The sequence below is a fragment of the Verrucomicrobiia bacterium genome, from assembly GCA_035629175.1.
Lineage (GTDB): Bacteria > Verrucomicrobiota > Verrucomicrobiia > Limisphaerales > DASXHY01 > DASXHY01.
In genome coordinates this window covers 1-102,273 of sequence record DASPIL010000037.1, presented here as the reverse complement: position 1 = coordinate 102,273, position 102,273 = coordinate 1, and the positions used below count along the sequence as shown (strand labels likewise).

The 102,273-nt window shown below is 58.3% G+C and carries 65 protein-coding genes and 1 tRNA gene; 38 read left to right on the top strand and 28 right to left on the bottom strand.

Annotation, left to right across the window (positions count from 1 at the left end):
* A partial coding sequence (locus tag VEH04_06195) for an MFS transporter (GenBank protein HYG22357.1) occupies positions 1-722 on the bottom strand: 722 nt, incomplete at its 3' end.
* 116 nt (positions 723-838) lie between these two features.
* Between VEH04_06195 and VEH04_06190 the strand changes: the two genes are divergently transcribed.
* The 3 genes from VEH04_06190 to lepB all read left to right on the top strand — a co-directional run bounded on the left by VEH04_06190 (position 839) and on the right by lepB (position 5,963).
* Positions 839-2,584, top strand: a complete 1,746-nt coding sequence (locus VEH04_06190) for a DUF5060 domain-containing protein (GenBank protein HYG22356.1) — start codon at positions 839-841, stop codon at positions 2,582-2,584.
* A gap of 209 nt (positions 2,585-2,793) precedes the next feature.
* Complete coding sequence (gene lepA, locus VEH04_06185) at positions 2,794-4,584, top strand: translation elongation factor 4 (GenBank protein HYG22355.1); 1,791 nt, start codon at positions 2,794-2,796, stop codon at positions 4,582-4,584.
* 2 nt (positions 4,585-4,586) lie between these two features.
* Positions 4,587-5,963: a signal peptidase I gene (gene lepB, locus VEH04_06180; protein ID HYG22354.1), complete on the top strand. Its 1,377-nt coding sequence runs from the start codon at positions 4,587-4,589 to the stop codon at positions 5,961-5,963.
* A 73-nt stretch (positions 5,964-6,036) separates the two neighbouring features.
* On the opposite strand, the gene glgA is transcribed toward lepB, so the two are convergent.
* Positions 6,037-7,488 carry a glycogen synthase GlgA gene (gene glgA, locus VEH04_06175; protein HYG22353.1) on the bottom strand — a complete coding sequence of 484 codons (1,452 nt, stop codon included), beginning with the start codon at positions 7,486-7,488 and terminating at the stop codon, positions 6,037-6,039.
* A 59-nt stretch (positions 7,489-7,547) separates the two neighbouring features.
* Positions 7,548-8,849, bottom strand: a complete 1,302-nt coding sequence (gene serS / locus VEH04_06170; GenBank protein HYG22352.1) for a serine--tRNA ligase — start codon at positions 8,847-8,849, stop codon at positions 7,548-7,550.
* Between the two features lie 234 nt (positions 8,850-9,083).
* On the opposite strand from serS, the gene VEH04_06165 reads away from it, so the two are divergent.
* The 4 genes from VEH04_06165 to VEH04_06150 all read left to right on the top strand — a co-directional run bounded on the left by VEH04_06165 (position 9,084) and on the right by VEH04_06150 (position 13,665).
* Entirely contained in the window at positions 9,084-9,467 is a 384-nt protein-coding gene (locus VEH04_06165; protein ID HYG22351.1) for a prepilin-type N-terminal cleavage/methylation domain-containing protein, read from the top strand.
* A 104-nt stretch (positions 9,468-9,571) separates the two neighbouring features.
* Complete coding sequence (locus VEH04_06160) at positions 9,572-10,540, top strand: MBL fold metallo-hydrolase (protein HYG22350.1); 969 nt, start codon at positions 9,572-9,574, stop codon at positions 10,538-10,540.
* 140 nt (positions 10,541-10,680) lie between these two features.
* Positions 10,681-11,640: a glycoside hydrolase family 43 protein gene (locus tag VEH04_06155; GenBank protein HYG22349.1), complete on the top strand. Its 960-nt coding sequence runs from the start codon at positions 10,681-10,683 to the stop codon at positions 11,638-11,640.
* Between the two features lie 201 nt (positions 11,641-11,841).
* Positions 11,842-13,665: an L-fucose isomerase gene (locus VEH04_06150; GenBank protein HYG22348.1), complete on the top strand. Its 1,824-nt coding sequence runs from the start codon at positions 11,842-11,844 to the stop codon at positions 13,663-13,665.
* A 5-nt stretch (positions 13,666-13,670) separates the two neighbouring features.
* On the opposite strand, the gene VEH04_06145 is transcribed toward VEH04_06150, so the two are convergent.
* Entirely contained in the window at positions 13,671-15,311 is a 1,641-nt protein-coding gene (locus VEH04_06145) for a rhamnogalacturonan acetylesterase (protein ID HYG22347.1), read from the bottom strand.
* 221 nt (positions 15,312-15,532) lie between these two features.
* On the opposite strand from VEH04_06145, the gene VEH04_06140 reads away from it, so the two are divergent.
* The 4 genes from VEH04_06140 (at position 15,533) to VEH04_06125 (ending at position 22,272) form a co-directional block, all read left to right on the top strand.
* Positions 15,533-16,081, top strand: a complete 549-nt coding sequence (locus VEH04_06140) for a 3-isopropylmalate dehydratase (GenBank protein ID HYG22346.1) — start codon at positions 15,533-15,535, stop codon at positions 16,079-16,081.
* 20 nt (positions 16,082-16,101) lie between these two features.
* Positions 16,102-17,970 (top strand): glycoside hydrolase family 20 zincin-like fold domain-containing protein, encoded by a 1,869-nt coding sequence (locus tag VEH04_06135; GenBank protein HYG22345.1) that lies wholly within the window; start codon positions 16,102-16,104, stop codon positions 17,968-17,970.
* A 171-nt stretch (positions 17,971-18,141) separates the two neighbouring features.
* The gene (locus tag VEH04_06130) at positions 18,142-21,582 is read left to right on the top strand and encodes a condensation domain-containing protein (GenBank protein ID HYG22344.1); all 3,441 of its coding nucleotides are present in this window, start codon (positions 18,142-18,144) and stop codon (positions 21,580-21,582) included.
* A gap of 384 nt (positions 21,583-21,966) precedes the next feature.
* On the top strand, positions 21,967-22,272 hold the full coding sequence (locus VEH04_06125) for a zf-TFIIB domain-containing protein (protein HYG22343.1): 306 nt from the start codon (positions 21,967-21,969) through the stop codon (positions 22,270-22,272).
* Here VEH04_06125 and VEH04_06120 read toward each other — a convergent pair whose 3' ends face one another.
* The 3 genes from VEH04_06120 to VEH04_06110 form a co-directional block, all read right to left on the bottom strand.
* Entirely contained in the window at positions 22,273-23,136 is an 864-nt protein-coding gene (locus tag VEH04_06120; GenBank protein ID HYG22342.1) for a hypothetical protein, read from the bottom strand.
* Between the two features lie 137 nt (positions 23,137-23,273).
* A complete protein-coding gene (locus VEH04_06115; protein ID HYG22341.1) occupies positions 23,274-24,941 on the bottom strand; it encodes a putative manganese-dependent inorganic diphosphatase in 1,668 nt (555 codons plus the stop codon).
* A gap of 285 nt (positions 24,942-25,226) precedes the next feature.
* Positions 25,227-28,073, bottom strand: a complete 2,847-nt coding sequence (locus VEH04_06110) for an aconitate hydratase (protein ID HYG22340.1) — start codon at positions 28,071-28,073, stop codon at positions 25,227-25,229.
* Between the two features lie 1,032 nt (positions 28,074-29,105).
* On the opposite strand from VEH04_06110, the gene VEH04_06105 reads away from it, so the two are divergent.
* Together VEH04_06105 and VEH04_06100 are read left to right on the top strand one after the other, a co-directional pair.
* Positions 29,106-31,535: a hypothetical protein gene (locus tag VEH04_06105; GenBank protein ID HYG22339.1), complete on the top strand. Its 2,430-nt coding sequence runs from the start codon at positions 29,106-29,108 to the stop codon at positions 31,533-31,535.
* Between the two features lie 274 nt (positions 31,536-31,809).
* Entirely contained in the window at positions 31,810-33,942 is a 2,133-nt protein-coding gene (locus tag VEH04_06100) for a hypothetical protein (GenBank protein HYG22338.1), read from the top strand.
* Between the two features lie 883 nt (positions 33,943-34,825).
* Here the strand turns inward: VEH04_06100 and VEH04_06095 are convergent.
* Positions 34,826-35,854, bottom strand: coding sequence for a DUF3500 domain-containing protein (locus VEH04_06095; GenBank protein ID HYG22337.1), 1,029 nt, complete (start codon positions 35,852-35,854; stop codon positions 34,826-34,828).
* A gap of 286 nt (positions 35,855-36,140) precedes the next feature.
* On the opposite strand from VEH04_06095, the gene VEH04_06090 reads away from it, so the two are divergent.
* The 6 genes from VEH04_06090 (at position 36,141) to VEH04_06065 (ending at position 43,804) form a co-directional block, all read left to right on the top strand.
* Positions 36,141-36,554 (top strand): Ohr family peroxiredoxin, encoded by a 414-nt coding sequence (locus VEH04_06090; GenBank protein ID HYG22336.1) that lies wholly within the window; start codon positions 36,141-36,143, stop codon positions 36,552-36,554.
* A gap of 2 nt (positions 36,555-36,556) precedes the next feature.
* Entirely contained in the window at positions 36,557-38,416 is a 1,860-nt protein-coding gene (locus VEH04_06085; protein HYG22335.1) for a PQQ-dependent sugar dehydrogenase, read from the top strand.
* A 341-nt stretch (positions 38,417-38,757) separates the two neighbouring features.
* On the top strand, positions 38,758-41,889 hold the full coding sequence (locus VEH04_06080) for a hypothetical protein (protein HYG22334.1): 3,132 nt from the start codon (positions 38,758-38,760) through the stop codon (positions 41,887-41,889).
* Positions 41,890-42,292: 403 nt separating this feature from the next.
* Positions 42,293-42,367, top strand: a tRNA-Glu gene (locus tag VEH04_06075).
* Between the two features lie 138 nt (positions 42,368-42,505).
* Positions 42,506-42,757, top strand: a complete 252-nt coding sequence (locus VEH04_06070) for a hypothetical protein (protein ID HYG22333.1) — start codon at positions 42,506-42,508, stop codon at positions 42,755-42,757.
* A gap of 186 nt (positions 42,758-42,943) precedes the next feature.
* Positions 42,944-43,804, top strand: a complete 861-nt coding sequence (locus VEH04_06065; GenBank protein HYG22332.1) for a transposase — start codon at positions 42,944-42,946, stop codon at positions 43,802-43,804.
* Here VEH04_06065 and VEH04_06060 read toward each other — a convergent pair.
* Both VEH04_06060 and mgtE read right to left on the bottom strand, forming a co-directional pair.
* The gene (locus tag VEH04_06060) at positions 43,760-46,561 is read right to left on the bottom strand and encodes a hypothetical protein (protein ID HYG22331.1); all 2,802 of its coding nucleotides are present in this window, start codon (positions 46,559-46,561) and stop codon (positions 43,760-43,762) included. The two genes, VEH04_06065 and VEH04_06060, sit on opposite strands and share 45 nt — an antisense overlap.
* A 140-nt stretch (positions 46,562-46,701) precedes the next feature.
* Positions 46,702-48,015 carry a magnesium transporter gene (gene mgtE / locus VEH04_06055; protein ID HYG22330.1) on the bottom strand — a complete coding sequence of 438 codons (1,314 nt, stop codon included), beginning with the start codon at positions 48,013-48,015 and terminating at the stop codon, positions 46,702-46,704.
* 197 nt (positions 48,016-48,212) lie between these two features.
* Here mgtE and VEH04_06050 point away from each other — a divergent pair, with 197 nt between their 5' ends.
* Both VEH04_06050 and VEH04_06045 read left to right on the top strand, forming a co-directional pair.
* Positions 48,213-49,535 (top strand): family 1 glycosylhydrolase, encoded by a 1,323-nt coding sequence (locus VEH04_06050; GenBank protein ID HYG22329.1) that lies wholly within the window; start codon positions 48,213-48,215, stop codon positions 49,533-49,535.
* The gene (locus tag VEH04_06045) at positions 49,525-50,934 is read left to right on the top strand and encodes a family 1 glycosylhydrolase (protein HYG22328.1); all 1,410 of its coding nucleotides are present in this window, start codon (positions 49,525-49,527) and stop codon (positions 50,932-50,934) included. Before VEH04_06050 ends, VEH04_06045 begins: the two co-directional genes overlap by 11 nt.
* Before the next feature lie 81 nt (positions 50,935-51,015).
* On the opposite strand, the gene VEH04_06040 is transcribed toward VEH04_06045, so the two are convergent.
* Both VEH04_06040 and VEH04_06035 read right to left on the bottom strand, forming a co-directional pair.
* Positions 51,016-51,300 carry a hypothetical protein gene (locus VEH04_06040; protein ID HYG22327.1) on the bottom strand — a complete coding sequence of 95 codons (285 nt, stop codon included), beginning with the start codon at positions 51,298-51,300 and terminating at the stop codon, positions 51,016-51,018.
* A 134-nt stretch (positions 51,301-51,434) separates the two neighbouring features.
* Positions 51,435-52,037, bottom strand: coding sequence for a hypothetical protein (locus VEH04_06035; protein ID HYG22326.1), 603 nt, complete (start codon positions 52,035-52,037; stop codon positions 51,435-51,437).
* Positions 52,038-52,209: 172 nt separating this feature from the next.
* Here VEH04_06035 and VEH04_06030 point away from each other — a divergent pair, with 172 nt between their 5' ends.
* Genes VEH04_06030 through VEH04_06020 form a run of 3 tightly spaced genes read left to right on the top strand, consistent with a single transcriptional unit; the run spans position 52,210 to position 55,246 of the window.
* The gene (locus VEH04_06030; GenBank protein HYG22325.1) at positions 52,210-53,640 is read left to right on the top strand and encodes an NAD(P)H-hydrate dehydratase; all 1,431 of its coding nucleotides are present in this window, start codon (positions 52,210-52,212) and stop codon (positions 53,638-53,640) included.
* A gap of 15 nt (positions 53,641-53,655) precedes the next feature.
* On the top strand, positions 53,656-54,618 hold the full coding sequence (locus VEH04_06025) for a hypothetical protein (GenBank protein ID HYG22324.1): 963 nt from the start codon (positions 53,656-53,658) through the stop codon (positions 54,616-54,618).
* A 46-nt stretch (positions 54,619-54,664) separates the two neighbouring features.
* Complete coding sequence (locus VEH04_06020) at positions 54,665-55,246, top strand: nucleoside monophosphate kinase (protein HYG22323.1); 582 nt, start codon at positions 54,665-54,667, stop codon at positions 55,244-55,246.
* 36 nt (positions 55,247-55,282) lie between these two features.
* On the opposite strand, the gene VEH04_06015 is transcribed toward VEH04_06020, so the two are convergent.
* The gene (locus VEH04_06015) at positions 55,283-57,847 is read right to left on the bottom strand and encodes an FtsX-like permease family protein (protein HYG22322.1); all 2,565 of its coding nucleotides are present in this window, start codon (positions 57,845-57,847) and stop codon (positions 55,283-55,285) included.
* Positions 57,844-58,560, bottom strand: a complete 717-nt coding sequence (locus tag VEH04_06010; GenBank protein ID HYG22321.1) for an ABC transporter ATP-binding protein — start codon at positions 58,558-58,560, stop codon at positions 57,844-57,846. Before VEH04_06010 ends, VEH04_06015 begins: the two co-directional genes overlap by 4 nt.
* A 1,009-nt stretch (positions 58,561-59,569) precedes the next feature.
* Here VEH04_06010 and VEH04_06005 point away from each other — a divergent pair.
* The 5 genes from VEH04_06005 (at position 59,570) to VEH04_05985 (ending at position 67,112) form a co-directional block, all read left to right on the top strand.
* The gene (locus tag VEH04_06005; protein HYG22320.1) at positions 59,570-60,931 is read left to right on the top strand and encodes an NAD(P)/FAD-dependent oxidoreductase; all 1,362 of its coding nucleotides are present in this window, start codon (positions 59,570-59,572) and stop codon (positions 60,929-60,931) included.
* Between the two features lie 399 nt (positions 60,932-61,330).
* The gene (gene lnt / locus VEH04_06000) at positions 61,331-62,995 is read left to right on the top strand and encodes an apolipoprotein N-acyltransferase (GenBank protein HYG22319.1); all 1,665 of its coding nucleotides are present in this window, start codon (positions 61,331-61,333) and stop codon (positions 62,993-62,995) included.
* Positions 62,996-63,321: 326 nt separating this feature from the next.
* Complete coding sequence (locus tag VEH04_05995; protein ID HYG22318.1) at positions 63,322-64,362, top strand: fatty acid desaturase; 1,041 nt, start codon at positions 63,322-63,324, stop codon at positions 64,360-64,362.
* 348 nt (positions 64,363-64,710) lie between these two features.
* Positions 64,711-65,112, top strand: coding sequence for a BlaI/MecI/CopY family transcriptional regulator (locus VEH04_05990; protein ID HYG22317.1), 402 nt, complete (start codon positions 64,711-64,713; stop codon positions 65,110-65,112).
* Complete coding sequence (locus VEH04_05985; GenBank protein ID HYG22316.1) at positions 65,109-67,112, top strand: M56 family metallopeptidase; 2,004 nt, start codon at positions 65,109-65,111, stop codon at positions 67,110-67,112. The genes VEH04_05990 and VEH04_05985 overlap by 4 nt, the downstream gene beginning before the upstream one ends.
* A gap of 13 nt (positions 67,113-67,125) precedes the next feature.
* On the opposite strand, the gene VEH04_05980 is transcribed toward VEH04_05985, so the two are convergent.
* Positions 67,126-69,642 (bottom strand): glycosyl hydrolase 115 family protein, encoded by a 2,517-nt coding sequence (locus VEH04_05980; protein ID HYG22315.1) that lies wholly within the window; start codon positions 69,640-69,642, stop codon positions 67,126-67,128.
* Positions 69,643-69,823: 181 nt separating this feature from the next.
* Between VEH04_05980 and VEH04_05975 the strand changes: the two genes are divergently transcribed.
* A complete protein-coding gene (locus VEH04_05975; GenBank protein HYG22314.1) occupies positions 69,824-70,156 on the top strand; it encodes a DUF4404 family protein in 333 nt (110 codons plus the stop codon).
* Positions 70,157-70,213: 57 nt separating this feature from the next.
* Here the strand turns inward: VEH04_05975 and VEH04_05970 are convergent, their stop codons facing one another.
* From VEH04_05970 to VEH04_05950, 5 genes are read right to left on the bottom strand one after another with little or no spacing between them, the layout of a single operon-like run.
* Positions 70,214-70,867: a lysophospholipid acyltransferase family protein gene (locus VEH04_05970; protein HYG22313.1), complete on the bottom strand. Its 654-nt coding sequence runs from the start codon at positions 70,865-70,867 to the stop codon at positions 70,214-70,216.
* Entirely contained in the window at positions 70,864-71,529 is a 666-nt protein-coding gene (gene cmk / locus VEH04_05965; GenBank protein HYG22312.1) for a (d)CMP kinase, read from the bottom strand. Before cmk ends, VEH04_05970 begins: the two co-directional genes overlap by 4 nt.
* A gap of 40 nt (positions 71,530-71,569) precedes the next feature.
* Positions 71,570-72,865 (bottom strand): 3-phosphoshikimate 1-carboxyvinyltransferase, encoded by a 1,296-nt coding sequence (locus VEH04_05960; protein HYG22311.1) that lies wholly within the window; start codon positions 72,863-72,865, stop codon positions 71,570-71,572.
* Between the two features lie 44 nt (positions 72,866-72,909).
* Positions 72,910-73,962, bottom strand: a complete 1,053-nt coding sequence (locus tag VEH04_05955; GenBank protein HYG22310.1) for a prephenate dehydrogenase/arogenate dehydrogenase family protein — start codon at positions 73,960-73,962, stop codon at positions 72,910-72,912.
* Positions 73,963-74,009: 47 nt separating this feature from the next.
* Positions 74,010-74,789 (bottom strand): ParA family protein, encoded by a 780-nt coding sequence (locus tag VEH04_05950; GenBank protein ID HYG22309.1) that lies wholly within the window; start codon positions 74,787-74,789, stop codon positions 74,010-74,012.
* Positions 74,790-74,925: 136 nt separating this feature from the next.
* Here VEH04_05950 and raiA point away from each other — a divergent pair, with 136 nt between their 5' ends.
* A complete protein-coding gene (raiA, locus tag VEH04_05945; GenBank protein ID HYG22308.1) occupies positions 74,926-75,279 on the top strand; it encodes a ribosome-associated translation inhibitor RaiA in 354 nt (117 codons plus the stop codon).
* Positions 75,280-75,308: 29 nt separating this feature from the next.
* On the top strand, positions 75,309-76,655 hold the full coding sequence (locus VEH04_05940; protein ID HYG22307.1) for an amidohydrolase family protein: 1,347 nt from the start codon (positions 75,309-75,311) through the stop codon (positions 76,653-76,655).
* Here the strand turns inward: VEH04_05940 and VEH04_05935 are convergent.
* Positions 76,631-80,323 carry a two-component regulator propeller domain-containing protein gene (locus tag VEH04_05935; GenBank protein ID HYG22306.1) on the bottom strand — a complete coding sequence of 1,231 codons (3,693 nt, stop codon included), beginning with the start codon at positions 80,321-80,323 and terminating at the stop codon, positions 76,631-76,633. The two genes, VEH04_05940 and VEH04_05935, sit on opposite strands and share 25 nt — an antisense overlap.
* Before the next feature lie 507 nt (positions 80,324-80,830).
* On the opposite strand from VEH04_05935, the gene VEH04_05930 reads away from it, so the two are divergent.
* Positions 80,831-85,903, top strand: a complete 5,073-nt coding sequence (locus VEH04_05930; protein HYG22305.1) for a S8 family serine peptidase — start codon at positions 80,831-80,833, stop codon at positions 85,901-85,903.
* Between the two features lie 31 nt (positions 85,904-85,934).
* On the opposite strand, the gene VEH04_05925 is transcribed toward VEH04_05930, so the two are convergent.
* From VEH04_05925 to VEH04_05915, 3 genes are read right to left on the bottom strand one after another with little or no spacing between them, the layout of a single operon-like run.
* Entirely contained in the window at positions 85,935-88,121 is a 2,187-nt protein-coding gene (locus VEH04_05925; protein HYG22304.1) for a hypothetical protein, read from the bottom strand.
* A 19-nt stretch (positions 88,122-88,140) separates the two neighbouring features.
* On the bottom strand, positions 88,141-88,995 hold the full coding sequence (locus VEH04_05920) for a cytochrome c3 family protein (protein ID HYG22303.1): 855 nt from the start codon (positions 88,993-88,995) through the stop codon (positions 88,141-88,143).
* A gap of 14 nt (positions 88,996-89,009) precedes the next feature.
* Positions 89,010-90,599 carry a multiheme c-type cytochrome gene (locus VEH04_05915; GenBank protein HYG22302.1) on the bottom strand — a complete coding sequence of 530 codons (1,590 nt, stop codon included), beginning with the start codon at positions 90,597-90,599 and terminating at the stop codon, positions 89,010-89,012.
* Positions 90,600-90,910: 311 nt separating this feature from the next.
* Between VEH04_05915 and VEH04_05910 the strand changes: the two genes are divergently transcribed.
* From VEH04_05910 to VEH04_05900, 3 genes are all read left to right on the top strand, one after another.
* A complete protein-coding gene (locus tag VEH04_05910) occupies positions 90,911-91,813 on the top strand; it encodes a Gldg family protein (protein ID HYG22301.1) in 903 nt (300 codons plus the stop codon).
* A gap of 161 nt (positions 91,814-91,974) precedes the next feature.
* Positions 91,975-92,619 (top strand): glycerol-3-phosphate acyltransferase, encoded by a 645-nt coding sequence (locus VEH04_05905; protein ID HYG22300.1) that lies wholly within the window; start codon positions 91,975-91,977, stop codon positions 92,617-92,619.
* The gene (locus VEH04_05900; GenBank protein ID HYG22299.1) at positions 92,616-94,256 is read left to right on the top strand and encodes an aminotransferase class V-fold PLP-dependent enzyme; all 1,641 of its coding nucleotides are present in this window, start codon (positions 92,616-92,618) and stop codon (positions 94,254-94,256) included. Before VEH04_05905 ends, VEH04_05900 begins: the two co-directional genes overlap by 4 nt.
* Here the strand turns inward: VEH04_05900 and VEH04_05895 are convergent.
* The 4 genes from VEH04_05895 to VEH04_05880 form a co-directional block, all read right to left on the bottom strand.
* A complete protein-coding gene (locus tag VEH04_05895) occupies positions 94,247-94,630 on the bottom strand; it encodes a rhodanese-like domain-containing protein (protein ID HYG22298.1) in 384 nt (127 codons plus the stop codon). The two genes, VEH04_05900 and VEH04_05895, sit on opposite strands and share 10 nt — an antisense overlap.
* 116 nt (positions 94,631-94,746) lie before the next feature.
* On the bottom strand, positions 94,747-97,044 hold the full coding sequence (gene pnp, locus VEH04_05890; GenBank protein HYG22297.1) for a polyribonucleotide nucleotidyltransferase: 2,298 nt from the start codon (positions 97,042-97,044) through the stop codon (positions 94,747-94,749).
* A 185-nt stretch (positions 97,045-97,229) separates the two neighbouring features.
* The gene (rpsO, locus tag VEH04_05885; GenBank protein ID HYG22296.1) at positions 97,230-97,487 is read right to left on the bottom strand and encodes a 30S ribosomal protein S15; all 258 of its coding nucleotides are present in this window, start codon (positions 97,485-97,487) and stop codon (positions 97,230-97,232) included.
* A 321-nt stretch (positions 97,488-97,808) separates the two neighbouring features.
* On the bottom strand, positions 97,809-98,834 hold the full coding sequence (locus VEH04_05880) for a glutamine synthetase beta-grasp domain-containing protein (GenBank protein HYG22295.1): 1,026 nt from the start codon (positions 98,832-98,834) through the stop codon (positions 97,809-97,811).
* Between the two features lie 310 nt (positions 98,835-99,144).
* Here VEH04_05880 and VEH04_05875 point away from each other — a divergent pair, with 310 nt between their 5' ends.
* Both VEH04_05875 and VEH04_05870 read left to right on the top strand, forming a co-directional pair.
* Complete coding sequence (locus VEH04_05875) at positions 99,145-100,872, top strand: SpoIIE family protein phosphatase (protein ID HYG22294.1); 1,728 nt, start codon at positions 99,145-99,147, stop codon at positions 100,870-100,872.
* A gap of 7 nt (positions 100,873-100,879) precedes the next feature.
* Positions 100,880-101,878 carry a pectinesterase family protein gene (locus tag VEH04_05870; protein ID HYG22293.1) on the top strand — a complete coding sequence of 333 codons (999 nt, stop codon included), beginning with the start codon at positions 100,880-100,882 and terminating at the stop codon, positions 101,876-101,878.
* The last annotated feature ends 395 nt before the right edge of the window (positions 101,879-102,273 follow it).

The following is a 102,273-nucleotide window of genomic DNA, read 5'->3' as shown; positions in this document are numbered from 1 at the left end:
CAAAACAGGTAGATGATTCCGGTCCAGGCAAGTGCCCTCAGATTGGCGCCAACGAATAATGCGCGGAGGTTCTGCTTCGCACCCGCTGCCGCTGCCGTCCAGCGCGCGGACTCCGCCAACCCGCGCCGCAACGCCCATGTGACGATTGCGACGACGAACAGATGAAGGAACACGATGCGGATGCCGAGCAGGCCAAGCGGTGCGAGCGCCAGTGCCAGCCAGAGAACGATTGTGGGACCAAGGCACCATGCCACCTGCGTGAAACCGAGGAGCTTGCCGCGCGCCTTGGCTGGGGCGATTTCGCCGACCAGCGCGAGTGAGGTGGGTACATCAGCGCCCACCGCCAGTCCGACAATCACGGTTCCTATGAAGAGCATCTCGCGGTTGAAGGCGAAAGCGATGCACAGGATGCCGGCGGCATAAACCAGCAGATCCCATTTGTAGATCCGCTTGCGCCCGAGCTTGTCACCCAGCCAGCCCCCGGCGAGCGCTCCGATCGCACAGCCGATGGCGTTGGGTCCGATCGCAGCCAGCGCTCCGACCATTCCGTTCGTGAGTTGAAACTCCTTTTGGAAGAGCACCAATCCTGCACCAAGGGCGACAATCGATCCCGCGTCGAGATACGACGCCATGCCTGCGAGGGCAGACCATTTCCATTGCTGGCGGGTGACTGTGGTATCCGATTCAGGAACCTGGGACATTTGAGGAGTGGGGTCTGACATGGGAAGTTATTTTGGTTCAGCAGACTTGGAAGTCTGCGCAGCGGTGGATGAGTGGCCGAGTTATGGCTTGCAGCGACACGCTGGCTGCTTTAGGCGTTTGGGAAAACTCAGGCATCATGTCCAACCACAATTCTTTTAATACCTTCCGGCTGTTCGTTTTTTGGCCGGTGTTGATTGCGGCCGCATTAAACGTGAGCCGCAGCGAAGCGGCAATTCCAGAAGTGGGACGGTATCGTGTTTTCGAGTCTTCTGTCGAAAATCGTAAGTCTTATGGCAACAAATTTAATGACGTGACTTTGCTCTGCACCTACACGGCGCCATCCGGCCGGACAACCGGGTTCCCCGGATTTTTTGATGGCGACGGCGCGGGCGGAGGCAGCGCGACGAACGGCCATGTCTGGAAAATGCGCTTCATGCCCGATGAAGCCGGCGAGTGGAAGTATCAGTGGCGTTGGAGCGACGGAACTGAAGGCGGCTCGGGGAGCTTTTCGTGCGTGACGCGTGGAGCAGGGAAGGGGATGTTGCAGCCTTACAAGGAGAACCCGCGCTGGCTCGCATACAACGGCACGGAACCCGTTTGGATTAAATCTTACTACGAAACGGGGCACGGCGCGATCGCGCAACCGTTCGATTGGGTGAGCGAGAATGTTTACCAGCCGCTGCTCGACCGCGGCTACAATCATCTCCAGGTGAACTGGCTGCTGTCGCTCTGTTGCTTCGAACAGTTCTACAAGGATGGACCTCCGCCTTCCACGACTGACCTTGCGTTGTATCAGGAAGGCCGCGCCTCAAGCACAATGCGGCTCGACGTGTGGCAAATGATGGAACGAAGGCTCGGCTGGCTCAATGACCGGAATGTTGGCGTGCACATGTTCCTAGGGTTTGAAGGACGAAAGAATGGCGGGCCCAAGTGGGAAGCGCTGAGCGAATCGGAAAAGGAGTTTTATGTTCGTTACGTCGTTGCGCGCATTGCTCCGTTTGCGAATCTCGCGGGCTGGAACTTTGTCTGGGAAGACCCGGGCCATCGCGAAACGCATGAGCTGGGATTGGCCCGGCTGCTGCAAAAGCACGACATCTTCAATCACTTGCGCACTTACCAGGACGAACACCCGCGCGACAACGAATACAAACGGCCTGAATACAATTTTGCTGCGATTGAAAATCACCAGATCGCGGCACCTGAGCGCGCTTTGGACATGCTGTATTGGAAAACGCCGTGGACGCATCATCAGGCGTGCCTTATCTCGTATGTTCCCGGCAAGCCTGTGTTCATGTCCGAAGGCAACGCATTGTGGCGGCGCTACTGGGCGGACAAGGCGGGGTCAACGCAGGACGATTTGCGCCGGGCCGCATGGGGATGTGCAACCGCGGCGGCATCGTTCTGTTGGAACGGCCATGCGAAGGAGTATGAACTGTTCGTGCGGGGACCCGAGGGAATGCCGTTTCATGGCGACGACAATCCTTATACGGCGTCGGCGAAGTACATGGACATCCTTTCGGACGTGATGACGCGTGAAGTGGCGTTTCATCGCATGACGCCGCACGATTTCTTTTTGACCGATCATGATCCGTTACGAGTCTGGTGTCTCGCCGAGCCCGGAAAGCAATATCTGACGTTCAGCACGCAGGGCGAACCTTTCACGGTCCACGTCTCCGCAGGCGAGTATGTGCGCAACGTGTGGATCGATACCAAAACCGGCCAGCAGCGTGCGGCGGCGGAGGTGAGGGTCCTGCCCGCGGAAGTGGCAACGACCAAATCAGTCGTCATGCCCGACGAACGCCGGATTGGCGGCAAGGGTATTCCGTTTGTTCCGCCCGATCGAAATACCGACTGGGTTCTGCTGTTGCGAGGCCGGGAGTAGCGCACGCTTTTACGGAGCGCCGACTTGCGGTTGGCTTAACCGTTCTCCTATAAACCCGGTCTGACCACCCGCTTGTTAAGTACGCGCAGTCGGCGCTGCGGCCCCGGGTTTTTTCTTTTCTTAGCGGGCTTTGGCAGTATCTTCCTACGGCTCAAGCTCCCGCTGCGGTTTTTCCGCGGAAGGAGCTTGAAGAAATCCGGTTTTTGCAGATGGACGCAGCACACATTAGAAATTTCAGCATCATCGCCCACATTGATCACGGCAAGACGACCCTGTCCGACCGGCTCTTGCATCGCACGGGCACCATTGCGACGCGCGACATGGAAGACCAGTTGCTGGATTCCATGGACCTTGAGCGCGAACGCGGCATCACGATCAAGGCGCATCCCGTCACGATGCTCTACAAGGCGAAGAACGGCGAGGAATACGAGCTGAACCTGATCGACACTCCGGGACACGTCGACTTTTCCTACGAAGTCTCCCGAAGCCTCTCGGCGTGCGAAGGCGCGCTCCTGATCATTGACGCCGCCCAGGGCGTGGAAGCCCAGACCGTCGCCAACGTTCATCTGGCGATGAAGCAGAATCTCACGATCATACCGGTGATCAACAAGATCGACCTTCCGCATGCAAACGTGCCGCAGGCGAAGCAGCAGCTGGAGGACATCCTGGCAATTCCCGCTGAGACCGCGATCCTGGCGAGCGCCAAGCAGGGAATTGGCATCGAGGACATTCTCGAAGCCATCGTTGCACGCGTGCCCGCACCCAACGCCACGGGCGAAAGTTCGTTGCAGGCGCTTTGTTTTGATTCCTATTTCGACACCTACAAGGGCGTCGTGACACATGTTCGCGTTTTCAACGGCGCGGTGAAAGCGGGGATGCAGGTCAAGTTCCTTGCGAGCGGCAGGGCCTATGAAGTGAAGGAAGTGGGAAGCTTCAATCCAAAGCCTTACATTCGCGAACAATTGAACGTCGGCGAAACGGGCTACATCACGGCGAACATCAAGAGCCCGCAGGAGGTCAAAATGGGCGACACCATCACGGAGTCGCGCAATCCTTCTCCGCTCCTGCCCGGCTTCAAGGAAATTCATCCCATGGTGTTCAGCGGGATTTACCCGATCAACACCTCGGATTACGAGCATCTGAAGGCAAACATGGGCAAGCTGCAGTTGAATGATTCCGCGTTCAACTACCAGTCAGAAACATCGGTTGCCCTCGGTTTTGGATTTCGCTGCGGGTTCCTTGGCCTCCTGCATTTGGAAATTGTGCAGGAACGCCTGCGCCGTGAATACGGGATGGACATCATCGCAACCTATCCAAGCGTGGTGTATCGCGTCACCATGAGCGATGGAACGGTCAAGGAGATCGATAACCCCGCGTTCATGCCTGAGCCTAATTATATTGAGAAGATCGAGGAGCCAATGGTCAAAGCGTTCGTGATCTGTCCGAACGAAAACATTGGCGACATGATGGCGTTGATCGCGGAAAAGCGCGGGCTTGTGGAACACACGGAAACGCTCGATTCCCGCCGCGTGATGCTGACCAGCCAGGTTCCGCTGAACGAAATCCTGATTGATTTTCATGACCGCATCAAGAGCATCACTCGCGGATTCGGCTCGATGGATTATGAGCATGCGGGTTATCAGGAATCCAACATGGTGAAGCTGGACATGCTCGTGAATGCCGAGTCTGTGGACGCGTTTTCGTGCATCGTGCATCGGGACAAGGCAGAGGGCAGGGGACGCGCCCTGGCCGCGAAGTTGAAGGAAGTGATCCCGCACCAGCAATATCAGGTGGCGATTCAGGCTGCGATTGGCGGAAAAGTCGTTGCGCGCGAAACAGTCAGCGCCTTCCGGAAGGACGTCACGGCCAAGTGCTATGGCGGTGACGTGAGCCGCAAACGCAAGTTGCTGGAGAAGCAAAAGGAAGGCAAAAAGCGAATGAAGGCATTCGGCACGGTCAATATTCCGCAGGAAGCGTTCATCGAAGTGCTGAAGGCGTAACCATGGCGAAATCTGTCAAAGGCGGAACTTCTTCGCCGTCCGATCGCCCCAGCGCGGTCTCCCCGACACCCGCGCCCTCCGATTTCGTGCCCGGCAAACGTCCGCGTTCACCCAGTTTCTTTTACCTGCTCACATCAGGGCCGGCGCGGCATACGCGTTCTCTTTGCAAGCATGTCCGCAAGATACTGAATCATCAGCGCGATATTCTTTCGCCGGCTGCGGTTCACGAGGTTGAAGCCGCTCATTACTCCGCATGTGAAGCGTTGGCAAACAAGGCCGGCAAAGAGGCCTTGCGGAAGGAATCTGAGAATCTCGAAGCCGCAGCCAACAAGTGGTTAAGGCCGTATCCCAACGCCGCGTGGCGCGAAAATGTCGAGGTCTTGCTCGTCGCTTTGACGGTTGCCATGGGCGTGCGCACGTTTTTCCTGCAACCATTCAAGATTCCCACGGGCTCGATGCAGCCGACGCTGTTTGGCGTGACCTCGGAAAATCTTTCGCCTGAATTTGACATTCCCGGCGGCGCGAATCGCGTGCTGGAATGGTTCAAGGGAAATTCCTACGTTCACCTGGTGGCGCCGCACGATGGCCAATTCCTCGGGGCCGATCAGCCCGTTGGACTGCCGATCTTCAAGATCTATCAGAAGATTTATTTCACGGGCAAAACCATGACGCTTTGGTTCCCGCCCGATTACGGCAGCGAACTGCTTGCGCCCACGTATTCGGGCGTGGGGCCCGCAATGCAGGTTCGGTCGACCCTTCAGCGGGGACAGTTTTTTCGCAAGGGCGAGACCATGGTGAAACTGCGCGTCAGCGCTGGCGACCATCTGTTCGTCGACCGCCTTAGTTACAATTTCAAGGCGCCTGAGCGCGGCGAAATCATTGTATTCGAGACACACGGGATTGATCGCTTGAATCAGCTGATGCCTACGCAGGGCGATACGTTTTACATCAAGCGCCTGGCTGGCCTTGGGGGCGAAGAATTGGCGATCGAGCCTGATTACCAACTGCAGCTGCCGCGGCGATCGCTGGACGAATTGCACCCAACCGTCGCGATTGGCCATCTGGTCGTGAACGGTGAACCGCTTTCCGCATCGACCCCGCACTTTGCGAATTTGTATTCGTTCAGTGGCGCCACGCGGCACTCGAAGTCCATTGATTACCGCAAGGACCAATACCTGGGCCACGCGGCCATTGGGAATTTGGAACCTGGGAGTCATTTCACGGTTCAGACGAATCATTTGTACGTGCTCGGCGACAACACGATGAACAGTTCCGATTCCCGATTTTGGGGCGATTTCCCGAAAGAGAAGCTGATTGGAAAATCGTTCTTCGTGTATTGGCCGATCACTCGGCGCTTTGGCTGGGGTTCAAGCTACTGAGGAAGCAAACCAAGTTGGGCAAGCCTCTGATTCACCTGCATTATTTAACATTGCACAATGTTTGTTATCTTGATCAAGGCGCCTTACGGTAAAGGCTCAGGTATTGATCCGCTGTTCGGCTCCAGGAAAAATCCGCGGCCATGCCGTTCATCCGATAATGCTCCAGCAATTCGGGTTCGTCGTATATCGCCAGGCCCTTCCGAATCGCTCTGGCGAGCGCCGTGCTTGAATACTCTGAGAACTTGATTCCGTTGGCGGATTCCGGGGATTCAGAAAAGTCGATCACTGTGTCGTCAAGCCCGCCCGTGGCCCGCACAATCGGAACGCTGCCGTAACGCAGGCTGTACATCTGGTTTAATCCGCAAGGTTCAAAGCGCGATGGCAAGAGGAAGAAATCCGTGCCTGCCTCAATGCGATGCGACAATCCGTGGTTGTAACCAATCTGCACCGCAACCTTTGTGGGATGTCGTTTTGCGAGGTCCACGTAGGCTTGTTCAAAGGTCGGATTCCCGCTTCCGAGAAGCACAAACTGCAGATCGGCTCCCAGCATTTCCTCAAGCGCACCCAATTGAATATCCACGCCTTTTTGTTCCACGAGGCGATTGATGCTGCCCAGCAGCGGAACGTTGGCGTCCACAGGCAATTTCATTTCCTCCTGAAGCGCCGCCTTGTTGGCTGCCTTGCCGTTTAAATCGGCGGCCGAGTAGGGTGCCTGGATCGTGTTGTCCGTTTCAGGATTCCATTCCTCGTAATCCACGCCGTTCAGGATTCCCACGAGCTTCGCCTGATGATCCTGCAGAAATCCATCAAGGCCGCAGCCGTATTCTGTTGTGGTGATTTCCTTGGAATAACGCGGACTCACCGTTGTCACGTAATCGGAATACGCAATTCCCGCTTTGAGACAGCTCAGTTGCCCATAAAACTCCAATCCTGCTGCAGTGAAATGGCTCCAGGACAAATTTGTCAGCGCATATCGCGAAATTGGAAACAGTCCCTGGTAGGCGAGATTGTGAATCGTGAAGAACGTTCGCGGCAGCACCCTGCCCTGCCCTGTTTTCCCGAGGCGCGCTTCCTCCTGCATCAACAACGGCACCAAACCCGCCTGCCAATCATGCGCATGCACAACCTCGGGATTCCACGGCAAAGTCAACGCAAGGTGCGCAACGACTTTCGAAAAAAATATAAAGCGTTCGGCATTATCCGGGAAGTCGGCACCGTCGCGCTGGTAAAGCGCCGGACGCTGATAGAAGTCGGGCTGGTCGACGAAGTAAATGGTCAGGCCGTTAATCGGCTCAAGCGCCCAGATCTCCGCCGTTGTGGGCTGATGTCCGAGCATCAATTGTAGCGGATTGCCGAATCGTGCCATCGCGGGAAACTTTTCCCGGATTCCGGCATACAAAGGCGTTACGAGCCCGACCTGGTGACCCGCGCGCGCAAGGTGTTTACCGAGCGCGCCGACCATATCGGCCAGGCCGCCGGTTTTCGAATAGGGATGAACCTCACTGCTCGCGAGCAGGATGCGCATGGGAGAAATTAGCGGCGGAACAGGGTTTCGCCAGTGGGTTTCGCAGCTCCATGAAACCGTTAGGCGGGGATCCGATCCCTGTTCAAATAAGCTTCGAGCGGCCCAGGAATCACGATGGAACCGTCCGCCTGCTGGCAGGTTTCAAGCAATGCCACAAACAGACGGGCCAGCGCCGTGCCGCTGCCATTCAGGATGTGCGGAAATCGATTTTCCCCGGACTCCGATTTGAAACGCGTGTTCATGCGCCTCGCCTGAAAGTCTTCGCAGTTCGAAACGCTCGACACTTCGAGGTAACTCCCCTGCCCTGGCGCCCAGACTTCGATGTCAAACGTCTTTGCGCTGGCGAATCCCATGTCGCCCGTGCAGAGCGTCACGACGCGATAATGCAAGCCAAGCAATTGGAGCACGCGCTCGGCGTTCTCCAGCATTTTCTCGTGCTCGGCATTCCCGTCCTCGGGCTTCACGATTTTGATCAGCTCCACCTTGTCGAATTGATGCACGCGAATCATCCCGCGCGTGCCGACGCCTGCGGCGCCTGCTTCGCCGCGGAAACATGGCGTGTAGGCGCAGTACCGAATTGGCAGCTGGCTTTCCTTCAGGATTTCCTCCCGATGAATATTGGCCACCGGGGTTTCTGCGGTCGGTATCAAATACAACTTTCCGAGTTCGGCAGTATTGTCGCCTTCTGCGAGGCCGTAATATTGGTCTTTGAATTTTGGAAATTGTCCGACGCCCTCAAGACATTGCGGCCCGACAACAAACGGTGGAGACACTTCCGTGTAGCCATGTTCCAGCGTGTGGAGGTCGAGCAGAAATTGGATCAGCGCACGTTCCAAACGGGCGCCCCATCCCGTGTAGAGAAGGAACCCGCTTCCGGACAGCTTGGCGGCGCGCGTGAAATCGACGAGCTTCAACTGCTCGCACAGCTCAACATGCGTTCGCGGTTTGAAATCGAACGTTGGCTTTTCACCGAACGTGCGGAGAACAGGATTATCTTCCGAGCTTTTGCCCAGGGGAACGGAATGATGCGGCAAGTTTGGGACCTGGAGCATAAGGGCATCGCGCTGGCGATCGACAGCATTCACATCAGCCTCCAATTGGCTGATCTTTTCTCCCATCTCGCGCGTCTCCCGCTTTCGATCCTCGGCCTCGGCGGATTTCTTTTGCGCCATCAGCGCACCAATTTCCTTTGAGACGCGATTGCGCTGCGCCTTCAATGTTTCGAGTTCAACGAGCAGTTTGCGCCTTTGTTCGTCCGCCGCCAGGATTTCGCCAACCCGCGCTTCGTCCCCTGCCCCGCGGGCGGCGAGCCGCTCGCGTACATGATCCGGCTTCTCACGAAAAAGTTTTATGTCGAGCACGCGGCGAATTATAGGTGTGACCCCCGACAGGGCAAGTGGGAAGCCCAGTTCCCGAATGAGACATCCGTGTACCGTGTAGAGACACCCGCAATTCCGCCGCGTGCGACAACATCCATCCGCGGATGGCACCCGCATTGCTGAGCCAACAGGGAGCGGTCGGTATTCGGCAATACGTGAACACATTGTAATCATAATAATCCGCCGGGTACCGGGTTCACGCCGCGTGTAAACCGTATGAAGATAAATCCCTGCGGAAAGGGTGGATTCACCCTGACCGAAATCATGATCGTTGTGGGGATCGTCGGATTGCTGGCAGAAATCGCGATTCCACATTATTTGGAAGCGCGACACTCAGCTTCCGCACGACTCTGCATTGGCAACCTGCGCCAGATCGACAACGCAAAACAAATGTGGGCGCTCGAAGACCTCCGCGCACCCACGTCGGTTCCAACGCCAGGCGAAGTAGCGCAATACATGGGTCGTGGTGCGTCCGACGCGCCGCTGCTCTCGTGTCCGCTTGATTCGACGAGGACCTACGAGAACAGCTACGACACGCTCGACCTGACGGCGCCGCCGGAATGCCGTATGCGACCGCTGGCCCACACGCTTCCGTATTAGCGGCCACACACGGGAATTCATCACCGCTTCCCTTGCCCACGCTGGGAAGCGTTCGCCATGTCCGCATTCCTTGACACTGCCGGGAGCTGGTTCATTTTGGACCCGTGCTGCGGAGCCGTAGAAAATTCCTTAAATACGCCACCATTTCTGCCGGACTGACACTGGCCGGCGGTTTTTATTGGCTGAATACGTCGCGGCGGCGTGCAGGGCGGTTGTTTCGGCAGATCCTTGCGGATTCAAAGCGCAGGATTATTCCCGCCCCTGTCGTTCCCGAACCCGCCTCATGGAACGACAACGCAATCACACTCGCCTGGCTTGGACACGCGACAGTGCTGATCAATTTTTACGGGATCCGAATCCTCACCGATCCGATTCTTGGCTCGAGCGCAGGTGTGTCATTGGGGTTCACGACCATCGGCACCAAGCGCTACATCGCCCCAGCCCTCCCGCTGTCAAAGCTTCCCTCCATCGATGTCATCCTTCTATCGCACGCGCACATGGATCACATGGACATCTTCAGCCTTCGACGTTTGCGCCGGGCTCCGCTTGCGATTACGGCGAGGAGGACGTCGGATGTCATTGAAGGAACTGGATTGAAAAAGGTCGTGGAACTCGGTTGGGGGGAACAGACGCGCTTCAAGAACGAGCGGGGCGAATTGGAAGTCCTCGCCTTCGAAGTGAAGCATTGGGGCGAACGCTGGCCAAACGATGAACCTCGTGGTTACAACGGCTATGTGCTGCGGTGCGAAGGGAAGTCGCTGATCTTCGGCGGCGACACCGCATACACGCCGCTTTTCGCCGACTTGAAGGCCAAGGGTCCACATGATCTGGCGATCATGCCCATCGGCGCCTACGACCCGTGGATCTGGAATCATTGCACTCCGGAGGAAGCTGTGCGTCTCGCCGACGATGCAGGAGCGCAGTACATCGTGCCCGTCCATCACCAAACGTTTCGTCTCAGCAACGAACCCATGAACGAACCGATCCAACGATTCACGACGGCGCTTGAAGCCGAAAAGGAACGGATCGCCCTGCGTCAGATCGGAGACACATTCATCCTGCCTGGCGCGTGAAGGGCGGCAAATCTTGACAGGAATCGCGCGATGTTCATTTTCATCAAATGTTGCGCGCGCATCACAGTTTTCCAGGAACCAGCCCAAGAGGCAGGTCGAGAATCCAGCGATTCGAAAATGGCTTCTGTTTATCCGTGGTAATCCTCGCATTCATCTCGTTTGGATGCCGTTCAACGCAGCCAGATCAGCCCAAACGTTTGTCTGGAAATCCAGTGTTCCCTGGTTGGTATGCCGATCCTGAGGGCGTGGTTTTTGGCAAACGCTTCTGGATCTATCCAACGTATTCGGCGCCCTACGGTCAACAGGTCTTCCTGGATGCGTTCTCTTCGCCGGATCTCATCGAGTGGACGCGCCATAGCCGGATTCTCGATACGAACGCAGTGCGCTGGGCGCGTCGTGCAATGTGGGCGCCTGCCATTGTAAAAAATTCAGGGAAATATTTCCTGTTCTTCGCTGCGAACGATATCCAGAACAACAGCGAACTGGGCGGCATTGGCGTGGCGGTGGCCGATCGACCTGAAGGTCCGTTTCGCGATCATCTCGGCAAGCCGCTGATTGATCGTTTTCACAATGGCGCTCAGCCAATCGACCAATACGTTTTCCGCGATCGCGATGGCCAGTTTTACATGTATTACGGCGGCTGGCGGCACTGCAACGTGGCTCGCTTGAACAAGGATTTCACCGGGTTTGAACCGTTTTCCGATGGAACGCTTTTCAAGGAGGTCACGCCGCCAGGATACGTTGAGGGACCGTTCATGTTCATTCGGAACGGAAAATATTACTTCATGTGGTCTGAAGGCGGGTGGACCGGTCCCAATTATTCCGTCGCGTATGCGATCGCCGATTCCCCGCTCGGCCCGTTCAAACGCATCGGCAAGATTCTGCAGCAGGATCCCAGCGTGGCAACCGGTGCGGGACATCACTCCGTGATTCAATTACCGGGCAGGGACGAGTATTACATCGTTTACCATCGCCGTCCGCTGGGCGAAACCGATGGCAATCACCGCGTCGTATGTATCGATCGCATGACCTTCAACGCGAACGGTGAAATCGAACCCGTAAAGATTACCTTCGACGGAGTCGAATCGGCACGCCCCTGAGGCAGGGACGCGCCGTCGTACCGCTTTCTCCCCTCGTGGCGCAGACCTCCGAGTCTGCTGTATCGCCCGTCCTCCGCAGCAGCCTGCTGCGGAGGGCAGAACAGGTTTGGAAACATGGTCTACGATGCCGCTTCGCGATTTTTTCCTGCCGCTCTGGACCTTTTATGGCAATGTGCGCTCTTCAGAGAATCACAACGCATCATGAAAACCAGAATCAGCAACCCCGTTCAGAAAAACAAAGCGCCGCTGAATCGCCTCGTGGGTGACCTCCCCAAAGTCGGAATTCGCCCCACCATCGACGGCCGGCTCATGGGTGTGCGCGAATCCCTTGAAGTCACGACAATGAACATGGCGCGCAATGTCGCACGCCTCGTCGAGTCATCGCTCCGCCATTCGTCCGGAGCTGCCGTTGAATGTGTCATTGCAGACTCCTGCATCGGCGGCGTGGTGGAAGCTGCGCAGGCTGCCGAAAAGTTTCGCCGCGAAGGCGTGGGCGTCTCGCTTACTGTCACGCCTTGCTGGTGCTACGGATCAGAAACAATGGACATGGACGTCACAGTTCCAAAAGCCATCTGGGGCTTTAACGGAACGGAACGTCCCGGTGCTGTTTATCTTGCGGCTGTCAGCGCGGCGCACACGCAAAAGGGATTGCCCGCTTTCACGATTTACGGTCGCGAAGTCCAGGACATCGGAACGACTGAAATTCCAGAAGATGTGCGTGCAAAGATTCTCAGCTTCGTGAAGGCTGGCCTCGCCGTTGCCACGATGCGCGGCAAATCGTATCTGTCAGTCGGCGGCGTTTCGATGGGCATCGCAGGTTCGATTGTGAACCACGATCTGCTCGAAGACGTTTTCGGAATGCGTGTCGAAAGCGTCGACATGACCGAGGTCATCCGCCGCATCGAGGAGAATATTTACGATCCCGCTGAGTTCAACCGCGCGCTTGCCTGGGTGAAGCGGAATTGCCGCGAAGGCAAGGATTACAACCAGACACAAGGCCCGCGCAAACGAAAGGACTGGGAATGGGAGTTCGTTGTTAAAACCACGATGATCGTGCGCGATCTGATGATCGGCAATCCGCGCCTGAAGCGGCTGGGTTTCGGCGAAGAGGCACAGGGACACAACGCGATCCTGGGCGGCTTTCAGGGGCAGCGACAATGGACGGATCGCTACCCGAACGGTGATTTTCTCGAGGCCATCTTGAATTCCTCGTTCGACTGGAACGGCATTCGCGAGCCGATCCTGGTCGCCACAGAAAACGATGCGTTAAACGGCGCGTGCATGCTGCTCGGGCATTTGCTCACCGACAGCGCCCAGATTTTTGCGGATGTCCGCACTTACTGGAGTCCCGATGCCGTGCGGCGCGTCACAGGCGCGCAACTAACAGGGCCGGCTGCTGGCGGATTGTTGCACCTGATCAATTCCGGCGCGGCGGCTCTCGACGGTTGCGGCGCGTTGAAGCGCGGAGGTGAAGCTGTCATGAAGCCGTTCTGGGAAATCACTCCGCAGGAAGCCCAGGCCTGCCTCAAGGCGACGACCTGGCCTCCCGCCATCTATGAATATTTTCGCGGCGGCGGATTTTCCTCGGCGTATGGAACGCGGGCCGCAATGCCCACCACCATGTTTCGACTGAACCTGGTGAAAGGCCTCGGGCCTGCACTGCAGATCTGCGAAGGCCAGTTCGTGGATTTGCCCAAGGAGATCTATTCGATCCTGGAGGAACGAACCAACCCAACCTGGCCCTCGCACTGGTTCGCGCCGAATGTCACCGGACACGGAGTGTTCCGCGATGTGTATTCCGTCATGAATGCGTGGGGGGCCAATCACGGCACGATCAGCTACGGCCACATCGGAGCAGAGTTGATCACGCTCGCGTCAATGCTGCGCATCCCGGTCTACATGCACAATGTTGCGGAGGAACGCGTGTTTCGCCCGAGTGCCTGGACAGCGTTTGGCACCGCGGACTTGGAAGGCGCGGACTTCCGCGCGTGCGCAAACTTCGGTCCGCTGTACGGCAAGACATAACAACCCTACTTCAGAAATGTCGCGAGTGGATTGTGGGGCAGCCCACGCAATCCCTCGACGACACATTGGGCATTGGTTTCTGCTCCGGCAGCGCTCGTGTGGGTTTGTTGATCGGCAAAGAGCGCATCCACTGTCTCACGGCCGAGTTGCTCGTAACGCGTGGCGATGATCTCGTGGAGGTCCACGAACGGCACTTTTTCTTCAGATGCAATCGTCGCAGCCCATCCCGCGTAACCCGGCTTGCTGCGCACGATTTTGCCGTCGCGCCATGCCTTGCGCGGAACCAATGAACAGATGATCGGCGTGGCACCCTGAGCACGGGTCTCGGCAACGAACTGCCGCAGGTACCAGCCGTACGTATGCACCACCTCGGGTTTTCCGGTCATCTCATTGTCGATGGTTTCGGTTTCGCTGCCCGTGCCGCGAATCGTTCCACGCGCTCGCGATGAATCGTTCAAGGGCCCGCCATCGTTGTGGCCGAACTGCATCATCACAAAATCCCCCGGCTTTATGGCCGTTCGCACGCGTGGCCACAGGTTGTTGTAGAAAGTGCGGCTGCTGGTTCCGCCGAGCGCCCTATTCACCACGTTGACTTTATCCGCATCAAAATGTTGTCCTATGAAATCGCCCCATCCCCATTGGCCGCCTGCGCCATCCCCGCGGCCATTTCGGACTGTGGAGTCGCCCACCAGAAACAAAGTCGGAAGCCGCGGATTCCGCGGGCGCGCGAAGTGATGCGAGGCGGACGGATCGGGCCGCACAGCAATGCCAGCGTCGGAAAGCCATCTGTTCACTGGTCTTTTCGACAGCCCTTTAAGTCCCGACACCACGGCAGCAGCGTGATGTTCCGCTCCAACAGAATTGAAATGCGTGTGATCACGCGGATACATTTCGGCAACCGCATTCGATCCCATCTCTTGAAATTGCGTTGCAATCAATTCGGTCAGGTCGATGAACGGGACGTTCGCGGCCCGCGCAATTTCCGACGCCCAACCGCTGTACGAGCCTGAACCGCGCTCGATTCTGCCGTCGCGCCAGATGTTGCGTGCGGTGAGCGACAGCACAACGGGAGTGGCCCCGCGCGATTCTACGTCGGCGATCATCTGCCGCATATAAGATCCAAATGTGCGAACGACTTCGTGCTGCTTCGTTTGAAGATTATCGATTTCCTGGGTTTCCTCACCCAGGCTGCGAATCGAGCCGCGCGCGCGCGAGGCGTCGTTGATTGCGCCGCCATCGTTATGGCCAAATTGAATCAGTACGATGTCCCCTCGCTTCACATCGGACAGCAGCGCATCCCATAATCCTTCCGTGATGAACGTGCGGCTGCTGCGTCCGCCGCGCGCGCGGTTGATGACGTTGACCTTGGCGGGATCGAAGTAGCGCGCAAACGGAACGGCCCAGCCCATCTGTGCATCGCCCGATCCGCGAGCCGCGGTGGAATCGCCGGCGATAAAAATGGAAGGCAGGTTGGAATGCATCGCGGTCACGCCCGGCGGTGGATTTGTTGAAAGATCAGGAGCCGGGGCCGTTGCGAGGGGAGCCGCTGCTGAATGCGGCTGGCCCTGCAGCTGGAGAGCGGCGCTGCCAAACAAAGCCAGTGCAAACCAGACGAGCGGCAGGAAGGTGGAGGCAACGGAGTTCATGGCGCAATGATGTTCCATACCGTGTTCGGCTGCAATAGCGCCTCGTGAACGCCGCGTGCCGGACCGCAGGCTTCAGCCTGCTTCAACGTGACCCACTCGGGGGTCGTGGAACTTGCCCAAACGCATCTCAGTCCCAATGTTCAAGCGGCGTGAACGCCGCGCGCCGCACCCAGGTTCGAATTCTGGTTGAAATGACGTGGTTCTGGCCGCAAGCTTTTGCCATGCAATCAGTTTTTACCGGGCCGGTTTATGTGGTGCGCGACAATATCGACACGGATCAGATCATTCCGGCGCAGTTTCTGAACCTGGTGCCCACCATGCCTGAAGAATACGAGAAGCTCGGTTCCTACGCGCTCTGCGGCCTGCCCGAATCACTTTACAAAACGCGTTTCGTCCAGGAAGGCCAGCTCGATTCCGAGTATCCCATCGTTGTCGCCGGGAAAAATTTCGGCTGCGGCAGCTCCCGTGAACACGCCCCCATCGCAATGGGTTCGGCCGGGTGCAAGGTCGTGCTCGCGGAAACCTTCGCGCGCATCTTCTTCCGCAACTGCGTCTCCACCGGAGAATTGTATCCGTGCGAAATGACCACGCGCCTGGTCGATGAATTGCAAACAGGCGATGTCGTCACCGTCGACCTCGACGCCGCCACGGTCACCGTTCAAAAGAATGGAAAGGTCTTCAACTTCAAGCCGCTCGGCGATGTACGTCCCGTGGTGGATGCCGGGGGCCTGTTCAACTTCGCGCGCAAGAGCGGAATGATCGCGCGTTAACATCGACGCCCCTGCGTCGAATGCATCTTCTCCCCTTCCCCCGCGAGCTCAAAAGAGACGCGGGGGTTTTTTGTCTGCCCAAATCACGGCGAATAGCCGCCGCATCCGATTCCCTCGCGGAGGTTCGCGACCCGTGCGCCCGGCTTGCCGGGTTTCAATTTCGCCTCGCAACGGACAAACCCGGCGCCACGCTGCGGCTCGTCCAACGCAAGTTCGATGAGTCACCCGAGGCGTATGAACTCGCCATCGGAGCTGACATGGAAATCGGATTTTCTACCACGGCTGGACTTCACGCAGCGATCGCCACGCTCCGGCAGCTGTTGCGCGAATACGGCAGGAGACTGCCGCGATTGCGGATTCGCGACTGGCCCGATTTTCCGCGGCGCGGCGTAATGCTCGACATCTCGCGCGGCAGGGTTCCGCGTCTCGCCACCCTGTTCGACCTTGCGGACAAGCTCGCCGATTTCAAAATCAACGAACTGCAACTCTACACCGAGCACACGTTCGCCTACGCCGCCTATCGTGACGTCTGGAAAAAAACATCAGCGCTTACAGCCCCCGAAATCGCGCGGTTGAATGGACATTGTCGTAGACTGGGCATCGACCTTGTGCCCAATCAGAATTCGTTTGGGCATCTGCGTGAATTCCTCGCATTTCCGCCGCTCCGGCATCTCGCTGAAGTGAGCGAACCGTATGAGGCGACAGGGGGCGGGTTCCTGCGATATCCGTCAACGCTCGCTCCGCGGAATCCAGGCACGCTGCCCTTTCTCCGAAGTCTATACGACGAGTTGCTGCCGAATTTTTCCAGCGATCGCTTCAACGTGGGGTGCGACGAAACCTGGGACCTTGGGCTCGGCCAGAGCCGCAGTTCATGTGAGAAAGTCGGCAAAGGCCGCGTTTACCTGGATTTCCTGAAAAGCGTTCATCGGGAGGTTACGAGGCGCGGGCTTGCGATGATGTTCTGGGGCGACATCATCCTCAAGTATCCGAAGCTCATCCGCGAGTTGCCGCGCAACGCCATTGCCCTCAACTGGGGATACGAGGCCGATCATCCATTCCAACGCGAAGCGGCTCAGTTTCGGCGCGCAAAGATTCCGTTCTATGTCTGCCCGGGGACATCGACCTGGATGACATTGATCGGGCGTCACGACAACGCCTTTGCGAACCTTCGCGCCGCCGCGGCTGCCGGAATGCGTCACGGGGCGGGCGGCTATTTGATCACGGACTGGGGCGACGGCGGGCATCCACAACCCCTTGCGGTGAGCTTTGTTCCTTACCTCGCCGGCGCGAGTCTTGCCTGGTGTGGAAAGAAGCATGATCAGCGTCTCATGGTCCCCGTGCTGAGCCGCGATGTGTTCCACGATCCAACACACCTCGCTGCGACGGCCGCAACCGCGTTAGGGCTGGCACACCGGAAACTCGGCTACGTTGAACCGAACGCGACGCCGTTGGGCGCAACGCTCGCAGCACCCCTGCCTGATCAGCGCGAACTTTTTTGCCGCAACGGTTTGAAATACTACGCGCGAATCCCGGGCTCCCGCATCGCAGCCGCCTTGAACGAAATAGAAGTTCAGCGAAAGCTTCTGAACCGTGCGCGACCCTCGACATCCAGCGGCAAGGTTTTGGGAGTTGAACTGGATCTCGCAGCGCGCATGGCAGCTGAATCGTGTCGCTACATGCAGTGGCAACAGGCGCGGGCGCGGGATGACCGTCGAGCAGCGAGTGCGCTGGCGAAGCGGGGCGTGAAAGCTTTGGGCCAACTGGAGACGGAATTTCTGACCTGCTGGCGGAAACGCAACAAGGGTTTGCCTCCTCCGTTCCTGGAATGGCGGCGCGATGATTATCAGCGTGGCATTCTTCATTTTCGCCCAGAGGTCGCTCGGTGCTAAGCATCTCAAGCAGAGCCTCCGGAGCGCCGACTTGCAGTTAGATTGGAAACCGGCGCTGCGTGGCAGATGTCCTCGTGCCAAAACGACCACCACCCGCCCCGTTGGGGTTCACACCTGATTCCCAATCCACCCCGTGGGAGCAAAATGGTTTCGCTGTGTTTCCAGACCCTTATGCAAATTGAAACTGTCGCTCCGAGTTGCTTCCCATCAAGGACAACATCCCGGCTGGCACACGTCGAAGGCACGCCCCTGGTCATTGATCCTCAAGCGCCAACGACCCTTACCAACGCCTTGACTAATACGGCCACCCGCTTTCCCAACAAGGGCATTCATTTTGTCGACGCACAGGGCAAATCGACATTTGTCTCGTATCGCGAAATCCTGCAGCGAGCCCGGCGAATTCTGGCGGGGTTGCAGCGCGAAGGGCTGAAACCCGGATCCCGGGCGCTGCTGCAGGTTGATTCCCTTGAGGACCATTTCCCAACGTTCTGGGGGTGCGTGCTCGGCGGCATTGTCCCGACAACGGTCGCCATCGCGCCGACTTACACGCAGCGCAACGGCGTGGTGGACAAGCTCGCCAACGCCTGGCAATTGCTCGATCAGCCAGTCATCATCACAACAGAACGCTTGAAGCCGGAGGTCCAGGGACTTGCGGCAATAGCATCGATGCCAGGCATGCGAACCTTCAGCGTGCAGCAGTTGGTGCGGTGCGACGCGGAAGCCACGCCCCACGCGGTGAAGCCGGATGACATCGCGTTCATCCAGCTTTCGTCGGGCAGCACAGGCGTTCCGAAATGCATTCAGGAGAAGCACTCGAGCATTATCGCGCACATTCATTCCTCCGCCGCATTCAACCGTTATTCAACGGATGATATCACGGTAAACTGGCTGCCATTCGATCACGTGGTGCCGATCCTGACGTTTCACCTGAAAGACACCTATCTCGGATGCCAGCAGGTTCACGCACCTGCCAGCCTGGTTCTCGGAGAGCCGCTTCGCTGGCTCGATCTGCTCGACCGTTTTCGCGCGACGCATACCTGGGCGCCGAATTTCGGATTTAAACTCATCAGCGATCAATTGGCGCGGGTGACGAATCGTTGCTGGGATCTATCGTCGGTGCGCTTCTTCATGAACGCGGGCGAGCAGGTCACAATGCCTGTGGTGCGCGAATTTCTGAAAGCAACGGCCCCATTCGGTGTGCGTGAATCGGCCATGCAACCGGCTTTCGGAATGGCTGAAGTCTGCACGTGCATGACCTACGCGAACAGTTTCGGCGTAATGAGCGGCGCCCGCCGCTATGCGAAAACTTCATTGAGCGGGGATCTGCAGGAAACGCTGAGCGAATCGGGCGACAGCGTCGAGTTCGTGAGCCTGGGAACCGTCACGCCTGGCATCGCGATGCGCATTGCGAACGAGAAGAATGAAGCGCTCCGTGAAAACCAGATTGGACGCCTTCAAATCAAGGGGCCCGTAGTGACGCCGGGCTACTATCACAATCCCGCAGCGAACGAGGAGGCATTTGTTGGTGATGACTGGTTTAACACCGGCGACCTCGGATTCATTGCGGATCGGGAACTCTTCCTGACAGGCCGCGAGAAGGAAATGATCATCATCCGCGGAGCGAAATATTACTGCTACGAGGTCGAGGATGTGGTGAACAGCATTCCTGGCGTCGAGCCCACTTACGCCGCAACGTGCGGAACAAGCGATCCGGAAACCGGCACGGAAACACTGGCGGTCTTTTTTGTGCCCGCCGCCGCGGCAGACGTCAAGGCACTCGCCCAATCCATTCGCAGGCGCGTCACTGCAACTCTTGGCATTACTCCCGGGTTTGTTGTGCCCTTGACTCGCGAAACCTTTCCAAAAACCACCAGCGGCAAAATTCAACGCACGCACCTCAAGAAGGCTTTGGAGGCGGGAAGCTTTGCCGAGGTCCTGAAGCCGCTGGAGGAAGCAACAACGGTGTCAGCGATCCCTGCCGCCAATTCCGTGCAGGCCGCGGTGGCTCGCATCTGGGAAGAGGTGTTGAACCGAGCCAATCTGCCCGCCACAGCGCATATCTTTGAGGTCGGTGGGGACTCACTGAAGGCCACCCGAATCGCTTCGAGGATTCGCGAGCAGTGGCGGATCGATTTCCCGCTGCACCGATTGTTTGGCGAGGAAGGCACCATTTCCGGCATGGCGGCATGGATAGCCGCGCATCAATCGAAGGAGCCCGATGCGGATGCGCCCCCGCCCATTCACCCCGCGCCACGCACCGCGATTCTTCCGCTTTCGTATTCGCAATTGCGGCTCTGGCTTGCCGATCAGATTGATCCGGGAACGTCGCTTTACAACATCGGGCGCGCATTCAGGCTCAAGGGCAGTCTCGATGTTCCGGCTGTGGAAGCGGCGCTGCGCCAGATTGTTCAACGCCATGAAATTCTGCGGACGGTGTATGCCATGGATTCCATTCCCGTGCAGGCGGTGCTGCCCGAGATGCAGGTTCCATTGCCACGGCACGATCTTTCGCACCTGCCCGAGCCGGAGCAATCGCGTGTTATCTCCAATTTGATGTCGATCGAAATCTCCCGCCCGTTCGATCTCGCAGGCGGGCCGCTGATGCGCGCGAAGCTCGTTCGCCTGGGAGAGGATCATCATCTCCTGCTGCTCGCGTGGCATCAGATTGTGACCGATGCATGGTCGCTCGGCGTCTTCAACCAGGAATTCGCATCCTTGTATTCGGATATCACGGCGGGGCGGGAAAGCACGTTGCCAGAGCTGGGCGTGCAATATGCGGATTACGCAACGTGGCAACAGCGCTGGCTTGCGGATGCTGCCCTCGAATCACAAAGTGCGTTCTGGAAAACGAAGTTCGCCTCCGTCCCGCAGCCTTTGAGTCTCGGCGCTCCCCGATCCGGCCCTGACGACGCGGCCGCCGACAGTGAAGTTTTGGAAATTGTCCTCCAAGGTTCGTTGCTGCAGCAGTTGCGTCGATGCAACGCCAGCAACAACGTAACAAGCTTTATCACGCTCCAGACGATTTATCGCGTGTTGCTGGCGCAGTGCAGTGGCGCTGCGGATTTCGTTGTGGGATCGCCCGAATCCGGACGTCGCCGTTTCGAAACCGAACCGCTCCTGGGCTGTTTCGTAAACATGCTGCCGCTCCGCTCGCGCATCGAGCCGAACGATTCCTGGCGCTCGCTCCTGGACCGCGTTCGAAGCACGACCGCGGATGCGTTCGCGAACGCCGATGTTCCATTTGAAAAGGTGCAGGCGCTCGCTGCCAGGTCTGGCGGCGAACGCGCGCGCCTGTTGCAGGCGTGGTTCGGGCCGATCGATTCCCTTGAGCAGGTCACGATGGGCGGCGTTCAAGTTACCGTTCAGCCGGTGTTTCCACCTGTCGCGCAGTTTGACTTGTCGTGTTTCATTGCGGAACAACCGGAGCGCATTTCGCTGTTCCTCGAATACAAGGTTGCGGTCTTCACGCGCGATGAAGCGCGAGCCCTGGCCGATTGCTTCCAAAAGCTGCTGCGCGAAATGCTCGACAATCCCAACGCGCCCATCGCGCGTCATATCGCTAACCAGGCGTCGGCCGCCCGATGCGGCCTCTCGGCCGAGTGTAACTCGTAGCGCAGTTTCCAAACCTGTCCTGCCCTCCGCAGCAGGCTGCGGCGGAGGACGGGCTGTACCGCCGGCTTCCAAGCCGGCAGGCACGGACCTGCTCCACAAACATCAAAGCTCCGGTCGCTTTAACGTGGAAGTGGATCTGCCCGGCAAAACCCGCGGCTATAATCCAGGCACGGATTTCCAGTCGCGCTTTTGAATGCCCGGGACGAGCATTCGGCCATGAATGCGTCACCAAAAACCCCTCTGCATTCCGTTCACGTGTTATCACGTCCGTCGACGCCCCCGCTGTGTCCCCGCGATGGAGCGCGCCTCGGAGTGATTTCCACAAATAGACATTCATCATTAAAGTGCAGCGGTTGCTCCGGATTATGGCTTCCCGCTGCAGCCGTGAAAAATGCGCTCGGATTGACGAAGACGGCACCCAAACCCGGCGCGACGATGCAATGTCCTGTGGATCGTTCGCCAATGGCCGCGCTGCGTCATCGCGGGGTGGAGATTGATATTTGCGGGGCATGCGGAGGCGTTTGGCTTGATCTCGGCGAATGGGAAAAAATCGTGCAATCGAAAAGCAATCACAGCACCAGCGGATGGGATGCTGTCGCCGACACCGGGTTCGAAATTGCCGGCGAAGTTGTGGGAGAAGCCGTGAGCCTGGCCGTTCAGTTTGTTGCCGAGGCGCTGAGCGGGTTGTAATTATTTGTCGCGATAGGCGGCGGGTGTGTAGAGAAACACCTGCCGCTTTTCCGAAACGGCGAGCAATCCTTCCGGCACAAAACAGCATCCCTCGATCTGCCCCTCGCGAAAACCTGCAAACCGAGGCCGCACCTCCCCTGCCCGCTTCAGATTGCCTGCGACACGGAACAAGTACGAGCCACTGCCCGTCACGAGGCCCAGCGTGGCGCCGTCCGCGGACAAGTCCGCACCTGTCACTGGCGATGTCACAGGCAGCTCAACCACGCGTTCAAGGGTGATCGTGGTGTTGGTGGATTCGAGGGGAAAACGATAGATCACAGCGCGTTGATCATTGAAAACTTTCGACACAAGGTAGCCGTCACCGCGCCAGACGAAGAATGCCTCGCAATCGAATGCCGCCTCAGGAAAGCGCAGGCGCCATGATTTGTCGGCCTTTACGGACCCGTTAGTTTCACCGGCGACGGGTTCCGCAAAGCGATGCACCGCCACTTCCTTGCGGACTGCAAAGTTGTTGCCCACGTCCGCAAGATAAAGATTCCCTTGCTCGTCCCGCGCGATGTCTTCCCAATCACCGACCGATGGTGCAATGACGGTGAACTGGGCGAGCGATTCGCCCGAGGCGTTGATTAGAAAGAGAGTGGAATCTTTGCCGTCGTTATGGGTCCAGAATTGATCAGCCTTGGCGGCGGGCACCACACCCGAGCTTTCATCAATCCGCGGATTGGCGATGCGTCCCACTTGAAAAATTCCCTTGGCCTTTTGCACGCGCTGCGGCGACGGCGGCTGGGCTGAGTGAGCATCCATGCACTGCAGCGCCACGATCCAAATGAAAGCCGCAGCAAATTTCCGGGAACAGTTCTTCACCTGAAGAGAATCGTGACGTCCTGCAGTGGGTGCAATCCGAAAAAACGCGTGCGCGTCACCCTGGTCGTGGCGATGAGTAACGCCCAGCAGGCGAAGACGTCTGCGATACAGTCTCGAATCGTCGGGAGAAACCTGCGCTACTTGACTGGGTTCGCGACCGAGGTCTGTCGCAGGCAATGGGTCAGATAAGGCAGGAGCTGCTTCTTGCGCGAGACCACATCCCTCAATTCGAAAATCGATTCCTCGCGGTGCGGGTAGTTGATCCGATCCACGAACTCTTCGTCGCCCTTGACCAGCAACATCGAATTCTGCGTCGTCACGTCCGTGATCATGAGCGCGGAAAAGTGATAGCCGCGTTGCGCGCGAAAGGCTTCCAACGCGTCGAGAAGTTCCTGCTTGCGCAGCCAGAATTGATCGAAACCCACTTCCTCGATCTGCGCCACGCTGAACGTGACGCCATCCTCGCGGTATTCCTTGCAATCGGTTGTGATTGCCTGCGGCGCGGGCTTGAGCGTCAGCAACGATCCCGACGCGAACAGCTTCTCCGTGAATTCACGCGCGTTCACCTGCGCGAGCTTCTCGAGCTCCTGCAATATTTCACGATCCCGCGGAGTCGTTGTCGGCGAGGTGAGGTTCAGCGTGTCCGACACGACACCCGCCAGCAGCAGTCCCGCTATCGCCCGCGGCATCTCAATGCCCTGCCGAAAAAAACAATCCGCCACGATCGTGCTCGTTGATCCTACAGGTTCGTTGCGGAAAAGAATCGGCTGCTGCGTTGTGAGTGCGCCGATGCGGTGATGATCGATGATCTCGAGAATTTCCACTTCATCGGCCCCCTGGACCGCCTGCGAGAGTTCGTTGTGATCGACAAGGATCAACCGGCGATTCACCGTCTTTAAAAAATCGGTTTTGGAAAGAATGCCAATGGTTCTCCCTTCTTCATCCAGGACAGGGAAAATCTGATGGCCGGACGATGTCGCCTCGTCGCGCACGGATGCCAGCGGCGAGTGTTCCCGGAAACAGACAAATTCCTCATTCAACACGTGCCGAACGGAAACTGCCGCGCGCGACAGGGCCGCTGTGGTTGCCGTGTCATGCGGCGAGAGCACAATGCTCACGCGTTTTCGCCGCGCCGCTTCGATCAGCCGCTTCTCCACCTTGAGGCCGCCCGTCACGATCACGAGCCGCACGCCCTCACGAATCGCAGTTTCCTGGATGTCCAGCCTGTCGCCCACCACCACGATCAGTTTCTCGCGCAGGAAGGATTCTATGCGTTCCTTGAAGGATTCGGCACTCATGGCCCCGATGAACATGATCAGATCCTCTTCCTGTTCCGCATCGAACCCAACCAGCAATTCGCCTTCGAGCGTCGAAGTGAGACTTTTCAATGACGAAAAAACACGGCGCGAATCGACGAGGCGATTTCCGGCGGGGAACAGGAATTTGCTCAGCTTGAAGAGTGAAAGGAGGCCGCGGCAATGTTGCTGCGAATCGAGCACGGGCAGGATGCGGATGCTGCGTTCATCCATGAGCTGCAGTGCCTGCGCCGCGGTTGCTTCCGGGGTCACGCTCAAAACGCGCCTCTGCATGACATCGGAAACCTTCGGCGAAACGTCGGCCACGAAACGCGGGGCCGGCACGCCGAACGTGCTCAGGACGAAGTCGATTCGGTCGTTTGTATCCCCGCATCGCGCGGCCACGGCTTCGGGAGATCCCGTGCGGCGTTTGAATTCCGCGTAGCCGATCGCCGAACAGATTGCGTCGGTGTCCGGATTTCGATGGCCAATAACCAGAATCTCGCTCATGGGAACGCGGCGAAGCTAAACGGGGCTGTGGGTGACAGCAAGTAAAACGGCCCATTTGAAGGCATTTGGGACGTCGGGTAATCTCCCACCCCGGGCTGCGGACCGCAGGCTTCAGCCTGCTTCAACGGCAAACATGCGGGACGGGTGGAACTTGCTGAAGCGCATCTCAGGAGCGCGGACAGCCCTGTCCGCCGGAAGCAACGCCGCTAAAATACGTGCGGACAAGGCTGTCCGCGCTCCCTTCGCCCCAAGTCCCAACGTTCAAGCGGCGTGAACGCCGCGCTTCTAGGCTTTTGCCATCAATTGCCGCAGCACGAACGGCAGAATTCCGCCGTGCTGATAGTAATCAATCTCAATCGGCGTATCGATGCGGCAGCGAACCGGCACGCAATCAATCTGGCCGCTGGCGCGCTTGATCTGCAGCGTGAGGTCCTGTTGCGGTTTTAAGTTTTTGTCCAGCCCAAGCAGGTCGAAGATTTCGGTTCCATCGAGATTCAACGTTTGCGCCGTGGTCCCATCCTTGAACTGCAGCGGCAGGACGCCCATTCCGACCAGGTTGGAGCGATGGATGCGCTCAAAACTCTGCGCAACCACAGCCTTCACGCCCAGCAGCGCCGTGCCCTTCGCAGCCCAATCGCGGGAACTGCCGGTGCCATATTCCTGGCCCGCAATAATGATCAACGGCGTGTTGTGATCCGCATACTTCATCGCTGCATCGAAGATGCTCATCACTTCACCGGTCGGTTGGAACTTCGTCACGCCGCCTTCGGTCCCGGGAACCATCAGGTTCTTGATCCGCACATTCGCAAAGGTGCCGCGCGTCATCACCCGGTCATTGCCCCGGCGCGAGCCGTAACTGTTGAAATCCTCAGCTGAGACGCCGTGCTCCAGGAGGTATTTCCCAGCCGGCGCAGATTTCTTGATCGAACCCGCGGGCGAGATGTGATCCGTGGTCACGCTGTCGCCAAAAATTCCCAATGCGCGCGCAGCCTTGATCTCCTTGATCTCGCCGCATTGCAAACCGAAGCTCGTGAAGAATGGCGGTTCCTGGATGTAGGTGCTCTTGTCATCCCACGCATACACATCTCCAGTGCTCGCGGGAATTTCGTTCCACTTGGGATTCTGCTCGGCAAAGTCGCGATACAACTGGCGGAACACTTCAGGCTTCAGCGCTGCCTGCATTTGATCACGCACTTCCTGCAACGTCGGCCAGATGTCCCTCAGATAAACGGCCGAGCCGTCGCTCCCGTTGCCAATCGCGTCGCGGCTCAGGTCAATGTCAATGCGTCCTGCAAGCGCAAACGCCACCACCAGCGGTGGCGACATCAAAAAGTTCGCCTTGATGTTCTGATGCACGCGCGCCTCGAAGTTGCGGTTTCCCGACAAGACTGACGCTGCCACAATGTCATGCTTGCTGATGGCATCATCGATCGGGGCTGGCAGCGGTCCGGAGTTTCCAATGCACGTCGTGCAGCCATAGCCGACAAGGTTAAATCCGAGCTGGTCGAGATACGGTTGAAGGCCCGTCTTCTCCAGGTAATCCGTAACCACCCGCGATCCGGGCGCGAGCGAAGCCTTCACCATCGGATTCACTTGAAGCCCCCGCTCCACTGCCTTCTTTGCAAGCAATCCCGCCGCAAGCATCACTGAAGGATTACTCGTGTTCGTGCAGCTCGTGATCGCCGCGATCAACACGCTGCCGTGTCGAATCTGTCCTTCCTCGATGGGCAAGCTCGACCGGACTGCGTCGGGTGTCGGACGGTTGTTCGCCATTTCCAGTTCCGTCAGCGGATTCGTGTTTTTCGCCGCGGCCTTCGTGGTCGACACCGGTTCCTGGCTGCCGCCGCCGCCCGGGTTGGATGTGCTGCGGGCCGACACAGGGAAAAACTTGTCGAGGTCGCCCCGAGATTTGCCGAAACCGTTCTCCGTGACGGGCCTGCCGAACGCCGTCACAAACTCGTCCTTTAACTTCGGCAACTCGATTCGATCCTGCGGCCGCTTGGGACCGGCAACGCTCGGGACAACGGTTGCGAGGTCGAGTTCCACTTCCTGCGAGTATTCCACATCACCCTTCTGCGGCATGCCCCACAATCCCTGCGCCCGATAAAAATTCTCGTAAGCGCGGCAGGCTTCCTCGGTGCGGCCCGTCGCGCGCAGGTAGTGAACACATTCTTCATCAATGGGAAAGAAGCCCATCGTTGCGCCGTATTCGGGCGCCATGTTCGCAATCGTGGCGCGATCCACAACGGGCAGCGCGCGCGCGCCGGGTCCGAAGAATTCGACGAACTTGCCCACTACTTTTGTCTTTCGCAGCAGCTGCGTAATGGTGAGCGCGAGATCCGTGGCGGTGACACCTTCGCGAAGAGCGCCTGTCAGGTGCACGCCCACGACATCCGGCGTCAGAAAATAAACCGGCTGGCCCAGCATTCCCGCTTCCGCCTCGATCCCACCCACGCCCCAACCCACGATTCCCAGACCGTTGATCATCGTCGTGTGCGAATCAGTTCCGACGAGCGTGTCAGGGTAGAAAACTCCGTTGGCCTCGAGAATCCCCTTGGCGAGGTATTCCAGGTTCACCTGGTGAACAATGCCAATTCCCGGCGGCACGACCTTGAACGTGTTGAAAGCCTGCATTCCCCATTTCAGGAATTGGTAACGCTCGCGATTCCGCTGGAATTCAAGATCCAGGTTCTTGCGAAGCGCATCAACTGTGCCGGCGAAGTCCACCTGAACGGAATGATCGACGACGAGATCGACGGGAACCAGCGGCTCGATGATTTTGGGATTCTTGCCGAGCCGCGCGACGGCGGATCGCATCGCGGCCAAATCCACCAGGAGCGGAACGCCTGTGAAATCCTGGAGAACGATGCGGGCAACCACAAATGGGATTTCCTCCGTGCGTTCGGCGACAGGCTTCCAATTGGCGAGGGCGCGCACAGCGGGTTCCTGGACGCGTTTGCCATCACAGTTGCGGAGCACGGATTCGAGGACGAGGCGGATTGAAACGGGGAGGCGCGACACGGGTCCAACGCCGGCTTTCTCCAATTGAGGCAGCGAATAAAAGGCGCCTTGTTTTCCCCCGCCCGAGTCAAACTTCTGCAATGTCCCAAAGAGATTGTGTGCTTCGTTCATAAAAAAATTGTCCGGCAGGCACGAGACCGGCCGGTAGTTCGGTTCGAAACAGTAACGGGCTGCGTTTTGGCGTCAAGTCAACGCACGAGCACGTTCACCGAGTGTGCCCGTCTCCCGCGCGGTCCACGTGCGAAATCAGAACGCGTAGGATTATCGCCGGACCAAGTTCAATCACGACCACTTCGCGCAAAGAAGGCTCCTGAGCTTATCCACGAAAGACACAGCGTTCTTAGCTTGACTCCATCTTCCTCCCCTCGCCTGCGACGCAGGAGCGGGAGAGGGGCCGGGGGAGAGGGTGCTCTGATCCATTCTACAGCGTGATGTCTTTTCCGGTTTAAACGCTCCTCCTCTCCCCAGCCCTCTCCTCCGCTCCGAGCGGAAGAGAGGGAGTTGAGAATGAGCCTGCAGTAGTAAGCATCTGGGCTCGTTCAGGCTACACATTCCTCCCCTCGCCTGCGACGCAGGAGCGGGAGAGGGGCCGGGGGAGAGGGTGCTCTGATCCATTCTACAGCGTGATGTCATTTTCCGGTTTAAACGCTCCTCCTCTCCCCAGCCCTCTCCTCCGCTCCGAGCGGAAGAGAGGGAGTTGAGAATGGAGCTGAGCCTGGCGACTCACAGATCTGTCCCGATTACATCAGCGCGGGCTGTGCTCATTCGTGTGAGTTCGTGTCCATACGTAGGTCCATACGTAGTTTTGCGTCCGCGGCTTCAACTGAATCGTTCCGGCTTAGCTGCTCGAGACACTGATGTTGAAGCTTACGAAGATCACAGCCTGAGATGTTGCCAAAAAAACAAAAGTTGTGGGATAGCAGTACGCAGAACACAAAAACCGAATTTAAGCCACAGCAGATCCGACTTACAATCCTTCAGGATTCCCAAACGTCTGATGCGCGGAATCCCACCCCATCTTTAAGCACGCTCGCATCGGGGATTTTCCGGAACAATCCCTTTACATTCCATGGACGCCGGGGTAGAAGCGTTCATCCCACTCGGCTAGGCAACGGACAATTACCAACCAACGTCCAACAGCTTATGAATCCCAATCCCATCACCCTGCCCCTGGTGTGCCGTGTCGCGGTCATATTGATTTTTGCATCGCTGCATGTGTTGTTTCAGTTGCCAGCCCTTGCGCAACCCTCTGATGTACCGCTCACGCGTTTCTGGCGGCTCGATGGACCGGTTCAGGCGATTGTCATCACGAACGCCACAACTTACGTGGGAGGCGCGTTCTCTTACGTCGGTCCCGATTCCGGCGGTGCAGGCGTGATCAGTGTTGCGACAGGCCAGGCGAAACGTGGTTTCCCAAAAATCGAAGGCTCCGTTCTCGCAGCCGTTCCCGATGGCTCGGGAGGCTGGTTTGTCGGAGGTTCGTTTACGAATATTGGCGGGACCGTGCGCACCAACCTCGCCCACGTGCGTGCCGACAACGTCGTGAATCCCTCATGGAGCCCAAACCCAAACGGCCAATGCCGGGTTTTGCTGGTTCATAACGGAGTCTTGTACGTCGGCGGAAATTTCACGCGCCTTGGCGGGATCATCCGCAATCGGATCGGGGCCATCGATCTCGCTACTGGGGAGCCTACAGCGTGGGACCCCAATGCAAGTCAGTTCGTCAATACGTTCGCGCTGAAACCCACCTTGAACACCCTTTACGTCGGCGGCAACTTCACCACGATCGGCAGTTCGAACCGCACGCGCATCGCGGAAGTGGATCTTGAAACAGGCCGCGCCACTGCATGGAATCCGGGTTCCAGCCACGTCGTGGCGACGATCGCGGTCAGCGGCGACACGATTTACGCGGGCGGCGGCTTCACCACAATTGGCGGCCAACCGCGAAATCGGATCGCCGCGCTGAGCGCAAACAGTGACACCGCGCTGCCGTGGAACCCAAACATCCTGGGCGGCGGCGTCAGCAACATCGTTGTCGGCGCAGGCGTGCTTTACGCAGGCGGAAACTTCACGACGGTCAGCGGGTTGGGCCGAGCTTCACTGGCCGCGATTGATCTCACCACAGGACTTCCCACGGCGTGGGATGCCCTCCCTAACACAAACGTGAACACGCTGATCCTTTCCGGGAACGTTCTTTACGCAGGCGGTGGGTTCACCCAGATCGGTGGCGCAAGCCGGCAATATTCCGCCGCGTTGGACGTTACTTCCGGAGCGGCCCTGCCCTGGGCACCCGCCGCGTCGGATCTCGACCAGGGGATCCCCGCAAGCGTTTTTGAGATGCGATTGGCGGGCGATGAGGTGTTCGTTGGCGGATCGTTTGCAAGCATCGGCGGCGCGGTTCGAAACAACATTGCTGCAATCGACAATAATTCCGGTGAAGCCACGGCGTGGAATCCAAACGCAAACGGAAGCGTCTTAGCGCTGATCGCGGCTGGCGAGACCCTTTATGCTGGCGGTTCATTCACCAATATTGGCGGGCAGCCCAGGAATCGCCTGGCAGCGATCTCGACCCAAACCGGCTTGGCCAGCGCATGGAACCCGGACGTTCGCGGGCGGGCTGGCGTGGCCGTGCTCGATATGGCGATCACTGAAGACGTGTTGTTCGTTGGCGGCATCAACACAACGAATGTTGGCGCGCAACCGCGCACAAACCTGTTCGCGGTGCAACTGGCAAATGGCCAGCCAACTTCCTGGAATCCACCGGTTTTCCGAACTTCGACGGCGGGCGCGGTTTCCCGATTGGTCGTCGACGGCGATTCGCTTGTCATAGGCGGCGACTTTTCCACGGTCAATGGCGCGTTCCGCACAAATCTTGCAGCGTTGTCCATGATTGACGCCGCAGTCGAAGCCTGGAGCCCGAATCCAAACGGCGGCGTCTCGAACCTTGTTGTTTCAGGCGATGTTGTTTATGCGGGAGGAGCGTTCTCAAGCATCGGTTCGATCCTGCGCAATCGCATCGCCGCGGTGGAGCGCGGTTCCGGACTGGGCATTCTTTCCTGGAATCCTGACGCAGGTTCTGTCGCTGCGACCCGCGTATACGCATTGCTGCGCGGCACCTCAGCGTTGTATGTCGGCGGAACATTCAATGGCCTGGGCGGCGCGTTTCGAACGAATAGCGGGAGTGTGACGCTGTATGACGGAGGCTTGAGCGGCCAGGCAGGATCATGGAACCCGCGATTCGGAGCCGCGGTTCGCTCGATGGCACTCGGTGACAATCTGCTCGTCACGGGCGGGAACTTCCTTTCCGTGGGCGGAAGCCCGATATCGTATCTGGCCGCGTTCGATGCCGCGCCGGGAATCGTCGTTTCCTCGATGCGAACATCGCCTGGCGCGTTCCAATTCGACGTTCGCGGCGGAGAAGCCACCAACATCGTGGTTCAACGTTCCATCAGCGACCTTTCCCATTGGACATCGATCAGCACAAATTCTGTGACGCCGACCGCGATCCCGATCAACGACGCGGATCCGTCCGAAGTTACGCCGCGGTTTTATCGGGCGTTTGCCGCGCCCTGAAATCGAAGATCGAAAACACCCTGCCGGTTTGTATCTGTCGCCATGCGACGCTCGAAAGGATTGAGCGTTGAGGGACGGGACGCGGACACCGCTCGTTTGCATGATTTTCAATATCCTTCGCAGAATGAGAAGTGGTCAAACAGAGCGGCAGGAAGGATAGTCACCATTCAACCATCAATTTCCATGTCGCAGCGCAGACCGCGACGGCGAATGCGTGCGGCGAGGAAGGTAACCACGACTGGAAGCTCAGACCTGCATTATGAATGCGAACACAATGAGAAGTTTAATTCTTGGCCTCACTGGCCTCGCTGCGGTTTTCGGGAGCCACAACGCGGAAGCCCAATTCCCGCTTCCTTTTTACGAGCCCTTTCCGGCTTCCTATACAAACGCTCCCGTTGATGAAACCGTCGCCGTACCGGCCGGCGGTTCCAATTTCCCGGCGAAGCGGCTGGGCAACGGCGGTTCGGCGTCCGTTTGGACGATTGGCAATTCAGCCGGCGGTGGAAGCGCTGTGATTGTCGGCGGTCCGGCGGCTCTGACATATCCGAATCTTGCCACCAATCCCGTTCCGACCACGGGCTTGTACATCCGCACGAATAACACCAGCGCGACTCGGAGTCGCGGATTTGTATTCACCACCCAAAGCTCGGGAACGCTGTACGCATCGTTCCTGGTCCAGGCATTGGAAATCCCCGCCTCTGGCGAGAATCGCCTCTTCGCCAAACTGGACAACGCCACCACAGGGAATGGCAGCACTTCGATGGCTGGTGTCTGGCTTACCTCGAACAACACTCTGGCGATCAGCAAAAGCTCAAACGCCGGCATCGGGATTGAAAGCGAAACACCGCTCAGTCCCGGGACACACCTCGTCGTGTTGCGATACACCTGGGACCCGGAAGCCGAAGACGAAGTCGCGTTGTGGGTTGATCCCACTGCGTTGAACATCCCTGAAAACGAAATCCCGTCCCCTACCCTGGCCACGACCTCCGGGTTCGACGTAGAGTCGTTGTCATCGTTTTACATTTATCATATCGGAACTGAAGTGGTCGCGAGCTTGTTCCTGGACGAAATTCGCGTCGGAACATCGTGGGCTGACGTGACGCCCACAGGCACGGTGTGCACGGGCGTTGGAATTCTGACCGACGCGGTGAGTGCCGACGTTTCTGAGGGCGTTTCGGCGAGCTTCCGAATTGTTCCAACAGGCACGCTCCCCACAATTCAATGGCAGATCAGCACCAATAGCGGATCGAACTGGGATAACATCGCTGGAGCCACGAACGAGCTCTACACCACGCCGATCCTGACATTGCAGAACAACGGCGCACAATACCGGGCAATCGCCTCAGTGGCCTGCAACAGCTCCTCCATCACGTCAAGCGTGGCGAATCTTACCGTTCAGGCTGCCGTGCCGACGGCGGTCGGCGTTGTTGTTGATGATCGGTTCGCCGACTTCGTGCATCAGGATCCCCCGGTCGCCATCAGCAATTCCGTTTGGTACGGAACATCGGGGCTCGATTCCGGAAGCGGTGCCGGCATGACTGCGACTCCTCCGACTGGCTCTGCGTTGTGGCTTGGTTACTTCACAGAAGACCTCGCGCAGCCCGTGCATCTGGATGTCGGCCGTGCCTTGAAGGCGACGTGGGTTTTCACGCCGAACAATGTCGTGGCCAATGGTGGAAACAGCATGCGATTCGGTGTTTTCGATTACGCGGATGGCGGCACGCGCGTCACAGCCGACGGCTTTGGCGGCAGTGCGGGTAACGGAACTGGCGTTCGCGGATACATGGTCACGGTGAACTTCGGAACCGCATTCAATACCGATACTCCCGTCTCGCTCTACGTGCGCAATAATCTCGGTGCGAGTGATCTGATGGGAACAACGGCGAATTACGTCTCGCTTGGAAGCGGGCCGGCGAACGGCGAATTCAACGGAGATCCCGCCTTCGAAAATGGGGTTGAATATACGATCGAACTCTCCGTCACCCGCAAAGCCGTCAACGCGGTTGACTTTACGGTGCGCATTGTGGGAGGCGCCTTGGATTTCTCCCATACCGTGACGGACACGAACTTTGCTTACACCCGCTTTGATGCGTTTGGGATTCGTCCGAACAACCAGGCGACGACCGCCGACAGTTTCCTTGTCACTCAATTCAAGGTTGAGGTTGAGGAAGCGGCGGTGGTATTGGCGCCATTCCGGATCACGAGCATTCAAGTGCTGGCACCGGGAAATGTTAAACTGACCTGGGAATCGGTTGCCGGCAGAAACTATTCGATCCTCTCGACGGAATCGTTGACGTCGCCGACCTGGACGACAAATGCGACTGTTCCTGGGTTGGCGGGTTCAACCTCTTACACCAATTCACCGGCCACAAGCGGCGAGCGCTTCTACCGAATCGCAACGCCGTAGTCACAGCGCAGCAAACACGATCTACTACGAAGGCGCGGACAATTCGTCCGCGCCTTCTTTGGAATTGGACCAGGCGAGTAAAGGTGCAGCGTCTCGAGCAGCTAAGCCGGAACGACTCAGTTGAAGCCGGTGGGCGCAAAAACACGAATTCACCCGAATCAGCAAAGCCGTTGTTGATGTATCGGAACAGATGTGTGAGTCGCCAGGCTCAGCTCCATTCCCAACTCCCTCTCTTCCGCTCGGAGCGGAGGAGAGGGCTGGGGAGAGGAGGAGCGTTTAAACCTGAAAATGACCTCACGGTGCAGAATGGATCAGAGCACCCTCTCCCCCGGCCCCTCTCCCGCTCCTGCGTCGCAGGCGAGGGGGGGATGTGTAGCCTGAACGAGCCCAGATGCTTACTACTGCAGGCTCATTCCAACTCCCTCTCTTCCGCTCGGAGCGGAGGAGAGGGCTGGGGAGAGGAGGAGCGTTTAAACCTGAAAATGACCTCACGCTGCAGAATGGATCAGAGCGCCCTCTCCCCCGGCCCCTCTCCCGCTCCTGCGTCGCAGGCGAGGGGGGAATGTGTAGCCTGAACGAGCCCAGATGCTTACTACTGCAGGCTCATTCTCAACTCCCTCTCTTCCGCTCGGAGCGGAGGAGAGGGCTGGGGAGAGGAGGAGCGTTTAAGCCGGAAAATGACGTCACGCTGCAGAATGAATCAGAGCACCCTCTCCCCCGGCCCCTCTCCCGCTCCTGCGTCGCAGGCGAGGGGAGGAAGATGCAGTCTAAGCTTAGTCGCGTAATTCGCGTAAACCCGTTCCCCCTTTCCCGCTTTGGTTGCGGCTCTGCGCGCTGTGTCCGATGAGTGGTTTCGCCCCGATGTCCAACTGAATCGTTCCCACTAGTGCGAATGCCCGCCGTGCTCGTAATGCTGGCGCAGAAGGTCGAGGCCGAAATCGTTGTCAAAATCGCGCCATACCGTGTGGATGTGATTCGCCTGGTTTTGCGTGTTGTCGTATTCAACGAGAAAGTCTGTCCCTTGGATTCGATAGTAATGCCCCTGCCCTTTTTCGAACGGGCCTGCCCATGCGAAATGCAGTTTGCTCAAATCTGCAGCCCGAATCCTTGCCCATTCCTTGTCCGCGATTTCCTCCTTGAAGCGATAAACATACTCCCGCAGCAATTTCTCCAGCAGCTGCCGCTGCTCGCTGGTGAGTTCGGCATGGGCAATGCCCAGAGGTTCGAGGGGACTCGCCTTGCGGGAACTTCCCGTCAGGATTTCACGCGGTGCGGTTGCTGAAATGACAGCCCGTTTGCGCTGATCAGGCGTAAACGACATAGCCAGTTCGCGCCCAAGATCCTCCTCTGCGGCGAAGGTTCGGAATCCCTTGTGCGGCCCGTGCGGAACCTCAGCTGGATTTGAGCCAAAAAAGGAAGGGCTGAACGCAAGGACCTGATTGCTCGCAACGGTGAAGTTGAGCGACAGATGATGTCCTTCGACGCGCCACCCCCAGGCTGCGTTCGTTGGCGACCCGAACACGGTGACGCAGTAAAGTCCTGGATCCCGGCGCGCGGATTGATTCTCCATCTCGCGCAACACCTGTTCGATGACCGTGATGATATTGGTGGCCTTGGTGTAACCCTGCTGGCTCAGGCCGCTGCGGAGGAGTGCGCGGCCAAGCTGTTGCTGTTGCGTGTTCATTTCGCGGAACGGTATGCCCTTGCGTCCGCGCGGCACGAAGTCCCAGTTGAAACGCTCCTCGCCTTTGAAGTCGAAGCACGCCTTATCACGCTGCTCCGGCGAAAGCGCGTCGAGGAAGCGGACTGCGGCCCCGGCCATTTCCTGGGGCGCGGCGGCATCGGCCTGCGCGGATGTGCCTGTAAGAACCGCGCAGAGAAGGATTCTGCACGCGACGCTGGAGGGAATCATGGCCATACCCAAGCAGGGCCGCCGCCAAATGCAACCTGGAAATGAATGCAGCGCAGCGCTGGGCGCAATTAAAAGTGTGTGATCGAATTGGTTGATTTTAAACTCGCCCTCTTCCAAGCGAAGCCGGAGGAGGCGGCCGGGGGAGGAGCCACCCACATAAACAGCAGGTTCTTTTCTTCATCGCCGCGCTCCCCGGTTGCTGGGTTCTTTACCTCCTGTATTTTCATATGCTGGAATCCCAGAATCCGGGCTCCGGCTGGCCGTCCGGCCGTTCCCTTATCCTTTTATGAAAACTCTGTTTACTGCTGAAGCCATATCCCGCGGCGGTCGTTCAGGCACGGTCCAAAATCCTGATGGCCTGCTCGATGTCACCCTCGGCAACCCGCTCGAAGCCGGCGCCGAGAAGCGCGGACCCAACCCTGAATTGCTCTTCGCTGCCGCCTATTCCGCCTGCTACCACGGCGCCCTTATCAATGCCGCCAAGAAACTGGGCTCGACCGTCAAGGATTCCGTCGTTCGCGCGCTCGTCAGTCTGCAGGAGGACGATCAGGGCGGATACCGCCTGGGTGTCGAACTGCACGGGCAGCTCCCTGGAATCGACCGCGCGCAGGCCGAACGGATCATGCAGCAGGCGCATCAGACGTGCCCTTACTCAAAGGCACTGCGCGGCGACAACAGCGTCAAACTCGTGGTCGACTGAATATGAAATTCATGCGCGCCGCGCTTTGTCTTGCACTGCTGATTGCCACGCCCGCGCGCGCGGCCATTCTCGACACCAACTTCCAGGACACGGCTTTCGCCGCGATTCCGTCGCAGCTCACCGGGATGGCGTGGGCGCCGGACGGATCCAACCGCCTGTTTCTCACGCACAAGGGCGGAAGCGTTCGCATCATCAAGAACGGAACACTTGCTCCAACACCGTTTGCTACGATCTCCCCGATTTACACAGGCGGCGAATGCGGGCTCATCGGCTTCTGTTTCGATCCAAATTTTGTGGTGAATGGCTACGTCTATTTTTTCGTGACCGTTTCCGCTTCGGAACAGCAGATCATCCGCTATACCGCCGTGGGTGATATCGGCACAAACAAAACCGTCATCGTTCCGAACCTTCCGACCCTCGGTGGCAACCACGATGGAGGTGGCGTCGGGATCGGGGCTGATGGAAAACTTTACTGGTCGATTGGCGACCTCGGAAACGGGTCAGGCGTTGATGCCAATCTTACGTCGCTTGCCGCAAAGGTGGGACGAGCCAATCTGGATGGATCGATTCCCGATGATAATCCGTTTGTTGACGGCCCCGGCGGCAACAACGATTTCATCTGGGCCCGCGGATTTCGCAATCCCTTCACGCTGACATTTCAGCCGGCAACCGGCGACCTTTGGGTCAATTGCGTGGGCACTTCATACGAGCAGATTTTTCAGGTTCACGCAGGCGGCCACGCAGGGTGGAACGATTATGAAAACAACCAGCCTCCGGGCTACATCGTTCCGAAAATAAAATATCGAACCAACGGAACCGATACGCGCAATCTTGTCCCTGGAACGGGCGCCGTGAGGACGAACAACATCGCAACCTTTACGACAGTGGGATCGCACGGTTTTCGGCAGGGAGAACGCCTGAACATTACGGGCGTCGGAAACACCAGCTTAACGGGATTCGTTTACGTTGCATCGACGCCGGCCTCGAATGTATTCACCGCAGAGCAATTCGGATCCGACGTCGCGAGCGGCAGCGGATCGGCACAGACGTTGAGCCAGGGCGGTTGTGTCACGGGCGGCGCTTTTTATGACAGCACCGCAGTGCCGCTCGAATACCGGCAGAATTTCTTTTACGGCGACCTGAATTCGGGCCGCATCATGCGAGCCGTCCTCGATTCCACGAATGGCGTGCGCAGCGTTGACTATTTCATCACGGGTTCGTCGCAGCAGATCGACATTGCGATTGGTCCGGATGGCGCGCTGTATTACGGCAATCATGCGGGAGGGCTGCGCCGCGCCGCCTTCACAAACTTCACAACTCAGCAGCTCATCGTCACGCCCACCATCGTCCGCATGGCCGAAGATGGGATCTCGGCAATTTCCGTGCGGTTAGCGGCGGCGCCCGCCGAAGATGTCGTGGTGTCGATCGCGCGGGCCAGCGGTGATGCTGACGTTGACGTGATGGAGGGAGCGTCGCTCACGTTCTCGCCAACAAACTGGAACGTTCCACAGCCGGTGTACGTGCGGGCGGACGCCGATGCCGATTCGGAATCCGATCTTGCGCAACTGGAAGTTTCCGCGCCTGGTTTGGAAAACCAGAATGTCACGGTCCATGCCCTCGACACGGTCGTGCTTCCTGTTGAGCCGCCGTCGTTGCAGGTGGTTTCTGAACCCGGAATCTTCCCGCTCGAATTGCAACTGCAGGGCCATTTGGGATCGACTTATGTGCTCGAGGCGGCAACGAACCTTCTGGAGAGCTGGAACGCCATCAGCACGAACACGCTTTCCGGCACCACGACGAACCTCGTTGACGACGAGTCAATCGACATTCCGCTCCGATTCTACCGCGCGCGGCAGCAATAAGGGCGCTGCAAATCCGTGGCGCGGACCTCCGAGTCTGCTGTATCGCCCGTCCTCCGTAGCAGCTACTGCGAGGGTGGACAGGTTTGCTTACCTGCCTGCGGTGACGCTTTGCCGGCCTGAAAGCACGGCCATACGGCAGGTCTGAAAACCCGCGCCGCGTTCGCGGGTGATCGCAGGGAATGGGGTCCCTGTAGTCCAAACACCGACATCAGAGTCAGACTGATTCCCATCCCATCTTCTGCACATGAATGCAAGTTGCGGGATTCATGTTTAGACGGAATCAATCGGTCGAAGCAGGGCGCAATCTATACAGCAGACGGAAGCAGCGCGGAATCATTGATGTGGCTGTGATGTGTGTCGTCAGCCTGTTCTCCATCACGCCGCTGCGGGGTGCTGTCCAGGAACTCGCGTCGTTCCAGGCGGGCGATGCGGGCTGGCACATGGGCACGCTTGCGGTCGGACAACTCGATGCAGATGTCGCGCTTGAATTGGTTGTTCCGTATCGGAATTCCAATGGCGCGTGGTATCTGGATGCGTTCAATCCAGACGGAACCCGCCTGGCTGGCTTTCCATTTGCGGGGCCCGATGCCATCAATGTCTCCCCCACGCTTTATAATCTCGAGGGCGATTCACGTGATGAAATCCTTTTCACGAGCGGTGCGAACGTGGTGGCGTTGCGGAGCAATGGATCCGTGCTCTGGTCCGCGCCCGTGAACGCCGGCAACTATGTTCCCGACAGCGGGTTCATGGTGGATACGAACTGCTTCCACCTGGCGAGCGGAATTCAGTCTCCGCGATTGCCGGGATCTGCTGTGTTCTCATCCGAAATCTCCAGCCCGATGGTTGCCGATCTCGCTGGCAACGGACAAAAAGTTGTGGTCACTGGCTGGAAGATTGATCCAGACGGCTACTCGAACGATCAGGATTTCAATCCCTACATCAACGACATCTGGGGTTCTGGTGAATGGGGAACGATGGGCGAGAGCTGGTCTGGCGGAGTCATCCTTTTCAATGCGTTAAATGGGCAGCGCCACTACACGTATCACCTGCATCAACTGGTCGAGTCGGGACTTGCGCTCGGTCGCGGCGAAGCAAACGCACCCCTGAAAACCTATGTGCTGAATGACAGCGACAGCGTGGTGGCGTTTGATGCGACGCGTTCCCACGGTTTGTATGGCGGCGGGAATCTGCATGGCCAGTTTGGCAAGAACCAGCGCCTCATGAGCGGCGCCTACCAGCAGGGAGTCGAAGTTTACACCGCAGATATTGACGGCGACGGATTAAGCGAAGTGCTCGTGCCAACCACGCAGTTGAATCCATTGTGGCAGCCCAACGAAACCATTCTGGATGACAACGGCGCGATACTTTCCCGCATCTGGAAATCCGCGGTGAATTTTCCCTTCAATCAATGGCAGAACAATGCGTCGATGATCCCTTTGAACCCGGATCGGGATAATCGCATCGACGTTCTCAGCTTCACGCACTCGTTCGAGATTCAATTCCGCTATTGGAACGGCATCGAACTCATCAGCCACGCCGGCTGGCCGAAGAATTTTTATCCTCAGCTTCCCACGCCGCCCGTTGTCGGGGACGTCGATGGAGACGGTCACGAGGAAATTGTGATCGGCACGTATGATCCTCATGCACCAGGAGCCACGGGTGCGCTGTACGTGTTTGGATTGAACGGTGTCATCAAAGCGTCCGTGCCCATTCCGGGTGGCATCAAACACATCCCAGCCATCGCGAATGTTTACGGAACGGGCCTGTGCGTTGTGTCGCGGTCCCTTTCCGGCCGGGTCCGCATTCACAATTTTGGCTCAACAACATCGGGACCCGTGTCGTGGGCAACTCACCGCGGCAATGCCCGGCGCGATGGCCAGTTCGATCGGCCGCTGTTCCCGGCCGGAACTCCGATGATCACGAATCGCGTGGGCGGCAATGGAACTGCGACGTTTGGATGGACGCTGCCCGCCACCAACAACGTGAAGAGCTGGCGTGTTTACCGCAGCAGCACCCTTGACGGCCCGGCGGCACATACCGTTACCCTCGCCGCAAATCAGCGCAGCTATACGGACACGGGATTGGAACTCGGACATCAATACATTTATGAGGTCGCTGCCGTCTACGACAACGGCATGGTGCGTTCCGCTCCGTTTCCTGTGCTCTCCTCGTACAACGCCAATCTGATTCGCAACAGCGGTTTTGAAGAGGATGGCGACAGCTATTGGGACAAGTGGTTCACCGGGGACATTGACTGGAGCAACATGCTGGCCGTGCAGGAACCTTGCCGCGGCGGAAAATCGATGAAGGTCACCCTCAACGAATCAATCCAGGGAGGCAGCATATCGCAGTTCGGCCAGTACGGCGTTCCGCACAGTTCGTTCAAGGTCAAGCCGGGGACACTCTACAGTTTCGGCGGATTCTTTCGCAGCAGCGGCCTTTCCCAGAACACAGCGCATTGGTTTGAGTGGAGTTCAACGCCTACCGCCGCGGATCCAAATCCCCGGCCGTGGCGTCCCTATCCCGGATATTTTACACCGCATTTCAAACCCGGAACTGCCGCGACAGAGTGGACTTACGCGAATCGCGTCTTTGTCATGCCTGAAGGATTTCACAACGCCGAGCTCACGCATTGGTACACGGCAGAAGCTCCCGCCACGGGTTCAATAATGATGGACGACCTCTTCTTTCGTCCCCTGCCCGACCTCGCGTCGACAAACTGGACGACTCTGATTCCCTTCGGTTCGGCCTGGCGTTACATGCAGGATCTGCCTGGCCTGAACTGGATGCTGGATAATTTCGTGGACACGCTCTGGCCGGTCGGGTTTGCAAAATTCGGCACAGGTGGCGGAACGTTGAACATCCGCACACCGCTGCTGCCAGGACGGCCCGCTTATTTCTTCCGCAAGACGTTCCAAATGCCGGCTGCGTCATGCGAAGAGCTGCTTCTCTCTGCCACGTGCACCGACGAAGGATTGCCGCTTGAGGTCTACCTGAACGGCACAAAGCTTCCGACGAGCGGAATCGAAGCCACCACGGCCCATGGGAATGCAGTGCAGCATTTCGACCTCGCGCCGTTCATTCCGTTGCTGCGGCCCGGCGCGAATACGATCGCTGTCAGTTTGAAAAATGCCGCACAGGAGAGCTGGGATAACGTGGCGTTCGATATCCGCCTTTCGACGATTCATTCCACCAACACACCCGTTGCCATGAGCGTCACGCAATTGCCTGCCGATCCCGGCGCTGCGGCGAGTCTGATGAACCCCAATCGCATCGGCCTGCATATTCGCATCCCGCAGAACACGAACTGGAAAGTGGAATCCGCGGACACACTCCGCGGCCCGTGGCAATTGATGGATTACGTGAGCAATCCCAACAACGCGCCGTTGATCAGCCTGCCGGACAACGGTCAAAATGGACGCCTGCCACCTACGCAGACACCGACGCGCTTCTATCGATTACAGCCGCAGTGAAGCACCCCAGCCTGCTGGGTGTGATTAACGTGGGTGATCGAGCTGGTTGATTTTAAACTCCCCCTCTTCCGACCGAAGCCGGTGGAGGGGACCGCGGGAGGAGGCACCCACATAAACAGCAGGGGTATTTCTTCATCGCTGCTATCTCTGCGGCCTACTGTTAAACGCCTTTGCGGAGCCGAACTGCACCCGAAACTTTGAACAGGAGCTCGCAGAGGAAGCAGAGGTGCAGATTCAGAGACGATTTCATTCCGCCTCTCGCCCCGCTGGCGCCTTACGGGGCGAGGGTCAAGCGGTTTACAGATCCCAGTGATCTCACCCACTTTAATCCCACCACAGTCCCGCATTGCCAAATGTTGAACTTGAACTTCCCTGTCGCGCGGTTAGGATGCGACGTCTTTCAGGCGCGTTCGTCTATCGGCTAGGACACGGCCCTCTCAAGGCTGAAAGACGGGTTCGATTCCCGTACGCGCTACCAATAATCCCCAATAGAATCAAGGCTTGCCCGGCTTTTTGCTTGGAATACCCTCCCCGCCGGAGTCTGGCATGGCAATGCGTTATTTTATGTTCACGGGCACCTTTTTGGCGGCCTCCCCTCCCGCTCATCTTCACCGGCATGGAGATCTACGACCCCTGCTGCAGCTCCGGCGGCCTCCTCAACAAGAGCGAGATCGCGATGGAGGAAAAGACAGGAGCGCGGACAGCCCTGTCCGCCGGAAGCAACGCCTCGAAAACACGTGCGGACAAGGCTGTCCGCGCTCCCTTCGGCCGAGAGGATCACGCCGACTGCCTCGCCAATTCGGTTGCTCGCCTTTTTCCGAAGGGCACCTTGCTGATGGCTATGTATGGAACCGGCAGCCCCGTATGAAGCACAATCTCCACCGACTCACCCGGACTTGCGGAGTGAATTGTTTCACGACCTTTCCACCCGGTTCTCTCCTCCACCAGACCCGGCACGATATCCGCCAAAGCCAGGCAGCGCGGACAAGGCTGTCCGCGCTCCTGAGATTCAGCTCGCGGACAAGGCTGTCCGCGCTCCGATTCACCGACCAGCATGAAACGCAAGCCCGCCCATCAAGTCGTTGCTGAAAAGCGCCAATGGCATTACCAGCCTACGGAGGAGGACAAGGCGCTTGGGTTCAAAGGCTGGCACTCGCGAGGTTACCTGCCCCACTTCGACGCCCCCGGCATCCGGCAGTTCATTACTTACCGGCTGGCCGACTCCATTCCTGCTGAACTCCGCCACGAGCGGGCCGCGGCAATGCAACTGGAGGACGACCGCGAGCGGTTCCGGCAAATGGAAGTCCTGCTGGATCGCGGGCTTGGGGCGTGTCACCTCCGCGATGCCCGCGTTGCTCGGATGGTTCAGGAGAACCTTTGGTTCCACGACGGAAAGGCGTATCGGCTGCTGGGCTGGTGCCTCATGCCGAATCATGTTCATGTCCTGGCCGAAATGGCGAAGCCGCTGTCGGAGGTGTTGCATGGTTGGAAGTCGTATACCAGCAGCCGGGCCAACAAACTTCTGAATGCGACGGGCGGAACCTTCTGGCAGGCCGATTATTTTGACCGCTACATCCGGGATGAGGAGCATTACCGGCGCGTGGTGCGTTATATCGAAACAATCCGGTCAAAGCGAGGCTGGTGCGCGAACCGTCGGAATGGCCCTGGAGCAGCGCGCCGTATCGTGGCCGTTACGGGTCGGATGAAGCGCCACGAATTCCGAAGGAGCGCGAACAGCCATGTCCGCGCGAAAGCGGTTCAGTGCAGGCCGCGCCAACTGACAACAGTAATCAACGCGCGCGCGCGGCGTTCGATAAAACCTAAAACACTGGAACAGACGGTTCGCTTCCCGTACGCGCTACCATTCCCGCTACGGCAACGACAACCGGTAAAAGCGATTTGTTGCGGGGGTTGACGTATCCAGGAATTCCCACGACCCATCCGAATCCGCAATCACCGGGGCGATCGTGCTGAAGTTGCCGCCCAGGCTTCCAATTGCCTGCAGGCTGTGAGTCGCGCCTGGGGACCCGCTCCCTGTCAGCGCCACCTGCCCGTTGGCCAGCCGAGCGATCGAGAGAATCCTCAGGAACGGATCGCCCTGCAAACGCGCCACTCCCATCAATCCTCCCGCTTCCCCTGCAATCACAACCCGTCCCGAACCATCCAGGGCGATGGCGTATCCTGTGTTATCCGCGTTGTTGGCAAAATCGACCACCGCCTTCCCTCCGAGTCCAAATGAACCGTCAAGTGACCCATCTGCAAGGTAACGAACGGCCGCAAACTCCAGATGCGATCCTATGCTTGCAACACCCGCAGCCACGATCTTTCCGTCGGACTGCAGCGCCGCCGCCGCCGCGTACTCCGCCGCCAGACCTATCGCGGTGGTCACCTTTCCGTCGCCATCGAAGCTGGAATCGAGAATTCCGTTGGTCGTGTAGCGAAGCAACATTACATCAATGTTCGCACCCGTCGCAGAATACCCAGCGACGACGATCCGCTGGTCGGGTTGAATCAACAAGGCAAACCCTGCATCGGTCGTCCCGTTTCCAACATCCGTGGCGACCCGTCCGAAAGAGCCAAACGAATTATCGAGCATGCCGTTCGTATGATAGCGCACCAGAGCCGCGTCGATGTTTCCGTTGATTTCAGCATATCCTGCGACCACGATCCTGCCGTTCGCCTGCACCTGCACTGCATTCACATAATCGCTGCTCGTTGAAATCGCGGTGGTTGTTTTTCCGTCGCCATCAAATGACACATCGGGAAAACCGTTGGTGGTGTATCTGACAACCGCAAAGTCCGTGTTGCTCCCGTTGTCGCTATTTCCCGCAACGACCAGCCTGCCATCCGCCTGGAGGGCGATTGCGTTCGCGACGTCGGATCCACTGCCAATCGATGTGGTGACGATTCCATTTGTACCAAATGAAGGGTCGAGCGCGCCGTTGCCTTGATACCGCACCACGAGAAAATCATCGTTCGCAGTCCCCGCCACCACGATCCCGCCATTCGGTTGCAGGGCAACGGCCGTTCCCGAGGCTGAGCCCGAACCCACAGGTGTGAGCACCTTTCCGCCAGCGCCGAACGTTGCATCCAATGAGCCGTCCACGTTGAAACGGGCAACAGCAACCTGGTCCCTTTCCCCGTCATTTGCGCTTCCCGCGACGATCACGCGCCCATCGGGCTGAACTGCGACGCCGCGGCCGCTCGAACTCACATCTGATATATCCGACACCAGAAATCCTTCTGCGCCGAAAGTGGTGTCCAGGATCCCAGCAGAGTCGAATGCCACCGCCGCAAAGTTATAATTTTGCGCGTTCTGCGCCGCATATCCTGCAACGATAAACCGTCCCGGCTGCACCGCCAGGGCCGTTGCCGCTGCGTCCCGATTCCCCAGGGGCACCGCGGCGATTCCCGTCCCCTCGTTCCCGAATGTCGTATCGAGCCCCCCGGCGCTGTTGTACCGCGCCATGACGAAGTAACGGTTGCTGCCATTGAGACTGTATCCCCCAACAAGGATCCGCCGCGGCTGAGTGAACGTCCCTTGAACCACCAGTCCAATGGCGCTGCTGAGGTTGAACACCATTCCTCCACTCGCCAGCCGATTGGTGACAATCCCATTGTTGCCGAACGTCGTGTCGAGCGCCCCATCCATTTGATAACGAGTCAGTGCGAATTGGGTTTCGCTGGGCGAACCAGAAGTCCGATACGAGCCTGCCACAACAATGCGGTCCGGATTCTGCACGGAATTGTTTCCGAATTGAATCGCCACCGCATTCGCGGAATCAAAATACAAATTGTTGTTCGTGGAAATCTGTGTGAAAACCTTCCCCGTTCCTCCGCCAAACTGCGGATCCAACACCCCGTTCGTCGTGTAGCAGTAGAGCGCAAAGTCGATCCCATTATGTCCCGCGCCAATTCCGATTCCGGCGGCCAGAATTTTTCCGTCCGGCCGGATGGTGACGGCGTGAGCCCCTGTGTATCCTGTCACGCCCGTCGTGATCTGCGTTCCGGCATTTCCAAACGATGGATCGGGCAGGCCATTCGTCGTGTATCGGGCCAGCGCCACCGCTCCTTCTCCTGCATTCGCAGGGTATGTCGTCGATCCGACCGCAACAATCTTTCCGTCGCCTTGGATCGCCAGCGCGCGAAGCCGGGTCGGCTCGCCGAAATCCGTCTGCACGATCCCATTCCCGTTGGTTCCAAAACTGGAATCGAGCGATCCATCGTGGAGGTAACGAACGAGCGTGAATGTCGGATAATTGGTTCCGATGTAGGAATACCCGCCGGCAACAATTCGTCCATCAGCCTGAACCTTGAGCGCAGTAATCCGCGCATCTGTGAAAGGGATCAATGACGCATTCACAGGCGTCAACACCTGGCCACCATCGCCAAACGAGGCGTCGAGCACATGGTTGGTGTCAAAGCGGACAAGACAAAACTCGCTGGAAGTGAAAGCCACGCTCGAACAGTAGCCTCCCATCAGAAGCTTGCCATCGGCCTGGACGGCGGCCGCGTGGGCCTGGTCATTGCCTCCGCCAAAACCGGTGCGGGCGGTTCCCGTACCTGCGAAACTTAAATCCAGATCCCCGGGCGCTGCGTGCGCCCACACATACACCATCAAAAAAGCCCCGCAAGCGCTGCGGCCAAACACCCGAGTGAAGCGGTTCGACATAAACATCTCCATCGCGTTGCTGAATCCGGCGGCGTGAAACGTCTTCGCCGGCGAACATTGAGTGGTGGTCGATCTCCAGTAGCATTGGGCCGCCTGGCTGTCACGCGAAAGTTTCCCGCACCGCGTTGATCACTTCGCGTTCAAATGCCGAGCCATTTCATTCCCAGGGCGGCGAGCCCGAGAAAGAAAAAGAAACCGCCGACATCCGTCACGGTTGTGAGGAGAATGCTGGACGCCAGAGCGGGATCCATTCGCAACGCCTTCAAACCGAGCGGAATAACCACGCCGGAAAACGCGGCAGCCAGGAGATTCAGAACCATCGCGGCAAAGGCAACCACGCCCAATGTTGCACTCCCTTTCCAAAACCAGCCAATCATCCCGACCACCAGGCCAAGGGCGACACCGTTAATCATTCCGAGCGTCACTTCCTTCACAAGGGCTTTGCGTCCATCACCGGGTGCGAGTTCACCAAGCGCGAGATCCCGAATGATGACAGTGAGCGTTTGCATGCCGGCATTGCCGCCCTGCCCCGCCACGATCGGCAGGAAAACGGCGAGAGCGGTCCACTTTGCGATAGTGCTTTCGAAATAGTTCACAACCGCGGCCGCGCCCATGGCTGTCACCAGGTTCACGTACAACCACGGCAGCCGCCGCCGCACGGACACCTTCCAGGGCGTGAGCGCGCGCTCCTCGCCCGAAAGTCCCACCATCAATTGCATGTCCTCCGTCGCCTCGCGCGCCGCGATTCCCAGGGCGTCACTCGCCTTCACGACCCCCGCTAATTTTCCGTCGCCGTCCAGCACTGGCAGGCCGATGTAATGATAATGATCGAACTGCCGCGCCAACTCCTCCTGGTCGGCATCTGCGCGAACAAATTTCACGTCGGGATTCATGATGTCTCCGATGCGCCGTTCAGCCCGGCGAAATACCAGGTCGCGCAAGCTGACGATTCCAACAAGCTTTCGCTCTGCATCGGTCACGTAAAGGTATGCGATGTCTTCCGTGCGCTCCTCCTGCGCGCGTTCGCGCAACAATTCCCGCACTTGCTCCACGGTCATCTCATCCCGCAATGCGATGAACCGGTTCGACATGATCCCGCCAGCCGTGTCTTCGGGATACCGCAAGAGGCTGCGCAAACGTTCGGCAGTGTCGGGTGGAATCGCGGCCATGGTGTCGCGGCGAACGGCTGGCGTGAGCACTTGCAGGAGGTCCGCCGCATCGGCAGGAGCCATCAGCTGCAAATACGCGGCGAGCTGGGGCGGCGTGAATTCGCCCAGCAGTTCAAGCAGTCGCTCTTCCTCAATCTCACTCAATGCCGCAGCAGCGCGCTCAGGTTCCAGCTGCTCAAACACGGCACGCGCTTCCTCCGCCGGCAGCCGCTGCAAATGGTCGGCCAGGTCAGCCGGGTGAAACTTCCGAAGCTCATCGAGGCTGACCACCTGGGTGTTTGGCATGCCGCAACTATATCGTCCCATCAAAAGGTTTCCACCTCGCAACGAAACCTTGCGGCAGAATATTTCGCATCCGTTGGCCGCATGGGGTAAAACACCGATTGTTTGTGGAGGCATCGAGGGTAACCGTTGTTCGGGGCGTCGGCAGGCACCATGGAAGCCAGTTCGACATTGAAGGGGTCTCTGCAAAAAGCATGTCAATGGACAAACATCACGGCGCAGTCCTGAAACGATCCACGCTGTCGCAACTGCGGCAGTCCGATTTTTTCTTCTGGGCCACCGGGATTGAAGACACGTTTATAACCGAGCCGTGGCCCGCGACGGGGCGGATTCTCGACGAGTATGAGTTGACGCAGCACTATGCGCGATGGCGCGAAGACCTGCAGCTCGTTGCAGATCTCGGCGTCAGGCACGTGCGCTACGGCATTCCCTGGCATCGGATCAACCCGCAGCCAAAGGCCTGGGACTGGGGATTTGCTGACGATACCCTTTCGCACCTTCTCGAGCTGGGGATCGAGCCCATCGTTGATCTGGTTCACTACGGCCTTCCGCGGTGGATCGAGCACGCCTACCTCTCGCCGGACTTTTCGAAATACATGGCGGAATACGCCAGCCGCGCAGCCGAGCGCTTCAAAGGCCGCATTCATCTGTGGACTCCCTTGAACGAACCGCGCGTCACGGCATGGTATTGCGGAAAGCTTGGGTGGTGGCCTCCGTTCAAGCGCGGCTGGAAGGGCTTTATGCAGGTGATGCTCGGGGTCTGCCGTGGCATCGTGGAATCGGCGCGGGCGATTCAACAGGTGGATCCCGAAAACGTGGCGGTGCATGTCGACGCAACGGATCTCTACGAATCGCCAGATGCTGCGCTGCAAGACGAGGTGTTTCGACGCCAGGAAATCGTCTTCCTCGCCCTCGACTTCATCAGCGGGAGGGTTGATCCGAAGCATTCGTTATACGGCTGGCTGCGCGCCCAGGGCGTACCGGATGCCACCATGGATTGGTTTCAAAGAAATGCGGTGAAGCTCGACATCGTCGGAATCAATCTCTATCCCCTGTTCTCGCGCAAGCTTGTGGTGCGCGCGCCGCATGTGCGCTTGAAGATGCCTTACGCTGATGCGGACATCATCGACAGGCTGGCCGATATGTATCACGGCCGCTACGACGTGCCGCTGTTCATTTCGGAAACCGCTTCACTCGGTTCGGTGAAACGGCGGGCCGCCTGGCTCGATGATTCCGTGGCCGCAACTCGGCGCGCTCGCGCGCGCGGCATTCCACTTATCGGCTACACCTGGTGGCCGTTGTTCGCGCTGGTGACGTGGGCGTATCGGCAGGGGAAAAATCCACCAGCGTATTACCTCAAGCAAATGGGCCTGTGGGATCTGCACGCGAACGATCGTTCAGAATTGGAAAGGGTCGCCACGCCGCTGGTGCAGCAGTATCAGGAACTGTGCGCATCGGGATCCCAGGCCGTCGGCGAAGTCGCCGCACCGGCAAACACGAGGAGGGTGGCGCATGTTTCGTAGTTTTTTTCTGGCGGGGTTCGAATGCGCTACGGGATACAACGCACAGGGCGAATGGATCGATCAGGTGGCCGCCACGCACCACGACCAGCATGCGGAAAGCGATTACCGGCTGCTGCACGAAGCGGGGATTTATGCTGCCCGTGAAGCCATCCGCTGGCCGATCGTCGACCAGCGCGGACATTATGACTTCAGCTCCGTCGATCCGTTCCTGCACGCCAGCCGGAAGTATGACATCGAGGTGATCTGGGATTTGTTTCATTACGGTTATCCTTCCGAGCTGGATCCGTTCTCGAAAGAGTTCACGGAACGTTTTGCTGACTATTGCCAGGCCGCAGCCCGCCACATCTGCGCCAGCCGGCCGCGAACCTGCTATTTCACCCCTGTCAACGAGCCCTCGTTTTTTTCATGGGCTGGCGGCACCGTCGGACGCTTTGCGCCGCATTGCACTGGCCGCGGCCCGGAACTGAAGCAGGCGCTCATCCGGGCTGCCATTGCGGGAATTAACGCAATCCGTGAGGTCGTCCCGGATGCGAGGATCGTCAATGTGGATCCGCTCTGTCATGTGCTTCCCGAGGCAGACAGTTCCGATGCGCGCGAAGCAGCGGAACATTTCAACGACAACGCAGTCTTCGAATCGTGGGACATGCTCGCGGGACGCCTCATGCCGGAACTCGGCGGCAGCCGCGAACATCTCGATATCGTCGGCGTTAATTATTATTGGACCAATCAATGGATTCTTGGCCGCGATGAGGAGCCTCTGCCGGAGGATCATCCGAAACGGGTTCCGCTCCGCACGCTCATCAAGAAAGTGCACGCGCGTTACGGCGGCGACCTGCTCATCACCGAAACGTCACATGTCGGCGACATGCGACCGCGCTGGCTGAACGCATTGGTTCGCGAAGTTGACTCCCTGCTCGCTGAGGGCGTGCCCCTGCGGGGAGTGTGTCTCTATCCCATCCTGGGCATGCCCGAATGGCATGACCAGAGTCGCTGGGCGCAGATGGGGCTTTGGGAACTGCATTCGTCCAATGCGAAACTCGAACGGCGTCTTTGCCAGCCGATGTACGACGAACTGATTCGGGCGCAACGCCAGGTGAATCGGCGCGTTGCGAAACCCGAGATTCGGCCCGTGCTCCCGGAATTCAGTGGCTACAACGTCGTTGGGGAACACGGCTTCTCTTACGGCGCCGCGTTAACGGTTCGGATGGTGGACTCCTGCAGACTGCGGGTCAGCGTCGGCGAAGGGCGGGAATTCGGGATTGATTGGTACGACATCAATCCGGCAACACGCACGATCAAGGTCAACTCGGCAGACCTGGTCATCGTTAGAGCCGAACAATCTTTCGCCGGACCGCCCCTGCGACCCTACGACACGCGTCTATTGTTCGAGGAAAGTTGAGCCGTCGCCATTCGTCCGCGGTTTCGAGCGGGTGACTCCCACCCAATACAGCCCGCCTTCATTCGATTCAAACGAACCAAACTACGTTTTTTCGGGGGAAATGTTTTCCTGATCCACTGCCACTGCAAGAACGACAAAAATCAGAAGGAACATCATTCCGGTGAATGCAAAGCTGAACCAAACCCGGGTCATGAATGTGGCCAGCGTCGAACGGGACGTGGGAGAGCCCAACGCGTTCTGCAGCTCGCCAGCAAGGGACGAAATAAAGAACATGACGCAGAACGCGAGGAAGAATTGCAGGAGGAATTTAAGCCATTTCGCTGACCGATGTGGACTATTCGTGACTGCTGGCGCAATTGAACTCATAAAAATAGTTGATCGGCCGGATACAAATGGTTCGTCTGCGGCCAACGGCGCAAAGACAATTGCCGTTGGATGTGAGGTGGCTCGGCTCAGTTCCGCAGCCATCCAGCCGGATCACTTATCATGAGCCACCGTAGTCATGGTCTAGCCGATCTGCGGATTGCCGTTTCTGCTTCCTCCAGACTCGTGCACTCAGGCCAAAGCACCCTGTCATCCTTCGGCTGCCCTGGTCCAATGATCATGCAAAGACCATCCGCGTCGGAAGGCGTATAGAACGCGCCCGAGCGCTTGAGGAACACAAGGAACCTCCGGCTGAGTAATTCTTCGGAATACGGTCCCGTCGAAAAGTGAACCGTCTTCGTCTCGCCTTGCAGGCGGAAGCGAACGGGTAAGGTTCCTCTCAACGTACGCTCGATCGCCGCGTCGGCGCTATACAGCGTGACCCGGACGCCTGCCGCGTTTGTCATGACGCTCGTTATGACGTTGGATACCGAAACAACTGCGATGCCGTCGGTATTCTCCACCCGCTCCTCAAGTGAAGCGGCAGGAGCGGAGCACCAAGCGAACAGTGGTAGAAGAAGTGAAATGAAGGTTTTCATGGAATCGGTTTGATGGCCGTCCTCATGGACAAAACCGTGCACCAGGCAGTGTCGGACGTCGACAACGAAATCGTTGCTGTTACTCGCGCCGTCGAGGGCGGCGACGCCTGCACACCACACGAGCGTGGGGAGATTGTTCATGAGACTATAATGGATCACACCTGACTGGAGGTTTAGCGGAACCGCGAAGCGTTCGACCCACTCCGGCGTGAACGCGGGAGCATCCGCTGTCAGACCTCGAGATGCGTCTCGGATTCCAACGTTCGATCTTTGATTCTTTCCTCGCGGCAACTCCTCTGTATAGCCTCCGCGCATGCCAGTCCCGATCATCAGCGTTGCCCAAATGCGGGAATGGGAAAACGCCACGTGGAAAACCGGCATGTCCGAGGCGGAGGTCATCCGCCGGGTCGGCCGCTCGGTTGCTCGACGTGCAGTCGAACTCACCGCGCCGGGCGACCTCATCATTGTTCTCGCAGGCACCGGAAACAACGGCGCCGACGCCCGCAGCGCACTTGAGCAACTCGAGGATCGCCGCATCGACATGCTGCAGGTCCGCAACCCTGAGGAGGACCTTCCAGAACTCGAAACGCTGCTGGGTATTCCGCCCGCGCTCGTGATTGATGGCCTGTTTGGGATAGGAATCAACCGCCCGCTCAACGCCGCGTGGATTCGTTTCATCGAACGCATTAACGCCTCGCAGTTGCCAGTGCTCGCGATCGATGTTCCGTCGGGGTTGGACGCTGATACGGGCGAACCGCACGGAGCCGCCGTAGAAGCTGTCGTGACCCTCACGGTCGGATCGCCAAAGGTTGGATTGGTGCGGCCCGCAGCCTATCGTTACACAGGTCGACTGGAAATAACTCCTGACGTCGGGCTCGTGTCCTGCCCAGCGACTTCAGATTTGCAGTGGATCCATGAATCCGATTTCCGCAATTTTCCCCCGCGAAGAAAACCTTCAATGCACAAAGGCAGCTTTGGGCATGTTGGGATCATAGCGGGAAGCACCGGCTTCCACGGCGCCGCGGTGCTCGCTGCCCGTGGCGCCCAGCGCGCGCGGCCCGGCCTGGTTACTCTGATTACGAGCGCGCCAGTTTATCCCATCGCGGCTGCACATTTGCAGGCCGTCATGGTAGGACCCTGGTCGGAAAATATCTCGTTCGAAAAGTTTGATGCGTTGCTGGCAGGTCCCGGCCTGGCCGGCGCTGACATCCCGGCGGGGTTGCAATCAACGGTGGAACTTCTATGGCGCAGCGCTGACGTTCCCATGGTTGTGGATGCAAGCGCGCTCGCCTGGCTGCCGAAGGGCAGGATCACATCAGCGGCGCCCCGAGTAATCACACCGCATCCGGGAGAAGCAGCGCGCCTGCTGGAGAGCACGGTTTCCGAGGTGCAGGTGGATCGCGCGAATGCCGTTCGAAAGCTGTCCGCAACGTTTGCGAATTGCCATGTGGCTTTGAAGGGATTCCAAACTGTCGTGGGGTCGTCCTCCGGAAATCTCTTCCTCAATCCGAGCGGCGGGCCAAATCTTGGGCAAGGCGGATCCGGCGACGTGCTGGCTGGATTTCTGGCGGGACTCCTGGCGCAACCTGCGCTTCAGGCGGACGTTTCCAAAACAATTCAATTTGCAGTCTGGCGACACGGCGCGACAGCCGACGCGTTGGACGAATCGCGCCCCAATTGGGTGGTCGAAGAGCTCGTCGCTGCGTTGACCGGAAATTTCCTTCCTATCACGAAATCCATCTGATAAGGAAATCGAGCTGTGCGAAAACTTAATTTCATCTGCATTGGTTTGCTGCTGTGCGGGTTGCTGATCGGGATCGCCCGTGCAGACACGTTCCAACTGGCGGACGGCCAAACCGTCACGGGAGAAGTTGTCTCCTTCAACGAAAGCGGGCTGGTGGTGCGGCTGCCGGATGATACCTATTCGGATCGCATCGGATGGACTCGTTTCAGCCAGGCGGACCTGAAACGGCTTTCTGAAAATTCTAAAATCACTCCGTTCGTCGAGCCGTTCATCGAGATCTCGGAGGAGGAGCGGCTGCAGAGAACCGCGATCGATATCAAACCCGTTCCGCGATTGGAACGTCCGCCTGAGCAATCGTTGTTCGGTGCCCTGTTCTCGTCGAGCGTGGGCGTCCTCCTGGTCCTGGTGGTTTACGGCGCCAATATCTATGCGGCGTATGAAATCGCGGTGTTCCGTGCGCGGCCCAAAGTGCTGGTCTGCGGTGTCGCCGCCGTCGCGCCTATCATTGGGCCAATCATTTTCCTGAGCATGCCGACGCGAATGTCGTCACCCGAAGAAGAAGGCGTCCTGACTGAAGCGGCCGCGGGTGCGGCGCCTGTTTTCAGCATGCCCCCGAATCCAGAAGCCGAGGCTGCAGCGGCAGCGGAAGCGCGCAGCGGCCTTCACCTGGCGCATCATGAAAGCGGAGCTGCCGCCGGCCTGCCTCCCACGCAAACCTTCCAGCGTGGCGCATTCACGTTCAACCGCAGGTTCTTCGAAACCAAGTTCCCGAACTTTTTCGGCGTTGTGAAACGCGAGGCCGACAAGGACATGGTGCTGGGAATCAAGGCCGCCCGCGGAAACTATGTCGCCCGCCGCATTACGCGGATCACTGGCAACGACATTCACCTGGAGATTCAGAAAGGCCACGCCACTGAGGAAGTGATGGTGCCGTTCTCAGAAATCCAGGAGATTCAACTGAAGCACAAGGACGCCTGAGCCGCGGGAGGTTCACGGACTGCGCGCGCAGCGTTTCACCACAGGAATGAAATACCGCACGATTCTGTTGTTCGGCGCGCCGGGCGCGGGCAAGGGCACGCAGGGGAAAATCTTTGGAACCATCCCAGGTTTCTTTCACTGCGCCTGCGGCGATGTCTTCCGCAACCTGCGGATCGACAGTCCCATCGGCCGCATCTTCATTGAGTATTCCAGCCGCGGCCAGCTGGTGCCCGATGAGCAAACCGTGGCGCTGTGGCGGCAGTTCATCGACGGCAGCACACGCGCGGGACAGTTTCACCCGGAGCAGGACACGCTGGTGCTGGATGGCATTCCGCGAAACGTGAACCAGGCAGAAATGCTCAAAGACACGTTGGACGTGCTTGGAATTTTTTACCTGAGCTGCACCAATTTTGAAAACCTCGTCCGCCGGCTTCAGCGCCGCGCGCTGCGCGAAAATCGCCTGGATGACGCAAGCCTCGAGGTGATCCGTGAACGCCTGAAAACCTACGAAACGGAGACCATGCCCTTGCTGGATTATTACGGCGGCGAACTGGTGCATCGCATCGACGCTGATCAACCACCCGCCAAGGTGCTCGTGGATATTCTTGGCAAGGTGATCCGGACGTAAGTTCGCATTTTCAGTGTAATCGACTTCAAAACGCTGCTATCCCTCTTCCCGCAAAACCTCAAGCGGCGGGCGATTTAACACGGTGCGGTTTCCGAGCAACCCAAAGATCACTGTCAGCAGCGACACGGTGCCTACCGCGATGAATAGCGGCATTGGGTAAAAGCGCGGCTTCAGGTCGAAGACATGCGACGCGAGCATCCAGCTGGCGGCAACCGCGAATAAAATTCCTGTCAGCGCGGCAAGTGCGCCCAATAGGAAATACTCCACCGTCAGAATCTGCAGCACCTGGCGCCGGCTCGCGCCAAGGGTTCGAAGCAGGATGCTCTCGCGCAGACGCTGATATCTTCCGCTGACGATCGTGCCGCCCAGCACGATCAACCCCGTTCCCACGGTGAACAGCGCCATGAATCTCACTACAAAGCTGATCTTGTCGAGAACGGATCCGACCGTTTGGAGAATGAGCGTCAGGTCAGCCGCGGAAACGTTTGGAAATTGCCGCACCACCTCGCGCTGCAATCGCGCCGATTGTTCGCTCGATTGAACCCGGGTCACCATCATGTGCATCGCGGGCGCTTCCTCGATCGCACCCTCGGGAAACACCACAAAAAAGTTTGGCGAGAGCCGCCGCCAATCGACTTCACGCAAACTGGCAACACGCGTTCGAACGGGAACCCCTTGCACATCGAATTCAATCTCGTCGCCGATCCCGACATGCAGGTTTCGCGCAATCCCCTCCTCCAGCGAAACGGGAATCGGATCGTTTACGTTTTCCACCCGCGAGTGCCATGTCCCTTCCAGCAGTTTCTCCGTGGCAACCAGGCTGCCGCGGTAGGTTGATCTGTATTCCCGTCCGAGCGCCCATCCGCGAATGTTGCTGCGGGGATCATTGCGGATTTCCTCCACCGTCCGACCCTTGATTGCTCGCAGGCGCATGGAAATCATCGGCACATCCTCGAGAACGGGCAGGCCTTGTGACTGCAGGACGTTTCGGACGTCTTGACGCTGGTCATTTTGAATATCAAACAACACGGCATTGCCGTCCTGCTCGCTTTTGGGCCGCAGCAACTCGCCGAGCAGATTCATCTGGACCAGATATAGCGTCAGGACAAGGAAGGTTCCCATTCCCAACGAAACCATGAGCAACACGGTCCGGTTGTTCGGACGATACAGGTTCGACATGCCGTGCCGCCAGATGAAGGGCCACGACGCGGATGTGACCTTGCGGGAAATCCATGCGACCAACGAAGCGAGGCCCCCAAGGCACCCGAACGCCACGATGATCCCGACGGCGTATCCCACGCCATGCTGCCATTCGCGGCTTTGCAGCACGCCGAATGCAACGAGTCCCGCAAGAATGAGCAGGCAGGCCAGCCAGAGCATCGGATCCCGTCTGTCACTTGAGCGTTCGCTGAAGGCCGAGCGCAACGCAGCCAGTGGCGGCACACGTCGCACGGGAATCAGCGGGAGCAATGCGAACAGCATGCAAATGAGGAAACCGATCCAGATTCCAGTCCAAAGGCCGCTCCATGAAATCGCGGGCCGAACTTCGAACGGGATGAATTCACCGAGCAGCGAAGGAACAAAGTATTGAATCAACACGCCAATTCCAGCGCCCAGCACGGCGCCCACCGCACCGAGTGCCATTGCTTGCGCCAGGTAAATCGCAAACGACTGCCCCGTAGAACAGCCGACGCAACGCAGCGTCGCGATCGTCCCAAGCTTCTGCTTCATGTGGACATGAATGCCGCTGGCCACGCCGACCCCTCCCAGCAGGAGCGCAACGAACCCGATGAGATTCAGGAACCGCATCATGTTCTCGAGCGCGCGGCCGAGATCGCGCTGGCGTTCCTCCACGGTGTCGTAGCGCAACCCGAGCCGGCGAAATTCATCGCGGCGGCTGTCCGCGAACGCCTCGACGTTCACTTCCGCGGCCAATTTGAAATAGATCTTCTGCCGGGCGAGGCTCCCTTCGCCGATCAAGCCGCTGTTCTCGAGGCTGGCGAGCGGGATGTAAACGCGTGGTGCGATGGTTCCGAATCCCATTGTCTCCCCAGGCACTCGCGTCAGCACGCCCGCGATGGGCAGTGTGATCTCGCCGACTTTGATGGGATCGCCGATCTTCGCGCCAAAAACATCCATGAGATTCTGCTCCACCAGTGCGCCCGTGCCATTGCGCAACGAAGCAATGGCGCCGCGAGGGTTTGTCTCCAATTCGCCATAGAAAGGGAAGTTCCCTGCAAGGGCACGCACCTGGACAAGGCGGGTGCCTTCCGATTTCACGAAGTAAACCATGGAGGCAAAATTAATTTCCCGCGCTTGTTCGCCGCCGAGCGATTTGAGGAATTCCTCCTGTTCCGCGTTCAAAGCCGAATCCCGCGTGTTGACCATCAGGTCCGCGCCGAGCAGCGCCTTGGATTGTTCTTCAATCGCCTGCTGCATCTGGCGGCCCGAGGAGGAAATCGCAGTCAGCGCGGCGATGCCGAGAACGATTGATCCCGCATACAGGAGCAGCCGCCGCCGGCTGCGACGGCTGTCGCGCCAGGCCATGAGCCACGTCCAGGAACGAAGAAGGTGTGCGATGCCGCTGAGCAGGGACTTCATCGTGTGGAGGCTGTTGCCTGGGCGTGTCTCCCCTGCCCGGCTTCCACGGCGACGAGGACGCCGCGATGGAGTTTGAAGATGCGATCCGTTCGTTGTGCGAGTTCAAGATTGTGGGTCACGAGCACAAGCGCAGTATTGAAGGAGGCATTCAGTTCGAACAACGATTCGACAATCCTTTCGGCGGTCTCCACGTCGAGATTCCCCGTGGGCTCATCAGCGAACAGGATTTTGGGCTGGTTCATGAACGCGCGTGCGAGCGCGACGCGCTGCTGTTCGCCGCCCGACAATTGTGCGGGATAATGGTCTGGGCGGTCGGCCAACCCGACTTTCGCGAGGAGTTCGCGTCCCCGATCCTGAAGCTTCCGTTTGCCTTGAAGCTCCAGGGGCACCATTACGTTCTCGAGCGCTGTCAGAGTGGGAATCAATTGGAAGTTCTGAAACACAAATCCGACCAGTTCATTCCGGATTCGCGCGCGGCCATCCTCGTTTTCGGTGTGCAATTCGCGTCCCCCGATGCACACCGATCCTGCGCTCGGTTCATCGAGACCGGCGCAAAGGCCGAGGAGGGTCGTCTTGCCGCTGCCCGATGGGCCGACGATTGAGCACGTGGAGCCCGCCGGAACATCAAGTGTGACATCCTTCAACACGGTGAGGGGTCCTGCCTCGGTCGGGTACGTCTTCGTCAGTCCGCGCACTGTGAGTATCGGGGTCATGCGCCCCTGACTTTCCACGAGTCCCTCTGCGGGTCAAATCAAAAGCACCACGCGACGCCAAGGGTCGTGACCCGGTTAAAAGAAACAGGGGGCTTTGCGTGAGGCTCCTCGAGTTTGAACCACGAATGAAAACCGATGAACACGAATCAACGGCGAAGAGTTGCATGACCACGAAAAACACGAATCACACGAAACAAAAAGCCAATTCTTCCAAGCAGGCCAAAGCCGAATTCGACCGCAGGTGGCGACGGATACGGAAGGCAAACGGTTTACGCGAACTTCACGAAACTGTCGCGAATCAACGGGAGAGTTGTTAACGACGGATCAACACGGATTAGAAGAACAAAATCCCGCTCCTCTCTCTGCTACCTCTGCTTGCTCCTGTTCAATGCCGTTTTCCGCTCCCGACCTTCGCGCCCTTCCCATGAACCCGCGCGGGTGCAAGGGTCGTGAGCAGGTTAAAAGAAACAGGGGGCCTTGCGTGAGGCTCTTCGGGTTTGAACACCGATGAACACGAATCAACGGCGAAAGAGTTGCATGACCACGAAAAACACGAATCACACGAAACAAAAATTCAATTCTTCCAAGCAGGCCAAAGACGAATTCAACCTCCGGTGGCGACGGATACGGAAGGCAAACGGTTTACGCGAATTTCACGAATTGTCGCGAATCAACGGGAGAGTTGTTAACGACGGATCAACACGGATTAGAAGAACAAAATCCCGCTCCTCTCTCTGCTACCTCTGCTTGCTCGTGTTCAATGCCGTTTTTCCCCTCCCGACCTTTGCGGCCTTTCCATGAACCTTGCTCGGGCTCATGTGAGCAGGTTAAAAAACAGGGGGCTTTGCGTGAGGCTCCTGGGGTTTGAACCACGAATGAAAACTGATGAACACGAATCAACGGCGAAAGAGTTGCAACCACGAAAAACACGAATCACACGAAACAAAAAGCCAATTCTTCCAAGCAGGCCAAAGACGAATTCAACCTCCGGTGGGCTACCTCTCAATTCGTGTCAACGAGGCTGCCCGGACTTGCAGCAACCATCCTTTTGGCCTTTGATATCGGCATGTCCGAAACGTTCTATGACGCGTTGATTATTGGCGGCGGCCCAGGCGGAAGCGCGGCTGCCACCTACCTGGCGCAGGCCGGAAAGCGCGTGCTCGTCCTCGAAAAGGAACATTTTCCGCGGTTTCATATTGGGGAATCCCTTCTGCCGTACAACGAAATGATTTTTCGAGAGATCGGCGTTTTGCCAAAGCTCGAGGCGGCGGGGTTCACACGCAAATACGGAGCGCAGTTCCACCTGGGCAACTCCAGCAAAGCGCTCAAGCTCACCTTCAAAAACGGCTGCTTCACGCGCGAGCCCATGGCTTTCCAGGTCGATCGCGCACGGTTTGACGAGATTCTACTCGATCACGCCCGCGAATCAGGCGCCGAAGTGCGCGAGGGTTGGACCGTTTCACGTTATTCCCAGGACGCCGGCCGCGTCTCAGTCGAAAGCAGCTCGGATTCGGGCATCAAGGAAACCTTCCACGGCTCGTTCCTCATCGATGCAAGCGGCCGGGCGAATTTTACCGGCAACCAGGAGAACTTGCGGGTGATTCATCCGCACCTCAAAAAGATCGCCATCTTCGGCCACTTCGCAGGGGTAAAAATGGATGAAGGCTCGAAAGCCGGCGACATCATCATCGTGCGCCTTGAGAGCAAATGGTTCTGGCTGATCCCGATCTCGCCCGAGAAGGTGAGCATCGGCTGCGTCATCGATCAGCATGAATTTGCAACGATGAAGCTCTCCCCGGCGGAGGCCTTCGAGCGAGTCTGGAAATCCAGCGCCGAGATGCGGGACCGAATGGGGGGCGCCACCCTGATAAATTCGATCCAGACGACAAGCGACTTCTCCTACTACAACCGCCGCCTCTTCGGGCCACGCCTTGTGCGGATTGGCGACGCGGCCGGTTTCATGGATCCGATTTTTTCCGCGGGGGTTTACCTGGCGATGTATTCGGGGCGCATGGCGGCACATTTGATTGTGGATTCGCTGGCGGACGGCAGCGACGGCCAGAAGCGGATGGCGGCGTACGAGAAACGGGTGTTTCGTGCAATGCAATATTATTGGGAACTGGTTGAGCAATTCTACACAACGCCGTTCATGGAGCTGTTCATGGAGCCTCGCAATCGCCTGCAGATTCCCGACGCGATCGTTGCCATTCTCGCTGGCGAGCTGGAGGGTGGATGGAAGCTCGACTGGCGGCGCAAGCTGTTCTTCCTGTTGGTCAAGGCGCAGGCCAAATGGCCGATCGTTCCACGGATTTCCTTTTCGCCCACGGCCCGTGCTCGCAACCGTTCAGGGGAAGTTTGCGAGAGAACGTGAGTCGCGACCGAAGTCCGCGTACTTAACCCGCATCAGCAGATCCGATACGTTAAACATGGCAGACGAAACGGGATCTACCACGAAGCACCCGGAGCGGCAGAGCCGGTACCAAAATATCCTTATCTCGGATGGTTCGTAGCCCAGGTTGCCAAACCTTGAAAGACTTCCGCTTGTAGGGCTACCAAATACACGAGATCGAGCTCACCGCCGCCGCGCTGCCGGCAGCTGAAAACTTGTTTTTTTGTCCCGGCCCCTTTTCGTGTGATTCGTGTGATTCGTCGTTAACCTGGCCCGCAGGCGTTTGGAGTTGGAAGCGCGACACCTCGTGGAAATCCACTGGCAAGTTGTCTTCCCTTTCGTGCAAGCTGCGACGCGTTGCAACTCAGATTAATCATTGCCTTGGCACCTGTTCGCTATGCACTTGCGGCCTTCGCCGGGCTCGTGCTCGCGAGCGCGTTTCCCAATATCGGAATTGCGGGCGCGGGCTGGATCGCACCAGGACTTCTCGCCGCCACGGCGCTCGGCACTCGAGGCCGCCGATCGTTCGGCCTCGGTTACGTTGCAGGCATGGCGCACTACCTGGCGTCATTGTATTGGCTGCTCTGCATTCCTGTTCAAGGATACCCAATCCTTGGTTGGATAGCGCTCAGCGCGTTTCTCTCCCTGTTCCCCGCTACCTGGACGTGGCTGATTTGCCGATGGTCTCCGCCGGCTGGGTCACCCGCCTCGAGCGGAGGCATCCGCCTTCCGGCTGGATTGATCTTGCTGGCGAAGGCGACGTGGAACCATCGAACCCGCTGGGCTCTTGGTGCCGCGGCTCTGTGGGTTGCAATTGAAATGGTGATCGCGCGCATCTTTGGCGGATTTCCCTGGAACCTCCTCGGCGCCTCCCAATATGAACTCCTGCCGTTGATCCAAATCAGTGCTATCACAGGCGTTTACGGAGTGTCGTTTCTGATGGTGTGGGGTTCGATGGCTCTTCTCTGCGCGCTGTCGATGATTGTGAAGGATCCACGGGCCCGCTCCCCCGGCGTGCGGGAAATGGCGCTGCCGGCACTGGGTGTCAGCATCGCAATGGCATTTGGCTTCGCCCATTTAAGAAATCCGGCAGTCCCGGAACGGACACTTCGCGTAACATTGATCCAGCCGAGCATTCCGCAGACGATGATTTGGAATCGCGACGACGACATGGAAAGGTTCACCGCGCTCCTGAAATTGACAGAACAGTCGCTCACGAACGACGCCGCCCTTGTCATCTGGCCCGAGGCGGCGATTCCAAAGCTGCTCCGCTACGAGAAAGAAATCTTTGATCCGCTTTCCGCGCTCGCGCAGGAACACCGCATATGGATGATTGTTGGCGCTGACGACGCCGAACCCTCGCGCAAGGCACCGGGGCGCGCGGAATATTACAACAGCAGTTTCCTGCTGAATCCCAACGGCCGGCTCGCGGACAGGTACCGCAAGCGCAGCCTGGTCATTTTCGGCGAGTACATTCCACTCGAGCAGTGGATGCCCTTTTTGAAAAACTTCACGCCGGTGACCAGCAGCTTCACGCCTGGGGACGAAGCTGTTCCGTTCAGGATGGCCATTCAACCACGCGGCCTAGACGCCGACACGAACGACGTGTCCCTGGTGAAGACGTCTGTGCTGATCTGTTTTGAGGACAATTTTCCGCATCTGGTCCGCACCTATGTTGATGCAGACACAGACTTCCTGGTGAACATCACGAATAACGGCTGGTTTGGGGAAAGCGCGGCACAATGGCAGCACGCGGCCAACGCGATCTTCCGTGCGATTGAAAATGGCATCCCACTCATTCGCTGCTCGAACAATGGATTGACCTGCTGGGTGGACCGTCACGGGCGACTGCGGGAGATCTTCAGGGATGCGCAGGAAACGATATACGGGGAGGGATTCCTGACGATCGAAGTGCCGCTATTAAACGAAGGCCAGACGAGCGGTGACACTTTTTATCGACGAAACGGCGACTGGTTTGGATGGGGCTGCGTGGTGGCATCCGTGGGCGGAATTCTGGCGGCCTCATTGAAGCGGAAGCGGTTTTGAAATCGATGACGATGACTGGCTGAAAGTTGTTCAAGCGCGTTTGCGCGGGGGAAGCAGCTTCAGGCATCTCGCCTGACGTAGCGGGCTTGCATCCTTGCCGTCCGGAAAAGCCGATAAGCACCAGAGACACTCAGGGACTCTCCGCGCGCTCGCTTCATTTGATGTTTCTTCCAGCGGGCTGGCAGCTCGGTTTCACGGGCTGGCAACGATGCCTGCCGCCACGGCCCCTCCTCCAGAGATTGACGGTTGCCCTTGGTGCACTGTTGAACTACTGTGAGCCGCGCGGAAATCCCATGTAGTGTGCAGCGGGAACCGCCGTATTGATCATGACAAACTCAGAGAATTCTTCGGTGCCATCTGCGGCGACAGTTGATCCGAATTGGAAGAAAATCGTTGCCCGCTATCAGAAACCCTCAAATCGCGCAGCGCTTTGGCAAGTCATCAATACCGTGGTGCCTTATATCGGCCTCTGGGTGCTGATGTATTACACTCACAAGATTTCGTGGTGGCTGACGGTTCCCCTGGCGATTCTTGCAGGCGGATTCATGGTCCGAATTTTCATTATTTTCCACGACTGCGGACACGGGTCGTTCTTCAAATCGCCGCTCGCGAATCACATCCTGGGCACCATTACGGGTCTCATGACATTTACCGCATATTTCCACTGGCGCTGGGAGCATGCCATTCATCATTCAACCTCGGGCGACCTGGATCGCCGGGGGACGGGCGACGTCTGGACTCTCACCGTGCAGGAATATCTTGAGGCCTCCCGCTGGAAACGCTTTTCGTATCGATTGGCTCGCAATCCGATCATTCTCTTCCTGATAGCCCCGCTGTTTCTCTTTCTGGTGATGGAACGTTTCGCGGCGCCGAAAGCCGGCCACAAGGAGACGCTCTCCGTCTACGGCACGAACCTGGGTCTGCTTCTGGTTGCGGCCCTTCTAAGCATGGCAATGGGCGTGAAGGCGTATGTGCTGATTCAATTGATTGTCATGGCGGTTGCGGGTTCTGTCGGTGTGTGGTTGTTCTATGTGCAGCACCAGTTTGAAGGGGTGTACTGGCAGCGGACTGACAATTGGGATTATGCCACGGCGGCGCTGCAGGGAAGTTCGTTCTACAAGCTGCCGAAGATCCTGCAATGGTTCTCGGGCAACATCGGCTTCCACCACATTCATCATCTGAGCCCGCGCATTCCGAACTATCACCTCGAGAAGTGCCACAATTCGGAGCCGTTGTTTCAGACCGTCCCACCCGTCACCCTGCTGGCCAGCTTCAAATCGTTCACCTTCCGTCTCTGGGACGAACAACGCCAGCGCCTGGTCGGCTATCGCCACCTGCGCACCCTGAAATCCGCCAGGCAGAACTGAGTCACGACGCCGCAAACCAGCGGCGTGGATTGTGCGAATTTCGGGGGGATCGTGTGTTTCTTGTTCATCTCATAATCTCCTCGTGTGTCGCGGGGCACGATTGAAGAGGGACAACCGCGAATCACACCAATTACACGAAACACGGACGTCCAGGTGCCGTAGCTTGTCTTCGCGATTCTCGCCTCTTCTCTGTGCCAGGACTGGTTCAAAGTGAGGGATCCTATCGGGAGGCCAGGATCTGAATACCCGCGAACCGGACGAGCGTTCAACCCGATATCTACAGATGTAGATTTATGGCTTGACAATCTCTACACCTGTAAAGATAGTGCGCCGGCATACGATATATTTATGCCGCGATCACCTATCGAACTGACCGAAGCTGAGTGGACTGTCATCAAAGCCGTGTGGGAACTGGAACCATGCACGGCTCCTGACATTCAACAGAAGGTGCAGAAGCAGACCTCCTGGACGTACAGCACGGTTCGAACGTTGATGGACAGGATGGTCACCAAAGGATTGCTCAAGGCGGATAAACAGCGAAACGTGACTGTATTTCGTTCTGCAGTTTCCCGTGAACAGGCTCAGAAGGGGGAATTGCTTTACGCTCTCAAACACGCGTTCAATGGCGCGCTTAGTCCGATGGTGCAGTGCCTTCTCGACACAAAGGACGTCACCTCCGATGAGCTTCAAAAGATCAAGGACATCATAGCCCAACACGAACAACGCGGCCGCAAAGGTGGAAAGACATGAAGCCTCTCATCCAGTTCCTAAACTCCGGGACGTGCGCGTTGTTGATCGAAACGCTCCTGCACACATTATGGCAGGCGGGTGTAGTCGCGCTGGCCATGGCTTTCGCGCTGCGCCATTGTGCATCCCCGGCCGTGCGTTATCGATTATCCGTGGCAGCCCTGGTCCTGGTGCTCTCTTCGGCAATTATGACTTGGGCCGCTGTTCAACCCGAAGTAATCACCTCGCCTGTTTCGCTTGCAACAAAATCCGCGGTTGCCGCAGATTTCAACGCGTTCGGCGACTCCCCGAGCAGCATTGCCGCGTCGGGCACGGTGCAGTTGCCAGCATCGGTTCCGTGGAGCGCCTGGCTCCTTCCAGGCTGGCTTTGTGGAGCCCTGTTGATGCTTGTTCGAGCGGGTCTGCAAGTGGCGGGAGCTGATCGATTGCGCCGCTCAAGCTCGATGGCCACCCTGCCGGAGCTCGACCAACTGGTGCAGCGGGCTCGTTCCGCATTGGGCATCACCTGCCAGGTTCGGGTTCGCATTACCAAAGGCCTTGCGTCGCCAGCGGTGATGGGAATCTTCGTGCCCACGCTGATCCTGCCGCTGTCGCTTGTCACGACATTGTCACACGAACAGCTTCGGTTCATTCTGCTTCATGAGTTGACGCACATACGCCGAGGCGATTATCTCGCGAACCTGTTCCAGTTGTTCACCGAGGCGTTGCTGTTCTTCAATCCCGCAGTTTGGTGGATTAGCCAGCAAATTCGATGTGAACGCGAAGTCTGTTGTGATGCGATGGCCATTCAGCTGGGTGGTGCTCCAGTCGAGTACGTGCGAACCCTTGTTCATGTCGCGGAATCAACGTTGCGCCCGGGCGCTGCGGCGCCCGCCTTTGCGTGCCTATCGCGCCAATCACGCCTAGCCGATCGTATTCAGCGTCTCCTTGTTCCGGGTTACCGTCCTGCCCTGCGCCTGACATGGCGCGCAATCCTGGCAGGCGTTCTCGTGAGCGTTGTCATGTTGCTCCTGTCTGCGGGCGGCGCACGGATAGGCGTGGCATCGGTCAGGTCCGGCCATGCATCGCGGCATTCCGAGGCGACACCGCAGACAGTCGTTGCTGCGTCGCCGCCTGTCATTGCAGCCCGCCATTCCGTCGAGCCGATCGAGGTTATTTCGGATCAAGCTGTGCTCAATCTTGAAACTGGCGTTCTCCATGTTCACGGCAATGTTACCGTCAGTTCCGGAACAGCGACTATTCAATCAGCGGAACCGGCCCTCTTTGAAAACGGCCAAGGATCTGCTGAGCCCTCCCACGAGCACATCTCGTCAGAATCCGCTGTCGCGCAGCCCCAGCTAACCCTTCGAGCACAGTTTGCCAGTGTCGCTGATTCCGTGGCGCGGGATTTTATTCGAGGGTTCTTCGGGCCAGGCACTTCCCTCGAGGGCGCCGTGGTTGGAATTCTTTCAGCCCGCGACCTGGGTCAAGCACGACGGATGCTCCGCGCGAATACTGCCGAGACGATGAGTGAACTGTCCGTCACCACCCTGCCAGGGCGCCAGGCATCGATTCAGTCCTTGGACATTCACAAAATGCGTACAGGCATTAATCCGGCGGCGCGTATTGCCCCCGGGGTTTCCACCAGGAACGGGACGAACGACGCCCTGTTGGTCACCGACATCGAATTGGGATACTTCCTGGATATCGCGTCCGACCTCGGACCCGTGAGCAATACCGTTTCACTCAATCTCAGTGCAACGGGCAAGAAGATCCTCGAGAACCAGCAGGAAGAGGTCACGGCATATATCGATGGGAGTCGCGCACGCCTTTCAATTTCCAAGCCGAAAATAGCGGTTCGACAACTCACCGGAAAAGCCGTCATTTGGGACGGCCAAACTGTTGTCCTCACCAGCGCCCAACCCGCGCCCGGCGCGCCGGCTGAACGATTGATCGTCCTCGTCACCGCGACGTTGATCGATGCTGCAGGGCGCCGGCTTAACAGTGACAAAGACGCCGATTAAAAGGGGAAATTGTTTAGGGCTGGTTGTCTTGAAGCAATTGAACTTCGATGCGATCGACGACCACGCCGGGATCGATTCCGTAAAGGTGCAGCGGGGTTCGGCCTGGCTGCGGGACCGTCAGACGGGTCTTCACGGGTACGGCTGCGTTCAAGACACCTGCTGACCATTCGGCTGTTCCGTCGCGCCGCGCCGCTTCCAGAACGCGTGGCGTTTCATCTCCCGCAGCCATAGCGATTCGCAACGTGCTCCCGCTCACGGGAAAGGTTGGAACCAACCAGACTGTCACGTCGACTTCGCCCGCGAACTTCATCTCAAGGCCGTATGTCAGCCTCGGAGCGTGCGTGGACACATTTGTCAAAGGGACGCTCGGGGCCGTCACGGGGAAGAGGCTGACCGAATCGCCTGAAGGGCCCAGACCTCCGATCGTTCTCCATTCACCCGATGGTCCTTTGCGCTGGGTTGAAAACTGTTCGGCTTCAATGACGATCGGGGCTGAAGTTGGTTCGTTCGTGAAATCCAGCGAGCGCCATTGTCGTGATTGCCACCGGCTGATGCGCATCCCTCGCCATTCGTTATCTGCGGGTTCGAGTCTCATGAAACCGTGCCACTTGCCGCCCGCAATCTCCTCGTTGTAAACGCGGGTGAGCTCCCTCAACTCGGCATCCGCGCGCTCTGCTTCAGACAGGCCGCGCTCACCCAGAAAGTAGCGTCGATTGGCGAGGGCCGAACCGGCGACGGGGTAACGCACCAGTTGAAAGAACGCGTCGTGCTTTGACTTTGGAATACGCCGCGCCAGCGCTTCGACGCGTTCAACCAAATCGTCGAATGCCGCAAGCCGCTCGGCGATGACGCGATTGCTCCAGGGACTCGGGCGCGGCTCCTCGTTGGGCAGCCACCATTGCAGGTGTTCTGGCTTGCGCTGGTGATTCAAGCGATAGAACTGCTCCATGATCGCGGCAGTTTCCGGCGCTGCATCCTGCCCGAATTCGCGCGCAGCCCAACCCGCCAGGAATTGATTCACAGTGTCTTCGCGCCACTGCTGTACATCCCATGCCAGCTTCAGGAAAAACTCCGTTCCGATTTCCGCGGGTTTGATATCGCCAACGTTTACGATCCACATGCGTTGCGCACCGTGTTCGTAGGCCCTGGTCATCTCGGCCCAGATCAACGCCGGTGGCGTGGTGCACAGCCAGAGGTAAGACAATGGCCGGCCCAGGTAGGAAATGTGGTAGTAGACGCCCGCGCCGCCGCGGCGTTGCCGTTCCTGCGCGGTCGCAAAGGTCCTGATGTAACCGAAGTTATCATCGGGAAACATGATGGTGACGTCATCGGGCACCTTCAGTCCGCCACGATACACATCCAGCACCTCCTTGTAGGCGCAGAACACCTGGGGGACGGAATCGACGTCGGACGACACATGTCTGGCAAGCAGCGCGCGCTGATCGCTGAAAATCTGTTGCAGCAACTGAACCTGCTCACCACGGCCACGCGGCCCCTGCATGCGTGAATCGTGGATGCCTCGCATGCCCAGCGTGTAGATGTTCTCGAACCTGCCATTTTCCCTGACGCGTGTCTCCCAGTATTCTCGCACCTGGTTGCTGTGCGTCTGGTAATTGTACTCCGCAGGAGGGGCCGTCCATTCGCCGACATTGTTTCGCAGCATGGGTTCGGCGTGCGATGAACCCATCACGATTGCATAATCGTCCGCGAGCTGCCGGTTTGCGGGATAATAATTGAACGGTTTCGTGCAGGCGTGCATGGCAGGCCACAGTGTGTTGGCCTTGAGCCGCAGCAAGAGCTCAAAAACCTTCGCATACGTTTTGGGGCCGATATCCTTCACTTCATTGGAACCGCCTTCAAAGGTGCGCGCCGCCCATGGTTGCAATCCCCAATCCTCGTCGTTGATGAAAAATCCGCGATAACGGACGGAGGGTTCGCGGGACACGAAGGAATCTGCGCTGACGAACACATTCGTTCGGGGGGAAGGCGTCACATCTGACCACCAATGCCAGGGCGAAACTCCCATGGACTCCGACAGCGAAACGACGCCGTATGCAGCGCCACGCCGATCGCTTCCGGCAATCACCAACGCTTTTGCAACTCCAGGAAATGGCTGCTCGACGGTCCCGATCTTGAATCTTTCCCAGCCACCGCGAATGCCCTCCATGTCAAATTTCTGGCGACTCACCAAATCGTCAACGTGTCGGCAACTCCCGATTGTTCCAATGACCACCAGGCTGCTCGCTGATTCCGGGATGTCATTTGTCACGAGCGGCAGCAAACCCGTTACGCTCTGAATGTCCGCAGCCAGCAACGCGGCAGCGATCCGCACCACCTTCGCGTCGGCTTCGTCGATCACAATCACGGCGGCGTGATTGGACGCAACCAGCGGAAAGTCGGCCGGTTGCACTCGCTGGCTGCTCGCGCGCGGCGCATCGGCAGCGGGCGCGGTGAAGGAAACTGCAGCGGCGATTTTGAAAAGCGTCAGCAGGCGCAACGCAGGAGAAAACGGTCCAGTGCTATTCTGCATGAGCCAGCCTGTGCGGAGCTCATTGCGAAGACAAGCCCGTGAAATGTCTCCCTCTCTTCCACTTGGAGTGGAGGAGCGGGCGGGCGAGATAGGTCGAGTTGCGCCCGCGCGCGGCTCATTGCTCAAACGCACCTTGCCCTGTCGCAATACACCGCTATGTTTTCCTCAGAACGGAGCAACCATGATCGATGACACCATCCAGAAGATTGAAGGAAAGATTAAAGGCGCAGAGTCGATCACGAGCGAGCGCAAGGCCGAGTTGTTGCAGTTGCTCGGCACCTTGAAGGCGGAGATCGCGAGCGTGCCTGAAACCGAACGAGAACAGGCAGAAAGCATCGCCGGATTCGCTGAACGCTCCGCCCACGAAGCGACCCGCACCAAACAAAATCCGGAATTGCTGGACCTTTCCTTGCGTGGCATGTCGCGCTCTGTCGAAGGGTTTGAAAAGTCGCACCCGCAACTCGTGCAGATCGTCAACAACATCAGCCAGACGTTGTCGAACCTCGGCATCTAGGGCTTGATCAGAAAATGAGGAATCGGAACGCGCCATGGCTTCATCAGGCGCAACCCCTCACGGAAATTTGTCGCGATCCCAGCTCGGCTGAAGCTTGCCGATCTCCGACATCAACTGGTCGGCCACTTCCTGGTAAATCTGCTTCAGGCGCTCCTTCGAGCATGTCTTCGCTTCGGCGCGCAGCGATTCAAACTTCATGGGCCGGCCGTACTTCACTGCAATAGGTCCCGGCAGCGGGAATTTCATATGGCGCCCGTAGGCTTCATACGTTCCGAACACTCGCACGGGGATAACGACCGCCTTCGACTTGATCACTGTCAATCCAATCCCCGATCGCGCGGGTTGCAGCTTTCCATTGGGAGTTCGGGTTCCTTCCGGGAACAGAATGATCGCGCCGCCTGCCAGCAACCGATCCAGGATGGCCTTCAAGCCTCTTGCCCCGCCGCCATCGCGGTCGACGGGCACCGCGTTCCATTTGCGCAACACCCATCCCATGACAGGAAAGCGAAACAGGCTTTCGCGTGCCAGGTAATTGATGCCTCGATGAATGCCTGCGCCAACGAGAGGCGGGTCGATGTAGCTGGCGTGATTCGCCGCCAGGATCACCGGGCCTTTCAACGGAACGCGCTCGGGATGAAACACGCGCCAGCGAAAATAGGTGGCGTAAATCAGACGGAACAACGACCAGCCAATGTAGTAAACCGGATTCATTGTCCACTATCCGCGATGCGCTGGCGGATATCGGCAATGATCAAGCCACTCGTTTCGTCAGGCGTCTGCCCGGAGTTGTCGATCACCTTTGCACCGAGCGCGACCATCAGTGGCGCCGCCGCGCGCTGGCTGTCGCGCTGATCCCGCGCGGCGAGGTTTTCCTGAACGCCATCCGCTTCGCGCCGACGCAACCGCTCTGCCAGTCCGGCATCCAGGTAATATTTGAAATCGGTCTCAGGAAACACGTTGGTTCCGATGTCGCGACCTTCCATCACAAGACTGCCAAATTGAATACAGTCCCGCTGCGTCTTCTTCATCCAGTCACGCACTTTTGGAACGGCGGCCACATGGGGTACCGCGGCGGCAGTCTCCCGGGTGCGGATTTCTTTTTCTGGGAAGTAACCGTCCACCAACAGTCGCACTGCTGCGCACCCCGCAACCTCGGCGCATTCCAAACGCGTCTTCCACTTGCGACACGCGGCAGCGACAGCCTTCTCGTCGTGGACATCCACGCGCTGCTGAAGGCAGTACCAGGCCAGCGTGCGATACATCGCGCCTGTATCGACGTACACGAATCCGAGCGACCTTGCGATGAGCTTCGCATTGGTGCTCTTTCCGCTGGCGCTTGTGCCATCGATTGCAATGACAATGTTGTTCTTCAATTCAGAGCAGGCTCATTGAATCGTCGGCGCGACGAAATCATCAATGCGCAAATAATTGTTCATGAGTGAGGCCTTCACCTGTCGCTGCGTTCAGAACGGTTGCACCGAGCCCGTGCGGCGGAGCGGCGGCGAGTTTCTGGAAAAAATTGGGAAACGTCTTCTTCACGCAGGCCGGGTTTTTAATTTTAATCCCCGCAACTTTCAATCCCAGAATCGCGAAACACATGGCCATGCGATGGTCGTTGTACGTCTCGATTTCCGCGCCGTGAAGCGTCGATGGATACACCGTCAGTGTATCACCTTCCTCGATGACCTTCGCGCCGCACTTTGTCAGTTCGGTTCGAAGGGCAACCACGCGTTCACATTCCTGGACGCGCAGGCGGCCGAGGTCCGTGAACTGCACAGGCTCGGATCGGAGGGGCGCAATGACAATCGCCGTCATGATGCTGTCGCCCAGGTCATTGATTCGCGAGATCGCCGTTTTGATCCCGGTAAACAACGGAAAACGTTGATCAATCTGCCAACCAGATTTCGGCCAGCGGGCTACTGAAACGCGATTCGGCTCCAGGTCCCAGAAATAACTCCCACTCGACGCATCAGGCTCGATCACAAAACGTCCACCCTGTCGCGGGAAGGCTTCGATGAGCTTTGATGTCATCGCCACATAGGGAGATTCCTCCGCGTTCTCCCCCACAATTTCCACCTTCCACTGTCCTTCGCTCGCGCACAGCAAAAGTGCCGACGCGAACTGGGAGCTTTGTTCAATGCTTACCCGGCATGCGCGTCGGAGGGCGTTGCGGGTTCCATCATCACCCTGCTGTCCCGTTGCAAAGTCGCCCCAGATCCTTACGGGCAGGCGCTCGTTCCCCTTCTCGGCTTCGATGCGATACCCGAGTTCACGCAGCGCGCTGAACAACGCTGCCTGCGGCCGCTCGTGCATGCGTTCGATTCCATGCAGGCGATATACGCCGCGGCCGAGGCAGACGAACGCAGCGAGAAATCGCGCTGCCGTTCCGGCGTTGCCCACAAACAGTTCCAGAGGCTGCGATTCCGTTCCGCCCGGCGGAACTTCGCCACTCTGGCCATAAACGGTGATCGTGCGGTTGCAGGATTCATTCGCGTCGGGCCGCACGTCGACCATGAAGCCCAGTTCCTGCAGGCATTCCACCATGATCTGCGTGTCCTCACTCCAAAGAGCGCCCTCGAGTTTCACCTCGCCTTCCGCGAGCGCAGCGAGGATCAAGGCACGGTTCGTAATGCTTTTGGAACCGGGAACAGTGATCTCGGCCTGCACGGACTTTTCGAGCGGAACAATTTCAATCAGGTTCGGAAGCACTGGATGCGATTGTAAGCGGTGAGTGATATCGACACGAAGAAGACTTAACGCGAATCCGGCGTCGAAGCCGGACAGGCCGCACACCAACCGTCCCGCCGCTGTTTGGCCTGCGTAAAAAACGCCTGCAGCGCGGCGGCATCGGAATTCTTCAACGCGCGCTGCACCTTTCCCAGTTCCTTTACGAAGCCGCCAATCGCGCGGCTTAATTCCGATCGATTGCAAAGCGCAATGTCCCGCCACATTTCTGGCGAACCCGACGCTATGCGGGTGCTGTCGCGAAAACCGTTTGCGCAGAGCTTCGGCTGTTCCTTGGGATGCTTGGGATCCAATACGAGATTCGCCAGGGCGGCCGCATTGATGTGTGGCAGATGACTCGAACGCGCTACAAGTTCATCGTGAAGGCGCGGATCCATGCGGAGCACCCGGCTGCCCAGCGCCTTCCAGAATTGCTCCACCTTTCGGAGTGCAGCGGAACTGCTCCTGGACGTGGGAGTCACCACACAAACGGTGTTCGCAAAAAGATCGGGCCGCGCGGCCGATACCCCATTCTTCTCGCCACCCGCCATGGGATGGCTTGCGATGAATTGCGCGCCGGCCTTCAGGAGAATCGGCTCGATCTCCCGGACCACGCTGGCTTTGACACTGCCGACGTCGGTGACAACGGAGCCTCGTTTCAAGGCCGGGAGCAGTTGGCGCGTGAGGTCCCGCATGTGGGAAAGTGGCGTGCAAAGAATCACGAGGTCAGCGCCAGAAACCGCGGCAAGGAGATCGCTCGTGGCGTAATCCAGCGCGCCCGCCTTTTCGCATTCCACGATGCTAGCGGCACGACGCACGTAACCCGCGACTTCATCCGCGAGGTGGCGCTGTTTGATCGCGAGCCCGATCGAGCCGCCAAGCAATCCAACGCCCACGATAGTTACTTTGCGAAAACGCACAGCGGGAGAATAGAGGATGAAAACCGCAAAGCGCAAATCGATCGTGGCGAAGTTTGTGGCGAGCGATCTAGCGCAGACCTTCGAATCTGCTGCGTCGCCCGTCCTCCGTAGCAGCCATTGCGGAGGGCGGACAGGTTTCCAACCTGTTTGGGCAGATGACACTCAGCCGGCTTGGAAGCACGGCGATACAGCGTGTTGGGAAACCTGCGCTAAGCCAGGCCGGCGCGTTTCACGAACTCCTGCGCCAGCACCTCGTAAGCGGCGGAACCGCTGCTGTATTTGTCGTAGTGGATGATGGGCTTTCCGAAGCTTGGCGCTTCCGCCAGCCGCGTGCTTCGCGGAATCACCGTTTCAAACACGCGTTCCCCGAAATGCTCCCGCACCTCGCTGACAACCTGGTTGGACAGCTTTGTGCGGCTGTCGAACATAGTCATTACCACACCGAGCAATTCCAGCCGCGGGTTGATGCCGTTATCGCGCAACTGGCCCAGCAGGCGGTTGATCATTGAAATGCCTTCGAGCGCGTAATATTCGCACTGCAGCGGCACGAGCAATCCGTCGGCAGCGGCGAACGCGTTCATCGTCAGAATGCCGAGCGACGGCGGGCAATCAATCATCACGAGGTCGAATTGTTTCTGGTCCAGGATGGGCTGGAGAGACTGTGATACGCGGTTGAGATAGTTTTCCGCCCGCGCGAGTTCCAGATCCGCGCCGCACAGGTCGACTTCACTGGGGATTACACTGAGCCGTTCAAAGGCCGTTGGCCGGATTTTTTCCGCGAGGGTGCCTTCCCCGAGCAGCACGCGATAGGCGCTGGCCCCTTCGGTTTTCTCAAGGCCCAAGCCGCTTGTGGCATTCGCCTGGGGATCCAGATCGAAGAGCAGAATGCGATTGCCCATGGCCGCGAGGCATGCGGAAAGATTCACGGCGGTCGTGGTTTTCCCCACTCCGCCCTTCTGATTCGCAACCGCAACGACTTTGGTAGGCACGCACCAGATGTTATGGAACGAGCGGTTTGATTCAAGCAGCGATGAAAGTTTGCGTCTTGTCAACCGGGCGCAATTCCCGTGGTGCCTTGAAAACCTTTCACTGGATTTTGACCCGGACGGGCTGCATCCTCTGGATATGAAATTGATCCTTTCGACGCACAACGTGACGCTGACCAAGGCCATTGAAGATCATGTGCTCGCGAAGCTCGACAAGCTGGAACATTTCGATCGTTGGGCCGTCGACGCCCGCGTGACCCTGGAACACGACCGCACGCGCGCGCCCGAAAAACAATTTTCCTGCTCAATCCGCCTTGGGGTGCGGGGACCCGACCTGTTCGCTGAAGATCGCGAGAGTGACCTCTACGCCGCCATTGATCTCGTCGCCAAAAAAATTGAACAGCAGATTCGCAAACGCCAGAGCAAGAAGAAGGCGCGCAAGCACAAGGTGGCTGCCCGGACCAAGCGCACACGACAGGAAGCGGCCCTGTAAACCTGTTGAGCGGCGAAAGCTGATTGTTGATGGACGAGAAGAATGCGCCGCCAGCTGCGGACGCCCCGTCTTCCAGCTCTGAAGCTCCGATCGTCCTGCGCTCGCGAATCCTGCTCCCCATTTCGGGGCCGCCCTGCGACAACGGCGCCGTCCTCATCTCGGGCAATCGCATCAGGAAAGTTGGGACGTGGAATGAGATCGCACGCGAGAGTCGTGGCGATGTCATGGACCTCGGCGATTCCATCCTCCTGCCGGGTTTGATCAACGCGCATTGCCACCTCGATTACACCGGGATGGCCGGCTTGCTGCCGCCGCAGAAGCGGTTCACGGACTGGATCAAGCTGATGCTGGCGGCGAAGGCGGAGTGGAATTACACGGAGTTCGCGGAATCATGGTTGCAGGGGGCGCAGATGCTGGTGCGGACAGGCACCACCACTGTCGTGGATTTCGAAGCCGTTCCGGAACTCCTGCCAGACGTATGGAGCGCAACCCCGCTAAGAGTGCATTCGGTGCTGGAGATGACGGGCGTCAGGAGTCGGCGCTCACCTGAGTCGATTCTCAACGAAGCTCTGCAGCGCGCGGACCATCTGCATGACGGCCGCTCCTGCACTGGCCTGGCGCCACACGCGCCCTATTCAACGGCGCCCGAACTGATTCGCATTGCAGCCGAGGCAGCGCGCGAACGCCATTGGTTGTTATCCATCCACGTCTCTGAATCGGTGCTTGAATTCGACATGTTTCAGCACGCGCGAGGTGAAATGTTCGATTGGCTCAAGAGAAACGAACGCGACATGAGCGACTGCGGGCACGGATCCCCAATCCGGCAGCTGGCCAGCCTTGATGCTTTGGGACCAAACCTGTTGGCGGTTCACTTGAATTACATTGACGCAGCTGATCCGGCATTGCTCGCAACGCATGGTGCCCACGTCGTGCATTGCCCGCGAAGTCACTTTTACTTTCAACACGCCGACTTTCCCATTCACGATCTGCAACACGCGGGCGTGAACGTCTGCCTCGGGACGGACAGCCTGGCGACCGTTTACAAACGCAGGCACGATTCGGTCGAGCTCAGCATGTTCGACGAAATGTCCTGCTTCGCTGAAAAATTTTCTGGGGTAAACCCGAAGGACATACTGCGCATGGCAACGGTCAACGGCGCCCGCGCTTTGCAATTGCAGGGCCAGGCGGGCGAACTGATCGAGGGTGCGCTGGCGGATGTCATTGCCATCCCATACGACGGTCCCATTCAACAGGCAAGCGAAGCAGCGGTGAATCACCGCGGAGGAGTGATGGCGTCGATGATTGAAGGCCAGTGGGCGATCACGCCTCAGGGCGCGCCCACCCGCGCATCTTATGACACCGGTTCGGTTTCCTGAAGTTCCTCGATTAGGGGCAGCGCGAGCGTAAACACAGCGCCGCAACCCGGGCCGTCGCTCTCGACGAGGATGCTGCCGCCCATTTGCCTTGCGGCGAGAGAGCCGCTATGCAGGCCGAAGCCGTGCCCATCCTTCCGCGTTGTAAACCCGTGGCTGAAGATTCGCACCAGGTTTTCCCGCGGGATGCCAACGCCATTGTCCGAGACTGAAATCCGGATCTCTGCACCTTCGCAGAAAATGCCAACCACGATTTTTTTGTCAGCGCGATCAGTATCTTCACAGGCCTGCAATGCGTTTCGAATGAGGTTGATGACGATCTGCATCAGCTTGTGCTTGTCCACGGCAATCTCCGGCAGCGGTTCCCGATAATCCCTGACCACCTGGATTTGCCGGCGGGAGAGCCCCGCTTCATTCAGGTGCAGCGCATCCTCCACCAGCTCGACGATCGAGATGCGCTGCGTGACGCCCATCACCCGGGCGTAGCTCTGCTGCATGCTGACGATTTCCTTCACGTGCTCCACGTTCTTCTGAAGGTTCGCCAGTTCCTCCAGCGCCTCATCACGTTCGCGAGCAAGCTGGCCCGCCAGTTGGTTCAGAAATTTTGGCAGATGGCGGCCGCGGGGATCCTTCTGCACAAATTCACCCAGCCGGTCGCCCTGTTCGTCGCAAAGCTCGGCTACGCGGGCCACAGAGGATATCTTGGACTGGCGCACACGATCGCTCAGGATGGATGTGGAAACGTTGATGCTGTTCAGCACGTTCCCAACGTTGTGCAGGACGCCTGTTGCAACCTCTGCCATGCCCGCTTCCCGGGACAAATCCACCAGCCGTTGATTGGCTGCCGCAGCGTGTTCCTCCGCTTCCTTGAGATCTGTAATGTCCCGCGAAGTTCCGAACGACCCCACGAGTCTGCCGTCCGGATCCCGCCAGGGAACCTTGGTGGTCATGTGCCATACAGTTCGGCCGTCCTGTAGAATCGTCTTATCGACGCGGCCAACGAGAGGTTTGCCGCTCTGCAAAACCTGTTCCTCATCCTGCCGGAAGCGCAACGCGATTTCTGGTTCGTAAAAGTCAGCGTCCGATTTCCCAATGGCGTATTCGTGGAACGCTTCAATACTCTTCAAATGTTCCGGCAATTCCCCCTGCGGATTTTCACGGCGGTATCGGCTCATCGCAATGGCAAACAGGTTCTGGGCTTCTGAGCGGCTCAGTCTGACGAGCCGCCCTTCCAGATCCTTGAAGAATATTGAGTCAGGCGAAAAATCGAGGAGCGTCCGCAGCAGTTCGCGTTCGTATGCGAGTTCTTGCGTGCGACTCCGCACCCGGTTCTCCAGGCTCTCGTTCGCTTTCTGCAAGCGCCGCTGCCGCACGGCCATTTGGTGCACTTTCCATCGATAGGCGGCGAGCAGCAACAATCCCATCCCCAGTCCGCAACAGGTGCGGAACCACCATGTCATGTGGAATGGCGGCGGCACGCGGAATGAAAACGTCGCTCCGTCGCGATTCCAAATGCCGTCCGCGTTCGCTGCCCGGAGGTGGAATCGGTAATTGCCAGGCGGCAGACGATTGTATTTTGCCGACCGGCGCGTTCCGGCGTCCTGCCATTCGGTATCAAACCCCACGAGCTGATACTGCACTTGCATTTTCGCGGGAGAAATGAAGCTCAACACCGCAAAGGCGATCTCCAGCCGCGACGACCCGAACACTTCGGCCGACATCGCACGGTCGATGGCTTTGCCGTCAACAGTGATGTCTTCGATCCGAATGCGCGGCGGAAGTGCATTCGTGAAGAAATTTCCAGGGTTGATCATCGCCACCCCTTGCGTCGTGGGAACCCATATCCTTCCCATCGTATCTTTGCAAATCGATGGTTCCTGGTCTGTGCGATCGTTCGATTTGATCGAATCCAAGTCGTTGAACAGCTCCGCTTGCAGCTGTGTTTGCTTGCCATCGAGGCAATCGTTCAAGCTCTTGGCATCGATCCGCACGATCCCCGATCCAGTAGCCACCCACCACGAACCGAGGTCGTCAGCCATCATCGCATACACTCTTTCATCCGGAAGTCCGTGTTGCGCAGTGACGAAGGTTGCCTCGCCATTGCGGATGCGCGCGATGCCGTTTGCCATGCCGGCCCAAATGGCCCCCTGCGTGTCTTCTGAGACCCAATAAACGCGCGACGTGGGCAGTCGCGGGGTGGTCCATTGTTGAAACTGTCCGTTTTGGATGCGGAACAATCCATTGTTGGATGCCACCCACAGCGAGCCGTCTTTGGCCGTGCACATGTTGTGCGGCCAGTAGAATTCCGGGACGGGGCCGTTGAAAACGAAGGGCTCGAGGACGCCATTCTTCTCACGCGCCAGTGCCGGGGGCACGCCGTACGCGACAATCACACTCTCGCTGTCTTCGCCAATGGCTCCTGGCCAGTCTCTATTGGAATAGGAATGAAGCACGCGGTCCCACGAGAGAAGATGAAGGTTCTTTTCGCCGTCGACAAAATAGAGATGGCCAGTCCGGCTTTGCATCAGAAGCTTCACGTAACGGTTCCGCATTTGCGGGAGGTCTTCGGGCTTGTGGATCCGTTCTCCATTTAACCACGAGAGACCAGATGAGCTGCCGACCCAAACACCGCCATCAGCGGTGGGCGTCACCGCGCGCGCCGTTCCGCCCGCAACAGAAAAAATGGGAAATCGAATGTCGGTAAGCTGGCTCAGCCCTGCGTGTGTGCCGACCCAGAGGCTCCCTTCCTGATCCTCCCACAGCGATGTCACGCGATCATCAGCAAGACCTTCAGAGCGTCGAAGAGACGTAACATCGCCGCCCCGGTAACGCAGCAATCCCTCTCCGGCCGTCCCGAGCCACAAGGTTCCATGCCTGTCGACTAGAACGGTTTTGATCTCGTTGTCGATCTTCGGGCCCGGCAACGGGTTGCCGTCAAAGTCATAACACAGGAGGCCCGTTCCAGTTCCCAGCCAAAGGCACTCCGCCCCTGATGTAATGACGCGCAGAACCCGGCCGGCCAGGCGGTCATCTTTGATTTGCGTAAATTCCCGCCCATTCCACCGCCAGAGGCCGTTCTCGGCAGTCGCCAGCCAGACGTTTCCTCGCGGATCCTCGGTGAACGCCATCACATTCATTATCTTTGCATCAGCGACATGGCTCATTCCGCTTCGATCCGTCCACTGGACTCCCACTTCGCTGCTCGTCCACAAGTCGCCGCTTCGTGTTTCAAAACAGGCGAGACCCAGGCCGTCGCCGAGGGAATTCGGCAGAACCGACACTACCCGGCCGTTTTGCAGGCGGATGCAAGTGCCGGAATTGATCGCAAGCCACAGCCCGCCCGCCTCGGCAGGGTAAATGGCGCGAATATCGTAATCGCTTCCTGCGGGCAAGGTGAAGTCGACTCGCTTGAAACCCAATCCGTCGAATCGAAGGACGCCATTCCGTGTTCCCAGCCAGACGTAACCGTCATCACCCTGCACGACCGCCGTGATATTATCCGCGGGCAAGCCGTTCGCGCGGGTCCAGCTGAAGCAGTTGAATTGAAGAATGGATTTCGCCGGATCGAGCGCGCAAGCGAGCATGGGCAGCAAGATCAGGCACGCAATGAGCGCCGCCTGGAATCCGTGTGCCCGCGGAAAATTAACCCGCAATGTGCGGGAACTATTCATGCATTCGCTGTTGATTCATGATGCTCATCGAGCGCGGAGGACCGTCGCGGCGCTGACCTGCCGGGCAGTCGCGCACGAGCAAATCTTAACCAACCCGGTTCGCCACAGATGTTCATCGGCTCCCGCCTGTGCGGATTGAGCCGTAAGATGGATCGGGAATGACGATGATCCGCACGGATAGACACATTTCTTTGCCCCCGGGCGCAGCCTGGCGCCCAGCCATCGACGGTTTCTTGAAAAGCGCCGAGCCGTCGACTAGGGTCCCTGGTGATGTTCCCGGTTGTCTCCCGTTGCGTTTGCAGCCTATTGCTGGTTTGCAGTCTCACTTTCCTCTCCGCCTTCCCAGCTGGTGCTGCGGAAAAGCCAATTCGACTCAGAAATCAAGTTTCAGCGGTATCAGGGGCGGCCGCCGCGCGCCCCCTGCCCGGCCCTGTCACAGGACTCTTCATCGTCCAGTTTCGCGACGCCCTGCAACCCGCATGGCGGGCCCAGCTTGCCGGCCAGGGCGTGACACTGCTGCGCTACGTCCCGGACGATGCATTTATTGCTCGATTCGAAAATGCCACCCCTTCCAGCGTCCGGGCGCTGGAGTTTGTCCGGTATGCCGGCGAATTTCGCTCCGAGCACAAAATAGAATCGCGCCTCAAGGATTTCGCGCCATCGCCAGGGCAAGCGATGGAAGTCGCCGTTCTCCTGGCCCCGGACCTGAGCGAGAACGAGCGCCTTCAGGCTCGAAGCCGTTTTGCAGCCGTGAGCCGGGAAACGGTAATGGGTCCAAGCCGCGTTCTGCGCGGGTCGGTTTCGCCCGAACAATTGAATTCGCTGGCGGAATCAGGAGCCGTGCTCTGGATTGAACCCGCGCCTCAAATGCGCCTTTACGATGAAGTTTCGTCGCGCATCGTCGCAGGTGATGGGCCAGGCAACCAGACCCGCATGCAGTCGCTCGGCTACAATGGCGCGGGCGTCACCGTCGCGGTTGCCGACAGCGGCCTCGACAGTGGCGATACCAATTTCATGCATCCCGACATTCAGGGACGCGTGAAGGCGCTTTTTTATTATGGCAATCCCGGGCAGTTGGAGGACGCCGCGGATGAGCACAGCCACGGCACCCATTGCGCAGGAATCATTGCAGGCAACGGCGCGATCGGCGAAACCGACGAACTTGGATTTCTTTACGGACTGGGCGTGGCGCCCGGGGCGAGCCTGATCGGGCAACGCCTGTTTGATGCGGCAGGCGGGTACGCGCCTCCCCCGAGTTTTGAAACGGTGACGCGTGATGCGAAACGCGCAGGTGCAGACATCGGCTCAAACAGTTGGGGCGACGACACGCAGGGGCATTACGACATCAGCGCGATGGAATTCGATGCCCTGGTTCGCGATGCGGATCTGCTGGCCTTTGGCGACCAGCCTTACATTTTGGAATTTTCCGCGGGGAACGCAGGGCCTGGTTACCAGACCATCGGCAGCCCGGCCGTGGGAAAGAACGTGATCGCCACCGGCGCGTCACAAAATGATCGGTTCAACCTGCCAATCGAGGAGTTTGCGATTTATGCGGACGGCAGCGATGCGATGGCTGATTTCTCAAGTCGCGGACCCTGCGCCGACGGACGCATCAAGCCCGACCTCGTCGCGCCGGGCAGTTGGATTGCATCGTTGCGGTCGGTCTTCGCGAACGACGGCTTCGCGTGGTGGCCGATATCCGAAAGCTATCTCTATCAGGGCGGGACGAGCCAGGCTGGACCTCAGGTGGCGGGCGCAGCAGCCGTTTTCGTTCAATACTGGCGCGCTACGCAGGGGGGAGTTACACCGTCACCGGCACTCGTCAAAGCGGCGTTAATCAACTCTGCGAGTGACATGGACGACGGCATCACGACCGCCGCGGTTCCCAACAATGATGAAGGATGGGGACGCGTGAATCTGCCCGGTTTGATTGGGTCAACACGCAATTACCAGTTCACGGATCAGACGAGTCTTCTGACCAATGGCGCTGTGTTTGAAACGCGTGTGCTCGTTGGGGCTTCTGATGAACCTTTGAAGGTCACCCTTGCTTACACAGATGTCCCGGGTCTTCCCGCGGCAGCCGTCGCTCTCGTCAATGACCTGGATCTCGAAGTGGTTTCGCCGACGGGAGAAATCTATCGCGGCAATCGCTTCAACGACGGCGAATCGCTCCCCGACACGCTGCCAGCTGATTCCATCAACAATGTCGAAGCCGTTCATCTCAGCGAGCCCGTCGCGGGCGAATATCTCGTTCGCGTTCGCGGAACACGTGTCGTGGAGGACGCGCGGATTGACTCGCCAGGCTTGGACCAGGATTTTGCGCTTGTGACTTCTGGCGGATTCGCGCCAGCCGGAACCGGGATCATCACTGCTGATCGCGAGAGCTATCGTGCGCCTGACCAAATGCGGCTGACTTTGGTCGACTATGACCTTGCAGGCCAGGCCAGCGCGGCAGTGCTCGTACGCAGCACAAGCGAGCCAGCCGGAAAATCCGTCCCGCTTTTTCCCAGCCAGAACCATGGAGTGTTTACGGGCTTCGTCGCGACAGTGACAGGCGCACCAAATGGTAACTCACAGGTGCAGGTTGCGAACGGGGATGAAATCGAGGTGGCGTATACCGATGCGTCTCCCCCGGCATCGCGAACATTTACTGCGACGATCGACTTGAATTCTCCTGTCATTCAAAACCTTGGCGTATCGCAGATTTTCGGCGAGGTCTCGGTTTCGTGGGAAACAGACGAGCCTGCCCGCGGGGAAATTTATTTCGGTGAGGGAAGCCCGGCCAGCGGATTGAGCAACCGGGTGTTTGCAACCGAGACCGAGTTCTCGCTCGCCAACCTGCCGCCAAACACCGCGATCCGCTATTTTGTCGTTGCCATCGATGAGGCGGGAAATCGCGCCACGAACGACAACAGCGGTGCCTTCTTTACTGTCACGAACATCCAATCCTCTGCAGTGCTGCTGCTCGATTCTTACACCGATTATGGCGGCCTTATCGCCGCGCCGCCGCTTTCGGGTTACACCGAAGCCCTCGATCGTCTGGGCACGCCCTACGAAGTCTTCGATGCCCGCGACACAGATCCGCCCACGCTGTTGCAACTGCAATCTTATCGTTGTGTCATCTGGCGGATGGACGAACTGCTGGCGCCTGACGTCGCGCTCGTTCAACGACTCGCAAGTTACGTGACGAACGGCGGATCGCTGTTCGTTGCCTCCATGGAAGCAGTGACACGCCTGGGCGAGGCGGGGGCAGCCGACTTCGCGCGGGACATCCTGCAGGTCCAGGCCAACGTGGAGGACATGCCCGTGAATCACGTCATTGGATTTGGCGGCGATCCGGTTGGCGCGGGCATTGATGTTGCGCTGGATTATTCTCCCTACGCGGAGCTTCTCGCGCTGCTGGAATTTGGCGGCGTTACGGATCCCTCCGACTGGATTTCACCCACCACGAATGGAGCTCCGGTCGCGCTCGCAGATGATCAGATTGTCGGCGTGCGTTCGCCTCGGACCGGATTGGATCTTGCCGGAAAGGTGGTCTATCTGTCATTTCCGCTCGACGCCATTCCACTTGGAATCGGAGTTGGAAATAATCGGGCCGGTCTCCTGCGAAATATTCTCGCTTTCCTTACTCCGGAACCCAACACAAGCATCGTTACCCTCGACAGCGACGTTTATTCCCTGCCTGGCCGGGCTCTCGTGGAAGTGGAGGATGCGGATCGGCGCGGCGCGGGCACAATCGAAATCGCGGTTCGTGACTCCAATGGCACGAATGAATTGCATCTGATCCTGGCGGAAACCACACGAGCGGGATTGTTTCGCGGCGACATCATTTTTTCTCCAACCAACAGCGGCGCGCCCGGGATCTTCACTGCAACGCCAACCGGCATGGTCAGCGTTGATTACTTCGATGCATCGGCCAGCCGAACCAATTCTGTCACAGCAACCTTCGATACCAACGCGCCTGTGATTGCGGACGTGCTGATCGAGCCGGGTTACCTGGAAGCGCTGGTTTTCTGGAACACGTCGAAGGCGGCGGATTCGCTGGTGCAATATGGCGAATCGCCCGACCAGCTGCCCATCAACTTCACTGCGTACGACGCGCTGCCCACGACTGAACACGAGCTGTTTCTAACGGGCTTGAAACCCAACACCACCTACTACTTTCGCGTGACGAGCCGCGATCGCGCCGGAAATGCCACAACCGACGACAACAACGGGCAACTCTACAGTTTCACAACCCTCGATCCGCAAGTGCCCCCGTGGAACGACAACCTCGAAGTCAGCAGCCTGGATTGGTCGGTCATTTCGGCGGACGAGTCAGAATCCCAGTGGGAACGTGGAACTCCTGGGGGCGGTCTCGTTCCGAGTTCCGGGACCAATGCGTGGGGAAGCAACCTGGGTGGCGGACCGCTTGGGCATATGGAATCCTACCTGATCAGCCCGGGCATTCTGCTGACAGGCGGCAACCAGGCAACATTGCGTTTCTCACATCAATACGATTTCACGCCCAAGGGCGAAGTCGATTTCCAGCTGGCTGCGATCCAGATCATTACCAACATATCCACGCCGCCCATTCTGCTGCATCAGTTCGCGGAGGATTTTTCCCTCGAGTGGGAGGAGTTTCAGTTCGACCTCACGCCTTACGTGGGGCAGGTCGTTTACATCGTCTGGTATCACTTCGTGTTTTCAATCGATGGACCGCCGCGCCTCGGCTGGCTGATTGATGACGTTTCGATTGAAATGAACACCATTGTGCCGGGGCGAATCGAGGTGACGAACAACCTATGGCAATCGGTATTTGCGCTTTCCGGCCCAAGCGGTAGAACGGGCAGCGGCCGCTCCACGGTCATCACGAACGCCGCACCAGGGCAGTATGTCATCCAGTTTGGGGACGCACCGTATCATGTCACCCCTGCCCCTCAAACGAACGCGCTGGCGGCGGGCGGGACGATCACGTTCGCGGGCAATTACACTTTCCTCGACGCGAATACGAACCAGATCCCCGACGGCTACGAAATGGAAACATTCGGGGTTGCGGATCCCGAGCGGACCATGAGCACGGATAGCGACGGCGACGGCGCAAGCGATTGGGCCGAGTTTGTGGCGGGTACAGATCCAAACAACGCGGTGCCACACCTCCGCTTGGATGTCGAGAAGCTGCAGGGAAATGGAATACGCATGACGTGGAATTCCATTCCCGGAAATCAATATCGTGTGTGGGGCAGCAGCAACCTCGTGGCATGGGTTCCGCTGAATTCCTGGACGCTGGCCGACACCACCCGGGCGGCTTTTACGAACACCATGAACAGCCGTTCAGCCCAGTATCTGCGGGTCGAGGTTGGCGCAGGAACCAGTGCGCGAGCCCCGATCTTCAAAGTGACAACATCGATATCAGCGCAGCGGGACGTCAGACTTAATTGGCCAGCCGCACCGGGCCATGGTTACCGCGTTTGGAGCAGCACGAACTTAACGGAGTGGATCGCGCTAAGCGACTGGATTCGGGCCTCCGCGCATTCCGTGATCTGGACCCCGCCGCCACAGCCTAACCCAGTGTTCTTCCGGATCCAGGCCGAACCGTGATCTGCGCCGAGCCGCCGAAGTTTTGACGCGATCAGAAGCGATACTGCATGCTCGTGAAGAGCATGTGGGCGTCGAAGTCGTTTTGCGCGCCGTAAGTGTCATCTTCCGACGTGTACCAGCTGTAACGCATCTTCCACCGCAAATTGGGTGTCAAGCGGCGGGTCAGCATCGCGCTCACGCCGTGTTCGGCGGTCTCGGCCCCCAATGAGAAACCCTCCGTACCGAGCCCCGTCCTGAAGTTGTCCGCTTCGTAGCGGAAATAGCCAAGGCTCAGATCGGTCTTGTTATCAACGACGAACGTCGTGTTCATGTTGAAGGTCCAGTAATTGTTCTGCGACGCCAGGGCGGCCCGCGTGAAATCGAGGTCCGCGACGGGTGTTTCCGTCTGGCTTTGAACGTAGTTTGCACCGAGCTGCAGCGACATTCTTGACCATGGCACCCAGCTCGCATTGCCTCCAACGATTTGGCTGGTCATTTCCGAGCTTTGCCGTTCCGCGAGTCCCGAGGCACTCGCGGGCCGCGTGTTGATCGTGGATAACTGATATTCGTATCGCCCGGACACAGTGAGCTTTGTCAGCGGACGCCAGGTCGCGCGTAAATTGCCATCAAACGTTTCGAACGCCTGCATCACCAGGTAAGCGGGATAGCGATTCGCCGAATCATTCACGGTGGTGTCTAACTCGTGATCGTAGTCGTAACTGTTCCGCTTGTAGTAAGCGCCCGCGTCGAAGGTCAATGCGCGCATTGGATACCAACGCGCCCCGATGGTGTATTTCTGGAACAGGCGTTCCGTTTCTGTATCGCGACGAATGCGGGCGTTTGCAGGAATGCCGCCGCGTTCATCCAATTGTCCTTCACCCTGCGTCCATTCGCCTCGCGCGTAGAGCACCCAGTTGGTCACGCCCGTATACCGCACGTCCAGCCGCTCCTGGACGTCGAGCGCATCGCCATTGGATCGCAGGGCCAACATCGGCGCAGGGGGATTATTCCCCGTGGTTGGATTTGCAAATGACTCCGCATCCCAATCCTCCTTCTGCACTCGCATCGATGGAATGATCGTGAGGTTTTGCAAGGGAATCGTCATGAGATTCAGGTTCATGACGTACTCCTTGCGATTCATCACGCCGTCAAGATTCACAAATCCCGCACCATTCGCCGCGGCGGGAGAATAGTTAACGTCGAAGTCATCGCCGTAAACACGGCGCCCTGAAAGGCTGTCGTGCAAGTTCGCAAACAGGAACCCTGACGAGAACATCAGGTTGTTCTTGAGCCACGTTTCGGTCCATGCATGCGCGCTGAAGAGGTCGTGGCTCGAACCTTCCCGATGCGTCACCTTTCGTTCGTTCGGTTCGCTCGGGCGAAAATTCATCTTCCTTGCGTTATTGATGTTCCCGACTTCATAGCGAACACCCACGCCGGCTTCGGTTTTTTTGATTGGATGCCGCAGGTCGAGCGCGAAGATGTCGCGCGTTTCGTCAATGTCCCAGAACGATGGCGCGAGGTTTCGCTGAATGCTGAGGTTTGGCGGATGAAAACCGAGGTTCACGGGTCCCCACGCCGTGGACCCTTTTTCACCGTCCCGAAACTGGTGCAGGTATTCGAATGTGATCTGCGGCAGCTTCGCCCTGGTCAGTCCAGCCGTAAATCCGATCTCGCCGCGGTCAATGAACAGGCTTTCGTCATGGGCAGGAAGGCGGAAAGGCGAGGGTTCGAAATGTCCTGCCGGATTGTTGTACCACGTTCTGAACTGTTCAAAATGAAACCGGACGAATCCCAGCTTTTCACGAACGAGGCTCAGGCTAAGGCGGTAATCTTCCTCGCCTGGCAGAGCCCGAAGATCCGTTGAAAACACAGTCTCCTTGTTGACCTGTTTTTGATAATGCAGATCTTCAATGCCGCCGAACATGCCTTCTCCGAGATGCATTCGCTGCTGCGCAGTACCCTTGCTGCCCGACGTGAGCATGCCGCCGTAGGAGATCTCGACCCAATTGCCTGGGATTTCCTCGCCGCCTTCGAACATTTGTTCGGGCGTCAGTTCTTCTTTCGTCTCCTCTTTTGCGTCATCGGCCGCTTCAGCAGCGGGAGCTTCTGATTCAGCGCCGTGCAGGTGTGCGCCGCAAGCCGCAATGGAGGCCCCGACAAAAAGCCGCGCCCACAGGCGAAGCTTTCGTGTGGCCATTCCCCTTCCCGCTTTGCGATTCGTTTCTTGGTGTTTCATCAGCGTTCAGAGTTGATGGTTAATAGCGCAGCGAGGAATTCACGCGTGACCCGTGAACGGCTTCGTGACAGCCCGCCGTCCAGCACGTTCCCTGCTGAACACGGTCGCGGTGTTCAATGCCGCCGATGAGCAGGCTGTCGCCGCGCACCTCCTGGAAGTGGCACTTGAGGCACAGGTTCGAATCGCGCTCCGTCAGCATTTTCGGATTCACACTGCCGTGGGCCGAGTGACATGCCGAGCAGCCTTCACGCATTGCCTCATGCTCGAAGACATGCGGGCCGCGCTGCGACGGGTGGCACTGGATGCAGTTCTCTTCCTTCGATGTGAGCCGCGTGCTGCCGCCCACATGCGCGATCCCCTTGTGCGGTGGATGGCATTGAGTGCAACTCATCTTGCCTTCGGGAACGGGATGATGATGCGGCAGGTTGAACTCGCCGCGAACATCTTGGTGGCACTGATAACAAACGTCTTCCGTGGCGCGGGCGGGGTCGACCCCCTGCCGTCCGAGAGCACTGGTGGGTTGTGGCCGGCCTGACGAGAAGCTGAACGGCGGCTTGATCTCGCCGCCGGAATCGGAATGCACACTGCCCGGGCCATGGCACGATTCGCAACCGGCATTCAGGGCGTTGGCGCCTCCAGTGATCAGGCGTGCATGATCAGCCGTTTGGAAATCTCTGTAAATGGTGTCATGACATTGCTCGCATTCCTTGGAGCCAATGTATTTTGCGCCTGGGTAATCGGGCAGCACGACGACAGCCCGATTCGTGGTGCGGCACGCAAGCATTACTGTGCCCACGACGGCAGCCACCGCCGCGAGCGCAATCCAACGAACCGCGGCTGCTGGAATATTCTTGATCCTGTTTGGAAGTCTCATGGTAATTGCGCCCCTCAGTTGTTCAGTTCCGCCTGGATCCAGGCGCGCGCTGCATCCAGAAGCGTGATCGCGTAGGGACCATTATGCACACCGAAGCTGCCGTCATATTGGACAATGTACAAATTGAATCGAGCCTTCTGGATGTTGATTGGAATCTGAGCCTGCTCCGCCGCGCTCGGTCCCGGCCCGCCACTCGAAAGGCTGCCAGGCGTCGTGTATTCCCAGGCTCTCGCGCCGTATTTTGTACGCAACGCCGCGGACGCCTTCGTGGTTGCCCAAAGATCCAGCGCCTGCTTGAGCTGCTGCACCTGGTTCGATACGGAGAACGTCGTGAACACCGTGAGGAGCTCGGGGAACGGATGGCATTCAGCGCAACTGTTGAATGTTTCCACACGAAAACTGTGGCCCGTCATGGCCGGTTGTGCCTCGCTGACGTATTCCTCAGTAGCCATGTGACATCCCACGCACTGCTTTTCAATCAATCGCGCATGTGCTCCCGCCTGGTTTGGCTTGGTGCCGCCCGAGAGCTCCCCGACCGTGCCGATGAGCATATTATATTGCGGAGAATGATGCGGCGGGCGGCCGCTGCTCGTGAACGACGCGCCACGATGATTGTGGCATTGCGCGCAGACGTTGACGTCCTCTCGATAGGCAGAGGCAAAGCTTCCCGATGTGGAAAGAAAGAAGTCGTTGGTGGAAGCAAGAGGATTTCGCAACTGCGACGGGTTCACCGTATTGCTGTGAGGATCGTGGCACACGACGCAAGTGATTCCCATGTTCGCGTCGTTCGTAACGCTCAGCGCACTGTTGCCTTTCAGCATCGTCAGCCGGGCCGAACCCGAATGGCAGCGCCCGCAACTGTCGACGCGGCTCACAAGGCTCATGTCTTCCGTGACATTGGCGTGACCCGTGCCGCTGAACTCGTCATACGTCGGGTGATGGGAATCCGTATGACAGCCGCCGCACACCTGCGCAGCGATGTCCTTGCGCGGACGCAGCGTGATGTCCTCCTCGTTTGCGGCGTGATTCGCTGACGGGCCATGACAGTTTTCACATTGCACGCCAGCCAGGTTCGGCGTCGCGAGTTCCGAAGTGAAGCCTGTCGGCAGTCCGTGTCCGACCGTGTGACAGGGCAAACAGGAGGCGTTCTTGTCCTGCCCGATCTGCTTCAGGGTTTGTAACGCCTCAGCGTGCCGGGTGTGCATTGCATTGTTGTGAACGTCTGTATGGCATTGGCCGCAAACCTGTGAGCCGGCATAGCGTGGAGAGGGTCCGGAAATCCGGAAGAACGCATTGCTGGAGAGAGTGGTGATCGTGGCCTGGCGTCCGAGCATCGGTGTGCCGACCTGCGTCCAGTTTTTGTCTTGAACCCCTTTCTTCTGGAACAATCGATAATAACCTGGCGGACCTTCCCAATGAACAGTCATCCCGTTCGTTGCGCGATCGACGCTCGTGATCACCGGCCAGCCCGGCATTCCACCTGGCTGCGTCATTGTAAGGTGCGGCACGGGCTCGGCGGCCGATGCATCAGCCGCCCGGGTGGCAATGATGAGGGCGAGACAGCAAATGAGCGGTATGTGAAAAGCGGTTCGCAGGAAGATCATGAAATCTCGTGGGTTGGACCGGCGCTCGTCAGGGGCCGCTGGTGCTATGATTGGATGCCAATTGCCCATAGGGTGAGCACGAGACTATTCGCGCTCTGATGCACACTCTTTCCCGAAATTGGCGGATGCTTACCGCGCCTTGACAACCGAAGGGCGGGAACGCCGAGCGCTAACAATCGTAAAGCGCGCGGGCACTGCGGTTTGCGAAGCAAGCGAAGGCGAATGCATTCGCTGCCTGGTCGCCTCAGGTTTTCCTCGCGCCTCCGAACCGAACTTGCCACGCTGATTCCGCGCCTGCAAAGCCGCTGTTTATGAAACTGTTCTCCCTCTCTTCCCGCCGCCGCAACCTGCTCGCCGCCGCGCGCATGTCCCTGCTCGGCATTGCCCTGCTTTCCGCAATTGTCGGAGGTGGAGTGGCCATTCTCCTGACGCGGAATTCCACAACGGCGCACCGTCCACTGGTCCGCAGCCCCCTCAGCGAAAGCACGCGCGCCATGCTCCAGAAGCTGGATCGCCCCATTGAAATCCGCTTCTACTCGCTTCTGGATCCTGCGACGACCACGGCTGAGACGCAGGCTTTTGCCGAACGCGTCGCGCAACTGGTGTCCGCCTACGAAGTGGAAGCCGAGGGACAGCTCCGCGTGCAACGCATCAATGCAGTTTCGGATCCTGATGCTGCAACAGCGGCGGCTCACGATGGGCTGCAGGCATTTAATGTGCATGCCGGCGAGGCATGTTTTCTTGGCATCACGGTGTCGGGGGGGGATCGCCGTGAAACACTTCCCCTGCTCTCCCCTGAATGGGAGCCGGCCGTCGAGGCCGACCTGAGCCGCGCAATTGCGCGCGTCGCCGCCCCCGCCGAATCATCTCGCCCGAGTGTTGCCGATCCCACTCTGCGCGCCGCGTCGATCGAGCAGGTGCAGCGCGTGATTCCGTCCGGGGATTCCGTTTCACTGGAGGATGGAAAGCAACAGCTCCGGCAGGCTGCAGTGCAGGAATTGAAAAAGGTCTCCGAGGAAACCGCCATGATGATGCGGGACGCGCAGGAGAAACTTGCGCGTGCACAGGCGAGTGGAACCGACTCAGAACAGCAGGCCGCGCTGCGCGAACTCCAGCAGGTCCAGCAATCCCAAATGCAAAAGATCAAGGAAATCAGCGCGCGATCGGAAGCGCAGATCGAGGCGTGGGAGGGATTGAAGACGGCGCGTCAATAATAATTGGATTTCTCCCCGGCCCGACAGCGACGGGCAAGACCGTTTGAAACCCGCGTCCCACGCTCGTTATCGACAGAGATTTTGATTCCCTCGCAGGCGGTCGACGCGTTATTCTCGCGCACGTTCTCGAACGAGCAACTGTTGGAGCTACAGACCTGAATATGTCCTGGATTGACTATTGGTATTCCGCGAATGGGAACCTCGCTGTCGGTCTTTTTCTTTTTTCCTATGTCCTCGGCTGCTTCACGTCTGGCTATTATTTCGTGCGCTGGTTCACTGACCAGGACATCCGCCTGATTGGCAGCGGCAACGTTGGCGCCCGAAATGTGGGCAGATTGCTCGGGAAAAAGGGCTTTTTTCTGACTGTCGTCTGTGACGTCTTCAAGGGAGTCCTGGCGGTTTGGGTGGCGCATCATTTCACAAATGATCCCCGGATTATTCTCCTGAGCATGATTGCCGTGGTGGCGGGGCACGTCTGGCCGTTGCAATTAAGGTTTCACGGCGGCAAAGGAATGGCGACTTCGATCGGCACGCTGCTCGCGTTCGATCCCCAGCTGGCCGCGGTGTTCGCCGTGCTGTTCATCGCTCTTCTGCCGGTGTTTCGCCGAACCGTCCTTCCGGGATTGATTGCCATGGCCTGCCTCCCACTGGCGGACGTGTGGCTGCATCCGCAACCCGCCCACGTGACGCTTCTTTCCGCATGGGCCGCCATCGTGCTGCTCGCGCATCGCCGCAATTTCGTCGAGGAATTTTCATTATTGGCCGCGCGCCGCAACCAACCGCAACCCGAGCAATCGCAACCATGACTTCACGCGAGCCGCTGGTTTTCAAGTTTGCCTCCGAAGACTGGGAGTTTGAGCAGATTCACCGCTTGAACTACAAAACGTTTGTCGAAGAAATCCCCCAGCACCAAAGCTCGCCGACGCATCGGCTGGTCGACAAATTCCACGCCGAGAACACATACCTGATCTGCCTCTGCGGAAACAAGGTGGTCGGCATGCTTGCCGCACGCGGCAACCGCCCCTTCTCCCTTGACCAAAAACTCCCCAATCTGGATTCGTATTTGCCTGCAGGCCGAACGGTCTGTGAAGTCCGTCTTCTGGCCATCGAGAAGAAATTCCGGGGCGCGCAGGTGCTGCAGGGATTGCTCGCTCTCCTGTGGCAATACAGCATCGAAAAGGGTTACGACTCGGCTGTGATCTCTGGCACGACGCGGCAGTTTCGGCTGTACCAGCATCTTGGATTTGTTCCCTTCGGCCCCGTGGTGGGCAATGGCGAGGCGCAGTTTCAGCCAATGTTTGTGGCGATGGAAACATTTGAAACCAGTGCGCGGGAATTCCTGCGCTCCTCGGTTTCGCGCGCGTTCCAGCCAAGCTCCGTCAATTTTCTCCCCGGCCCTGTTGCTGTTCGGCGGCAGGTTCGCCGCGCCTTTGAACAGGCTCCTGAATCGCATCGCTCGGATGCGTTCATGAGAGATTTCAAGGCTGCGAAACAGCTTCTGACCCAGCTTGTGGGGGCCGGGCGGGTGGAACTGCTTCAAGGTTCAGGCACTCTGGCCAACGACGTCATTGCCGCGCAGCTGTCCCTCGAGGAGCGTCCTGGCATTGTGCTCTCCAACGGCGAATTCGGACAGCGCCTGGTCGATCACGCGCGCCGCTTCGAACTGAATTTCCAGGCGGTCGCATTTGCGTGGGGGGCGCCATTCGATTGGTCCCGCATCAGGCAGTCGCTTGAATCAGCAGAGAAGCCAGGCTGGCTGTGGTGCGTGCATTGTGAAACTTCGACGAGCGTGCTGAACGACCTGGCAAGGCTGAAGACGCTCTGCGCCGAGTTCGATATCCGGCTTTGCCTGGATTGCATCAGCAGCGTCGGGACCGTTCCTGTTGATTTGTCAGGCGTTTACCTCGCCTCCTCTTCCAGCGGCAAGGGTTTGCGTTCCTATCCGGGCATTTCGATGGTGTTCTACAATCACGAATTGAAACCCGCGGCGCGTCCACTGCCCCGTTACCTGGACCTTGCCTACTACGCGCAGCAAGGCGGGGTTCCATTCACTTTTTCGTCGAACCTCCTGCATGCCTTGCACGCGGCGATCAAGCCGGTCGATTGGGAACACCGCTTCAATACGATCAAGGGGATTTCCGATTGGCTGCGCGCGCGGCTGGTTGAAATGGGATTTGCAACAGTTGGGTCAAGCACGACCACGTCGCCCGCCGTCATCACGATTGCGCTCCCGCCGGAACTTAATTCTGTGAAGACATCTGAGTTGCTGCAGGAATCGGGGTACCTTGTCAGCTACAACAGCGAATATCTGCGGGCGAAGAATTGGATCCAGATCTGCCTGATGGGCGAATGCGCGCGGGAGAAAGTCGTGTCAGTTGCGAACGCGCTGCAGCGGATTTGCAACCGCAACTCCAATTTGTCCAACGCCAAAACTCAGGCTTGAGAACCGCTGCCAGTGCACTTCCAGCCTGACGCCACCAGCCCTTTGTAACCGCCGATCAGCGAAAACACCTTTTTGTATCCCATCTGCTGCGCGGCATCAGCGGTCAGCGCCGAGCGAAATCCGCCGCCGCAATACATGATGATCTCGGTGTGTTTGTCGGGAAAGAGCTTCTCAAGATCGCGCTCCAGAATCCCCTTACCCAGGTGAACCGCTTCAGCCGCGTGACCTTCCTTCCATTCGTGATCCTCACGCACATCGATCAATATGGCGTTGGGATTTGCCGCGAGCCGGGCGCGGGCATCTTCGACGTTGATTTCGTTGATGCGGGTTTTCGCTTCGCTCGTGAGCTTGAGAAATCCTGGTGAATGATCCATGGCCGAAAGTTAGTGGCCCGACAGCGCGGGTCAAGGCTGTGAATCCCGCCAAGGCACTTTCGACAAAACAAAAAAGGCGGACCGTTTCCGGTCCGCCTTGAGATTAAAACTACGGCTCAGCGATTGCCGTCGCGAGGTCCACGACGATCGCCACCTCCGCGCCGGCGATCGCCACCGCGGTCGCCGCCTCGGTCACCGCGATCACTGCGGGGCGGCCTGTCACCGCCTTGTTCGGATCCCTGTCCGCCTTCGCCCTGTGTTTCATAACCGGCGGGCGGCTGTTCAGGAGTGGTGCCCATTTCCTTGTCGCGATCTGCCATTGCAGCTTTGCGGGAGAGTCGCACGCGGCCTTTTTCGTCCACGCCAAGGCATTTCACCCAGATGTCATCGCCAATCTTGACGATGTCCTCGGTCTGCTTGACGCGGAAGTTTGCCAGCTCACTGATGTGAACCAATCCGTCCTTGCCAGGAAGGAATTCCACGAAGGCGCCGAATTCCTTGATCGTCACGACTTTGCCGCGGTAGATCTTCCCAATCTCGGCCTCAGCGGTCATTCCGACGATCGCATCCTTGGCAATCTTCATGCCTTCTGACGACACGGAGAAGATGTTCACCGTTCCATCGTCTTCGATGTTGATCTCGCAACCTGATTCCTCGACCAGTTTTTTGATGTTCTTGCCGCCGGGTCCGATCAGCGCGCCGATCTTCTCCGGGTTGATCTTCACGGTTTCGATCCGCGGTGCGTACTTGCTGATCTCAGCGCGCGGCGTGGCGAGCGTCTTGGCCATCTCACCGAGGATGAACAGGCGCGCGACCCGGGCCTTCTCCACCGCTTCCGTCATGATCTCGTGCGGGATGCCCTTGAGCTTGAGGTCCAGCTGGAATCCCGTGATGCCCTTCTCCGTTCCCGCAATCTTGCAATCCATGTCGCAGAAGGCGTCTTCCCAGCCGATGATGTCGGTCAGCAACTTGTAGTCGGCAATCTTCTTGTCGTTTGCGTAGGTGGTGCAGATGCCGATGCTGATACCAGCGACCGGACGAATCATGGGAACGCCTGCGTCCATCAATGCCAGCGATCCGGAACAAACCGATGCCATGGATGTGGAGCCATTGGACTCCATGATTTCGCAGGTCACTCGCACCGCATAAGGATACGTGGTGAGCGGAATCATGGGTTCGATCGAGCGTTCGGCAAGCGCGCCGTGGCCGATTTCGCGGCGGCCGGGCCCGCTGATGCGTCCGGTTTCGCCGACCGAATAGTTCGGGAAGTTATAATGCAGGATGAACTTTTTCTCGCTCGCTCCGCCTGTGTAGGAATCGAATTCCTGCGCGTCTTCTCCCGTGCCGAGCGTTGCGAGTGCAACTGCCTGCGTTTCACCGCGGCTGAAGAGCGACGAACCATGCGCGCGCGGCAGGATGCCGGCTTCGCAAATGATCGGGCGAACAGTATCCAGGTTGCGTCCGTCCAGGCGCTTCTCCTCTTTCATGATGAGGCTGCGCACGGCTTCCTTCTGGATATAGTAGAACGCGTCGTTTACGACGAAATTTGTGATCTTCTCGGCGCCGTGCTTTTCGAGGAGCTTCTTGGCGACTTCATCCTTGATTGCATTGACCGCAGCTTCGCGGGCCATCTTGCCGGGGTTCAACAATGCGGGAACGATGCGATCGCCAGCGAGCGACTTGGCTTCGTTCAGGATTTCATCAGGAACGATGTTGAGCGTGATGTCGCGCTTCTTCTTGCCGACTTTCGCGACCAATTCCTTCTGTGCCTGGATCATCGGCTGAATCGCTTCCTGCGCGAACTTCAGCGCGGCATTGAAATCAGCTTCCGAAATTTCCTTGGCCGAACCTTCGAACATCACCATGTCGGACTCATTTCCGACGTAAACGAGATCGAGGTCGCTTTCCGCCATCTGCACGTGGGTGGGGTTGGCAATGAACTGGCCACCGACCCGTCCAACGCGAGTGGCACCGAGCGGACCAGCCCATGGAATGTCGCTGACCATGAGCGCTGCTGACGCGCCAAGAACGGCGAGCATGTCGGGATCGTTTTCGCCGTCGGCGCTCAACGGCATTGTTTGCACCTGGACTTCATTGTACCAGCCCTTGGGAAAGAGCGGGCGAATGGGACGGTCGATGATGCGGGAGGTGAGAATTTCCTTCTCGGTGGGACGGCCTTCGCGCTTGAAGTAGCCGCCGGGAAACTTTCCGGCTGCAGCTGCTTTTTCGCGGTAGTCGACCGTCAACGGAAAGAAGTCCTGTCCTTCCTTGGCCTTGGTGGCGGCGACTGCGGCGACGATCACAATCGTTTCGCCGAGTTGAACTGTCACGGCACCGTCAGCCTGCTTGGCAAGCTTGCCGGTTTCTATGATGACTTGCTTGTCCCCGATTTGGGCGACGACTCTTTCTGGCATTTTTCCTTTTTTGTCTGTGGCCGCCGAGAAACTTCAGTGAATCCCGATGAAACTCGGGACTGAATGAAATTACCCAGGAGCCTTCAGAACCTTTGCGACGCGTGGGTTTAAACACGAACTGGACCGACGCGCCCGCGGTCCAGGTTCGAAGTGGAAAAGCCAGCCGAAGGGCTGGCTTTTTGAAATCAATGACGAAGCTTGAGCTTCTTGGTGATCGCCTGATATCGGCTCACATCCGTGCTGTGAAGATAATCGAGAAGACGACGGCGCTGGCCGACCATCATTAGCAGGCCCCTGCGGGAGCTGTGATCCTTCTTGTTGGTTTGCAGATGCTCCGTCAGGTGATTGATCCGTTGCGTGAGCAAGGCGATCTGAACATCCGCCGAACCTGTATCCTTCTCGTGCAACTTAAATGATTCAATCGTCTTCGTTTTTGCTTCCATATCAATTATTCCGAAAATATTAGCAGCGGAATCTAGATTCGTCGTGGCTTGGTGTAAAGCTCTTTTCCCCGGAGAAAGTCGGACCGGCATGGGTTTTCACCCGAGCCGGTCCGTTACGTCTAACAAACAACCGCCCCTCCCTGCCGACGGTTCGAGAATCTGTTGGCAGCGAGAGTTAAGCCGCGCCGTCTTTTTCCCTGTATGGGGCAAAGACCCCAATCCTCCTGCAAAACAAAAACGGCGCGAACATGACGTCCGCGCCGTACTCCGATACCCCCTGAGCGCCCCCGGCTGCATTTGCCGCCAGGGAAAATCCCGCCATTACTTCAGGGGCACCGTGGCGATCGTCTGCAGCACCCGGCCCGCGATCTTGTAAGGATCGCCCTGCGAGTTCGGACGGCGATCTTCCAGGTAACCACGATAGTTGTTGTTGATGAAGCTGTGGGGAACGCGGATCGATGCGCCACGATTCGCCACACCATAGTTAAACTTGTCGATCGATTGCGTCTCGTGCAATCCCGTGAGGCGCAGATGATTGTCCGGCCCGTAAACGGCGATGTGCTCGTTCTTGAACTTGTCGAAAGCTGCCATCAAGCGTTCGAAGTAATCCTTGCCGCCCACTTCGCGCATGTGGTCCGTTGAGAAGTTCGTGTGCATGCCTGAGCCGTTCCAATCCACATCCTTGCCGAGCGGCTTGCAATGCCAGTTGACATCGACGCCGTATTTTTCGCACAGGCGCAGCAGGAGATAGCGGGCCATCCAGACCTGGTCAGCGGCGGTTTTCGAACCCTTGCCAAAAATCTGGAATTCCCATTGGCCCTTTGCGACTTCCGCGTTGATGCCTTCGTGGTTGATGCCAGCGTCCAGACAGAGGTCGAGGTGTTCGTCAACAATCTGGCGGGCGAGGTCGCCCACGTTCTTGTAACCCACGCCGGTGTAATACTCGCCTTGAGGTGGAGGAAAACCGCCGCCGCTCGGGAATCCCAGCGGCACACCATCCTGGTAGAGGAAATATTCCTGTTCGAAACCGAACCACGCGCCGGGGTCGTCAAGAATGTTTGCGCGGGAATTGCTCGGATGCGGCGTCTTGCCATCCGGCATCATGACTTCGCACATGACCAGCGCCCCATTCTTGCGGGTGCTGTCGGGGTAAACGGCCACAGGTTTCAGCATGCAGTCGGAGCTGCGGCCTTCGGCCTGGCGGGTGGAACTGCCGTCGAATCCCCACATCGGCAGCTCTTCCAGTTTCGGGAACGCCGCAAATTCCTTCACCTGAGTCTTGCCACGAAGATTGGGAACGGGCTCATACCCGTCCAGCCAGATATATTCTAATTTGTATTTCGCCATTTTGAGTGTTTGTGTGTGACTGAATTGGTTGTTCAATCCAACTGCGCCACGGGTTCGGTCTTGAACTATGGTTGCGGAGTTCAGCAGGGAAAATGCCAGCAAGCAAGAACTTTGCAGTGCCCGCTTCGTCACGTGCATCCCAGCCCTGTCAACAGCAGGTTTTATCACCGTTGGACCATTTTCACGACTGCAACAAACTGCGAGAAGGCCATCGCTCAAGCCTGTCGATGTTCGACCGCTCTGCGCGAATTTGCACAATCGTGAAATAAAATTCAGCCAATCGAAGAGGAATCTTGAATCGGCCCTGGTTGTGAATTCCGCGTGGCTGCCGGGCGGCCCTGCCGTCGTCTCACGCATGCGGCTGCTGGACATCACGAATCCTTTGCCTATCTTTCGCCCAATGCCCACGGTTTCGCACCATCTCCTGGCGATCGAAGCCCCGCCCGGATTCGGTCCAGAGTTGCGGCGCCACGGCTTCGAAGTCGTCTCCGCGGCAGATTCCGATACCGCCTTGTCGCTGCTGCGTTCGGAGTCCTTCGACCTCGTGTTGCTCGACGTGTCGCAATCGTCCGCAACTGCATTGGAATTGTTCGGCCAAGTGCACCGCGCCGCGCCTCATTCCGCGTTCGTGGTTTTGATCGGGGAAGGCGGCGAACAATCTGGTGAAGCCGTGCTTCACGCCGGTGCGCAGGATTTTCTTGTCCGCTCCAGCACTTCAACCGCGGCGGTCGCCAGCGCCGTTCGCAAGGCGCTGGCCCGCCACGCTGCCCAGGCCGCTTCGCGCCGTGACCGGCACCTGCTGGAAATTTTGATGAACAACATCCCTGACGCGATTTACTTCAAAGATTGCGAGAGCCGGTTCATCAGGATCAATCAGGCACACGCGCGGCGTTTCGGTCTCGAGAATCCGCTTCACGCGCTTGGGAAAACCGATGCGGACTTCTTCAGCGCCGAGCACGCCCAACAGGCGCGGGAGGACGAGCAGGAAGCCATTCGCACGGGGAAACCGCTCGTGGGAATCGAGGAAATGGAAACGTGGCCCGACGGCAGCATTTCCTGGGTATCCACGACGAAGATGCCGCTGCGGGATCCGTCGGGACGCATCATCGGCACCTTCGGAATTTCCCGGGACATCACGGCACGGAAAAAGGCTGAACTCGCCTTGGAGGAGCGGACCCGCCAGCTGCAGCAGAAGAACCAGCAGATCGCGGACGAGCTCAAGATGGCCCGCGAACTTCAACTGGCGATGCTTCCCCAAAGATTTCCGTGCCTGCCGCCGCATCTGCCCTATCCCGAAAGCGCCCTGGAGTTCTTCAGCTTGTTCCTGCCGAACGGCGCGGTGAGCGGTGACTTCTACGATGTGGTCGAACTGTCCGACACAACGGTCGGCGTGTTCATCTGCGATGTGATGGGACACGATGTTCGAGCCGCGTTGATCACCGCGATGATGCGTTCCCTGGTCCAGGATTTGGGCCATGCCTCGGCGGATCCGGGAAAGCTGTTGGGGCAGATCAATCACGCTCTCGCCGGCGTGTTCAAGCTGAGTGGCACCACCATGTTCGCCACGGCATTGTATCTGATTGCGGATGTCGACAAAGGCGAGCTGCGCTACGCCAGCGCCGCTCACCCTGATGCCATTCACGTCCGGCGCGCTGCAGCCGAGGTGGAACCCCTGGGTGGAGCGGCGAAGTCGAAGGGTCCGGCTCTTGGACTGTTTGAAGACGCCATTTTCCCAACCGCCCGGCAGGACATCGCAGTCGGCGATCTGTTGTTGCTCTTCACTGACGGTCTCATTGAAGCGGAGGGGCACAACCATGAATGCTTCAGCGTCGAGCGCCTGATGGCGGCGGTGAAGGCGCGGTCGCATCTGCCAACAGCTGAACTGTTCGCAAAGGTAATGGCCGACATTCAACAATTCTGCGGGTGCGCAGAGTTTACGGATGATGTTTCGGTTGTGGGTGTTGGCGTAAGGCGTGTCGGCCCCGCGCCGGAAAGTTCCTGTCCGATCGGCGCGCCGGACTTGGCGCAAAACGTTTGAATCACCTATGAATAATTCCCAACCGTTCCACGGCGTGGCTTCGGTCCTTGCGATGGCGTCGCTGTTGTTTGTGACAGGTTCGCTGCACGCGCACACAAACCTTTACGTTTCAGCCGATGGTTCCGCGCAGTTCACAACCGTTCAGGCGGCGGTGATGGCTGTGCCAGCAGGCAGCAGCAGCAATCGCGTTTTCATTCACATCAAGCCCGGCACGTATCGCGAAGTCATCTACGTTCAGCGCGAAAAAAGGTTCTTTCATTTTATCGGCGAGAGCGCGGAGAAAACCATCCTCACGTTTGACCTCAACGCGAACATCAGGGGGGCCGACGGAAAACCCATTGGCACGTTTCGCACCCCGACAGTCTTGATCGACGCAGAGGATTTCACGGCGGAGAACGTCACGTTCGAAAACTCGGCAGGGCCGGTGGGACAGGCTCTGGCGATTCGTGTGGATGGCGATCGCGCGGCCTTTCGCAACTGCCGCTTCCTGGGCTGGCAGGACACCATCCTGTTGAATCGCGGGAGGCAGTATTTTGAGAACTGCTACATTGAAGGGCACGTGGATTTCATCTTTGGCGGAGCCACGGCGTACTTCGAAAAATGTCACATTCATTGCCTGCGCAACGGCTACATCACCGCGGCATCCACGCCGGACACACAGAAGTTCGGTTTCGTTTTTGCGAATGGCCGGATCACGGGAACGAACGATGTGAAGACCTACCTCGGCCGCCCCTGGCGGAACTTCGCCAGCACGGTTTTCCTGAACACAAGCATGTCCGAGGTGGTTCGTCCCGAAGGCTGGCACAACTGGAACAAGAAGGACGCCGAGCAAACCACGCGTTACGCAGAGCACGGAAACACGGGGCCAGGCGCAGTAGTGGAGAAGCGTGTTCCGTGGATTCGCCAGTTGTCGGACGCCGAGGCGAAAGCGATTACTCCGCATTCCGTGCTGGGTGGCGCGGACGGATGGAATCCGCTGAAGCAGGTGGGGCTTGATTCACAGTAAAATTTCCCGCAGGTGACGCTTCCATGTTTGAGTGGCTCAGGCACATCAGGAACTGCAAACGCGGATAAGAAGATCTACCACGAAACACTCGAAACATTCGAATCACACGAAGCTCGCGCCAGCAAAGAGATGCTGTAAGGAAACGCGCCCCTTCGAATGACGCCCTGATGCACAGCTGTGCAGTCCCATTCGGACTCCCTCTCTTCCGCTCGGAGCGGAGGAGAGGGCTGGGGAGAGGAGGAGCGTTTAAACCTGGTCAAGTCCTGATCTAAATTTGTCACTTCGCGCGGAGCGGAAGTGACCTGATTATCTTGTCCGCGAAGCGGCTCGACGGGGTGGTCGGCGAGTGGGGTAGCGCCGATCGGAGCCGGACCTCGAACGCTCGTTCGCGGCTC

Bases quoted from the DNA above. Each gene is read 5' to 3' on its own strand.
- VEH04_06190 (HYG22356.1), top strand. From the start codon at position 839: ATGTCCAACCACAATTCTTTTAATACCTTCCGGCTGTTCGTTTTTTGG.
- lepA (HYG22355.1), top strand. From the start codon at position 2,794: ATGGACGCAGCACACATTAGAAATTTCAGCATCATCGCCCACATTGAT.
- lepB (HYG22354.1), top strand. From the start codon at position 4,587: ATGGCGAAATCTGTCAAAGGCGGAACTTCTTCGCCGTCCGATCGCCCC.
- glgA (HYG22353.1), bottom strand. From the start codon at position 7,488: ATGCGCATCCTGCTCGCGAGCAGTGAGGTTCATCCCTATTCGAAAACC.
- VEH04_06165 (HYG22351.1), top strand. From the start codon at position 9,084: ATGAAGATAAATCCCTGCGGAAAGGGTGGATTCACCCTGACCGAAATC.
- VEH04_06150 (HYG22348.1), top strand. From the start codon at position 11,842: ATGAAAACCAGAATCAGCAACCCCGTTCAGAAAAACAAAGCGCCGCTG.
- VEH04_06145 (HYG22347.1), bottom strand. From the start codon at position 15,311: ATGAACTCCGTTGCCTCCACCTTCCTGCCGCTCGTCTGGTTTGCACTG.
- VEH04_06140 (HYG22346.1), top strand. From the start codon at position 15,533: ATGCAATCAGTTTTTACCGGGCCGGTTTATGTGGTGCGCGACAATATC.
- VEH04_06135 (HYG22345.1), top strand. From the start codon at position 16,102: ATGCATCTTCTCCCCTTCCCCCGCGAGCTCAAAAGAGACGCGGGGGTT.
- VEH04_06130 (HYG22344.1), top strand. From the start codon at position 18,142: ATGCAAATTGAAACTGTCGCTCCGAGTTGCTTCCCATCAAGGACAACA.
- VEH04_06115 (HYG22341.1), bottom strand. From the start codon at position 24,941: ATGAGCGAGATTCTGGTTATTGGCCATCGAAATCCGGACACCGACGCA.
- VEH04_06110 (HYG22340.1), bottom strand. From the start codon at position 28,073: ATGAACGAAGCACACAATCTCTTTGGGACATTGCAGAAGTTTGACTCG.
- VEH04_06105 (HYG22339.1), top strand. From the start codon at position 29,106: ATGAATCCCAATCCCATCACCCTGCCCCTGGTGTGCCGTGTCGCGGTC.
- VEH04_06100 (HYG22338.1), top strand. From the start codon at position 31,810: ATGAGAAGTTTAATTCTTGGCCTCACTGGCCTCGCTGCGGTTTTCGGG.
- VEH04_06095 (HYG22337.1), bottom strand. From the start codon at position 35,854: ATGATTCCCTCCAGCGTCGCGTGCAGAATCCTTCTCTGCGCGGTTCTT.
- VEH04_06090 (HYG22336.1), top strand. From the start codon at position 36,141: ATGAAAACTCTGTTTACTGCTGAAGCCATATCCCGCGGCGGTCGTTCA.
- VEH04_06085 (HYG22335.1), top strand. From the start codon at position 36,557: ATGAAATTCATGCGCGCCGCGCTTTGTCTTGCACTGCTGATTGCCACG.
- VEH04_06070 (HYG22333.1), top strand. From the start codon at position 42,506: ATGGAGATCTACGACCCCTGCTGCAGCTCCGGCGGCCTCCTCAACAAG.
- VEH04_06065 (HYG22332.1), top strand. From the start codon at position 42,944: ATGAAACGCAAGCCCGCCCATCAAGTCGTTGCTGAAAAGCGCCAATGG.
- VEH04_06060 (HYG22331.1), bottom strand. From the start codon at position 46,561: ATGTCGAACCGCTTCACTCGGGTGTTTGGCCGCAGCGCTTGCGGGGCT.
- mgtE (HYG22330.1), bottom strand. From the start codon at position 48,015: ATGCCAAACACCCAGGTGGTCAGCCTCGATGAGCTTCGGAAGTTTCAC.
- VEH04_06050 (HYG22329.1), top strand. From the start codon at position 48,213: ATGGACAAACATCACGGCGCAGTCCTGAAACGATCCACGCTGTCGCAA.
- VEH04_06045 (HYG22328.1), top strand. From the start codon at position 49,525: ATGTTTCGTAGTTTTTTTCTGGCGGGGTTCGAATGCGCTACGGGATAC.
- VEH04_06040 (HYG22327.1), bottom strand. From the start codon at position 51,300: ATGAGTTCAATTGCGCCAGCAGTCACGAATAGTCCACATCGGTCAGCG.
- VEH04_06035 (HYG22326.1), bottom strand. From the start codon at position 52,037: ATGAACAATCTCCCCACGCTCGTGTGGTGTGCAGGCGTCGCCGCCCTC.
- VEH04_06030 (HYG22325.1), top strand. From the start codon at position 52,210: ATGCCAGTCCCGATCATCAGCGTTGCCCAAATGCGGGAATGGGAAAAC.
- VEH04_06020 (HYG22323.1), top strand. From the start codon at position 54,665: ATGAAATACCGCACGATTCTGTTGTTCGGCGCGCCGGGCGCGGGCAAG.
- VEH04_06015 (HYG22322.1), bottom strand. From the start codon at position 57,847: ATGAAGTCCCTGCTCAGCGGCATCGCACACCTTCTTCGTTCCTGGACG.
- VEH04_06010 (HYG22321.1), bottom strand. From the start codon at position 58,560: ATGACCCCGATACTCACAGTGCGCGGACTGACGAAGACGTACCCGACC.
- VEH04_05995 (HYG22318.1), top strand. From the start codon at position 63,322: ATGACAAACTCAGAGAATTCTTCGGTGCCATCTGCGGCGACAGTTGAT.
- VEH04_05990 (HYG22317.1), top strand. From the start codon at position 64,711: ATGCCGCGATCACCTATCGAACTGACCGAAGCTGAGTGGACTGTCATC.
- VEH04_05985 (HYG22316.1), top strand. From the start codon at position 65,109: ATGAAGCCTCTCATCCAGTTCCTAAACTCCGGGACGTGCGCGTTGTTG.
- VEH04_05980 (HYG22315.1), bottom strand. From the start codon at position 69,642: ATGCAGAATAGCACTGGACCGTTTTCTCCTGCGTTGCGCCTGCTGACG.
- VEH04_05975 (HYG22314.1), top strand. From the start codon at position 69,824: ATGATCGATGACACCATCCAGAAGATTGAAGGAAAGATTAAAGGCGCA.
- VEH04_05970 (HYG22313.1), bottom strand. From the start codon at position 70,867: ATGAATCCGGTTTACTACATTGGCTGGTCGTTGTTCCGTCTGATTTAC.
- raiA (HYG22308.1), top strand. From the start codon at position 74,926: ATGAAATTGATCCTTTCGACGCACAACGTGACGCTGACCAAGGCCATT.
- VEH04_05940 (HYG22307.1), top strand. From the start codon at position 75,309: ATGGACGAGAAGAATGCGCCGCCAGCTGCGGACGCCCCGTCTTCCAGC.
- VEH04_05935 (HYG22306.1), bottom strand. From the start codon at position 80,323: ATGAATAGTTCCCGCACATTGCGGGTTAATTTTCCGCGGGCACACGGA.
- VEH04_05925 (HYG22304.1), bottom strand. From the start codon at position 88,121: ATGAAACACCAAGAAACGAATCGCAAAGCGGGAAGGGGAATGGCCACA.
- VEH04_05920 (HYG22303.1), bottom strand. From the start codon at position 88,995: ATGAGACTTCCAAACAGGATCAAGAATATTCCAGCAGCCGCGGTTCGT.
- VEH04_05915 (HYG22302.1), bottom strand. From the start codon at position 90,599: ATGATCTTCCTGCGAACCGCTTTTCACATACCGCTCATTTGCTGTCTC.
- VEH04_05910 (HYG22301.1), top strand. From the start codon at position 90,911: ATGAAACTGTTCTCCCTCTCTTCCCGCCGCCGCAACCTGCTCGCCGCC.
- VEH04_05905 (HYG22300.1), top strand. From the start codon at position 91,975: ATGTCCTGGATTGACTATTGGTATTCCGCGAATGGGAACCTCGCTGTC.
- VEH04_05900 (HYG22299.1), top strand. From the start codon at position 92,616: ATGACTTCACGCGAGCCGCTGGTTTTCAAGTTTGCCTCCGAAGACTGG.
- VEH04_05895 (HYG22298.1), bottom strand. From the start codon at position 94,630: ATGGATCATTCACCAGGATTTCTCAAGCTCACGAGCGAAGCGAAAACC.
- pnp (HYG22297.1), bottom strand. From the start codon at position 97,044: ATGCCAGAAAGAGTCGTCGCCCAAATCGGGGACAAGCAAGTCATCATA.
- rpsO (HYG22296.1), bottom strand. From the start codon at position 97,487: ATGGAAGCAAAAACGAAGACGATTGAATCATTTAAGTTGCACGAGAAG.
- VEH04_05880 (HYG22295.1), bottom strand. From the start codon at position 98,834: ATGGCGAAATACAAATTAGAATATATCTGGCTGGACGGGTATGAGCCC.
- VEH04_05870 (HYG22293.1), top strand. From the start codon at position 100,880: ATGAATAATTCCCAACCGTTCCACGGCGTGGCTTCGGTCCTTGCGATG.